Genomic DNA, 115,343 nt, shown 5'->3' with positions numbered 1-115,343 from the left:
TTGGAGCAGGAAACTTATTGTTGCCACCAATGTTGGGATACAATTCTGGCGAAAACTGGCTTTGGGTTGCTGTAGGCTTTATGATTACAGCCGTTGTTATTCCTATCATTGGAATATTAGCACATGCCAGACTTCAAGGTACGTTGTTTGATTTTGGTAAAAAAGTATCACCAACGTTCAGCTTAATTTACTGTATTCTTATTTATGTTATTGCGGTTGCCATTCCATCACCTCGAACAGCTGCTGCAACGCATGAGATTGCCATTCATCCTGCCTTTGGTACGTCGCCATTATTAACCAGTAGTATTTATTTTGCTTTAGTGTTAGTTTTTGTGTTGAATCGTTCCAAAATATTGAATCTCATCGGAAAGTTTTTAACACCATTTATAGTAATCATGTTGCTGGCAGTGATAGCGATTGGTTTATTTTATTCGGAATTTACCACAGGAACACCTCAATTTGACACACCTATCGTTTCCGGAATTTTAGAAGGCTATCAAACCTTTGACGCTATCGGAGCAGTGGTTGTAGGTGCGGTAATTATTGTATCGCTTAACTTCGATAACATGGAGGTAAGTCGCTTCGAGTCGAAACGAAAACTCATTAGAAATTCAGGCTTTATTGCAGGTTTAGGTCTATTTGTAATTTACGCTGGATTAATTGCTGTTGGTGCGTATTATGGTTCTGAGATTAGCGTTGATACAGCCTTGAGTAACGATATGCAACGCGCTAACCTACTAAGAGATATTAGTATAAAATCCTTGGGCGAATTTGGTAATACGGTTTTAAGTGTTCTTATTTCTTTAGCTTGTTTTACCACAGCTGTTGGTATTATTGCTGGTACAGCAGATTATTTTAAAGGACTGTTAAATGATTCGCAAACTGGTTTTGTAGTCACTGCCATCATTGGTTGTGTGTTGGGTGTTATTGTTGGGCAGCTCGATTTTAACTCTATTGTTGTAGTGGCTATTCCTGTATTGTTATTAGTATATCCTATTACGATTATGCTTATTTTACTGAATGTTTTGCCTGAGAAACTAGCAACTCCAGTTGTGTTTAGAGCTGTAATTATCGTCACTTTAGTATTCAGCATACCAGATGTTATTGGGTTTTTAAGCCCTTCGGAAGGCTTACAAAAGTTAACAGAATATATTCCTTTAGCAAAGCATAGTTTGGGTTGGGTGTTACCTTCAGTTGTAACCTTTGGAATAGTTTCTATGGTGAAATCAAAGGCGAAAACCATTTAGTATGAAACATCAATTTTTAAATCATGCTTTCCGTTTTAATAAAACTATCGATACGTCAGTTCGAGTGATTTTGAAGGATGAAAAATTGTATCGAAAACAAATTCTTAGGCTAAAATTCTTATTCTCGATACACGATTTTCTCATTGCAATCGTAAACCGCACTCGAATTGACGAATTTTCATCAAAATTTAGAATGCCATATGATTTTTATATTCCAAGTAATTGTGTTAACCCAATAGAACCCGTTGCATGAAATACATGGGAAGCAAGGCACGTTTTGCCAAACATATATTACCAATTATTCTAAAAGACAGACAGCCAAGGCAATCTTATATTGAACCTTTTGCAGGTGGTATGAATATGATAGACAAGGTCGACGGTATCCGAATTGCCAACGATCAGCATGAAGAATTAATGGCGATGTGGCAAGCCTTGATTTACGAGAATTGGGATCCTCCAAAATCGGTAAGTGAGGACGAATACAAAGCCATAAAATACAATCAAGACGACTATCCAAAACATCTAGTGGCTTATGTTGGTTTTAATTCGTTTGGAGGCAAGTGGTTTGCAGGTTACCGACGCGATAAGCAAGGCAAACGCGATTATTGGGCAGAACATTATCGAAATATTACCAAACAAGTGCCTAATCTCGAAGGCGTGATTTTATCTTGTAAATCCTATACCGAATTAGAGATTCCTGAAAATAGTATCGTCTATTGCGATCCACCTTACGCATCTACCACCAAATACAGAGATAGTTTCGACCATGACAAATTTTGGGAATGGTGCAGGCAACAAAGCAAATTAGGCCATCAAGTGTTTATAAGCGAATACAACGCACCAGAAGACTTTAAATGTATTTGGGAAAAACCAGCAAAAACAAGTTTCTCGTGGCATGTCGATAACTTACCTGCTAAAAAGAGTCTGGAACGTTTGTTTGTCTATGCTGATTAATTCTTGATTAGGCTTTCTAGAGCAATCTTTCCTTTTTCGTAATTAGGATTGATTTCTAATGTTTTTTCATAGCATGCTTTTGCGTTCAAGGTGTCTTTTAAATTAAGGTATGAATTTCCTAAAAGTCGCCATGAATAGGTTGAAGTTTCATTAATAGTATTATAATGACCAAGAATGGTTTTCGCATCCTTCCAATGTTTACCATTTTCTAAAACAGCTCCCATAGTTAAGATGTCATTATCATCAACAAAATAGATGTCAGTAGTATCAGCCTTCATGTTATTCCAAAGGTTTTCAGCAGCATCAATACCTTCACTTTTGTAGGCTTTTGCGAATGGATAACGTGCCGAAACATTATAGGATTTTGGCTCTTTTTCAAACACAACTTCAGATGCTGCATTAACAATTCGACCTGTTCGTGCAAAATCCCTATTTGCCATTACGACTATAGAAATATTTTCCTCTGGATAAACATAGAACAAAGTCTCAAAGCCTGTATCATTTCCGGTATGCATTATAATAGGTTTATCTAAATACGATTTCACAAACCAACTTAGCGCTATTTTATCTCCCCAAGGTGTATCTCTATAGGGTTTTATAAGCATGTCAAAATGCTTTTCATCAAAAACAAGTGTTCCGTTGTAGGTGCCTTTTCCGGTATATAGCATTCCCCACTTACACATATCTAAAAGTGTCGATTGCAAACCCGAACTCGGAAAGTACTTTTCTGTATAAGGATATGGAGACCACTCTTGCGTAGCAATACCATAAGAATAAGGTTTTGCCCAACTTTTTGGTAAGGTATCTAAGGGTTTAAAATAATGACTTTCATTCATGTCTAATGGCATTAAAATATGCTCCTTAACATAATCTGGAAAATACATACCACTTGCTCTGCTCACTACAATTCCTAAAATATCAAAGGCCGAATTGCTATAGCTAAACTGAGAACCAGGTTCAAAATCGAGTTCAAAATCTTTTACATTTTCTAAATTTTCTTCCATGGCTTCAGGTCCAGTTTTTGGATTTAGCCAATCGTTTGAACTCACATGTCTTGGGATTCCTGACGTGTGATTTAAAATATGTTGAATAGTGATGTCTTTATAGCCTTCACCTTTCATTGCAAATTCAGGAATGTATTTGATGATAGGATCAGAGAGGCTTAGTTTTCCTTGCTGAATTAGTTTTACAACAGTAGCTGCTGTAAAAGGTTTTGAAACCGACGCAATATGAAAAACTGTATTAAAGTCGGCTTTTTCTTCTGTTTCAATATTAGCATAACCAAATGTTTTGGCGTAGATAATTTCGTTGCCTTTAGTAATGCCAATAGCCAAACCAGCAGTATTATCTGTAAGTTTCCTAAGGTTGTTAACGTAAGGTGTAAGCACACTATCTATATGCTGACCCAATTCGGTTTGTACCAGCGATGTTTTAGACTTTGGTTCTGGTGTTGTTTCGGTTTTGCAACTGCCAAAAAGCATGACTAGGCACACGAGACCAATGAGTTGTTTACTGTTCATGATGATTTTGATTGATGTGATTGATGCTGATATTCCAATTGTCCTGTAGAATGCTGATGGCCTTATCAACCTCTTTTTGTTCTAAAGCATCAATGATGTCATTGTGCATTTTTACTGAGGTTTCATTTGGCATATTGGTCATATACACATGCTCATAGATGAATATGCGAAGCCGAATATCTTCTATGAGTTTATGTGCATACTGATTGGTGTACGATTTTATAAGACATTTATGAAACGCCATATCGAGTTTAAGGCGTTCTGTTGCATGGGTTGCCTTAGTAAAATTAAGGTTGATGAGCCTTAATTCTGCTAATTGTGCATTAGTGAATGTGGATTGTTTTACAGCTGCAGTTTCTAGGGTTATCATAAGCTCATAAAGTTCCAAGGCTTCAGAAGTGTTGAGCTCGGTAACAAAAAAACCACGATTAGGAATGTACGTCACAATACCAGTTTCTACCAGCTGACTCAAAGCCTCACGAACAGGTGTTGCACTAACCTCTAAAGTCTCGGCAATACTAGGTAATGAAATACGATGACCGGGAGCAATTAAGCCTTCAGCCATCTGATTTAAAAGTATGGTTTTAACGTCTTTTCGGAGGTTTTGTATTGTAATCATGTTTCAAATATAATATATAATATATGATTTAACAAATTTATTTGATATCATAGTTAGATTGAAGTATCCAGATAATAGTTATTTGTTAACTATATAACAAATTGTAATTAATTGTACTATTTTTTTAAAATTTAGGTCAATAGCTCAAAGGTCATCTACATTTGCGCCCTAAAATAAACGCATTATGTTAGTATATAAGTTTGGTGGTACCTCAGTAGGCTCAGTAGTGAATATGAATCATGTAAAAGATATCATTAACACCAAAGACCGTAAAATTGTTGTGTTGTCTGCCATGTCTGGTACCACAAATGCCTTGGTTGAAATTTCAAGATTGATTGAAGTTGGTGATCTTACAACAGCCAAAACCATCATCACAGAGCTGAACGAAACATATAATGCTGTGGTTTACGATTTGTTACAAGACCAAGCATTACGTTTGGAAGTGAGCAAGTACGTTAATGCCAGATTCAAGCTGATATTAGATGCGATTAACGAGCCATTTTCACAAACGTTACATAACAGTATTGTTGCCAATGGAGAATTACTATCTACCTATATGTTTAGTCGCTTGTTGCAACAAGAAGGATTCAATGTAAGGTTATTACCAGCTTTAGATTTTATGCGTATTGATAGCCATAACGAACCGGATAATTTTTACATCAAGCAAAACCTTAACCGACTTATCAATACTGTTGAACCAGCTGATATTTACATTACACAAGGCTTTATTTGTTTAGATGCCGAAGGACAAATTACCAACCTGCAACGTGGTGGAAGCGATTATACAGCAACTATAATTGGTGCAGCCATTGAAGCTGATGAGGTGCAAATCTGGACCGATATTGATGGGTTCCATAATAACGACCCACGTTACGTTAACGATACACAGGCCTTATCGCATTTGTCGTACGATGAAGCTGCTGAGCTGGCTTATTTTGGAGCTAAGATTTTGCATCCGCAAACCGTAATGCCAGTGCGTCAACTCGATATTCCATTACGACTAAAAAACACCATGGCACTACAAGCACATGGCACGTTAATTACTAACAAAGTTCATGGTGAAGGTATTAAAGCCATTGCAGCAAAAGATGGTATTACAGCCATAAAAATTAAGTCGGTACGTATGTTGTTGGCACATGGCTTTTTAAAGAAAGTATTTGAGGTTTTTGAGCGTTACGAAACGTCCATAGACATGGTAACAACCTCAGAAATTGCAGTGTCCTTAACCATAGACAACACAACACATTTAGAAGCTATTACCGAAGAACTCGAAAAATTTGCAACTGTAGCCATTGACGACTACATGAGTATTGTCTGCCTGGTTGGTAACCAGATTATTTACCATCCTGATACGCCAGAACTCTTCCAGGTGCTACAAGATGTTAATGTGCGTATGATTGCTTATGGTGGTAGCAACAATAATATTTCATTATTGGTAAATACCAGCGATAAGTTAGAAACCTTGCAGAAGTTACAGCGTTATGTTTTTGAGGGTGGTTTAGTGGGAGTATAAAATGATACATATTGTCGGTTGACCAAGGTTTCTTATTAAGGTAATTTTGAAAAAAACTTAATTATGAAACCAAATAAAAGAGGGCAAATAGTAAAATTCCATACACCTTATGAAGATGAAGACCCTAACGATAGATATGTTACTATGGAGGTGATTGAAGATGGTGAGAAATCTAGAGCGAGAATATACGCTTTAAATACAGGAATGGCTTATCCGCCTATTAGTATGGTACCGTTAAAAGATTTAGAAGTTGATGAGCTAATGACCGATCAGCTGGATTATTATCTTAAGTATGGTAATCACAATTTGTTTTAGAGGCTTATTTTTGAGTTCCTCTTACAAAATTCAAGAAATGTTCTAGTATTAATATATCGCTGCGATATTCTTGTGGAAAACTTGATAGGTAAGCTTTAGGAACAACCAACTGTACATTATATTTTTTCATTTCTTCCAGTTGATTTTTTGAGATCCCTTGCTGTAATGTAAACAAATGTTTTGTTCTTATTCTGTCTGCTTCATTTAAAATTTGTCTCCAACGATCTTTACAAGTAGTTTTTGAAGCTAACAAAACAAGTTTCTTTTCATCAAAAGTAGAATCATGATACGCTTCAATATTAGGAAATAAAAAATCTGGTTTTTTATTATTTTCTGTAACCACTTGTGTCTGGAAAATAAGTTCGGATATTCTGAATATTTCCTCTAAGTGATGCTCAAGTGATTTTCCAGCACGGCTTTTTCGTCTATTGAGAATAGTGTTTGCTGAAACTACCAAATCTTCGACAGATGGAAAGGGGTTTTTTATAAGTTCTGCATATCGATCATTTTCAAGTGTTTTGAATAGGTCATATTCAGCTTCTAACCATTTAAGAATTTCTCTATCAGGGTTTGATTTAATTTGGTTTATTGTTACATCATAGGCGTTTATATAGCATTTTCGTGAGCTTGAAGCTATTTCTAAAGTTGGAGGAAAATCAACAGTTAAAGTTTTGATGTATTTTAAAAAACAAGTAATTAAATTATCTTCAGCAGTTTGTTCTGACTGTTTTGGAATGATGCCATTTGTTTCTGTCGAAGAAATATTTAAAGCTGCAAAAAAGTCTTCAATGTCATCGTCACTACTTAAGACAAAAGCTTCATAATAATCAATCGACTTTTTAGAAATGATTAATAAATCACCAACATTGTCATCAGTTAAATAAGGGAAGTTTTTACCAAAACGTGTTAATCGGTACTCATTCCTTGTGCCTCTGCCATAGTATATAAATCTACTTGTTGTCTCAAAATCATCTTGCCATTTGATTGTGGCAAAATGGTCTTTGTTGGTTCCTTTTTCTCCTTCTGCATCAAAGAATAAAGGCCAAGAGGATTTGTGTAAATGAAAACCAGCTTGATGTCCTCCTGTAGCTCCTGTGTCATTAGGCTTAATGAATTTGCTAAATGCTATTTCAGACTCTTGTGCTGATTGAATTGCTTTCTCTACTATGCTCATTTGCTTTCAAAAGTTCTTTAACAATGTTCTTTCCGACTGCTTGTATTAATGGCACAGCTACAGAATTACCAAATTGTTTGTATGCTTGATTGTTAGAAACAGGAATAATAAATTTATCTGGGAAACCTTGAATTCTGGCACACTCTCTTGGTGTTAGCCTTCTTGGGTTTTTCCCTCTTTGAGGTATTAGTATTTCAGCACCATCTTTATAATATCTTGCACTTAAAGTACGAGAAACTCCATTTAAGTCGGTTAGTCCAAAACCAAAGCCGTTTCCTTTAGCTTGGTGTTTTTTCTTATATTCTTGAAGATAATTCCAAAGTTTATCAGACAGTGTATATTTTGATTCAACCCGCTTTTGTAAAATTTCTCTAATTGCTAATAAAGTATTTGGTGGTTCAGGGAATTCAAAAGTTTCTTTTTCTTTGAAAATTGATTTTTTAAACCCAACAATTATGATTCTTTCCCTGTGTTGAGGAACATAATATTTTGCATCTAAAACCTTATAATGAATTGAATAACCTAATTCAGTTAACGTTTCGGTTATTACTTTAAAAGTTTTCTTTTTATCGTGGGAAACAAGGTTTTTTACATTTTCTAACATAAAAACCTTTGGTTTTTTATGCTCAACTATTCTAGCAATGTCAAAAAACAATGTGCCTTGGGTTTTGTCTAAAAATCCGTGTTGTCTACCTAAAGAATTTTTCTTTGAAACACCAGCAATAGAAAAAGGCTGACATGGAAAACCTCCTAATAATATATCGTGGTCTGGAATTTCTTTTTCAGAAACTTGGGTTATGTCTCCAAAAGGAACTTCTCCAAAATTAGCTTCATATGTTTTTTTTGCAAAAGAATCCCATTCACTTGTAAAAACACATTTTCCTCCATTATTTTGAAATGCAAGGCGAATTCCTCCAATTCCTGCAAACAAATCAATGAATTTAAAGTTTGGGTTTTCAGGTGGAGGAAACGGAATATCCCATTTTATAGGTAAATAATATTGAAAATCTGGCTCGTGAACAATTTCTAAGTTTTCGTGTAATTCCGCTAAATATTCTTTTGCTGTTGGCTTATAGTATTGAGAAACCCCATTTTTATGATTTTGAAAATAGTGTGTTAAATGAGCCATTTCGTTAGTAGTTTTTTTATCTACAACGATTTTTAATTTTTCTCTTATGTCCGAATATTTTTTGCTCATTTATACAAAAATGCTTAGAAATTAGATTTTATACTATTAAGAGGCGAATAAATTATTAACAGTTTTAATTTATCAATTCCTCAATTGTCTCACCTTCAATATTAAAATTTATGATCTACCTCTTATAAATCGCTCCAGTAGCAAAATCAACAATAAGACCAGGTGCAAAAAGTAGAATATCTGCAATAAGCCATCCCACTCTAACATCGCGTTGTTGTTGTCCTGGTGCAGGTTTTGTTTTTTGACTCGATGAAATTGGTCCACCTAAAATAGTGGCACATCCTGTGGTGCTAAAAAGCAAGCTTAAACAAAGTAAGCCTATGCAAATACGTTTCATATATAATCAGTTTTGGTTATTATGCGTTCATTAATTCCTCAATCTCTTCAGCTTCAATAGGAATATTTGCCATTAAGTTAAAAGGTTCTCCTTGGTCTTGTATCACTACATCATCCTCTAAACGGATACCAAAACCTTCATTTGGAATATAAATACCAGGCTCTACAGTAAATACCATGTTGGCTTGCATTGGTTCGTGTAGTAAACCATAATCGTGCGTGTCTAAACCAATATGGTGACTTGTGCCATGCATAAAGTACTTTTTGTACGCTGGCCAATCTGGATTTTCGTTTTGCACATCAGCTTTATCCAATAAACCAAGACCTAACAATTCTGAGGTCATTAATTTACCAACTTCTACATGATATTGTTCCCAAAGTGTACCAGGAACCAACATTTTAGTTGCTTCATTTTTTACACGCAACACAGCATTGTAAACCGCTTTTTGGCGTTCAGTGTACTTGCCATTTACTGGAATAGTTCGGCTTAAATCACTAGAGTAGTTGGCGTATTCAGCAGCAGTATCAAAAAGAATTAAATCTCCATCTTTACACTGTTGGTTGTTTTCAATATAGTGTAATACATTGGCATTATTTCCAGAAGCAATAATTGGAGTGTAAGCAAAACCTTTAGAACGATTTCTTAAGAATTCGTGCATCATTTCGGCTTCAATTTCAAACTCCCAAACACCAGGTTTTACAAAACCTAAAACTCTTCGGAAGGCTTTCTCAGTAATATTGCAAGCCTTTTGCATTAAGTCGATTTCTATTGGATCCTTTACAGAGCGTAAACGTTGTAAAATAGGATTGCTTTTCGCCACAGAATGCGCAGGATACAGATTTTTTAACCATTTGGTGAAACGATCTTCACGAGTTTCGGTCTCAACATTGGCTCTGTAATGCTCGTTAGTGTTAATGTAAACCGTGTCGCATTGCGTCATCAGTTCAAACATAATTTTTTCTAGGTCTTGTAACCAATACACGGTTTTTACACCAGAGGTTTCAAAGGCTTTTTCTTTAGTGAGTTTTTCGCCTTCCCAAACGGCAATATGATCGTTAGTTTCTTTTAAGAATAAGATTTCACGATGTTTTTCTTTTGGGCAATCTGGAAAAATAACCAAAATACTTTCTTCCTGATCTACACCACTGAGGTAAAAAATATCGCGATGCTGTGCAAAAGGTAAGGTGCTATCTGCACTTACAGGATAAATATCGTTGGAGTTAAAAACAGCTAAACTGTTTGGCTTCATCTGAGAAGCAAAGTTTTTACGGTTTTTTATGAATAGGTTACGGTCTATAGGATGGTATTTCATTTGATAGTTATTTATTGTTTTAATCTACAAAAAGTAAATCCTTGTCATTCTGAATTTATTTCAGAATCTGAAACAAGTTCAGATTGACAAAAACTGATTTAAAATTTGATAAGTCTTTTAACGTCAGTTCGAGTGGTTTTCTTGGATTGCGATTTCAGAGAAATCCAAGAAAATTGTATCGAGAACAAGTGCGACATAAAAATTTCTATTCTCGATACAAATTTTTGTAAAAGGCAAAAACTCACTCGAATTGACGAAATTTTTAAGAGCATACTTTAATGCTTTCGAACACCTCAACTTGACGATAAAGTTTCGTTTTTTCAAAAATAAACAAAGTAAAACGCAAGCCCAAGCCTATTAAGATAATCTGTTAAACTTTGTTTATAAATTTTGAAGATATATGGATTAATGGCTAAATTCAGCCAACTTAAAAACCAACCACATGTTTAAAACTAAATTCCTGTCGTTTGCATTTGCTGCAAGTGCTTTAGTAGCCTTCGCACAACAACCAGCAACCTCTGCTGAAACCGTAAAAAATGCTTTAGTGCAAAAGCGCGAAATGGCAAAAACGTCCTTGGTAAAACAAGTGCCTTTTAAAAATATTGGACCAACCGTAATGAGTGGTCGTGTGGTAGATGTGGATGTCAATCCAGAAATGCCATCGGAATTTTATGTTGGTTATGCGTCTGGTGGTGTTTGGCATACAACCAATAACGGAACTACTTTCAATCCAATTTTAGACAGTTCAGACACTCAGAATGTTGGTGATATTGCTGTGCACTGGCCAACGAGAACGATATATGTTGGTACAGGCGAAAATAATGCGTCGCGTTCGTCGTATGCTGGTATTGGGTTGTTAAAATCTACAGACAATGGCAAGACTTGGGAAAACTTAGGTTTGATGGATGCACATCATTTTGCGCAGATTTTAATCCATCCAGATAATCCAGATGTGGTAACCGTTGGTGCTACAGGACATTTGTATTCACAAAACAAAGAACGCGGAATTTATAAAACGACTGATGGTGGTAAAACTTGGAAGCAGACACTTTTTGTAGATGAGGAAAGTGGTATTATCGATTTGCAACATAGTCCAAAAAACTACAATGTGATGTTTGCAACATCATGGACTAAAGATCGTAAAGCATGGAATTTTACAGGAAACGGTAGCAATTCAGCCATTTATAAAAGTACAGATGCAGGTGAAACTTGGACCAAGATATCTACAGAAAAAAGTGGTTTTCCAACAGGTGAAGGAGTTGGTCGTATCGGTATAGCAGTCTTTAATGATGATGTGGTATATGCCGTTCATGATAGTCAGTTTAGACGACCAGATGATAAAAAGAAGGATGATAAAGGAGACTTAACAAAAGAAGATTTCAAGACCATGTCTAAGGCTGATTTCTTGGCTTTAGACAATAAAAAACTGAATGCATTTTTGAGAACGAATGGTTTTCAGGAAAAATACAGACCAGAAAATGTGAAGCAAATGGTACGTTCTGGTAACGTAAAACCTATTGATTTAGCAAAATATCTTGAAGATTCCAACTCTATGTTGTTTGATACTCCTGTAATTGGTGCTGAGGTATACAAAAGTACAGATGGAGGCAAAACCTGGAAGACAACCCACGACGATTATCTAGATGGTATCTACTACAGTTACGGCTATTATTTTGGTCACATTCATGTGTCGCCAGTAAACGAAAATGACATTTACATTTATGGTGTGCCGATTGTAAAATCTAAAGATGGTGGAAAAACATGGACATCCATCAGTGCAGAAAATGTGCATGCCGATCATCATGCACTTTGGATTAATCCTAAAAATCCTAATCATTTAATTGATGGTAATGATGGAGGTATTAATATTTCTTACGATGATGGTGAAAACTGGATAAAGAACAATTCGCCTTCAGTTGGACAATTCTATGCCATTAATGTGGACAATGAAAAACCATACAACGTTTATGGAGGTTTGCAAGATAATGGTGTTTGGGTTGGTGCACATAATGCACGCGAAGACAAGGCTTGGCATCAAGAAGGCCAGTATCCATGGAAATCCATAATGGGAGGTGATGGTATGCAAATTCAAATTGACAGTAGAAATTCTAATGTTGTATACACAGGCTATCAATTCGGAAATTATTACAGATTAAATCTTGAAACTGAAGATCAGAAATACATTCAGCCAAAGCATACTTTAGGTGAAAATCCGTACCGTTTCAACTGGCAAACTCCAATTTTATTGTCGCCTCACAACCAAGATATTTTGTATTTGGGTGGTAACAAGTTAATGCGTTCTATGAATCAAGGTAACGATTGGGAAGCCATTAGTGACGATTTAACCAATGGAGGCAAAAAAGGAAATGTAGCTTATGGTACTTTGACAACCATTTCAGAAAGTCCATTTCAATTTGGTTTAATTTACACAGGAAGTGATGATGGTTTGGTACATATTACTAAAAATGCAGGTGGTAGTTGGACTAATATTTCAAATTCCTTTCCAAAGGATTTATGGGTGAGTCGTGTAATAGCTTCGCAACACAAAAAGGAACGTGTTTATGTCACTTTGAATGGTTACCGTTGGGATGATTTTAAAGTCTATGCCTACATGAGTGATGATTATGGACAAACTTGGAAAGACATCAGCGGAAACATACCAGCATCTCCAGTAAATGTGATAAAAGAAGATCCTAAAAACGAAAATATCTTGTATTTAGGAACCGATAACGGAGCTTATGTGTCTTTTGATAAAGGTACATCTTGGAATGTGTTTTCAGAAGGCTTGCCAAACGTAGCGATTCATGATATTGTGGTGCAACCAGAAGCTGGTGATTTATTATTAGGAACGCATGGACGTAGCATTTATAAAACCAACATTTCGGCTTTACAAAAGGTAAATTCAGAAATGGACGCCAAAGCCATAACGTTTTTCGATATGGAGTCTGTACGTCATTCGGGTCGTTGGGGAAGTTCCTGGGGAAGATGGTACGACGCTTTTGAGCCTAAAACAACCATTCAGTTTTATAGCAATGCTCCAGGTACAAAAACCTTGAAAATTCTATCAGAAAATGGATCAGAATTAAATAGAATGTCTGTTAATGTTGTTAAAGGATTAAACTATGTAGATTATGATTTAACGTTAACGGAAAAAGGAAAGAAAGCTTTAGAAAAAGAGAATAAAGAATTAAAGATTGGTAAATCTGGCAACGGAAAATATTACTTACCCAAAGGAACTTACACAGTAAAAATTGATGATAGCTCTACCAAGTTAGAGATAAAATAACGCCTCTAATTAAATTCATTCTAAATAATTAATTATAATACAGCGCAGTTGGCTAAAAACCATTTGCGCTGTATCTTTGTAGGACTAACAAAAAGATTAGATCTACAATGAGCGGAATTTTTAATTCTTCGATAGGAAGAAAGTTTGCCATGGCACTTTCGGCATTCTTCCTTATGATTTTCCTAGTAATGCACGTTTCCATCAATTTTACCTCTGTTTTTAGCGAGGAACTATTTAATGAGTTATCTCATTTTATGGGAACAAATCCATTAATACAAGGACTTATGCAGCCAATTTTAATCATTGGTGTTATTTTCCATTTTGTGATGGGATTCATACTTGAAGCACAAAACAGAGCATCAAGAGGAAGTGTAAAATATGCAAAGAATGCAGCGTCAGCGAACTCAAGTTGGATGTCTAGAAACATGCTTTTAAGTGGGCTGGTAATTTTAGCCTTTTTAGGTATTCATTTTTATGATTTCTGGGTACACGAAATGACAGTGAAATATATTGATGGTGATATGAGTGGTCTTATAGATCCGAATGTTGCTGACTCTGGTTTCCGTTATTATGAAGAGTTAAGAGAAAAATTTGTAAGTCCAGTTAGAGTTGGGATTTACGTAGTAGCTTTTGTACTATTAGCACTTCACTTATTGCATGGATTTAATTCTGCATTTCAATCAGTTGGAGCCAATAATAAATATACAAAAGGTCTTAAAGGATTTAGTAAAGTGTATTCTATAGGGATTCCTGCTTTATTCATTTTTATCGCAGTTTATCATCACTTTACACACTAAAAAATTAATGCTATGTCAATATTAGATTCTAAAATACCAAAAGGTCCTTTAGCGGACAAATGGACAAAACATAAGAATGATATTAACCTTGTAAACCCAGCAAACAAACGTCTTATTGATGTTATCGTTGTTGGTACAGGTTTAGCTGGAGGTTCAGCAGCTGCAACTTTAGCAGAACTAGGCTATAATGTGAAAGCATTTTGTTTTCAAGATTCACCAAGACGTGCACACTCTATTGCGGCTCAAGGTGGAATTAATGCAGCAAAAAATTATCAAGGAGATGGTGATTCTACATACAGATTATTCTATGATACTGTAAAAGGTGGAGATTACCGTTCTCGTGAAGCAAACGTATATCGTTTGGCTGAGGTTTCAGCAAATATTATAGACCAGTGTGTGGCGCAAGGTGTGCCTTTTGCTCGTGAGTATGGTGGATTATTAGACAACCGTTCTTTTGGTGGTGTATTGGTTTCCAGAACATTCTATGCAGCAGGTCAAACAGGTCAGCAGTTACTTTTAGGAGCATATTCTGCTTTAAACCGTCAGATTGGTCGTGGTAAGGTTAAGATGTACAACCGTCACGAAATGCTAGACGTGGTTATTGTAGATGGTAAGGCAAGAGGAATTATTGCACGTAACTTAGTTACAGGAGAAATAGAGCGTCACTCAGCACATGCTGTTGTGTTGGGTACAGGAGGTTACGGAAATGTATTCTTCTTATCCACTAACGCAATGGGAAGTAATGTTACTGCAGCCTGGAAAGCACACAAACGCGGAGCATTTTTCGCTAACCCATGTTATACGCAAATTCACCCAACATGTATTCCGGTTTCAGGAGATCATCAGTCTAAACTAACGTTAATGTCTGAGTCTTTAAGAAATGATGGACGTATTTGGGTACCAAAACATAAAAAAGATGTTGAAGCTATTCGTGCTGGTAAATTAAAACCAACAGATTTAGCTGAAGAAGATAGAGATTATTACTTAGAGCGTCGTTATCCAGCCTTTGGTAACTTAGTACCTCGTGATGTGGCATCACGTGCCGCTAAGGAACGTTGCGATGCTGGTTATGGTGTAAATGCCACTGGTGAAGCTGTTTACTTAGACTTTGCTTCAGCATTTATGCGCTACGGTAAAGAGCAGGCGCACGTTAAAGGTTTAGACGAAAATGATGATGCTCTGGTTAAAAAACTTGGTCAAGAGGTTGTAAGAACTAAGTATGGAAACTTATTCCAGATGTACGAAAAAATCGTAGATCAGAATCCATACGAAACACCAATGATGATTTATCCTGCAGTACACTATACGATGGGAGGTGTTTGGGTTGATTATAACTTAATGACTACTGTTCCTGGACTGTATTGTATAGGTGAAGCTAACTTCTCAGATCATGGTGCTAACCGTCTTGGTGCTTCGGCATTAATGCAAGGTTTGGCTGATGGTTACTTTGTATTACCATACACCATTGGTGATTATTTAGCTGATGATATTAGAACAGGACCTATTTCTACAGACTCTAAAGAGTTTGAAGAAGCAGAGAAAAGTGTAAAAGATAACATTGCGCATTTAATTAATAATAATGGTAAGTACTCTGTAGATCATTTCCACAAAAAGCTTGGTAAAATTATGTGGAACAAGTGTGGTATGGCAAGAAATGAACAAGGTCTTAAAGAGGCCATTACTGAAATTGCAGAGCTACGAAAAGAGTTCTGGGCAAATGTAAAAGTGCCAGGTTCTAACGATGAGTTTAACGAAGAATTAGCAAAAGCATTAAGAGTTGCTGATTTCTTAGAGTTAGGAGAGTTGTTTGCTAAGGATGCCTTATTAAGAGAAGAGTCTGCAGGTGGTCACTTTAGAGAAGAGTATCAAACTGCTGAAGGTGAAGCAATGCGTAGAAAAGAATTCCAATATGTTTCTGCTTGGGAATATAAAGGAGAGCCAAAAGATGCAGTATTGCATAAAGAAGATTTGGTTTATGAAAATATAGAAGTAAAAGAAAGAAGTTATAAATAAAAAAGGAAAGCTATGAATTTAACGTTGAAAATTTGGCGTCAGAAGAACGCTAACGATAAAGGGAAAATGGTAGACTATCCGATAAGTGATGTCTCTCCTGATATGTCTTTCCTTGAAATGTTAGATGTTTTAAATGAGCAACTGATAAACAAGGGAGAAGAGCCTGTGGCTTTTGATCATGATTGTAGAGAAGGTATATGCGGAATGTGTTCTTTGTACATTAATGGTGAAGCTCATGGTCCTGATAGAGGTATTACAACCTGCCAATTACATATGCGTATGTTTAAAGATGGTGACACTATTACTATAGAACCATTTAGAGCTAAAGCGTTTCCGGTAATAAAAGATTTAGTGGTAGATAGATCATCGTTTGACAGAATACAGCATGCAGGCGGTTTTATCTCTGTAAATACATCTGGTAATACGATTGACGCTAATGCGATTCCTGTTAATAAGCACGATGCAGACGATGCCTTTGCCGCTGCAACATGTATTGGTTGTGGTGCTTGTGTGGCGAGTTGTAAAAACTCTTCAGCAATGTTATTTGTGGGTGCTAAGGTATCTCAATTTGCATTGTTACCACAAGGACAAGTTGAAGCTACGGATCGTGTACTAAACATGGTAAAGCAAATGGATGAAGAAGGCTTTGGTAACTGTACTAATACAGGTGCTTGTGAAGTTGAATGTCCAAAAGGCATATCTTTAGAAAATATTGCACGTATGAACCGTGAGTATCTTGCAGCAAGCCTAAAAGGTTAGATATAGTTTGTTAAACTGATATAATACTAAACCTCAAGTTGTTAACTTGAGGTTTTTTTGTAACATAAAGTCAAATTTTTCGTCTTTTATTATAACATCTAATCAATCAAAAAATGAAAAAATTTATCCTTGCTCTTTGTGTGCTGTATCTTTGTTTTTCATGCAGTAAGACATTAGATCACACCATTAACTACACTGTTACTCCTTCAGAAGACCATACTAGTCTAAATGTAAAAATGGTTTTTCAAACCAATGAGAACGGACAAACAATTCTATTATTTCAAGATAAAGCTTGGGGACAAGATAGTTTACACAATGTAATTCATGATGTAAAAGTCCTTTCAGAACAAGCTGAAATAACGACCAATAGAGATAGTGGTTGGTATGTGATTTCGCATCCTAAAAACTTAGACCAAATTGAAGTTGAATATGCAATAAAGCAAGACAGTAAAGGTGATTTAAAAACCAGACAATCGTACAGACCAATTATTCAACCTCAATATTTTCATCTGTTTTCGCATAACTTTTTTATGCTTCCAAAGCATGTTTTAAAACAGTCAGAAGATAATTTTAATGTCAATATTTCTTGGAATGGTTTTCCTGAGGATTACAAGCTTGTCAATAGTTTTGGAAGCGGAGAATACTATCAAGCTATAGAAGGTATTTCGGAGGAAAAATTTCATACTGCTGTTTTTGTTGGAGGTGATTTCAGAGCACATGAGATGGACATAAATGGCAATAAAGTGGTATTTGCCATTAGAGGTGATTGGGAAGTATTTGAAGACTCTGAGATGTTAAGTATTCTAGAAAAAACAGTAACTGCTCAACGTGAATTTTGGCAAGACAATTCTCAAAAATACTATGTAGTCACTATGATCCCAACTGTGCAAGAACGAGGAAGTTCTTTCCAAGGGTCTGGATTAACCAATTCATTTGCAACCAATGCTTCAAACAATGAGTATTTAGAAGTTTCAGGATTGGTATATCTCTTCAATCATGAGCTGCAACACAACTGGATTGGATCCTTAATCAGAAACGATGATGAAGAAAAGCAATACTGGTTTAGTGAAGGGTTTACAGACTATTACACGTTGAAAAACATTGCCAAGAATAAAATTTACAATTATGATGAAAGCTATTTCATCAATGAATTTAATGCGTTTGTAAAGGCACTTTATACCAATCCAGCAAGAGAAATGCCTAATAGTGAAATGACGTATGATAATTTTTGGAGTGGGAAAGAAGGCATTCAAAAACTACCTTACAGACGCGGAGCTTTCCTTGCGTTTTACTTAGATCAAAAAATAAAACAAGAGACTGAAGGAGCTAAAAGTTTAGATGATGTGATGTTAGATTTTAAAAATGATGCTGAAAAAACGGGACAAAAAATCACACATACGTATTTTATTAAAACAGTAAACAAGTACTTAAAAGAAGATTTTCAACCATTCTTCAACCTTCATATTGAAGAAGGAAAACTCTATGATTTTAAATCAATTTATGACGAATTTGGTTTTGAATACGAACCAACGTCTAAAGTGTTTGATTTAGGTTTTACCTTTTCAGAAGATAGAAAGCAGATTGCGTCTATCGATGAGAATTCAGAAGCTTACAAAGCAGGTTTAAGACAAGGAGATTCGGTGAAAGGAATGAGCTATTACTACGATTCTATAGATCACGAAGCAGAATTCACTATTGAGAGAGAAGGTAAAGACGTTCTGATAAAATATTTACCCATAAAGGAAGTGGACTTGCCTAAATTGTTGGATAATGACTTTAATAAATCGCATTTAGACTTTTAATATAAAGCTAAAGTTAGGCTATAAAGTATGGGTTTTTCATATATTTCGACTTCGAAAAGTTTATGATGAAAAACCCAAATACATTTTACAAAGCTCAACTACAAATACACCAACAAACCGCAAAGGATTTGTATAAAAAGATGGGATTATACAGTGTGCTTAGGCTTACTGTATTTTTGTTGGCTGGCTTTGGTATCTATCTAACCTATCAAAACTGGCAAGTTGCAGCAATTATAGCTGTGGTTGGCATTGCTGTGTTTCTGTTTTTACTATCTAGACATACAGATCTTAAAAGCAAACGCGAACTGCACAAACGATTAGCCACTATTAATGAAGATGAAATTAAAATAGCTTCAGGTGATTTTTATGATAGAGCAGATGGAAAAGTATTTCAAAATCCTGCTCATGCCTATAGTTTAGATATCGATTTGTTTGGAAGAGGTTCTTTCTTTCAATACATCAACAGAACAACTATAAATGAAGGCACACAATCGCTTGTTAATTGTTTGTTGGCAAACGATATTACTAATATTGAAGCACGACAAAATGCGATTAAAGAATTAGCTGATGAGCCTCAATGGAGGCAATATTATTCTGGTGTAGCGCAAGGTGTAAAAGTGGAGCATTCTGCAAAATCTATTATTGAATGGCTAAAGGATTATAAACCATTTTTAAACGCAACATTATATTGGTTAACAATAGGTTTTAGTGTAGCTTCAGTAGCACTTTTGGTCTTAGGATTTACTGAAATTATTCCAATAAAATATGCTGGATATTGGTTGCTTTTAGGTTTAGCGATTACTGGAAGATTTTTAAAATCAATTAATAATGTTGCCCAAAACACCGAAAAAGCTAAAGACACCTTTAGACAATATGCTTTATTACTGAAAGAAATCGAACAGAAAGAATTTAAGTCTGAGTTATTGCAACAACAGCAACAAAAAATACAGTCTGAAGGTGAAAAAGCCTCACAGATATTTACAAAATTCTCAAAAGCTTTAGACGCTTTAGATAACCGAAATAACTTTATCTCAGCCATTTTTGGAAATGGGTATTTGCTTTGGGATATAAGGCAAACGTATCGCGTAGAGCAATGGATTAGCAAGTATGCGCACAAGGTTGAAGATTGGTTTGAAGTGGTAACATTTTATGATGCGTACAACACTTTGGGTAACTATGCCTACAATCATCAAGACTTTACTTACCCTGAAATTACTTCAGAGAACATAACGATTAAAGCCGAAAGTTTAGGACATCCTTTATTAAATGCTGAAAAACGAATTGATAGCGATTTAGAATTGTTACAAGAGCAGTTTTTCATCGTTACAGGAGCCAATATGGCAGGTAAGAGTACCTTTTTAAGAACGGTTGCGTTGCACATTGTTATGGCAAATGTTGGTTTGCCTATTTGTGCGAAAACAAGTAAATACAAGCCGATTAAACTCATTACAAGTATGCGTACTACAGATTCGTTGACAGATGATAGCTCGTACTTTTTTAGTGAGCTTACACGATTGAAATTCATTGTAGACACTATTGCTGAAGACAAAAACTATTTTGTGATTTTGGATGAAATCTTAAAAGGTACAAACTCTACTGATAAAGCCATTGGCTCAAGAAAGTTTGTAGAAAAACTAGTAGGTCAAAAAGCAACAGGAATTATAGCAACGCACGATTTAAGTCTTACTGAAATTGAAACCGAATTAGAAGCTGTAAAAAACTACTACTTTGATGCCGAAATTAAAAACGACGAACTCTTTTTTGATTACAAACTTAAGAAAGGCGTTTGCCAAAATATGAATGCGAGCTTCCTATTGAAGAAGATGGAAATTGTTTAATTGTCTTCAACAATTCTTATTAGAATAGGACTTATTTTACATATTCTGATAGAATTGGAAATAGGGTTTTTAATTTTTGGTTTTATATCGAAGACAAAAACTTGATCATCATTTTTTAGATCATCAATGATGTCATTTACTTCTTTAGGTATCACGTTTCCAATTATTGTAATAACGTCTTGATTAGGAACTTTTAACTTGAAGCCAGTCACATCTAAGTCCAATATCAAACTTTCGCTGTCTAAAGTTATTGCACTATTTTTTAAATCTTCTTTTCTTAGCATTAATTCACACTTAGAAGAATTGCAACCTATTCCATTTAATAAGCTTAAAGGCATACCAATATCCTTAATCCTTAATGTTTTTGTTTCGGTTAAGGAATCTCCATTTTTAAGTTTAGATTTAATTGTAATATCTACTGTTTTACCAGTTCCAGGACTCAGATTATAATTTCCCAAACTATCTAATTTTCTCAATCCAAAAGCGGTTGCTTCAAAGGAAACAGCATTAGGTTTTGATATATAAATAGGGTTAGAAATACCTCTGTAAACTACATTTATCTTTTTCAGTTCAATAGCGGCTTCTTTATTTACAGTATCAGCAGTTTCAAGTTTTTTGATGCGTTCTTTAAGGGCTTTATTTTCTTTAAGTAATTCAGTTTTACTGTATGAGGATTTACAACTTTGTAAAAGAAATAGAAGACTTAAAAATAGGACTATGCGCTTCATAAAGACTGGTTAGTTTTCAATACAATAACGGAAATAAAAATCTATTAGTGTTTTAGAATGACAATAAAAAACCCTTTCCAAAAACGGAAAGGGTTCTTAACCAATTATAAAAATTAACTTGAAAAAAATTACTTCAACTTTAATGAATCAAGAGCATGAAAGAAAAAGTCTTGCTCGTCATTCATTGAGACAAACAGTCCATTTGGATATTTTTTGCCCAAAGGTACTGTTACTACATCGCAACCATCTGTTTCAATTGTACCTAAGTTTATTTCCTTTACAAAGCTATTATCACTTCGTCTAAAGATGTTAAAACTGTGGTTTTGTTGGTTGGATACAATGATGAAACCTTCACCATTAGCGTATGTTGCAATCGCAATACCTTCAATATCATCCTTAAAATTATCTGTTCCGAATAGTGCAATTTCCTTGTTTCCCTTTTTAGGGTCTGCGTGGTATTTTCTAATACCAACACCTTCATCAGAGTAATACACAAAACCTAATTCGTCATCTACAGCAATAGCCTCGATTTCTTTTTGGCCGCTAAAAGTTCCCATTTTACGCAATAAGTTAGAATGTACTCCTAAAGAATCGCTAACCAAGGCATATTGGTATAAATAACCTTCCGTTGGTCCTGCTTTTCTACTTACAAATACAGAAACGGCTTCAGTTGCTGGATTCTTATAAATAGAAACTCCCATTGGTCGTTTTTGTAAAACATCAGTTTCATCTTCAAACACTTTAAAACCACCATTATCCAATGGATTCATATCTGGTACTGAATAAACTCTAATTTGGTTTTTCTCACGTTCAGAAAATACTATAATGTCGGTTTTTGTAGAGTCGTTCAGTTTAAAACCATATTCCACATCCACATTATTAGGATAACTTACTCCAGTTAAACTTTTCTCTTTTATGATTTTTCCGTCTAAATCTAGTGCATACACACCACCATCAATTTCATCTTTATCAGTACCAAAAACAATACTTTGTTCTGGGTTTTTGTGATTAATCCATATTGCTGGGTCGTCACTGTCGTGTGGTAATTTTTCGGATTTTAGTGTTGGTGCAATTTCTGGTAATCCATTTCCACAAGAGAAAACTATAGCAGAAATAACACCTAGTATTAAGGTTTTCTTCATCATCTTACTTCTTAAATAAATCATATTTTAATCCGAATGTTAAACGCATATCGTAGTATTCCATTTGCATAGTTCTGCTACTCACACCTTGATAGTAACGTAATGGTTGGTTAGTAATGTTATTTAGATTTACGTATAAACTTAAGTTTTTGTTAAGTGCAACGTTGGCATTAAAATCTAAGAAGAACTGCTCGTCGTAATAGCGGTCTTCAAAAGCATTTCCTCCTATTTCATCAATATAATCATCAGAGAAGTTAGCCGATAAACGCAAGCTAAACTTTTTGCCAGCATAACCTAAGGAACCATTAAACATATTTGGCGATGTTTGAGGTAAATCTAAATCTGTACGCTCTTCACCATCCTCGTTGCGGATACCATCTGCACTAGACGTTAAGTACGTATAGTTTAAATAGATGCTGAAGTTTTTAGCAAAACCTGGTAAGAAGTCTAATCGACGTTGAAAAGATACCTCTGCACCAAATACTGAAGCGTCATCACCATTTAAAGGTTGATACACTTCGTAACCGTTTTCATCTTCAGATTGAAACACATAAGTAAAGTCTAAAATGCTTTTGTAGAATAATCCACCAGAAACAATACCAACAGATTTAAAGTAGTGCTCTGCCATAAAATCAAAGTTCATAGACGTTGTTGGGTCTAATTCAGAGTTTCCTAAGAAGATTTCTTCATCTTCGTTATTGATTTCTCTGTATGGAACTAAATCTACATAGTTTGGTCTTGCTAAAGTGTTGGTCCAAGCAAAACGTAAAACGGTATTATCCGTTACATCATATTTAAAATGAACACCAGGTAATATGTTGGTGTATGAGTTTTCGTCTTTAACTTCAGCAATACCATCAACGTCTCCATCTTCGTTAAAAACAAGCTCGTTACCTGTACTTTCAATAGAAGTATGCTCTAATCTTACACCGGCTAAAACACTTAGCTTGTCTGTAATATTTTGGTTAAGCATAGCGTAACCTGCATATACGTTTTCGTTAACGTCAAAGTTAGCAGTAGCATATTCTTCTGGTAAATCTTCACCTTCAAAAAGGTCAGTGTCGTTAAGATTTAAGCCACCCAAAAATTCTGGACTAGCAAATGTGCCGATTTGGTATTGGCTACCAGCTAAGAAGTCTGTATCAGAATAGCTTCTTGTAGGAACCATACCTAAGAATTCTAATGCACCAGTTTCATCACTGTATTCTATAAAACCGTTTGTTCTGTTTTTATTTTTTAATCTTGTTTTAGCACCAAACTTTAAAAAGCCATCATTACCATCAATAACAGATAAAGGTAATTGTGCATTCACAAAAATATTAATGTCTTCTTCTTCTGTATATTGGTTTTCTTCTGTAAGCTCACCAAATTCAAAATCAGCAAAATTAACATTAGCAGGATTTGTAGGAGTGTACAAAGGTTTATCTTGATTGTTATTAAAGTCGATTATGTATTCACTCTCATACTCTAAATAACGCTCGTTTAAACGCTCTTCTGAAGCTTTAGCAAAAGATGCCATCCAATCAAACTGTACATTGCCAAAAAGGTGCTCACCACCAAGGCTGTAGTTTTGCATACGTTGGTCTTCTAAACGTCTGTTTTTATTTCTGTCATTTCCAATACCACCTTTAGATTGACGCTTTGCTTCTACAGGAAACATTGTAAGGTTACCATTACCATCTACTGAGAAATCTCCAGCTTCAATGTCTTCACCATCAAGGATTTCGTGCTCTAATCTAAAACGGTTTTCTCTATCATCTCTCCAGTTATAGATAGATTTAAAATATACAGAGTTGTTATCATCGAATTTGTAATCTAAATTAGCTGAAAAGCTACGACGTACACGTTGTACTAGGTATTCTCTGATTTCAAAAACGTTAGCATAAGGATTAACATCCACTTCTTCAAGATTATCTTCGTCTCCGTTGTTAAATTCAAACTCGTCTGTCCATTCAGCTTCAACGTTATCACTACCAAAGTCATTATCGTTAATAGATGCAGAAACCATCCAACCAAATTTATCGTTTTTACTTCGGTCGCTTACTAAGAAAGATCCGTTTAAGATTCTTTTGTCTGTGATAAAGTTAAGACCAGAACCAACTGTTGCAGACAAACGGAAACCTTGAGGCGAAGTACGCGTAATTAAGTTTACAGAACCACCAAGGGCATCCGCATCCATGTCTGGAGTTACTGCTTTGTTTACTTCAATCGTTTGAATCATATCCGATGGAATTAAATCCATCTGAACGTTACGGTTATCACCTTCAGCAGAAGGAATTCTACTGCCATTTAAGGTAACAGAGTTTAATTGAGGAGAAAGACCGCGAACAATAATGTTACGTGCTTCACCTTGATCTACTTGCATCGTAATACCAGGAATACGCTTTACTGCATCACCAATATTGGCATCTGGGAATTTCCCTATTTGATCAGTAGAGACAACGTTAGTAATGTTTTGTTTGTTCTTTTGGGTGTTTAAAGCTCTTGCTTGTCCACTAAGACCAAAACCATTGATAGTAACTTCTTCTAGAGCAGTATCTTCGGAGTTTAGTGTAAAGTTTAGAGTTACAGTTTGGCTTGCAACAATATCTATATCTTCAGTCACATCTGAATAACCAAGATATTTTACAGTAATAGTATGTTTTCCTTCAGGAATATCTACTAACACGTATTTTCCGTTAAAATCAGTTACAGTGCCTTTGTTAAGTGATGTGATAGAAACTGTAGCACCAGGAATGGTAAGACCATCCTTATCGGAAATGACACCTTGTAAATTTCCAGATTGTGCGAATCCGAAAAAAGAGAGGGTTAAAAATAAAAGGGTAAAATAATGTTTCATTTAAGGTTGATTTTTGTTTCCCTCAAAACTAGTTTGAAGACTTCATTTGTAGATAAAATGAGCGTTAACAAAACGTAACAGAACCTTGTAAAATGGGTATAAATGAAAGCAACATTTACGTTAACTTAACATTGAGAAAAGAATTTGGTTAATCTAGTTGAAGATTTAGTAAATAGTCTTGAAGATCGTCTTTTGACTCTAAAGGCAATTTTTTTCTTAGTCTGTATCTAGCTATTCGAACACTATCTGGAGTAATATGAAGAATGTCTGCAATCTCCTTTGAAGAGAGATTTAATCTCAATAACATGCACAAGCGCATTTCTGATGAGGATAACTTATCGTTTACAATTTGTTTTAAGGTAGAAAAAAAGTTTGGGTGAATTTGTCCAAAGTAGCTCATAAGCTCTGTCCATTCGTTATTGTTTTCTAGATCAGCTTCGATGTCTTTGACAATATCTTTTAGTTTTTTTGAGACAAGCTCACTATTGCGATTCTTTAACTTAGAAAGGGTTTTAGAAATGTCTGAAAGCATTTTGTTTTTATGGGCAATATGAAGGCTGTAATTTGTAAGGGAAGAAACCTTAATATCTATTTCTCTATTTAAAGCAATTTCTTTAGCTGCTTTTTTATCTAAATCTGCCTGAAGCAATTGTTGTTTATATTCTAGTATCCGGTTTTCGTGTTTTTTTCTCTTTTTCCAGTACATAAAACCTACTATCAATGCCAGAATAATTGCGCCAGTAATTATTAAAATAACATATTGCCGTACTTTATTTATTTGATTTTCTTTATTTAGCAGTTCAACTTCAGCTTCTTTTTCCTTAACGTCATACAGCACTTGCATTGCACTTACCATTTCGGTAGTGTTTTTTTTGAGCTCTTCTTCATTTATAACAGACTGGTTGTTGAGGTAGTTATAGGCTTTTTCAAAATCTCCAGTATCAGCATAAGTTCTTGCAAGATCTTTTAAGGCACTTTCAAATTGAGATGCATTATTAGTTTGTTGTGCTAGTTTTAATGCTTCTTCTGTATAGAGGATTGCCTTTTCATAATTTTTGGTCTTACGATTGGCATCACCAAGATTATTGATAATGTTTATCTGTAAATCTGAGTTACTATGTTTTGCAAATTCCTGCGCTTTTTTGAAATAACTGTGCGCAAGATCATATTGTTCAAGGTCTTCATAAATACTTCCTATGTTTTCATTTACCGTTGCAAGACCAGTACTGTCATTTAGCTTTTTAAATATAGCAAGACTTATATTTTGGTATTTCAAAGCACTGTTATAATCACTTTGCTTTTCGGCAATACTACCTAATAGAGCATTAGCTTCGGCTTTGCCTTTTTCATAGCTAATAGTTTCAGAGAGATCAAGGCTGATGAGTGAGTATTTTTTAGCTTCAATATATTTTTTAAGGTCGAGATCTATTGAAGCTAATGAATTATAAACGTATACAGAACAGGAATCTTTAGTTTTTTGAATATCTAAATATGCCTGATAGTTTTTTAGGGCTTCAGCATAAAGCTCAATAGCCTTGAAGAAGTTTCCAAGCTCAATATAGGTTTTTGCTATTTTCTGAGTGTTAGATTCTGCTTTTGCAGATTCTAGTCTTTCCTTTAATTTATATAATTGTTGGTCTAGTTGTTCGTTGTTTTTTGAGGACTGTGAATTAGCAATTCCGGAAATTAAAAGGTATATGAATAAAAGGCTTTTATGAAAACTCAAGGTTATTTTATTTAAACTCATAAATAAAAGCAACCAATGTTATATAAACCTGTAATTTTTATGATGAAAATGTTACCAATAAAAAAGCGGTTAGATTTTCTAACCGCTTTTTAAATATTTTATTAAGAAAGATTTCTTAAGCCTCAAATGGTGCTATAGAAACATAAGACTTGTTGTCTTTTTTCTTAGTAAACTGTACAATACCATCAACTTTAGCATGTAAAGTGTGGTCTTTTCCTTGGTATACATTTTCACCTGGGTGGTGAGTGTTACCTCTTTGTCTTACGATGATGTTCCCAGCGATAGCAGCTTGACCACCAAAAATCTTAACACCTAAGCGTTTCGATTCTGATTCTCTACCGTTTTTAGAACTACCAACTCCTTTTTTATGAGCCATTGTCTTAAGGTTTTATTTTGTTAATATTAATGGATTAGAAAAATTATTTTTCAATTCCACCGTCTAATCTGTCTTGTAATTCTTTTAATTCGTCCCACTTACCATCAGCAGCTAATTTAGCTTGCTTTGGCCAAGTATCTGTAACGATGTGTGCTAATCTAGAGCTTGCTTCAGAAAGAACATTGCTTAATTCTTCTGGAGTTGCTTTAGCAACTTTAGCAAAAGTTTCAAATCCAGCGTTTACTAATGCTTCCGCAGCTTTAGGTCCAGCACCTTCAATTTTCTTTAAATCATCAGCTTTACCAGTTGCCTTTTTAGCTGCTGCTTTAGGAGCGGCTTTTTCTGCTTTAGGTTCAGCTTTTTTAGTTTCCTTCTTAGGAGCAGCTTTCTTAGCTCCAGAAGCAGTAATACCTTCAATTACGATTTCAGTTAAGGCTTGTCTGTGACCATTTTTTACACGGTAACCTTTACGTCTTTTCTTTTTGAAAACTATTACCTTATCACCTTTAAGGTGCTTTAAGACTTTTGCACTTACTTGTGCTCCGTCTATAGCTGGGGCGCCTAAAGTAACATTGTTACCATCACCTATAAGAAGTACGTTGTCAAAATCAACTTTTTTACCTTCTTCAGTAGATAAACGGTTAACAAAAACTTTTTGGTCTTTTTCAACTTTAAATTGATGCCCTGCTATCTCTACAATTGCGTACATAGCGTAACGTTTTTATTAATTTGTTTATTAAAAAAATATGCTTTTCTCAGAAAGCGGATGCAAATATACTCCTAAATTCCTAATCTACAAACGTTTTAAGGCATTTCACACACTTTTCAACTTAAATTCGTATGTGTTTTTAAATTAGGACACTACATGAAAAACAGTTTTTACATTTTATTAGGCTAATTAAGCCTAATGATTCCTTATTTTTGTGTGGTTTTGTGTAACAATGCACATTATATTAAGACAAACACTTAAACAATTTAAAATTTAAACACTTATTAATAATGAGAAAAAGCTTATTTACTCTAGCACTCTTGTTGTTTGTTGGTTCTTTTGCCAATGCGCAGCAGGTGGAATTTGAGGAGTACGATTTAGACAATGGAATGCATGTTATATTGCATCAGGATAATTCCGCTCCTGTGGTTACTGTTTCCGTAATGTATCATGTTGGTGCAAAAGATGAAAATCCTGAGCGCACTGGTTTTGCTCACTTTTTTGAGCATTTATTATTTGAAGGAACCGAAAATATCCCTCGTGGTGAATGGTTTAATATTGTAACATCAAATGGAGGAAGCAATAACGCTAATACTACTGATGACAGAACATACTACTATGAAGTGTTTCCTTCTAACAGTGTTGAGTTAGGTTTATGGATGGAATCTGAGAGATTATTACATCCTGTAATCAATCAAATAGGTGTTGATACACAAAATGAAGTTGTAAAGGAGGAAAAACGTTTACGTGTAGACAATCAACCTTACGGTAACATTTTAGCTGAAATTAAAAAACGTATGTTTAAAGTGCACCCTTATAAAGGAACAACCATTGGTGAAATGGAGCACTTAGATGCAGCTACATTAGAAGAGTTTCAGGCATTTAATAAAAAATTCTATGTGCCTAATAACGCTGTTTTAGTGGTTGCAGGAGACATTGACAAACCTCAGGTTAAAAAAATGATTCAAGATTATTTTGGTCCAATTCCAAAAGGTGAGGATATTGTTAGAGATCTGCCTAGAGAAGAGCCAATTACTGAGTCTATGAGAGACAAGGCTTACGATCCAAACATTCAAATACCAGCAGTTATTGCGGCTTATAGAACACCTTCTTTTAAAAATAGAGATGCTTATGTTTTAGATATGATTTCTCAATATTTAAGCGGAGGAAAAAGTTCTGTGCTTTATAAAAAAATGGTAGATGAACAAAAGCAGGCTTTACAAGTTGCAGCAGTAAATATTAGCCAAGAAGATTATGGTATTTATGCTTTATTTGGTTTGCCTTTAGGAGATGTGTCTTTAGATACACTAATCACCGAAATGGATGAAGAGATTGCTAAAATTCAAGAAGAATTAATATCTGAACGCGATTACCAAAAGCTTCAAAACCAATTTGAGAATCAATTTGTAAATTCTAACTCTAGTATTGAAGGTATTGCAAACTCATTGGCAAGATATTATATGCTTTATGACGATGTGAACTTAATTAATAACGAAATAGAAATCTATCGCTCTATTACAAGAGAAGAAATGAGAGATGTTGCTAAGAAGTATTTAAACCCTAATCAACGTTTAATATTAGAATACTTACCAAAGACTGATGATCAATAAAATAAAAATGAAAAAACACATGAAAATCAAAATATCAGCATTTGTTGCGTTGTTTTTAATGACGGTAGGTGTAATAAATGCACAAATCGACAGATCTGTACAACCAAAACCAGGACCTGCTCCAAAGATAACTTTAGAGAAACCAGGTGAGTTTAAGTTAAAGAATGGTATCGAAGTTTTAGTTGTAGAAAACCATAAATTACCAAGAGTTTCTATTACTTTAAGAATAGACAATAAGCCAATAGCAGAAGGTAAAAAAGCAGGCGTTTCTAGTATTTTAGGTGCTATGCTTGGTAACGGAACCACTAATATTCCTAAAGATGAGTTTAATGACGAGATAGATTTTTTAGGTGCTAATTTAGGATTTGGGTCTCAAAGTGCTTTCGCAAGTTCACTATCAAAATATTCTGATAGAATTATTGAGTTAATGGCAGATGCGGCAATAAACCCATTATTAACTAAAGAAGAGTTTGAGAAGGAAAAAGAAAAGCTTATAGAAAGTCTTAAATCAGACAAAAAGAGTGTAGATGCAGTTGCTCGTAGAGTAGGTTCTGCACTATCATATGGTGTTAAGCATCCTTATGGAGAGTTTGTTACAGAAGAAACAGTTAACAATATTGAATTTGGTGACGTTTTAGCATTTTATGAAAAGTACTTTAATCCTAACAATGCATATCTTGTAATAGTGGGTGATGTAGAAATGAGCGACGTTAAGCGTAAAATAAAAGAACATTTTGGAAAATGGGAAAAGTCAGCAGGTGTAGAGACTACTTTACCAAAGCCAATGGCTAATGCTCAGTACACCCAAGTTAACTTTATAGATATGCCTAATGCAGTTCAGTCTAATATCTCATTGACTAACAATGTAGATTTTAAAATGAATGATGAGGATTACCATGCCGTACTAATCGCAAATAAAATTTTAGGTGGTGGTTTTGGTAGCTACCTAAATATGAATCTTCGTGAAGAGCATGGTTATACTTACGGAGCACGTACAAGTATTAGTCCAAGTAGATATGGAGCATCTCGTTTTACAGCAGGAGCAGCAGTAAGAAATATGGTAACAGATAGTGCTGTTGTTGAGACACTAAAGGAAATTAACAGAATAAAAACAGAACCAGTAGATACTAAAGACCTAGAAAATGCTAAGGCAAAATATGTAGGTGACTTTATATTAGATTTAGAAAGTCCAAGAACTATTGCAAACTATGCTTTAAGTATAAAGCTAAATAATTTACCAGAAGATTTTTATTCGACGTATTTAGCAAAGATCAATGCAGTTACAAAAGAAGATGTAATGCGTGTAGCTAACAAACACTTTAAACCAGAAAATGCGCGCATAGTAGTAGTAGGTAAAGGAAGTGAAGTGTTAGAAAACCTTGAAAAAACAGGAATTCCTATTAAGTATTACGACACCTATGCCAATCCTACAGAGAAACCTGTTTTCTCTAAGCCATTACCAGAAGGCTTAACGGCAGAAACAGTGATTAAAAACTATGTGAAAGCTATTGGTGGTGAAGCAAAACTTAGAGAAGTAAATACTACATTAGTTGTTGCAGAAATGACCATAACAGGTGCGCCATTTAAGCCTATTGCTACTACAAAACAAATGGCACCAAATAAGTACAAAATGGAAGTTGTTGCCGAAGGAATGGGTACCTTAATGAAGCAAAATTTTGATGGTAGTAATGGTTATATGGAACAACAAGGAAGAAAGATTCCTATGGAAGATAAAGAATTATCTTCTAGAAAATCTACTAAAGGTCTTTTCGAGGAATTATATATGGAGTCTTCAAACATTGAATTAGAAAGCCTTACAACAATTGAAGGAGCAGATGCTTATAAAATAAAAGTAACTAAAGATGACAAAGCATCGTATAGATACTATGACGCTGAGACAGGTTATTTAATAAGAACTGAATCTACAACAGAAGCACAAGGACAATCTATAACATCGGTTGTAGATTATTCTAACTACAAAGAAGTTGATGGTGTAATGATGCCGTATACTATGAAAGTTACAGCAGGCCCTCAGTCATTTACTTTTGAAACTACAGAAGTTAAAATTAACGAAGGAGTTACTGATGAAGATTTTAATTAAGAGTATTAAACCTTGATAAAAAAAACCGAAGCGTTAGCTTCGGTTTTTTTTATGTTTTACGTTTATGAGATAAATAGACACCAACCAAGATTGAGAGTGCTGCCAAACCTTGAATTACACTAAAAGATTCACCATCTAAGATACCCCAAAGCAATGCGATTATAGGCATAATATAAGTTACTGAAGAAGCAAAAACAGGTGTAGAAATTTGCACAAGTTTATTAAAAACTACTTTAGCTATTGCAGTTCCAAATACAGAAAGGATAGCGACAAAACCTAATGACTGAAGTAAATAAGGATGATTTAATCGTTCTGACGTAAAAAAATCAGAAAAGAATAATACAATTATAGCAGGTATAACAATAAAAGCATAATTACCTGCAGCAATAGCCAACGGTTTTACGTCTTGTAGATATCGTTTTATAATGTTAACGTTTGCAGCATACATTAATGTAGATGCAATAACAAAGCCAGCATATAGATAATTTTGATTTGGATTGAGTTCAGATCCTTTTAAAATTAAAATTGCAGTACCTACAAATCCAATAACTACACCTAGAATCTGTCGTTTTGTAGATACAATTTTAAAAACGGCAAACCCAAGGATTATTGTATTTAGAGGTACTAAGGAATTTAATATTGAAGCAACAGCACTGTCAATTTCAGTTTCTGCTATGGCAAAGAAAAACGCAGGAAAGAAAGATCCTAACAAACCAGATAAAAGTAGCCACTTCCATTTAGATTTTGGGACATGCTTTAAATGGTAAAATCCAGCTGATAATAAAATTATTCCCGTAAAAATAGTTCTTAGAGCGCCAAGTTGAAATGGAGTAAGTCCAAGTAACGATTTTTTAATGAGAATGAACGAACTTCCCCAAATAACCGAAAGGATGAGAAGATAAATCCATTTTATGTTAGGGCTTTTCATACAAATGTTTCCTTAAGATTCACAAAAATCGTTAATTCTTTCGCAAGAAACATCAATATTTATTAGATTTATCCAAAATTTAAGAGTCTATACTTATGAGAAATTTTAAGAATATAATTGTTGCTTCTGCTTTACTCTTGGCTTTAACATCTTGCAAAGACAAAGCTGAGCCAGAAGTAAAAACTGTTGATGTAGAAGTAGATGCTAAAGAAGTTGCTAAAACTTTAGATCCAAATGCAAATTATGCTAAAGTAGAGTTTGGAATTGAAGGTATGACTTGTGCGGTAGGTTGTGCAAAAACTATTGAAAAGAAAATGGCTAAAATGGATGGTGTAAAATCTGCAAAAGTAGATTTTGATACACGTTTGGCTATGGTTGAGTACGATGAAGCTAAAGTATCTCCAAAATCTTTAGAAGAAGCAGTTGCTAAAGTTAGTGATGTATACAAAGTAAAAGACATGAAGGTTGTAGATGGTTTTGGTAATGAGACTAAAAAATGCAAGGAAGATTGTAATAAAGCATGCTGTGCTAACAAAACTGAAGCAGAGAAGAAAGCATGCAAAGAAGACTGCAAAAAACCATGTTGTAATAAAGAAGAAAACAAAACTGAATAGTAGTTTTTTACTACAAATCTAAAACGCTATCCTTTTAAGGATGGCGTTTTTGTTTTAAGCTAATACTTGTAAAAAAACAAAAGCAAGCATTATACAGCCTATTGGCAATAACCATAACAAATAAATTGAAGGCGTCTTTGACCTTGATTTAGCATTCAGTATATTCCTTTTTTTTCCGTTATAGCGCATCCAGTTTTTAAACATAACAAAAAGAGAAGTTAAGCTAAATAATATCCAAAATTTGTTTAATGAGATAGAGTTTATCTTCATCTGAGTAGCAAAGGCCATAAAGAAAGCACCTACAGCCATTAATATAGAAAGCTCTAGTATATTTATGTAAAATAGCGCTATCGTTAAGCTACGTTTTCCAAAACGCTTTTTGTAGTGATTTAAAATAGATATGTAATAGTTGTCTAACATACGGTGTTTAAAAAAACAAAACCTGCCATTAAGCAGGTTTTGTAAAAATTGTTGTTATAGATGTATTATAAACCTAATACAGTAACATTATCTAATTCAAAAGTTGCAGCTGCAGATGAAGTAGAAGTGTATTTAAAAGCAATGTATAACATCTGTCCATCAGCACTAGAAACATCAATACTTCCTGAGTTTGTCCAAGTATTCCAGCTATTAGCATTAGGATCCATAGTTGCATCTAGCATGGTCCATGTACCGTTAGAGTTTGGATCTCCACCAGAATAGTCTGTAGACATATATACCTCTAAATCGTTTCCGTCGTAACGCTTATCAGTTTCAAAGAAAAAGAAAGTGTTAGTTACTCCAGATAAATCAATAGCTTCAGAAATTAACCAATCTTCATTTTCTTGAGCACCACCAGAGTAACCATTCATGTAAGCACTTGGTGCTGGGTTACCAAAATTAGTTGTTCCCCAAACTTGTGCTCCAGTAACATTAAAAGTTGTCCATTGGCTTAAACCACCATCAAACCCATCTTCAAAAACTACTGTAAAATCATTAATGTCTAAAGGCATACAACGAGCACTGTTAAACTCAACATCACCAAGTTCATTAAGTAAAAGTACTAAATCATCACCACCAAAAGATTTTAAAACAACAGCAGAAATTGTTCCACCTTGTGTTGGTAAAGGTGTGTTATAGAAATTAGCAAAAGAACTTGTTTCTAATAAGAAGTTAGAATATCCAAATCCTTCACAAGATTGAAGTGTTCTTCTTGTATCAAAATCTTCCGTTGGGTCTCCATAAGAGCTACCTTCTAAATCTTCTGGGAATTGAACATCATTTACTGTTACAAAAAATCCAACATGACTTTCGTTAATCTCAGAAAGATTAACTTGTAATGGAACGATAGTTTCCGTTACTTCAGATCTAAAAATTTTAGTAGGGATTTGATTTGCTGTAAATTGTCCAACTTCATCTTCATCAGACTTACCACCTACAGAGATAATTTCGTTAGCATTGTAACCAACATACATGTCTTTTAATTTAATATAAACCTCACGACCAACATTAAATTGGTTGTAAGAGTCTACTTGGTTTAAAAGAACACCTATTGCCGCTGTTGGATTTTCAGGGGCATCTTGCATATAGAATTCTTTGTAAAAATTACCTGTAGCATCAGATGAAGTTACATAACCTTTTACAACCAAATTGTCAGGAATCTGAATAAAGTGGTCGTAATCAAAACCACTTTGTCCATCTTCATATGCTTGGTAAAGTGCTTTTAAGTCTGCAATTGAAATTTCAGTTAAAGTACCTGCATCTAAATCAGCCATAATTTGTTCTAAACCAGCGTTCTCTTCATTTCCTAAGCTGTTAGGAATACTATAATCGTCATCTTCAACACAAGATGTAATTGCAATACTTGCAAAAATGGCAAGTAATAGTGTTAATAATTTTGTTGTTTTCATAGTTTGAAATTTATTTTTCATAGTTTTTTTAGAATCTAAAATATACATTTAAAAAGTAATTTGCGCCACGTCCATACCAGTATTTAGGTCCAAAACGACGCTTAGGGTTTGAAGTGTCTTCAAGTAACTCTCTGTAATTTGCGTTACGACCTTGTTCAAATCCACCAGTTCTGTATTGTTTATCTAATATGTTTCCTACACTAGCAAAGAACCCTACAAAATAATCATCTATTTTCCATGATTTACCACCTATAAGGTTTACTACCATGTAGTTTCCGAATTCTTCTTGCTTTAAAAGCTCTCTTGCAATTTCAGGATTGTAATCATTCATCGGTAATCCGTCTGTTGGCTCAGTGTAAAAGCTAGATGTTCTTAACAATGGACTTACATCTACGTAAGTTTCATCAAAAAAGTTTGCTGTAGCACCAAACCACCAATAGTCAGGGTCTCTATATTCAAAACCTACTGAGTAAGCTTTTTGAGGACCACCAGCTACTTTGTAGTCTTTTAATTTAGATTCTCCGTAAAATGCAGCTTGGTCATTTGCCGAAATGTATAAGTTAGGATTGTTGTCGTAAGTATATTGTCCGTAAGATGCAGCACCTTTTAATTTTATTGTAGGTGTTACTTGTGCCTCAATACCAAATTCTGCTCCTATGTGTCTTTTATCAACCCCTTGTAAAACCTCAGAAACTAGGTTGTTTGTTTGTACATTACCTTGCTCATCAAAGAAACCACCAATACCATCTGCATAATAGAAAGAAATTTCATTGGCGTCTTCTGTTTTAGTATAGAAACCAGTTAATCGTGCGTTTACGATAGGTGATCTAAAGATGTAACTAGCATCAAATGATGTTATTTTTTCTTCTGTAATCTCTTGACCAGTAATATTAACTCCATTAACTACACCAACAACATCATGATTTGCTCTTGCGTTAGCGTATGTGTTACGTAAAGAAGGAGCTCTTGTAATATATCCTCCGTTTACATCAATTAAGTGCTTACCAGAAATTTTATAAGTAAAACCTGCTTTAGCACCAAAGCCTGTGAAATCTACTTCACCACCTTTTCCAAAAGAATTATTTGCATTTGCTTCATTTCTGTAAATACCCTCTCTGTAGTAGTCTGTTTTTGTAATACTACCAGCTAAATAAAAATCTACTTTGTTGTATTTGAATACACCTTGAGCATATCCAGAAATAATATCTGCATGAAGGTTGTAGTTGTATCTAAATTTATCACCTTCAAAAGCAACTTGGTCAGGATTGTTAAGATCAAATTGAAAACCATCAAAAGAATCTACATTTAAAACACCTGTGTTGCTACCCAATAAATCGATAATCTCTGCAAAGTTTTCAGATTTTAAACTCTTGTAGTTTACAGAAGCATTTAAAATAATATTATCGGTAAGTTCAGTATTTAAAATAGTGTTTACTGTTACTTGAGAATCGTCAGAACGATCTTCATATAAAGCATAAGCAGCATAGCTACCATCTACATTATTTGTAAGGTTGGCATCAATAATTCTGTTCCAATCTATCTGGCCATCATTTATAAATTCTTGCTCAGCGATATAAGCGTTTTCGTAATCTGGGCCATCATCATCAGCTAAGAAATAGCTAGGTAACTTTTGGTAATAAGCTGGGCTTGGGTTAGCACCACCAGGAAAGTCTAAACGACTATTACCTAGTTTTCCCCATTGATATGCTACGTTTGTATTAAGAGATGTTTTGCTGTTAATATCCCAATAATGGTTAAGCATTAATATTGGTTCTTCAGTTTCCTTAATACGAGAGTTTTTCTTTTCACCATCTAAGTAGCCCCAATATTCGTTATACTTAATGCCTTTTAAGTCATATACTTCTTGAGTGTTAGGAGAAGATTTACCTCTTCTGTTAGGAGCATATATACTTGTAAAGTTAAGACTGTGCTTATCATTAATCTTTTTCTCTACAGTTGCAAAGAAAGAATTTGCATCATATAAAGTAGCATCTTGGTAACCTTCATTTCCCCATCTTCTACTTGCCATAAACGCATAAGACCAACCACCATCTAATAATCCAGATGCGTAACTAGCCATTACTCTATTAGTGTAACTTCTATTAGACGAAGAATATGTTACTCTACCACCTTTTCTATAGCTAGAAGCTCTAGCGATAATATTTGTTGTACCTAATACACCACCAAAATTATATTCTGAAGGTGTTAAACCAGCAGTTAAAACCTGATTTCTTACAACGTCATTTAAACCTCCCCAGTTACTCCATTGAGGTCTACCGTTGTATACTTTATTCATTTCAATTCCGTTAATTAAAACAGAACCATTGTCTGAGTCTAAACCTCTCATTCTAAAGAAAGAAGAACTAAATTCGAAAGCGGCAGTTCTTTGAAAAATATCCATAGAAGAAGATAATAATCCAGAAATGTTGTCAGCACCACTAGTATCGTCATTTAATTCATCGTCAGATAAAGTAATGGTAAATAGGTCATTACCACTTGCTAATTCTGCTTCCAAAGTCATGTCTGTAATGTTAACCGTTTGCCCTTCATTCACTATAATAGGGTAACGTTTTGTAACATATCCAGGTTTAGAAATTCTTAATACTTGTTCACCCAATGGAACGTTGCTAGAAAAAGTAAATTCACCCAAACCGTTTGTCATTGTAGACTGCTGGGTTTCTTCAATTGTTATTGTTACATCTGGAATTGGTTCTAAAGAAGTTGCATCCTTTACACTACCTTTAATCATTGTGCTTTGTGCCACCAATGTAAAAGAAGAAAACAATCCAAACAATAAAATAATTAGACTTTTTTTCATAATTGATTTTAGAGTTAATAATATTTCTTACATTAAATAAAAGTTATTTAAGGCGTGCAAATGTACATCTTTTATAATAAATATATACTTTTGGCCCAAGAATTGCAAAGTAATTAATGATAACATAACATACATTAAATGAAAACATTAAAACTCAGTATTTTATTTTTATTAACAATAGTGTTTGCCAATGTAAATGCACAAGAAAAGAAGAAATATAAGATTCATACAGTGGCATTTTACAACCTCGAAAACTTATTCGATACTATTAATGATCCTTTAAAATACGATGAGGCTAGTCCAATTATGGAGATGCACGAAGCTAATAGAGCTGAAGTGTATATAGCGAAGGTTAAAAATATGGCCAAGGTAGTAGCTGATATAGGTAAGGAGGATACAAATAATAGTCCTGCTATTATTGGAGTTTCAGAAATTGAAAACAGACAAGTTCTTGTAGATTTGGTAAATGACCCTCAATTATTAGATAAAGATTACGGAATTATACATTACGATTCACCTGATGCCAGAGGGATTGATGTAGCGCTATTATATCAAAAATCACTTTTTAAACCAATTGATACAAGCAGCTTTGAGTTGAAGATTTATGATGACGATACAAGAAAGCGTGTTTACACTAGAGATCAGCTGTTAGTAAGTGGAAAATTAGATGGAGAGCTTATTCATATCATCGTTAATCACTGGCCTTCAAGAAGAGGTGGCGAAGCTAGAAGTAGACCAAAACGTGTGGCTGCAGCAAAATTAAACAAACGTATTATAGATTCACTTCAATCTATAGATCCTTATGCAAAAATCATTACTATGGGAGATTTAAATGATAACCCAAATAATGCAAGTTTAAAAGAAGGATTAAAAGCTGAAGCAAAAAAGAAGAAGGTAGGTTTAAAAGGGATTTATAACCCTTTTGAAAATCAATTTAAAAAGCAAGGTTTAGGAACAACAGGATACAGAGATGCTTGGAGTTTGTTCGATCAAATATTATTAACTCAACCTTTCCTTGAGCAAGATTACGATTCGTTTAGGTTGTATAAAGCAGGTATTTTTAACAAGAACTATTTAACTAATAAACGCGGAAGGTATAAAGGATATCCATTTAGAAGTTTCTCTGATGGTAGTTTTACAGACGGTTTTAGTGATCACTTTCCAGTGTACGTTTACTTGGTTAAAGAAGTAAAAGACGAAGATGAAAAATCGGAAGATTAATTCTGAAACTTAATAGTTATAAAAAAGGCGCAAATCTTAATTTGCGCCTTTTTATTTTTTAGAACCACTGATTCCAAGGAATCATATATAAAACTAAAGCTAACGCTATGGTATAGAAAATAGCAATTAATTTGAATTTAGGTTTAGAAACTAATTTCTTTTTATGCTTTGAGTAACCAATAGTTACCAATGCTACAGCAATTAACATGGTAACAGGATGCTCTACAGCTAATTTTCTAACAGCATCATTTTTCATCACTTCTCCAACGCTCATTTCGTCAAAATAACCTTTTGTAAACCACAGAATAATTCCAATCAATAGCTGAATATGCATTGTAATTAAAGCAAATAACGAAAATCTAAAGTCTACAGGACTATACTCTTTACCGCTAAAAAACTTTATTAAAGCATTAAACGTTGCTATGATTAAAACTAGTAAAACAATATATGCCCAACCAGAATGTATAAATTGTACTGTCTTCTCCATTATGTGATTTTTAGAGTACAAAAATAAGAAACCACTTTAATTTGCGACAGTTATACGATGTTTTATTTCATTTCCAAGTTCATCAACCACAGTTATGGTATGGTCGCCTTGCAGAGGTAAAACGGCTATATCGTGTATATCTTTGGTTTGGCCAATAAAAGCGTCATCTATGTACCAATATAGCGTTAACTCGGGTTTAGAATGTGCCACTTTCAAGATTAAATCGTTAGTATTACCATCAAAATCTTTGGGTAAGAAAATAGTGTTTTGCTGATTAGGATAAATAAATTCCATATGAATTGCTGAAGTCTCTACACAATCATTTCTAAAAGGTGGTAAGGGTTTGTAAAACGGATTTTTAGTTTTGAAATAATATTCCTGAAGTGGTGGCAAAACAAACCAAGATGTTGTTTTTAAGTTTGAAACATCCTTACAAGAAGAATTTACTTGAAACTGCTCAGAAGCATCCAAATGCACCAATTTATGAAACGGACAAGGTGCTGTTTTTTGTCCAGCATTTTGAATAAATCTAGATTCCACACCATCACAAACTGTTGAAGCTCTGTAACCACTTTTTTTGCAAATGCTCACTTCAATCATTTCGTCATAAGGCTTTGCAAACCATTCGCTTTTTGGTAGAATATCAAAAACATCAAACAAAATTGGCGCAGCCGTTTGTACACCAACCAAACCAGGACGGCCTTCGCCATCAGCATTACCAACCCAAACACCAACTACATAATCTTTGGTGGTGCCAATAGCCCAAGCATCTCTAAACCCAAAACTGGTGCCTGTTTTCCAGGCAATGTCTTGAGAAGAATCGTAAAATTCCCAACTCTCATCACTTTCAGGTCTGTTCACTTGTTTCATACTTTCAAACGTGAGATAGATAGAGGCAGCATCAAAAACCGACTTTTCAGAGACCAGTTTTCCGAAGTCGACTTCAGATTTAAAATTATAAACAGGTTCAACAAATTCGTTAGTAAAATATTTGCTGGAATTGTCATTAAAATGATTCAAAGTCGAAGCCATTGCAGCATAACTTTTGCACAAATCCCAGAGGTTACTTTCGGCACCACCGAGTGCTAAAGACAAGCCATAATGATTAGCATTGTACCTTAAATCTTTCAACTTTAATTGCTTCAAATAATGATAAAAACGATCTAACCCAAAATCTTGAAGCATTCTTACGGCAGGTACATTCAATGAGCGTGATAAAGCTTCGTTGGCGTGTACTGCACCATCATAAGACTTGTCGTAATTTTCGGGTTGATAACTGCCAAATTGTGTTGGCACATCAGCGACCAAAGTATGAGGTAACAAATCGCCAGCATCGAGCATAGCAGCATACAAAAATGGTTTTAAAATACTGCCTGTGCTTCTGGGTTTGTCAATAATATCCACACTTTTTTGATGTGCATTATCTGTTGGCGAATTGCCAATATAAGTCAAGACTTTTCTGGTTTTAACGTCTAAAACCAATACCGAAATGTTATAAATCTCATTTTGTTTTAAGCTATTGTAATGTTGCTTTACAATATGGTTAGCTTGTGTTTGCAATGCAATATCAACCGTTGTTTTTAAACGTTTCCCTTTGTTATGTTTGGCTACTTTTTGTAATAAATGCGGTGCAATTTGAGGTAAAGGATACGGTTTTTGTGGTAAAGTTTCAGCTATGGAAAGCTTGTAAGTGAGTTCATCGATAGTGCCATTATCTAACAACTTTTTTAATAAGCGATTGCGTTTATCAAGTAATCGTTGTTGGTTTTTTCCTGGATAAATAAGACTTGGTGCATTGGGTAAAACCGCAAGCGTAGCACTTTCTGCCCAAGATAAATTAGAAGCTTCTCTATTAAAGTAGCGCCAAGCTGCTGCGTCAATTCCAACCACGTTACCACCAAATGGTGCGTGACTTGCATACAGTTTTAAAATGTCGTCCTTAGAATGTCTGAATTCTAATCGTGTTGCAAGAATAAGTTCTTTCAGCTTTTCGATATAGGTTCTAGATTGTCCTTTTCGAGATAAGCGAATCACTTGTTGCGTCAGTGTGCTTCCACCTCGTTTTACAGAGCCAGAGCTTATATTTTGTTTTAAAGCTTTAAATATTGAGATTGGATTAAAACCAGGATGTTTGTAGAAATATTCGTCTTCAAAAAGTAAAAGACAGGTTTTAAATTTTTCTGGAACACTATCGGTTTCAGGAAATCGCCATTGGCCGTCATCTGCAATTTTAGCACCTAACAATTCATTATTATTGCTGGTAATTACAGTAGCTGTTGGGTCTTTAAAGAGGTTTTTTGGTAATGAGAAATAATAAACTACAAGAAGTACAGCTAGGATAGCTGACTTTATTTTGTGGCGTTTTATGTAGTTTATGATTTTCAATTTATTTTAATAATTCGTCATTGCGAGCGTAGCGAAGCAATCTGTTTCTTGTGTGTGAGATTACCATACTTCGACTGCACTTCGACAAGCTCAGCGTGACACGCTCAGTACAGGCTCTTATTCGTGTCTCATTCCTCGTAATGACAATTTGTTATTTTATTCTTGAGATTCCTGCTTTCGCAGGAATTGGTACTCACGTTCGACTTTACAAATTTTTACATTGTACCAATTATACCATTGCTCGCGACCTTTTTGTTGTGCGAATAAATGCTCTGTGTTGGCTTTCCAGTTTTTTATGGCGTCTAAACTTTCCCAGTAACTTACAGTTATTCCAGTGCCTGCACTGAGCGCAGTCGAAGTGTTGCGAGCACTTTCAATTCCAATAAAACCTTCTTGTTGTTTGGCTAGAGTTTCCATTTTCTCAGCCATTTCTGAATAACCTTCAATGTCATCGGTTTGAGTTGATGTGAATATGACTGCGTAGTAGGGAATTTTGTCCTTCATTAGTATTTAATTTTTTGTCAGGTTGAGCGCAGTCGAAACCTCATATAATTTCAAGATTTTCAGACTGCACTCAAATTGACAAACTTACATTTCAAGAGCCTTTTGGCATTTCAAACTCAATGATTTTTTCTGTTACGTTATCTTCAAAATCGGTTAAAATCATTTTGATAAACACACGATTTGTCGACACACTCACAGGAAAATCTTTAACGTTATCAATGGTTTTTACATAATTCAACCAATCTTCACCACATTTATCTACTACATCATCTTTTAAATCTTTCGTTGCTGTTTCAATAAAAGTAATCCAATCTTTTTCAGTGTATGTCAAAGTCTCATAAGTATTAGAATTCAATTGCTTTAATGGCTTCCATTCGGTGTCAAATTGTGTCCACTCGTTAGTGTTGCATTTTGAATCTGCACTCATAAATGAGAAACTGTTTTCATAGCGTTGAAACAAGCTTACGTGCTTATAGTCGCTATCTACTAGTACAATGTTTTTTCCTTCAGGTGTTGCGTCTGCGTCAACATTGATCGTTGCCGTTTCGCTATTGTTTAAATCGTGCGAACGCTTGTAATCACTCGTCGCTAGATTTTTAATTTCAACATTTAAATCTTTTAATTTCAAACGAATGGTTTTGGCAATTTTTTCTGATGATAAATAGCCATCAAATACATAGCCAATATGGTTTCTGGTTTCCACCTTAACCCATTCGCCACTTACCTTTTCGCCAGCATCGAGAACGACCAACTGTTTATTCGTTTTTTCTAACACACCAATGGCTTCGCCATAGGCTAATTTCGTTAGCATTTTGCCGCTAACGTCAGGCTGATCTCTCAGAGACAATCCGCTTTCTGCCGATACATAAGCGCTTTGTTGCGCTGTTACTACTAGGATGTTGAATACAAATCCAATCGCTAAAATCATTTTTAAATTTTTCATAATTACTTGTTTTCAAGTTTAACGTTTTAGCGGTTTACGTTCTAGGATGCTTGTCTTCCGGACGACAAGTAGTTTAGCTTTGTTTTTGTCATTCTGAACTGTCACACTGAGCTTGTCGAAGTGTTGATTCAGAATCTATTTTAAATTAATTCAGTCTTTTTAAGTTTCGTCATTTCGAGTGAATTTCAAGCTATTTATAGGTTGAAATTAGTATCGAGAAAAAGAAACCTTTTTTTACTTCTATTTGTTCTCGATACAATTCTGACTTTTGGTCAGAATCACTCGAACTGACGTTACTTTTATGAGATTCCTGCTTTTGCAGGAATTTTACTTCTCAACAGTAACCCATTGCCCTTTGTTACGTACTAAATAATCATCATTATCGTACATCGCTTCGGCTTGTGCACCTGGTAAATAATAGGTGCCTAAATACGAAGCGTTGAGCATTACTGTAAAGGTCTTTGTACCACGTGTGCCGCTTCTGTCCATATCAAAGAAGAAGTTTACACGGTCGTCTCTAATGTCAGTATATCTGGCTTGGCTTACCGTTGTGTCGCCAAAATCTGTAAAGCGTGTGTTGACGATATCCCAACCTGATGGGAAAATCTGAGTCAGCGCCACATCATTTACATAATCACTCGTGAGGTTAGAAATACTTACCGTTGCTACAAAATCCTGACCTTGCTGTAATTTGGTCACATCAATTTTATTGCCTTGTAAATCTTTATAAACTGTTGAAATTGAAAAACCACGCTGAACAGGAAGTTCTTCGCCTAATTTCAGTTTTCCTGAATTTAAAATTCTAACATAAACTACATTGTCTCTGCTGTTATTGATTGTAATTTGATTATCACCATCATTCACAGGAATGTTATGTTGTGCAATACCATTTTTAGTATCAATGGTTTCCGATTTTCCGTTGATGGAATAACTTAGTTTTAAATCTTTCCCACCATTTTCAACAATAAGTTTGCCCATTGCCAATAAGCTGTAGGCTGTGGTTTGTGTGCTCATCCATCTGTCACTAGATAACGATTTTGCAATGCTTTTAGCCAATTCTACTTTTTTAGAATCGTTGGTAAGCAGCATAGCTTCCAAAGCCATTGCTCTGTTTCTGTGTAATGAACCATAAGTGTAATTATCAGAATTGATAGGTTGAAAATCGATATTTGCAGTTTTTGCTATTGCTTGGCTTGCTTCCTTTTGTCCTGCCAAGGCATAAGCTGCAGCCAATCGCCATTTGGCATCATTAGAAATTTCATCAAACTCACGTAATCGGTTCATACTTGCTAAATCTGGACTTCCTGCCAATGCTAAGGTGTACAATCTGTAGGCTTGCGTTAAGTCACTATGGTAATGTCTGTAACTTGGTCGCCAGTTGCGAGCCGCTTGGCGTTGATAGGCAATCCAGTTGCTCTTAAAACTCAATGGTAAAACAAAGCCTTTCTTTTCGGCTTCAATCATAAAATGTCCTGCGTAACTCGTTCCCCAATCACTTGCTGTGCGTTCGCCTCGCCAATAGCCTAATCCACCATCAGGATTTTGGAATGTGCCTAAACGACGAATGCCATTTTCAATATTTTGCTGTACTTCCTTTTTCTTTTTGTCCGTTAGGTCGAAAATATCTGCTAAGTACAACTGCGGAAATACACTAGATGTAGTTTGTTCAACACAACCATAAGGATAACGAATGAGATATGCCATACGCTTAGAGAAATCCATTGGTGGCAAGGTTGAAAATTCTACCGTTGCATAGTTAGTGCCTGGTTCGCCAAAGGTTGAAAAATCAATGGTTTGGTTTCCATTGGCAGCCAATTCCTTATCAATAACACGAGAGGTCATTGGATTAGGATTTTCAACATCAATCTCTACTTTGTAGTTCGATTTTTCACCATTTCCTGAAGCGATAACTTCAATCGTATTGATACCTTTTGCTTTGGAAACATCCAATTCAAAATACACCATTTTTTCATCTGGTCTATCAAATTGAAGTGACTGTGTTTGCTGACCTTTTACCGTAATACCTTCACTTAATTTTAAGGATAGGTTGACGTTCTTTACTTTGTTTTCCATTGCAAAAACAGTAACAGGAAGCGTTACTTTTTCGCCAGGACTCAATTTGCGTGGTAAGGTTGCTAAGACCATCAAAGGCTTTTTAACTTGAACTGATTTTTCAGCACTTCCGTAGGCTTCTTTGTTATTATTTCCTGCCACAACCATTGTGCGCACAGCTCCAATATAATTTGGCATTTTTAGTTGGTGCGTTTGTGTTTTTCCTTCATCTAAAAGGAAAGGACCTAAATACGTCACTACTGGTTTAAATCGATTGGCTTTTTTGTTTTTGCCTTTGACTGCAGAACCATCACCACCAATGGCAAACACTTGGTCTATACTGCCAGAATACGCGCCAATAACATCGTCAAAAACATCCCAAGTTTTTACACCTAAGGCTTCACGAGCGTAAAAACTATCCCAAGCATTTGGTGTTTTAAATCGGGTTAAATCGAGTAAACCTTCTTCAACAACAGCAATAGTGTAAGTCATTGGTTTGTTGTTCTTTTCAGACACTTTTATCTCGTAAGATTGCTCAGGTCTAATAACATCTGGCATCTTAATTTGTGGTTCTAATTTGGTGGCAGGATTTTCTACCATCATAGGAATTACACCATACAAACGAATCGGTAAATCGTTAGATGTTATAGCGTGAGGCTGTAACAACGAAATATTGATAAACACGTTTGGTGCCATTTCTGGCGTTACAGGAATATCAACTGTAGTCTCGCCAGGTTGCGTTTTTACCCATTGGTGTTTTAAAACTTCCGTACCATTTTCTATACTGATTAAGGCTCTACCTTCACTACCAGATGGAAAGGTTAATTTTGCCGTTTCGCCAACATTATAGTTGTCCTTATCTGTTGAAAAGACCAACATTTTAGCAGCATCCTTGTCACCAGATGGCGAGTTAGACCACCAATTTTTATAGAAATAGGCAGTACGACCAGTAGCGTGACCACTTTCAGGATCCACAATTCTAATGAGGTAACGTCCACGGTCTTTTTCAGGAATATTGATTTTGAAGCTCGCTTTACCTGAAACATCTGTGTCAATTTCATACTGCTGCATTGGTCTGTGGTAATTGCTGGACACGTAGCTCGATAGGTTATCATAAGAAGAATTCCACCACCAACGCCATTGAACTTTATAGATTTTCACTTCTAGTTTTTTGCGCTGAATAGGTTTTCCGTTGGCATCAACAGTAGCGATATCAAACGTGTGGTTTTCATCTGTAAAGAAAGAACCATAACGATTACCTTCAGGCGAACGCAGACCAACAAAACTTTCGTAAGGTGCATAAGGAACTGTAAATGCATCAAGTGAAAAATCGCCACCATTTTCAAAAGCACGGACCAGGAATTGTGCGTTTAACATTCCAGGTGCATTTTTCCCAATGTTTAATGTTGAGTTGACTTTTGCATTACCTTCAGCATCAAGATAGCCTTCAAACACATTAGTTTCTTCCGTACTGAAATTGCGTGTTGGGTCGTTGAATTCATAATTCTTATAACCATCAAAACTGGTGTATTTTGTTGTGAATTTCGCCTTAATTTCAGCTTTTAAATTTTTTGCAGGTGCACCGTGAAGCCAAGCCACATTCAAATCGCCTTGAAGCGGTTTGTTGTTGGTTAACACCTTGTCTTTAAAATCTATTTTTATTTTTAAACGGTTCGGTTTTACCGTTTCAATCTTCAAACTTTTGGTAAAATTGGCACCACCAACCGAAACTTTAGCATTGTAATTTCCGGTTTTGTAATCTGCCGAAGTCGGTACTTTAAAATCATAAAAATTATTGATATTATCCACCGAAACTTTGCGATATACCAACTTACCAACTGGGTCTGTGATTTCTAATTTTACAGGATGGCGTTTCGGTAATTTGTTCGCTTTGTTATTTAGCATAAAGGTTAAAAACAGACTATCGCCAGGTCGCCAAACACCACGTTCGCCATAAATGTAGCCTTTAAGACCACGTTGCAATCTGCTTCCAGATACATCGAATTTACTTAGCGAAAGCGAGTTGCCATCAAACAGTTTTACGTAACTCACATTATTGCCTTTTTCAGCAACCGCAAAAGCTGCACGTTTCTTAGCATCTATTTCTACAATACCATCTTGATTGGTTATACCGTCCGCTAAAGGCTGTTGTTGATAATTGTATAATGTGATTTTTGTGCCACGTTCTGGGTTGGTGTCCAAAATATTGGTCACTGCAAAAAAGTAATTGTTATCGTTACCTTGCTTAGCAATAACACCAAGGTTAGAGCCAATTAGATTGGCAGCAATGCCTTTATTGCCATAGTTGAAATACGATTCTGTACACGGATTATTTCTTTCGCGATAGTTGTAGTTTCTGTTCTTATAGCTATAAGTAAGATTGTCCCAATAACGCTCTTCTCTTAAGTCTTGCTCTTCTTCAGAAATGTCTTCAGAAGCATAAACATCATCCTCATAATAGTCGTCGTAATAGTCATCGTAATAATCGTCTTCATCAACGTCTGAAGTTTCAGAGTTTGACGAACAATCATATAGTGAATAGTCTTTTTTGAAATCGATTTCTACACGATAAATAGCACCAGCATCTGCTTGTAAATATTTGGATAAATCGATGCTGTAGGCTTTCCATTTTCCTGTATTTTGAGATGGATTTTGAATAAGTGTTATAGTCTCTTTAGCAATGCGACGACCAACATTTCTAATCGCGTAACTGTTATCGCTGTTGAGGTTATTGTCTTGTAAAAATTGAAGGACATTATCTTCAAAAAGTTTGATGATTCTCACATCCACTTTGCTCAAATTAACCGCTTCAAAATTGAATTTTAAGTCTTTTGAATTTGGAAGAATAGAACCACTGCTTACTAAGCGCACCTGAGGTTTTAATTCTTCAAATGTTAAGGTTTGGGTATACTGATTTTTGAGTTTGAAACCGTCTGTATTTTTAATTCCTGTGAACACATCAACTTTAATGTTACCAACCAATTTAGTGTCTGGATACACTTTTAGCACATTGCCGTCGACGATGTATTTTGGGTTTTTTACATTTTGAAGCGTTACCGTGCCAGCAAAATTCTGTTGCTTTTGTAATGGGTCTGAAAAGTTAATCGTTAGATGTTGCTCAGGATTTTGAATCACATTAGTTTCTATAATGGTAAAGTTGTTTTTACCTGGAATGTTGAGGTAATTTTCCCCTTTATTATCTGCGTTAATGGCTTTCCCATCCCAAGAGACAAGGACTTTGCTGTCTTCAATCTCGCGCTTAATGCTATCGATTTTAAATTCGAAATAACGAGATGTGTCGTTGCTTTCTAACCATACAATGTTGAGGTCTTTTTTATTTTGAGAAGCTTCTACCAATTTTTTAGCATCCTCTAGAGTAATAACATCAGCCGATTGTAGCGTTCCTAAAACATATTGCCATTCCTTGCTATATGATTGCAGATTGTTGGTCATAAGATTAAAACTTGGTCTTATAGTTTTAAACTGAAAAGTGTAATATTCAAAGTCTTTAGGAATGTTTTTGTAGATGTCAGCTAAGTTTACCGTTACCGTATATTCGGTGTCTGGCTCTAGGTTTTCGTCTGGTGTAAATACAAGCGTATGCTTGTTTAATGCTTTTAAAGAACCTTGAACATAAGGATGTGTTTTTACGATTTTGGCATCAATACTTTGCTCTGCTTCCCAGCCATTAACTTCTTCGGCTAAATTAATTTTTATTGGGTCAGCTATAGATACACGATCAGAAGTTGTGTAGCTTATATAATCACGAAATTTGAAAATGTTATCGGTTTCGATAGGCTTCTTTTTACAAGAAATAACGATTAGGATTAGAGCTAGGAAGGCAAGGTGCTTTTTGATGCGCATAGTTGATGATGGTATTAAATAAAACTTCAGTAAAAAGAAGGGTAGGTGCATTCTTGTTAAATAAGTACGCCAGTTTTTTAATATTTAGACTTTGGGTGTTTGTTAAAATGTTCTTAAATGTTAAAAAAATGTCACTTTGAATGATTTTAACTCGTTGAAATCGTATCGAGAACTGCCATAAACTATTGCTCATATATCCTAATCGTCAATTCTCCTTTGTCATTCATTGTGGCTCTGTACATACCAGCTGTATTAAAATCGGCTACCATTGTTCCATTTTTGTCAACAGCTACAATTCCTCCATCGCCACCAAGTGTTTTTACTTTATCGAGAACAATTTTAGCAGCATCTTTAAGGCTTAAGCCTTTGTATTCTATCAACGCTGAAATATCGTGAGCAACTTGTGCTCTTATGAAGTATTCTCCCCAACCAGTACTGGATACAGCACAGGTTGCGTTATTGGCATAAGTACCAGAGCCAATAATTGGTGCATCGCCAATTCTACCATAACGTTTGTTGGTCATGCCACCAGTTGAAGTGCCAGCAGCTAGGTTTCCGTTTTTGTCGAGTGCTGCACAACCAACAGTTCCAAATTTTGAATCTTTAATGTCAGCATCATAGAAATCGAGATAAGCAGATTCTGTATCTATTTTATTAGTTTTTTGCGCTTCACGCTCTTTAACTCGTTTTAGGGATTCTAATCGGCTTTCGGTATAAAAATAAGAAGGATTAACTAGCGTCAGACCTTGTTCTTCGGCAAAGATTTCGGCACCTTTTCCTGATAGCATCACGTGTTTGGACTTTTCCATAATAGCTCTTGCTAAATTAATTGGGTTCCTAACTGTTGTAGTGCCTGCAGAAGCACCAGCATTTAAGGTTTTTCCATCCATTATTGAGGCATCGAGTTCGTTAGTTTCGGCATTGGTAAAGACAGCACCTTTTCCTGCATTAAACAATGGTGAATCTTCTAACACGTTAATGGTTTTTTCAACGGCATCAAGACTACTTCCACCATTTTTCAGAATATTATAGCCAACTCTTATGGCTTCTTCGAGTTTTGCTTTGTAAGCCGCTTCTTTTTCAGGAGTCATATTCTTTTTCAGAATTGTGCCTGCACCACCATGAATAATAATGGCAAACTCTGCAGTTTCAATTTTAGAAGTGGCTATCGTTTCAGATTCATTTTTAATGTTTGAGCTACGCTCATTTTTACAAGAAAGACAAAGTGAAAATACAAGTATGCAAACGAGAAGATTCTTCATAATAATAGCTGATTTTGTAAGTGCTTTAAAGTTACGTTATAAAGTCTCAGACTTCAAGCTAAACTGATAATTTATTAGTAACTTCGTAGCAAAATTCAATAATTCATAAAAAACAGAGATATATGGAAGCAATTGCTACCGATTTCGGAATAAAAGAAGCCCTAAATCAATTAGGTGTTAAAGATGTTAACGACGGAACTTCTACAGGCTCAAACAGCTTTGGAAGTGGAGAGTTAATTTCATCTTATTCTCCAACAGATGGACAGTTAATTGGTAAAGTTTCTACAACAACCAGAGAAGACTACGATAAAGTTATAAAAACAGCTCAAGACGCCTTTTTACAGTTTAGAGCAATGCCAGCACCACAAAGAGGTGAAATAGTAAGACAATTTGGTAACCGTTTAAGAGAGCTTAAAGAGCCATTAGGTAAGTTAGTGTCTTACGAAATGGGTAAATCTTTACAAGAAGGTTACGGAGAAGTGCAAGAAATGATAGACATCTGCGATTTTGCAGTAGGCTTATCAAGACAGTTAAACGGACAAACTATTCCATCGGAAAGACCAGGTCACGTTATGAGAGAGCAATGGCACTCTTTGGGTATTGTTGGTATTATTTCAGCATTTAACTTCCCAGTTGCGGTTTGGTCTTGGAACACTGCTTTAGCATGGGTTTGTGGAGATGTTTGTGTGTGGAAAGCTTCAGAAAAAGCACCACTTTGTGCGGTAGCTTGTCAAAATATTATTGCTGAGGTATTAAAAGAAAATAATTTACCAGAAGGTATTTCTTGTATCATAAATGGAGATTACAAAGTAGGAGAGTTTATGACTACAGATCATAGAATTCCGTTAATCTCTGCAACAGGATCTACACGTATGGGACGCATTGTTGGTAAAACTGTTGCCGAGCGTTTTGGTAAATCTTTATTAGAATTAGGAGGAAACAACGCCATCATCATTACACCTACTGCAGATTTAAAAGTAGTTGTGCCTGGTGCAGTATTTGGTGCTGTTGGTACTTGCGGACAACGTTGTACAAGTACACGTCGTTTAATTATTCACGAATCTGTTTACGATAAAGTAAGAGACGCTATTGTTGGTGCATACAAGCAATTAACTATAGGTAATCCGTTAGACGAGAAAAACCACATTGGACCATTAATCGATAAAGACTCAGTAAACACGTATTTATCTGCAATAGAAAAAGCAAAAGCTGAAGGCGGAAATGTACTAGTTGAAGGTGGAGTTTTAGAAGGTGAAGGTTACGAATCTGGTTGCTACGTAAAACCAGCAATTATTGAAGCTAAAAACGATTTTGATATTGTACAAACCGAAACTTTTGCACCAATTTTATATTTAATGAAATACTCTGGCGATGTAGAAAATGCAATCGAAATGCAAAACGGAGTTGCACAAGGATTATCGTCTGCAATCATGACTAATGAAATGAAAGAAGCAGAAAAATTCTTATCCTTTGCGGGAAGCGACTGTGGTATTGCCAACGTAAATATTGGAACTTCTGGTGCTGAAATTGGAGGCGCATTTGGAGGTGAGAAAGAAACTGGTGGCGGACGCGAATCAGGATCTGACGCATGGAAAGTGTACATGCGTAGACAAACCAATACAGTAAACTACTCAGACCAATTACCTTTAGCACAAGGAATTAAGTTTGATTTGTAGTAATAAATAACTAAATACTTTAAAAGCCATATCATATGATATGGCTTTTTTCTTTTGTGACTTTTTGACTGGTAATGGTTCAGATAAGTAAAGAAGACATTATTTTTTATGAATATTTTGTAACTTCAAACACAACAGACATTTAAGTTCATTCGTTATTTTTAAAAAGACTGCATCTTAGGTCTGTATTAAACATTTTCAATATTTTCTAGTCTAACGGATATGACTTACAAAGAAGTTCAACATTTATATTGGAGAGCGGGATTTGGCTTAAAGCCTAAAGAATTGCAATACTTGGCATCATTTAGTAAAGAAGCATTGGTAAACGATTTATTTCAAAAATCTAAGGATATTGTTCCTTTACAAAAGGATTTATCTTATTTAAAGGTATTTCCTCAAGAACGCCTAAAAAATGAAGCGCAGTTTCGTCAAGAACTTGCACGACGTAATAGGCAAGAAACAAAAATTCTAAATACTATTTGGTTTAAACGATTAGAAAAAACACCTAGGGTATTGCGTGAACGTATGACCTTATTTTGGGCAAACCATTTTGTTTGTAGAGATATGGCCACAAACTATATTTTAAAATATAATACAACACTTAGAACACATGCATTAGGAAATTTTAGAGACTTTGTAAAGGCTATTTCTAAAGAGGCTTCTATGATTAAGTACTTAAACTTAAGTCAAAATAGAAAAAATAGTCCAAACGAGAATTTTGCGAGAGAACTTTTAGAGTTATTTACCTTAGGAGAAGGCAACTATTTAGAAAAGGATATAAAAGAATGCGCAAGAGCCTTTACGGGTTACCATTTTAAATTTAATGGTGATTTTAGGCTTATTAAAAATAGACATGATAATGGGATTAAGCAATTTTTTGGTAAAGAAGGTAATTTTGATGGTGATGATATCATAGATATAATATTAGAGCAAAAACAATGTGCGCAATATATCTGTGAAAAAATTTATTCATACTTCGTTAATTCTAATATAAATAAAGAACATGTTGCTGAGATGGTTCATGTTTTTTATGGAGAATATAATATTGAAAAGCTAATGCGTTATGTGTTCAATTCAGATTGGTTTTATAACAAAGAGAATATAGGAACTAAGATAAAATCTCCAATTGATCTAATAGTAGGTATTCAGAGAATGATTCCTGTATATTTCACCAAAAACGAAGAGTTATTTAGACTTCAAACTCTATTGGACCAATTTTTACTTAACCCACCAAATGTTGCTGGATGGAAAGGGGGAAAATCATGGATAACAACTAATAGCTTAATGTTGAGAATAAAGTTGCCTTCTATGATTCTAGAGAAGGAAAGCTATAGTTATCAATACAAAGGCAATATTAAAAATCTAAGAATTGTTTCAGTTAAAAACAAATACCAAGAAAAACTTACGGTATATGTAGATTGGAAAGCCTATAAGAAAAGCGTTAAAAAGATTTCGCTAGAAATGTTGAAAGACACTTTAATTCTATGTGAAGTAAACAGAGGAACAGCAAACTATATCAAAAGATTTGGGAGACGACCTAGTCGGAAAAATTTGGTAAACTTAATGTCGTTGCCAGAATATCAAATGTGTTAGATAATAAAAGTTGTTAAAAATGAAAAGAAGAAGTTTTATAAAAAACACAAGCCTTGCAACTGGTATGGCATTAGTGCCAAACTTTTTAAAAGCATTTGATGATCTTGTCCCAAACTTAAACACGCATCGTAATCTGGTGGTTATTCATCTAAAAGGAGGAAACGATGGATTGAATACAATTATCCCTGTAAATAATGACATCTATTACAATGCCAGACCAAAAATTGCAATAAAGCAAAGAGACACAATTAGGTTAAATGATGAATTAGGCTTTAATAAAAATCTATTGCCTTTAAAGAAGTTATATGATCAAGGTTATCTCAGTATTATAAATAATGTAGGTTATCCTAATCCAAGTCGTTCTCATTTTGTATCCTCAGATATTTGGCAAACAGCTAGTGACCATAGTAATATTTTAGATTCTGGTTGGATAGGACGTTATTTGGATAAATACGGAAAAAAACCATACAATGCTATTCAAATTGATGATGATTTAGATTTAGCATTACGAGGCGAAAGAAGAAATGGGATAGCAACAAGAAACGCTAAGCAACTCTACAGGTCTCTTCAAGAATCTGATTTTAATACTATTTTATCTTACCATGACCCTAGTCATCACGATGAGCACAACTTAGGATATTTATATCAAACAATGATTGATGCAAAGTCTTCTGCAAAGTATTTGTATGAGACTGCTTTAGATTCTAATTTATCGGATAGTTATCCAAAAGCATCAACGTTATCTAATCAATTAAAAGTGGTTGGTCAGTTCATTAAATCTGGTTTAGACACTAATATTTATTATGCCTCACTAGGTGGTTTTGACACACACGCTAATCAAGTAGGAAGACAAGATAAACTTTTAAAGAACTATGCCGAAGCTGTTGAAGCTTTTGTGAAGGACTTACGAAAGAATAATAAATTTAGAAATACTTTAATACTTACTTTTTCAGAATTTGGAAGACGTGTAAAACAAAATTATAGTAACGGAACAGACCATGGAGCAGCAAACAATATTTTTGTTATTGGCGAAAATTTAAAAAAATCTGGTTTGTATAATAGTTTGGCAAGTTTAAAAGATCTAGATAATAATGGAGATTTAAAATATGAAATTGATTTTAGAACCGTTTACGCTACAGTTCTAAGTAAATGGCTAAACGCTGATGACAGAATAGTATTAAATCAGGATTTTGAAAAACTCAATTTCATTTAGAATCTAAAATTCAGATTATTTTCTTAGACGCAGTAAATCGAGAAGGACCTTATTTCATTAAAGTAGCGTCAAATAAATGTCAACCCTTTATCTCCAATTCATTTAGTTAGTAAAATTAAAGACAATTGCTTTGTCATTGCCTAGGTTTTAGAATTTTAGTTAAGGTCTAACTAAAACAAAAAACCTTGTCTCAGATTAAACTTAAAAAAGCGTGCTGAAACAAGGTTATATAATTGATTAATAGCATATCAAAGATGCGTATTAAATACTATCATTTTTTAATTTTTTGATGAATGGTAGAAAAAAATGTATAATCTGCATTTACTTTTATATAGATTCGACCAGATGCAAAAAATAAGGGTAAAATATTCTAAAAATCCGACTAAGATTAATTGTACTTTACCTTTCTTAAAATTCTAATAGTTTCTTTATAAGACTGATATAGGTCTAAACTGTAATTTTTTATATATGGTTTTGCATATTCTAGTTTTGGTAATGCGTCTTCAAAACCGTTGAGGTAACAAATTAAATAACTTGCGGCTAAATTATTTAAATCTGGAATTTGATGACTTGGAATAGTAATCCCTTTTTCGAGTTTTTCCAGTATTGTGTTATTAGTATTATAGATGTGGTATAACACTTTTTTATCAAATTGAGGAGGCTCAAAAATTAGATTAGCTTCAATAGAATAATTAGCGTTATTGTCGAAATGAATAATCTTCTCTTCAAGCTTATAATACTTATAATATTTTTGAAGTCCAAGCCTTACATATTCTACAATCTTAAACGAATCTTCGTTATAAAATATAGCAACTTCATCTAAAGCCGAATAGAACAAACGTACCTGTTCGTTAATCATTTCTATGTCTACTCTAGAATAAAAAACTTCGTCTTTAACATGTTTTTTTTGCCCAGACCAACAAAGAACAAAATACTCTTTGAAGACTTTGTATTGTGGATTAAAATCTTGGCGCTTGTTCATAAAATCAAAAACACCATTTAATGTCAGCTCAATATTGTTTTGTGCGTGGTTTTCTATAGCAGCAACAATCTTAGAGTTAACATCTTTAATTTCAATATCAAATACTTTAGGCATACTCATGCTACCATCTCTAAAGAATACTGAGCCTCCGTAATATTTCCAGATGTTTTTGCGTAGCGAAGTGATTTTATCAATTGGTCTAATAGTCACTAAGCCAACAACTTTGTCATCTGGTAAGTGTGGAAAGGGAATGTTTTCGTATTGTACTATTGGCGGATTGGTGAGGTAGGCGTTGATGAGATTTTGTATTTTACTATCATCAAAAAAATCGGTACCCAAAATTTTGTTATCCTCATCTTCAACACCAATAACAATGTAAGAGTTGTTTTTAGGGTTGCTGTTAGAAAGTGCGCAAATATGCTTTAAAAATTTGGCTTTTCCTTCTTTGTGGCTAATATCAACTTTTCGCTTTTTGTCATAAAAACTGTTCTCATCATTGTGAGCCAGTAGATTTTTTATGAGGAGGCGTTTGTTAATCATAATATTTCCTGCGAAAGCAGGAATCTCAATATTTATAGCAGTTCTAATTCTTTTTTTAGATTTTCTCTTGCACGATTTTCATGAGTAACCTGATAAGCTTTTGTAAAATATAACGTTTCTCGTTCTAAAAAATGCTGAAGCACTTTTTTTCTTCCTGGTTTGTACATAAAATCAGGATAGATCTTATACTCTTTTCTAATTTGAATAGTATAATTTCTATACGTATCCCAATCAGATCCAAGAATAGATAAATCAAAATCTAAAAGATAAGCATTATCCATATTTTTATCTAAAATAAGAAAATCCTTTTTTGTAGAAAGTATTAAATCTTGAATGTTTTTAAGTTGATTTTCATTAAAATTCAGTGATTTTAGACTTTTTTTGGCAAAAAGTGCACTTTTTTCTTCGTTGTCTTTTTTTGTTGATTTATAAACAATGTCATGATACCAAATGGCAAAAAGTAAAGCGTCAAAATCTACAATTTTATCTTCAAAGCTTTTGGCTTGGAGAAGCATATTTTGAATATGTGAAAGCGTGTGATAATATCTATTCTTTTCAGAGTAATGTTTCGAAATCTCTAACCAAAGAGAATTTATTAAAAAATCATCTTTAGTGTATTTAGAGGCTAAACTAAACCATTGAGATTTGATATCTACTTTCATTAGTTCTTCTTCACAATAGTAGAACTCGCTTGTGCAGTACAAAACATTAGTACATCTGCAATATTAACATGAGCAGGTCTGGATACAGCGAAGTAGATGACTTCTGCTACATCTTCGGGTTGTAAAGCTTTATAACCTTTGTAAACATTATCAGCTTGACTTCCGCCCTTAAATCTAACCTGAGAAAATTCTGTTTCTACCAAGCCTGGGTTTACAGCAGAAACTTTTATTCCGAAAGGATTAAGATCTATACGCATACCTTCTGTTATGGCCAAAACCGCATGTTTGCTACCGCAATACACATTGCCTTTAGGGTAAACTTCCTTTCCTGCCGATGAGCCAATATTGATGATATGTCCGGATTGTCGCTTTGTCATTCCAGGGATTATAGCTTTGCTAACATATAGCAAGCCTTTTACGTTAATGTCCATCATGGCATCCCAATCGTCAAGACTTCCATCCTGTATTGGGTCTAATCCGTGAGCGTTACCTGCGTTGTTAATTAAGATATCGATATTTTGAAATTCTGGAGGTAACGAAGCAATAGCTTCAAGCGTTTTTTCCTTATCACGTACGTCAAAATTTAAGGTATGGACATCTGTTTGCTTAGATAAGGCTTTTTCTATACTATCTAATCTTTGTTGTCTGCGCCCACATAGCACTAAGTTAATACCATGTTTGGCAAACTCATGAGCAGTAGCTCTACCAATGCCACTTGTGGCGCCTGTTATTAATGCTGTTTTTTTCATAATTAAGGGACTTTATGACCTTGACTTGCTACTAATATTAAAAACCAATCTTCGACTTCTAGGTCAATTTTGGAAGCTTCAACGGCTTGCTCTAGTCTTGTTTTATTGGTTGTGCCAACTACAGGATGAATACCAGCAGGATGTTTCATAATCCACGCTAATAATAACTGGTCTTCTGTCGCGTTGTATTTGTCCTTCAACTCACCGAGTTGTTTATGAATACGTCTTGTTTGTTCATTGTCTTCTTTAAAAACGGAACCTAATGGAGACCAAGCCATAGGCTTAATACCACATGTTTTTAAATAATCTAATGTGCCATCGTGCATTGCTGAATGTTGCGTGAGCGAAAATTCAATTTGGTTAACGTCAATATCCATTCGCAATCCAACCATTTCCATTTGGGAAGGCGTAAAGTTTGATACACCAAAATCTCTAATTTTCCCGTCTTTTTTTAAGATGGTAATCGCTTCTGCTATTTCTTCAGCAACCATTAAAGGACTAGGTCTATGTAGCAAGAGTAAGTCTAAATAGTCTGTTTCAAGATTTTTTAAAGATTCTTCAACAGACCAAATGATATAGTCTTTAGAGTAATCGTAATGCTTTACTTTGTTATTTCTGTTGTCTGATAAATATTGAATACCACACTTTGAGATTAACTGAATATCTTCCCGCTTTATACCAGAATCGGTAAACGCTTTTCCAAAATCAGCTTCGGTTGTGTAAGCGCCATAAATATCAGCGTGGTCAAAAGTTGTAATGTTATTAGAAAGGCAATGGTGCATTAAGTCTGCCATTTCTTTTTTTGAGAGTTGTTTGCCCCAACTTCCCCAGGTCATTGTACCTGCAATTAATCGAGAATATTTCACTTTTTTTTCAGGTTATATAGATTTTTTTGCAATTGGTGTATAAAAATACTGAAATCCTAAAAATTAAAGTATTCTTGGTATGTAATTATTCCATTTCCCCAAATCATGAAAGAGTTTCAATTCATTAAGACATTATTTCTACTTACGGTAGTGCTAACAATATCGAGTTGTACTAAAGATGATATTGAAGATAATAGCCAGTTAACACAGATTACGGTAAAACTTAAAAGTTCTAATCAATCTTCAAGTCAACTTTACTTAGATATTGAAGGTGTTCAAATTAGAATAGGTGAAAATCCTCACAGTACGAATTCATGGGTGAGTTTAAATACAATCAATCAAGGAGTTTTTAATGTGTCGGACCTTGAAGAGGGTAATAAACTTTTGTTGGTTGATGATTTTGAAGTTGAAGCTACCTATGTTTATGAAATTAGATTGTTGCTAGGAGACAATAATTTTATGGATATTAACCATGTGCTGCACAGTTTAGATATTGAAACCTTAGGTAATGCAAAACCTTCAAATTTAATTGAAACACAACTAAATTCTAAAAGACGATATGATATGGTCATTGATATAGATTTAGATAAGTCGGTTTCCTATAATGAAGAGGAAAATATGATGATTTTAAACCCTAAACTTTATACTGCAATAAGACAAATTGAATATTAATTGTCACTTAAAAAGTATTGTACTCTATTTTCAGTGTTATATAACTTTTTGAAGTTTTAACATCTAAAAGTGTGTTTTGGCCGTAAATACTCTAGTAACCAAAACATAAATTATGAAATTATTAAAGCAGCTAATTGCTACATTTCTTATTCTATTTGCATTTTCTTGTAACAACTCAGATGATTCTATCAATAATTCCTCACCTACCCTTTCTATTAAATTGGTAGATGATCCAGGTGATTATGAACATGTATATGTTGAGGTAATCGATGTTAAGGTAAAGTACGATAGTGAAGATTTTGATGAAGATGATGATGTAAATGGTTGGCAATCGGTAGGTGTTATTTCACCAGGTGTTTATGATTTGCTTGAGCTAACTGGAGGTGTAAGTTTACAGTTGGTGGATAATGAAGAAATTGAAGAAGGTACAATTAAGCAAATTCGCTTAATTCTTGGTGACGATAACACGGTGGTTTTAGAGGGTGAAACAGAGCCCAGGCCTTTAAATACTCCTAGTGCACAGCAATCTGGTCTTAAGATTATGGTAAATCAAGAAATAATTAATGGATTTAACTATGATTTTATTCTAGATTTTGATGTTGATGAATCTATTGTAATGGCAGGAAACTCGGGTAATATTAACCTAAAACCCGTTTTAAGAGCAAGCTTAGAAATAAACTCTGGTAGCATATTTGGAAGCGTCTCACCAAATGATATACCAGTAGAAGTAGAGGCAACAAACGGTATTATTACCGCTTCAACTTTTACAGATGCATCGGGTAATTTTGAAATTCATGGTTTGCCAAGTGGTATTTATACAGTTACAATTACACCAGATGATGACGCTATGCTTAATCCTGTTGTAATAGATAATGTGGAGGTAACCGTTGGTCAAACAACTAATTTAGATACGATAGTTTTAGAGTAGATAGCAGCTCATTAAAATATAAAGGCGCGATATTGTTAGGATATCGCGCTTTTTTTTAACCAATTGTTAACAGCAACTACGAAATAATTTTAACACTTTGCATCACATAATAAATCACTAAAATAGTTTGCCCTTAAACTAATAAAATATGGAAGAAACGAGTACAGTTGACATTAAGTCAATTAATGAAAAGATTGAAAAAGAAAGTGCATTTGTTGATTTGCTAACCCTAGAAATGAATAAGGTTATAGTGGGTCAAAAACATATGGTAGAACGTTTGTTAATTGGTCTTTTAGGTCAAGGACATATTCTTTTGGAAGGTGTGCCAGGATTAGCAAAAACATTAGCCATAAATACCTTATCTAAAGCTATTGATGCAAGTTTTAGCAGAATACAATTTACACCAGATTTGTTGCCAGCGGATGTTATTGGTACGTTGATTTACAACATTAAAGAGAATGATTTCTCAATAAAAAAGGGACCAATATTTGCAAATTTTGTCTTAGCAGATGAGATTAATAGGGCACCTGCAAAAGTACAATCTGCCTTGTTAGAAGCGATGCAAGAAAAGCAGGTTACTATTGGTGATGAGACGTTTACGTTAGATAAACCGTTCTTAGTTATGGCAACGCAAAACCCAGTTGAGCAAGAAGGAACATATCCTTTACCAGAAGCTCAGGTTGACCGTTTTATGCTAAAAACTGTAATTGATTATCCTAAGCTAGATGAAGAACAACTTATCGTTAGAGCGAATCTTAAAGGTTCTTTTGATAAAGTAAATCCAGTAGTTTCCATTAAACAAATTTTAAGTGCTCAAGAAGCAGTTAGAGAAGTTTATATGGACGAGAAGATTGAAAAGTACATTCTAGATATCATCTTCGCAACACGTTATCCTGAAAAGTACAGACTTGGTGATTTAAAAGCGTTAATCTCGTTTGGCGCTTCTCCTCGTGGTAGTATCAATTTGGCAACTGCAGCTAAATGTTATGCGTTTATTAAGCGAAGAGGTTATGTAATCCCAGAAGATGTAAGGGCTGTTGTACACGATGTATTACGTCACAGAATAGGAATTACTTACGAAGCCGAAGCGGAAAATGTAACTTCAGAAGACATCATTAACAAAATTGTTAATGAGATTGAAGTGCCTTAGACGTCTCATTTCTATAAGGACTCTCATCAAAAAGCATGAGTTGAGACCAAAAGAGAATTAATCTAAATCATTTTTAAATTTTTTGATTAGTAAATCGTATTGATCTACAGATAAAAAGTTAAGAACACACTTTGAATTTAAATCAGAACATAAAAGTAAAAGACGCTTTAAGGCGAGGACAAAACCGGATTAATTATGTCTGTGTTTCTGTAGCAATTGTGTTTTTAGCAGTTGTGCCTCTTTTTTTGGTTTTTGTTTTTAGAAATGATCAAAACAATATTGTTCTAATCACTGGAGGAATCTCAAGTGTGTTAATAGGGATTTTTTTCCCTTTTTATTGGTGGCTTAAAGAAACTGTGCGTTACAAGATTTGGGCAGGGAAAAACGTGAAAGATATACACAGGTTTTACGAAGAAGCGCTTTCTAAAAAATACATTACAGAACATAAATTCTTAAAAAAATTTGAACTAAAATCAAATAAACAAAAGGAGGAATTAAAAAGATTCTTTAATGACAGGTTAGGTAAGAAGAGAGAGATTATAAGAGATATTAATGCAGATATTGCAAGAGAGACCGTTTTTAAATCTAACAATATGGTATCAATTATTATTTGGATAGTTCTTATGATTGGAGCTGTTTATTTAAAATATACAGAATCAGTAAATGATAGAATGGTATATTTTACAATTGTAGCCGGAGCTGTTCTTATAGCGTATGAGTTATATAAAATGTTTAAGTACAAGTACATTTTAAAAATTAACAAAGAATACATTTCTTATAAAGATAACAAGGAAAAGATATTTTGGAAGGATATACAGTCTTTCAATATTGTAAGAGCAGGACAATATAAGCCAGGAGAACTAAATATTATTACATCTAATGAAAGCTATTCTCTCTCGCTAGAAGGCATTGTAAATAATAGACTCAATAAAGTTTTGGACGTGTTAAATGAAAATAAACATCGTTTTGAGATTAATAATTTTGAAGCGTAAGAAATTATGGATACCAAAGAACTTCTAAAAAAAGTACGAAAAATAGAGATTAAGACACGTCGCTTGTCTGATCATATTTTTGGAGGTGAGTACCACTCTACTTTCAAAGGTCGTGGTATGACCTTTTCTGAAGTTCGTCAGTATCAATTTGGTGATGATGTAAGAAATATAGATTGGAATGTTACAGCACGTTATAACGAACCGTATGTAAAGGTTTTTGAAGAAGAACGCGAACTAACCATGATGCTCATGGCAGACGTGTCTGGTAGTAAATTCTTTGGAACAAAAAATCAATTTAAAGATGAAATTGTTACCGAAATAGCGGCAACATTAGCTTTTTCAGCAACACAAAACAATGATAAAATAGGGTTGATTTTATTTTCAGACGAAATCGAACTTTACATTCCACCAAAAAAAGGACGCTCTCATGTATTAAGAATTATCAGAGAGCTGTTAGAATTTCAGCCAAAAAGTAAAAAAACCAATGTAGCCGAAGCATTCAAGTTTTTGTCTAACGTAATGAAGAAAAAAGCCATTGTTTTTGTGCTTTCAGATTTTATAGCAGACGATTACAAGCAAAATCTTAAAATTGCAGCAGGCAGACACGACATTACAGGCATTAGAGTTTACGATAAGCACGAAGAAACCATACCAAACATTGGAATGGTACAAATGGAAGATGAGGAAACAGGCGAATTGCTTTTGGTAAACACAGCATCTAAAATTGTAAGATCGAATTACGGCAAGTTTTACAAAGAAAAAGTTGATTATTTTAAAGATAGTTTTACCAAATCTGGTGCTGGTAGTATAGATTGTCGAGTAGATGAAAGCTATGTGAAAAAACTATTAGGATATTTTAAACGAAGAGGATAGTAAGCGCGAAGCGCTAAGTTTATTAGTAAAAAGTAAGAAGTGACAAAGAATAGTATAAATATAAGTAGTTGTGGTAAGAAACTATCAGAAAGAAGAACATCGTGCAATGCGTTTGTAATTCTGATACTGTCTACTGTCTACTGTTTATTGTTTACTAGTAACGCTTTCAGTCAAGTTATAACAGAGGTTGACACAACTAAAATTAGAATAGGAGAGCAAATCAACTATAAAATAAAAGTTGAAGCAGACTCTACAGCATTAGTTGTTTTTCCTGAAGGACAAACATTTTCACCGCTTGAAGCGGTAGAGGCTTTAGAAATTGATACCACTAAGAAAGATTCAAAATTCAAACTATCAAGGATTTATAAGCTTACGCATTTCGATTCTGGATCGTATACCATACCAAGACAAAAAATAATTATTGGAGACAAACCATTTTATACAGATTCCCTTCGAGTAGATGTTGGTACGGTTGAGGTTGATACAACGAAACAGAAGTTATATGATATTAAGCCTATTATAGAAGTTGAAAAAAGCAGTAGTAATTGGTGGATATGGTTATTGGCAATTCTTGCTACCTTAGCTCTAATTGGCTTTTTGTTGTGGTGGTTTGTTTGGAGAGAAAAACCGCTAACAGAGGAAGAGGAAATCGCGTTGTTGCCACCTTATGACAGAGCAAAGTTAGCTTTAAAAAAGTTAGATAACAGTCAATATTTAATACGATCAGAAGTCAAAGAATATTATTCTGAACTGACCATGATTATCAGAAAATATTTAGACGAAAAAGTATACGAACGCTCTCTTGAGAGTACAACAGATGAGCTGATGAATAGACTTCAGCTTTTAAAAGAAGGTAACCAATTTCCGTTTTCTAAAGAAACACTTAATAATCTCGAAACTATTCTAAAACGTGCCGATTTAGTAAAATTTGCAAAGTCAGCGCCAGATACTGCACTAATTGAAATGGATAGAGCAACGATTGAAAAAGAAATAGAAAGTGTTAAAGCCATTTTACCGGAGCCTTCAGAAGAAGAAAAGTTGTTAGATCAACAATACAAAGAAGCACAAGAACGTAAGAAGAAACGAACTAAAATTCTTATTACAGTTGCGAGCTTAGTTTTATTGCTTGCTGCTACTTACGTAGGTTTTGGTTTAAAATATGGTTTTAAATATGTAAATGACACCATTTTAGGAGATGAAAGTAAAGAGCTTTTAGAAGGCGAATGGGTTAAAAGTGTCTATGGATATCCACCAGTTTATATAGAGACTCCAGAGGTTTTAAAACGTGTTCAGGATACACTTTCAGACAAATCAAAAGATAAGATTACAAAAAGAGTTTTTGTATTTGATGACGCTGAGCATCTTGAAATTAAGATTATTACAGATGAGGTGAATAATCAACAAGGACAAGAGGATATTCAAAGAAAAGTAGTGCAGTCCATTGACAATATCATAAAATCATGGGAGTCTGAAAATGTTCAAAATATAATTACTAAAGACGATACATTTAAAACACCAAATGATGTCGAAGGGAGTAAAACGCATGGTACGGCTGATTTTCCAATTCAAGATTCTGATGAAACTTTTGAAGGTGAATATGCTATATTCAGTTTTGCAACCAAAGAAGGAATGATAGCACACATAACTCTATTTTGGGCTAAAGAGGATAGCTATGCTGTTGAGATTGCAGAAAAAATTATAGCATCCATAGAGATGAAATCTGACGAACAAGCAAATACAGAACAAGAATCACAGAATTAATGTTTGAGGATATACAATTTTTAAATAAAGAGTTATTTTGGTTTCTATTGCTTTTGCCAATAGCAATAGCTTGGTATGTATTTAAGCACAATAAGCAATCTGCTGAGTTAAAAATATCGAGTATAGGAGGTTTCAAAACAACATCGTCCTTTTGGTCAAGATTCAGACATATGTTATTTGCTTTAAGAATGTTAGCCTTAGCCTTATTAATTACAGCACTTGCAAGACCAAGAACGGTTGATGTGTCTACAAAAACCAAGACTACAAGTGGTATAGATATTGTAATGGCCATAGACGTTTCGGCTAGTATGCTGGCAAAAGATTTACGACCAAACCGTTTGGAAGCCTTAAAAGAAGTTGCAGCAGATTTTATAGATGGTCGACCAAATGACAGAATTGGTCTAGTAGAGTATGCAGGTGAGGCCTATACCAAAACACCAATTACTACCGATAAGTCTATTGTGCAACGTTCACTTAGAGATATAAAGTACAATACCATTATAGAAGGCGGTACAGCTATTGGTATGGGTTTAGCTACTTCAGTAAATAGACTTAAAGACAGCAGAGCTAAAAGTAAGGTAATTATTCTGCTTACAGATGGTGTTAATAATTCAGGTTTTATAGACCCTAAAATTGCCAGTGAGTTAGCTGTAGAGTATGGTATAAAGGTTTATACAATAGGCTTAGGGACTAATGGTATGGCATTATCTCCAAGTGCAATAAATTCTAACGGAACCTTTAGGTACAGCCGTCAACAGGTAGAGATAGATGAAAAGTTATTAGAGGAGATAGCCAATGTAACGGGTGGACAATATTTTAGGGCAACCAATAATCAAAAACTAGCTGAGATTTATAAAGAAATTAATAAGCTAGAAAAAACGGAAATAGAAGAAAAGAAGTACTATAACTATGATGAAAAGTACAGACCATTAGTGCTCTTAGCAGGTATACTTTTATTAATAGAGATAATTTTAAAACACACAATATTTAGAAGCTTTGTTTAGAATAGACGAAAAAATATGGTTTTGGACCTTACTGGTTATTCCGGTAATAATTTTGCTATTTGTTTTGCTGCAAGTGTGGAGACGCTCTGCTCAGAAGAAGTTCGCAGATAGTCATTTGCTTAATCGTTTGAGTCCCAACCAGTCACTTTTTAAAAGAGTTTTAAAAGTTACAGTTCTATGTTTAGCTTTTGCGTGTTTGTCTTTAGCGTTGGTAAACCCAAAAATTGGCACCAAATTAGAAACAGTTCGTAGTCAAGGAGTAGACATTGTATTTGCGGTAGATGTTTCAAAAAGTATGTTGGCTGAAGATATAGCGCCAAACCGATTAGAAAAATCAAAACAACTTGTAACTCAAATTATAAATAGTTTAGCGAGTGATAGAGTTGGTATCATTGCTTATGCAGGTAAAGCATTTCCTCAGTTGCCTATAACTACAGATTATGCATCGGCAAAAATGTTTTTGCAAAATATGAATACGGATATGTTGTCTTCTCAAGGAACAGCCATTCATGAAGCTATTCAATTAGCCAAAACATATTATGACGATGATGAGCAAACCAACCGAGTACTAATAATTATTTCAGATGGTGAAGATCATGGAGGTGAAGCCATTGATATTGCTGAAGAAGCCAACGAAGAAGGCATAAGAATTTTAACGGTCGGAGTTGGTGATACTAAAGGAGGTCCTATTCCAATAAAACGCAATGGAGTTGTTCTCAATTATAAAAAAGATAACAATGGAGAAACAGTTATCACCAGATTAGATGAGAGCACCTTAAGAGAAATAGCAGAAGAAACAGATGGAGTTTATATAAATGGAAGTAATACTGCTGAAGTTGTAGAAACCATTAAAGACGTTTTAGATAAGATGGATAAAACGGAATTTGAATCTAAACAAATAGCAGACTTTAAAGACCAGTTTCAGTGGTTTTTGGGCATAGGTATCTTTTTATTATTTATAGAAATTTTCTTTTTAGAAAGAAAAACAGCTTGGTTAAAGAAATTGAATCTGTTCAACGAGAATTTTTAAATTTTCTTTAACGCCATTTAATTAGTGGGTTTGTTACTTTTAAAGTAGAATTATGAAGATGAAGACTTACATATTAGCGATAATAGTACTGACTGGTTTTTTGGGCTTTAGTCAAGACCAGGATAAAGAACAGTTAAAAAAAGAAAAAAGAGCCACAAATTTGGTTTATAAAGCCAATGAGTTGGCGCAAGAAGATGATTATATCCAAGCAGAAATGGAATATAGAAGAGCCATTTCTAATGCGCCAAACCAAGCAGTAGGAGCCTACAATCTTGCGACAACCTATTACAAAAAAGGGAACTTCAACGAAGCTTTATTCAGAACGCAAGAAGCTGCAAAAAAGGCTGAAACAAAAGACGAAAAACATAGAGCGTATCACAACATAGGAAATCTCTTAATGAAAGAGAAAAAGTGTAAAGAAGCAGCGGAGGCTTTTAAAAATGCTTTAAGAAACAATCCAACTGATGAGGAAACCAGATACAATTTTGCCTTAGCAAAGGAATGTGCAGAGCAGCAAAAAGACGGTGGAGGAGAAGACGACAAAAAGGACGAGAATAAAGAACAAGAAAAAGACAAGGAAAAAGAAGAAAAGAAGGAAGACGAAAACAAAGATAATAAGGACAAGAAAGACGAAGGCGATAAGGATAAAAAAGAAGGTGATAAAGAAGAGGATGACAAAGGGAAACCTCAGGATGATAAAAAGGATGAAGGCAAAGATGATAAAGACAAAAAAAATCCAAACCAGAAACCTAAACCAAAGCCAGGTCAGATGTCTCCTCAGCAAATGAAGAATATTCTAGAGGCCATGCAAAATCAAGAACAAAAGGTTCAACAAAAAATGAATGCCGAAAAGCAAAAAGGAGCTAAAGTTAGAACCGAAAAAGACTGGTAGTTTAACTAAGAGTTACTTATCATTGTTGTTCAAAAAAATGAAAATCATCAAAAACATATCGATAGTTTTATTTTTGCTAGTGTCTAGCATAACTTATGCTCAAGTAAAGTTTGAAGCTAAAGTCAGCAAACAAAAACTTGGAGTAAATGAGCGTTTGCGTATAGATTTTGAGATGAATCAGGACGGAGACAATTTTGTTCCACCAAATTTTGATGATTTTACAGTTGTAGGTGGCCCTAATACGTCTTTGATGAATTCTTATGCTAACGGCAAAAAGACATACCAAAAAACGTATAGCTACTTTTTAGCACCAAAGAAAAAAGGAAAGTTTACCATTAAACAGGCAACTATAGAGATCGATGGAGAAGTCTATAAAACATTTCCGGTCACCGTAACAGTAGTAGATGCTGTAGATAAGCCTAATGGTAAGCCAGATGCTTCAGACATAGCTTCAGATAAGATTCATTTAGTTGCAGAAGTATCTAATAGCAACCCTTATTTAAACGAACCAACTACAGTGGTTTATAAGCTCTACGTAGCAAGAGATGTAGGTATTAGTAACAATTGGAGAGAAAAGCAAACACCAAGATATAACGACTTTTGGAGTCAGAATATAGAAATAAAAGGACTTAATATTCAAAGAGGTGAATATAAAGGTGAAGATTACCGCTATGTGGTTTTAAGAAAGACGGTTTTGTATCCTCAAAAAACAGGAAAATTAAAACTAGAACCTTTAGTTTTAGATGTTACTGTAGAAGTGCCAACAGGAAGATCTAATGTCTTCCTTCAGCAAATAATGACTAAGGTACCAAAAACAATTACTGCAGGGAGTAAAACTATTAATGTAAAACCGTTGCCAGAGCAAGGTAAACCATCAGACTTTAAAGGAGCTGTAGGAGATTTTAATTTTAATGTTACCACTTCAAAAAATCAATTAAATGCTACAGAATCGCTACAGGCAAAGATTGAGGTTACAGGTAGAGGAAATCTTAAATTATTTGAGCTTCCTAAATTAACCACACCGAGTTCTTTAGAGGTATACGAACCAGAACATAAAGAAAATGTGCGTACTGGCTTAAGTGGTATGCAAGGAAGTATTTCAGATACTTATACCATAGTACCACAATATCGTGGTAAATATCCTATACCATCAATATCATTTTCATATTTCGACTTAAAAACAGAGAGTTACAAGCGTATTACATCAGATGAAATTATAATAGATGTTGTAGAAGGTCCAACAGCATCAGTTAATAGTTCTGAAAGTGCTGAAGAAAACAAACTAAAACAAATCGTAAAGCCTAGTTCTAATGCATTTGCGTTTATAAAAACCACAACGAACTGGGAGTCTATGTCTAGCAAAGACTTTTTTAAATCAACAAGTTTTTGGTGCTTATTGTTGTTGCCATTTTTAGCAATACCATTGGCAATTGTCATAAGAAGAGCAAAAGACAAACGCGATGCAGATGTTGTAGGAACTCGTATAAGAAAGGCAGACCGTTTAGCTAAAAAATACTTAAGTGAAGCTAAGAAAAATTTAGGGCAAAAAGAGGTGTTCTATGAGTCATTAGAAAGGGCCTTGCATAATTATTTAAAAGCGAAATTAAATATTGAAACCAGTGATTTTAACAAGGAGAAGATAAATACACTACTTACAAAACGACAAGTTGAGAGTAATGTGGTTTCAGAGTTCATTTCAATTTTAGAAAGTTGCGAATTGGCAAGATATACGCCAATAACCAATGTTACAATGCAGAATGATTATGATAAGGCAGCAAAAACAATTTCATTAATAGATAAACAAATTAGATAGATGAAAGGACTTATCACATTATTTCTTTGTTTTTTTAACGTTGTTGTTTTTTCTCAAAACGATAAGCTTTTTAATGAAGCCAATGCGCTTTATAATGATGGTAAATACGCAGAAGCTATTGATAAATATGAGGCGATTTTAGACTCTGGTCAGCATTCTGCAGAGCTATATTTTAATTTAGGAAATGCCAACTACAAACTTAATAATATAGCACCAAGCGTATATTATTATGAAAAAGCATTGTTGCTAAATCCTAGCGATAAAGACATTAAAAACAACTTGGTAGGTTATGCTCAAAACATGACTATTGATGCTATTGATACAGTACCTCAGGTTGGTTTTACCAGAATTATTAATAATCTAGTTAATACATTTAGTAAAGATACTTGGGCAAAAATTGCTGTTGCAGGCGTTATTGTTTTTGTTGTCTTATTTTTATTATATCACTTTTCTTATGCAACTTCTAAAAAGAGAGTGGCTTTTGTAGTAAGCTTGATAGGCCTGTTTGGAGCTTGTTTTTCTGTAGCAATGGCATTTAAAAAGGAAAATTTAAATAAAAAAGATAATCCGGCTATTGTGTTTGCACAAGAGTCTAAAGTAAAATCTGAAGCAAACAAAACTTCAGAAGAAGTGTTTAGACTTCATGAAGGTACAAAAGTGCAAGTTATAGATACTTATGAGGATTGGAATAAAATTCAGCTTTCAGACAATTCTACGGGCTGGATTCCTTCAAAAGACATAAAAATCCTTAAGACCTTTTAAAAATTGTTAACAAAATCATATATTGTGAGAGTAATATTTGCTCACAGCAAAACCTATGATTTTAAAAAGAACAATTGCACTATTATTTGTAATGCTATTTACGCTAATGATATGTGCGCCAACTATAATTATATCCTGCGATGATTCGGCAGATATTTCCGCATTTTTTGGAATGAATGAAGAAGAAGAGGATACTAAGGTACTTTTTGATAAATCACCAGAAGAATTAGAAGACATATCAATAGATATTAATAAAAAGGAGTATATCGTTTATACTGCTAAAGAATACTATATACCTCATTTAAATTTAATTTCTCCACCTCCCGAGAGATACCTTATTTAAATACTGTCATATAACGAACTTTTAAAAAAGGTTATCAAAATTAAATTAAAAAAGTCTTAGAGGTCTCTCTAAGTGTAAATTGTATATAATATGTTTAAATCATTAAAAAGTGACATACCAGCGAGTATTGTTGTTTTCTTTGTAGCACTCCCATTATGTTTAGGAATTGCTTTAGCAAGTGGAGCGCCATTATTTTCAGGTTTAATAGCAGGAATAATAGGAGGAATAGTTGTAGGATTCTTAAGTGGATCTCAAATTGGTGTAAGTGGTCCTGCGGCAGGTCTTGCGGCAATAGTATTAACAGCAATAACAGCACTAGGTGGATGGGAAAATTTCTTGGTAGCTGTTGTACTTGGAGGAGTGATTCAAATTATTTTTGGAATTCTAAGACTTGGAATTATAGGGTATTATTTTCCTTCTTCAGTAATCAAAGGAATGTTGACAGGAATTGGGATAATCATTATTCTAAAACAGATTCCTCATTTTTTTGGATACGATATAGAGCCAGAAGGAGCGGATAGTTTCTTGGAACCATCTGGTGAAAATACATTTTCAGCTATTCTTTCTGCAGTAGACAACATAACAATTGGTTCAACCGTGATAGGAATAATTAGTTTAATTATACTATTGTTATGGAGTAATGTTCTTGTTAAAAAAGGAAAGTTTTTTGAAATAGTACAAGGACCTCTTGTTGCAGTTGTAGTAGGTATTATATTTTACTTACTAACCAATACAAATGAAACGTTAGCTATTGAAGCGGCTCACTTGGTTAGTGTACCAGTGCCTGATGGATTTGACTCTTTTATTGGTCAGTTTAGTTTTCCGAATTTTAGTGTTATTACACAAGCCGATGTACTAATTACAGGATTTACTATTGCTTTAGTAGCATCATTAGAAACGTTATTATGTGTTGAGGCAACCGATAAGTTAGATCCTCACAAACGTGTAACACCAACTAATAGAGAGCTTTTGGCACAAGGAACAGGTAATATTGTATCAGGATTAATTGGAGGTTTGCCTATTACGCAAGTAATTGTTCGTAGCTCGGCAAATATTCAATCTGGTGGTAAAACTAAGGCAAGTGCTATTATTCATGGATTTTTACTGTTAATTTCAGTGATTATTATACCTCGTATATTAAACTACATTCCGTTATCTGTATTAGCAGCTATTTTATTTATTGTTGGTTACAAATTGGCAAAACCATCAACATTTAGAGCTATGTATAATGGAGGATGGATGCAGTTTGTGCCATTCATTGTTACAGTTTTAGGAATTGTATTTCTAGATTTATTAAAAGGAATTGGTTTAGGTTTGGCCATAGGTATATTTATAGTACTATACAGAAGCTATAAAAACTCCCACTTCTTACATAAAGAAGGAGAAGATATTGATGATGGTAAGATTAAGATGACTTTAGCAGAAGAAGTTACCTTCTTTAACAAGGGTGCAATTTTAAAGGAATTAGATCGTGTACCTCACGATTCTACTTTAGAGTTAGATGTAAGGAATACAAAATTTTTAGATAACGATATTGTTGAAATTCTTGAAGACTTTGCTTTTAAAGCAAAAGAACGAAATATTAATATTAAATTGTTTTCAGAAAGAGGTATCGTTGAAAATCCGGATAGTTTTGTGACATTTTTTAAAACAGAAAAAAAGAAGTAAAAAAATAATGCTTCAAACTTAGGAAGCACAAAAAAATATCAAATGAAAGCACATACAAAAGAAACGCAGGCAACAATGACACCTGAAAAAGCTTTACAGTTTCTAAAAGAAGGAAATATCAGATTTCAAAAAAATCTAAAAGCAAACAGAAATTTACTAGAACAAGTAAATGATACTGCAGAAGGACAGTTTCCCTTCGCTACAATTTTGAGTTGTATAGATTCTAGAGTTTCTGCAGAATTAGTCTTTGACCAAGGTTTAGGTGATATTTTTAGTATAAGAATTGCTGGTAATTTTGTGAACCAAGATATCTTAGGAAGCATGGAATTTGCTTGTAAGCTGGCAGGTACAAAACTAATAGTTGTACTAGGTCATACAAGTTGTGGTGCTGTTAAAGGTGCTTGCGATCACGCGAGGATGGGTAACTTAACCGCTTTAATAAATAAAATAGAGCCAGCAGTATACGCTGTAGATGAACCTACGGATAAATCTGCTCGAAATTCTTCTAATTTAGAGTTTGTAGATGCTGTTGCTAAAAAGAATGTAGAAATGACTTTAGATAATGTTAGGAGCCAAAGTGTTATTTTAAATGAAATGGAAAAAAACGGAGAGATTAAAATCGTAGGTGCTATGTACGATATAAGTACAGGTGGTGTAGAGTTTTATTCTTAATTCTTTAAATAGATTACAATAAAAAGCCGCTTTCTAGTGGCTTTTTTTATGCTTCTTCTTCAGGTGTAGTTTCCTGTTCAGCTTCGCTTTTTATGAGATTAGGAAAAATCATTGGTGCTAAAGACTTTACAGGTTTATAAAGAACACTTTCTTCCAAGTCTTCTTTTTCCATAAAAGGTAGTGTGTTGTTTAGTTTATTAAAAACAATAAGTAAAACACTGAGTATTAAACCAATTTTTAGAGCACCAAAAACACCACCCAAAAGTTTGTTTAAAAGACCCAAAGCAGCAAAATCTGCGAGTTTTGTTAGAGCTTTACCAGCCAAGCTTATAGCTAAAACAATAATTACAAAGGTGATAGCAAAGGCAACAATATTTATGGTTTTTTCGTTCCAATCTACTTTAGATTCTAGCAAATCAGCAGCAAAATAGCTAAAGTGAATAGCGCCATAAACACCCAATACAAGGGCAACTAACGAGGCAACTTCAACAAAAAGGCCTTTAAAGAGACCTCTTACAAATCCAAAAAGCAGAAGAGCTGCCAAAACAATATCAATGATACTCATAATACTAGCGGTTTTAGCAAATATAAATTAACTTTGCTAATTCTATAACGCGTAAGTTGTAAGATAAATTATGGCAAGAGACGAACAGTTAAAAGAACGATGGGATTTGGTGGTGCAAAAGCTCTCTAACCAATTTGCAGATGGAGATACGTTAGATCTAGATTCTATTATATATCTTATTGGAGTTCAGGAGTTAGGGCAAATTCACAGAACATATAAAAAAGACCACAAATTAGACCTTATGCATATTGCAATTTGTAAACTTTTGGAACCATATGGGTTTTATGAATTTGATTTTGTAGACGAAGATGGTTGGCCACATTATAAAGTAAAAGAACAATTACCATTTCTAAAAGCAGGAGAACAAAGTGTGTTGATGAAAGAAGCTATCGTTAACTATTTTGTTGAAATGGAGTATATCGATTGATATTTTTTAAATTTGCAGTCCTAAAATTGAATTACTGAGATAAATTCAGCAAAAATGATAGACAAGTTAAAAGAGTTGATAGCGGAAGCGGAGGCGTTCTCGGCACAATCAAAAGAAGAAGTAGAAGCATTCCGAATTAAATATTTGGGATCTAAAGGGTTGCTTAAGCAATATTTTGCTGAATTCAAAAACGTGGCAAACGAGCAAAAGAAAGAGTTTGGTCAGACTATAAATCAGCTGAAAAAAACAGCTGAGGATAAAGTCAATGCTCTTAAAGACTCTCTTGAAAGTCAAGAAGAAGAAAAGGGTATCTATGGCGATTTGTCGCGTCCTGGTGAGCCTATTGCTTTAGGTGCACGTCATCCTATTTCAATTGTCAAGAATCAAATTATTGATATTTTCTCTCGTATAGGTTTTAACGTTAGTGAAGGTCCTGAAATTGAAGACGATTGGCACAACTTTACAGCACTAAACTTACCAGAGTATCACCCAGCACGTGATATGCAGGATACGTTTTTCATTCAAACCAATCCAGATATCTTATTAAGAACACATACAAGTTCTGTACAAGTGCGTTATATGGAAAATAACAAACCACCTATCAGAACCATTTCACCTGGTCGCGTATATCGTAATGAAGCTATTTCGGCACGTTCACATTGTTTTTTCCATCAGGTCGAAGGTTTGTATATTGATAAGGATGTAAGCTTTGCAGATTTAAAACAGACGTTGCAATACTTTACAACTGAGATGTTCGGGAAATCTAAAATTCGTTTACGTCCATCTTACTTCCCATTTACAGAACCAAGTGCTGAAGTGGATGTATATTGGGGATTAGAAACCGAAACAGATTATAAAATCACTAAAGGAACGGGTTGGCTAGAAATCATGGGTTGTGGTATGGTTGATCCTAATGTATTGGAAAATTGTGGCATAGATTCTAAAGAATATTCAGGATTTGCCTTTGGTATGGGAATCGATAGAATTGCGATGCTATTGAACCAAATCAGTGACATTAGATTATTAAGCGAAAACGATGTACGATTCTTAGAGCAATTCAAATCGGCTTTATAATAAATTAACAACGAATTATAGTTAAAGGCTAATATGTTAAGAAATTTACATATTAGCCTTTTTTATTTAACAACAAATTAACTTCGTTTAGTTCGGTTTGTTCCGAACTTAATGTATTTTTGCGGCATAATTTTTTAGAATAATTTATGACTAAAGATATATGTAGCAAAAAAATGGCACTAGTTGAAAAACTTGGTGTGCATTTAGAAGGTAGAGAAAACCTAGCACCTGTTGCTGCGCGCATTATGGCGTACGTAATTTTAACAGGTAAACGTGGTACTACGTTTGATGAAATGGTTACTGTACTTCAAGCAAGTAAAAGCACTATTTCTACGCATTTAAACCACTTGCAAGATTTAAAGAAATTAGAATACTTTACCAAAACGGGCGACCGTAAAAAGTATTTCATCATTAATAAAGATTCTGTTTTACATCATATTAATGAAATGATTAAAGAATGGGAAGAAGTTGCTACGCTTCACAAAGAAATGAAAGCGTACAAAGAAGCCATTAACGAACATATTACAGATGAAGAGGAAAAGTTCGATTTAACGTTTCATAACGATTATTTACGATTTGTAAAAGATGCTTCAGCTTCAATAGAAAACTTAAAAGAAAACCTAATTAAAAATAAATTCAACCTTTAAAATGATGACAACAAATAAATTAATTTCAATATTAACCATAGCTAGTTTTTTTCTAGTCGTGGTTAGTTGTGGTAATAAAGACAATGCGCAAGCAGCTGCAGCACAACAACAGCAAGCCTTACCATTTCCGGTAACTCAAATTCAAACGCAAACTGTAGAAGGCTATAACGAATATCCTGTAAATATAGAAGGTATTGTAAACAGTGATGTGCGTGCAAAAACTTCAGGATACATTCAAAAAGTATTGGTAGACGAAGGTGCTAGAGTACGCAAAGGTCAACCGCTTTTTAGGTTAGAAACGCAATCGCTAAGTCAAGATGCCGAAGCCGCAAAAGCACAAGTTAACGTGGCTCAAGTTGAGGTTGATAAGTTAAAACCTTTAGTAGAAAAAAATATTATTAGTCCTGTACAATTAGAAACTGCAAAAGCCAATTTAGCACAAGCCCAAGCGGCTTACAGCAGTATTGCTGCCAATATTGGTTATGCAACGGTAAAAAGTCCGGTTGATGGTTACGTAGGTTCAATCAATTTTAGAGAAGGTGCTTTAGTTAGTGCTGCCGATGCAACACCATTAACTACAGTAAGTGATATTAGTCAAGTGTATGCGTTTTTCACTTTAAACGAAGCGCAATACATAGACCATTTAAAACGAATGAAGGGTAAAACCAAAGCAGAACGTATTAAAAATTCGCCAGACGTTAGTTTAGTATTGGCAAATGGCGATATATATGCTGAAAAAGGTCGTATTCAAACCAGTACTGGTCAAATTAGCGAAACAACTGGTACTATAAAAGTGAGAGCTGCTTTTGATAATCCAAATGAGCTATTAACAAACGGAAACAGTGGAAAAATACGTATTCCTTCAACTTACGAAAATGCAGTAGTTGTACCACAATCGTCAACCTTTGAGCAACAAGGTAAAGTAATGATTTACACCTTGGGCGAAAACAATAAAGTAAGCAGTAAAATTATTGAAGTTGAAGCTAAAGTAGACAATCTTTACGTGGTAAAATCGGGTATAGATGCTAGCACAAAAATTGTAGCATCTGGTGTTTCAAAATTACGCGATGGTATGCCAATTGCGCCACAAGAAATTCCGTTTAACGAAGCCACTAAAAAAGTAGCTACTTTATTTAAAAACTAAATTATTCCTTAAACATATTTATTAGTTATGTTAAAAACATTTATTGAAAGACCAGTGCTTTCAACAGTAATCTCTATTATCATAGTTATACTAGGTGTTATCAGTATAACATCCTTACCTATAGAGGAATATCCAGATATTGCGCCGCCAACTATTAAGGTTACGGCTAACTATACAGGTGCTAACGCAGAGACTGTTTTAGAGAGTGTAATTGTACCTATTGAAGAGCAAATTAATGGTGTAGAAGGTATGACGTACATTACATCTACAGCATCAAATAACGGGACTGCAGAAATTACCGTGTATTTCGACCAAACTATGGATGCCGATATTGCTGCGGTAAACGTACAAAACCGTGTAGCACGTGCAAATCCGTTGTTACCTTCAGAAGTTATTCAAACGGGTATTGTAACACAAAAGCAAGAAACCAGTGCATTAATGTTTATTGCTATGTATTCTGATAGCGAAGATTATGATGCTACTTTTATTCAGAATTACTTAAAAATAAACGTAATTCCTGCAATGCAGCGTATTAAAGGTGTTGGTGATGTATCTGTATTTTCTCAACAAGATTACGCTATGCGTGTTTGGTTAAAACCTGAAAAACTAGCAGCTTATAATTTAATTCCATCAGATATTACAGCTGCTTTAAACGAGCAGAATTTAGAAGCTGCAGCTGGTTCTTTAGGTGAAAATAATGGTGAATCTTTCTCTTATATTTTAAAGTATAGCGGAAGATTTAAAGAAGAAGGGCAGTATGCAGACATCGTAATTAAGGCTTTAGGAAATGGCGAATATTTACGATTGAAAGATGTCGCAGATATCGAGTTAGATGCGCAATCCTATTCGTCTAACGCTACAAGTTTAGGACATCCAGCGGTATTTATGGGAATTTTCCAAACCAAAGGATCTAACGCTGCCGAAATTATTGAAAACATAAAAACCACTTTAGCAGATGTAGAACAAGGTTTGCCTGAAGGTTTAAACTTCTTTGTGCCTTACGATACAAGTTTATTCTTAAACGCATCTATAGACAAAGTAATTAGCACACTTTTAGAAGCCTTTTTACTAGTGTTTTTAGTGGTATTTATCTTCTTACAAGATTTTCGTTCTACATTAATTCCTGCAATTGCAGTACCAGTCTCGATTATTGGTACCTTCTTTTTCTTGAATGTCTTTGGCTATTCCATAAACCTATTAACGCTTTTCGCATTAGTGCTGGCTATTGGTATTGTGGTAGATGATGCTATTGTTGTTGTAGAAGCTGTACACGCCAAAATGGATGAAGGTGAGAAAAAACCGAAAAGTGCCACATTAAAGGCTATGAGTGAAATTTCTGGGGCTATTATTTCAATTACATTGGTAATGTCTGCTGTATTTATTCCAGTAACCTTTGTAACAGGTCCAACAGGTGTATTTTATGAGCAGTTTGGTGTTACTTTAATTATAGCCATTTTAATTTCGGCAGTAAACGCCTTAACGTTAAGTCCGGCATTATGTGCATTGTTACTAAAAGAACATAAAGACGATGAAGAATTAAAAGGAAAAAATGCACTTCAAAAATTCTACACGTTATTTAACAGAGGATTTGACGCAACTGTAAATAAATACGTTAAGTCACTACAGTTTTTATATAAAAACAAGTTTGTATCAGTAATGCTATTAATCATTGCTGGTGTAGGTATTTATTGGGCGGCAACAACAACGCCAACTGGATTTGTACCAAATGAAGATAGAGGAATTATTTTTGCTAACATAGAATTACCTGCCGGTGCATCATTAGACCGTACCGAAGCAGTAACTAAAGAATTATACGCAAAAATTAAAGACCTTGATGGTGTTATAGGTGCTAGTTTTGTTAAAGGGCGAAGCTTAATTAGTGGTGCTGGTAGTAACTTTAGTATTGGTTTCGTCAAGTTAGACGATTGGTCTGAAAGAGAATCTGAAGCCTTATCTGCACAAGCCATAACTGGTAAATTATTTGGTATTGCAGCTACCATTCCAGAAGCAAAAATTATTTTCTTCTCGCCACCAAGTATTCGTGGTTTTGGTAATTCAGCTGGTTTTGAGGTAAATTTACTAGATAAATTCGGTGGTGAATTTACCGATTTAGATAAAGCTAATAAAGAGTTTGCAGCAGCCTTAATGAGTCATCCAGAAATTCAATATGCGCAATCGGCATTCAACACTAATTATCCGCAATACGAAATGGAAGTTAATGTGCCTTTAGCAAAAGAAAAAGGTGTGGCTATTAACAGTATTTTCGGGACGCTTCAAGGTTATATTGGTGGAATTTACGCTTCAGATTTTAGCCGATTTGGTAAACAGTATCGTGTATACATACAATCGTTACCGGAAGATAGAGCAGATGAAAACGACCTAAACAGTATGTATGTTAGAACAAGTTCTGGTGAAATGACGCCAATTACACAGTTTGTAACTTTAAAACGTGTGTATGGTCCACAATCGGTAACGCGTTTCAACCTATTTAATTCAACAAATATAACAGGTGCAACCAATCCAGGATTTAGTACAGGTGATGCCATTAGAGTGATTGAAGAAGAAGTGGCAAAACTGCCAAGTAATTATACCGTTGCATATTCTGGTTTAACACGAGAAGAGGTAAATGCAGGTAACCAAACTACGTTTATTTTCATCTTAAGTATTCTGTTTGTGTATTTCTTATTAAGTGCGCAGTACGAGAGTTATATTTTACCATTTTCGGTATTATTATCGCTGCCATTTGGTGTATTTGGTGCGTATATAAGCACCAAATTCTTAGGGTTGGAAAACAACATTTACTTCCAAATAGCACTTATCATGCTGGTTGGTCTGTTGGCTAAAAACGCCATACTTATTGTTGAATTTGCATTGCAACGACGTAAACAAGGTGAAAGTATAGTAGATGCAGCTTTCCATGGTGCCAAAGCACGTTTACGACCAATTTTAATGACATCATTCGCCTTTATACTTGGGTTAATGCCACTTGTATTAGCCAAAGGTGTTGGTGCCGAAGGAAACAATTCTATTGGTACAGGTGCAGCTGGTGGTATGTTAATAGGAACCATTTTAGGTGTATTTGTTATCCCAATTTTATTCATCTTTTTCCAATGGTTACAAGAAAAAGTATCGCGTAAACCAGAAGTAGAAACAATTGAAGCTTAAAAAAATGAAATCAACTATAAATAAAAATTTTAGTAAAGGCGCATTAGTTTTAATGCTGGCACTAACACTGCAAAGTTGTTTTGTGGCGAAGGATTACACACGTCCTGAATTAGAAGAAACAGAACATTTGTACAGAACCGATAACTTACCACAAGACAGTATATCGTTAGCCGATGTATCTTGGAAAGATATGTTTAAAGACCAATATTTAGCACAATATATTGAAGAAGGTCTTCAAAACAACCTAGATATTCGTGTGGCTATTCAGCAAATTGCTATCGCTAATGCATACATGAAACAAGGTAAGGCAGGTTATTTACCGACGTTAACTGGTACAGCCCAAGCAACGTATCAAGAGCTGTCTGAAAACAGTCAGTTTGGTGGTTTTTTCTCGTCTGTAGATCAATATGAATTATCAGGAAGTTTATCTTGGGAAGCCGATATTTGGGGTAAAATAAGAAGTAATAAACGTGCAGGTGAAGCTAGTTATTTACAAACAGTAGCAGCGCATAAAGCTGTAAAAACCGAATTAATCTCAGCAATTGCTTCAACTTATTATCAGTTATTAGCGTTAGATGAGCAATTAGAGATTACCGAAAAAACAATTGCTACTAGAGACAGTAGTGTTTACACTATTAAGGCGTTAAAAGATGCTGGAAACGTCACACAAGTTGCGGTAGACCAATACATAGCGCAGTTTAACAATGCCAAAGCCTTAAAAGTAGATTTACAAGCAGCCATTTTTAGAACCGAAAACACGTTGAATTTCTTATTAGGAAGACCAGCAGAACCAATAGAACGTAGTAAGTTAACCGAGCAACAGTTAGATGAAAAGATTACACTTGGCGTACCAGCAACCTTGCTGAGAAACAGACCAGATGTAATTGCATCAGAGTACAATTTGATCAATGCGTTTGAGCTAACCAATGTGGCAAAAAGCAACTTTTATCCATCGTTAACCTTAACGGCAAGTGGCGGATTTCAAAGTTTAGAATTAGATAAATTATTTAATGCTAATTCATTATTTGCAACAGTTATTGGTGGTTTAACACAGCCAATATTTAATCAGCGTAAAATAAAAACACAGCACGAAGTAGCCAAAGCACAGCAAGAACAAGCACTTTTAAACTTTAAGAAAACCTTGTTAACTGCAGGTAACGAAGTGTCTAACGCACTTTACGTTTACAATGCTGAAACCGAAAAATTTGAATACCGTAAAAATGAAGTTGAAGCCTTAAGACAAGCAGAAGCAAACTCAGAAGAATTATTGCAAAACGGTTTAGCTAATTACCTTGATTTATTAACCGCAAGAGAAAGTGCGCTTAATGCCGAGTTAAACGTTATTGATAACAAATTACAACAATTGCTAAGCGTTATCAACCTTTATGAAGCTTTAGGTGGAGGCTGGAAATAAAATTTAAAAGAATAATGGGAAAGAAAAATAATAAGTACAGCATCAACCTTAAAGAATTAGTCTTAAAGGATGAATCTGTAGCCGAAAAAAACTTAGAGTTTGAATTCGAGAATCACGATAATATCTTCAATATCATAGACATCTTAAAGGCTAAAAACCTATTTGATAATAACAATGAATCTGTTGAATTTGCTGTTGGTTTAAAGTTGTTTAGTGAAGTGATGTTAAAAAACAGAAAGCACGAACTTTTCGAAGATTTCTTTCCCCATTTTTCGGATTTCATGAAAAAGCTTAAAGCTATGTAGAATAATCGTTTTGTTAGTTATTCACTTTCAAAACAAAGAAAATCGACACAAAATTATGAGACCTATCTTAGTTGCCACTAATTTTTCAGAACGATCTAATAATGCTGTACTATATGCAGCTTCACTTGCTCAGGTATTCAATTCAAAATTGATATTATTTAATGCCTTTAGGCTACCTGTGCATGCTGCAAACTCTAGGTTAACTGTAAAATCTATGGATGGCTTAATTAAGAAGAATAGTGACAAATTAAAGGACCAAGCACTAAACCTATCTAAAGCATTTGATATTGATGTTGAGTACGAATGTAAGTATGTTGATTTAGAGCAAGAGATAGAACACCTAATGGAGGTGAATAATTCGCGTTTATTGGTTATGGGAATGTCTCCAAAATCTATGGAACAAAACTTATTAGGAAACCCTACTACAACCTTGATTAGTATGAGAAAGTTTCCTGTACTTGCAGTGCCATTAAATGCTAAATTTTCTGGTATTAAAAATGTGCTTTTTGCATGCGATTTAATGGAAGCTATACCACTAAAATCTTTAGCAAGATTAAGACAGATAGCAATGCAATTACAATCTAATGTTACTGTATTTCATGTAGAAAACAAGATAAACGAACTTTTATCAAAGGGTGAAGTGCTACAAAATATTGATAACGAATTAGAGCCAATTACACACATTTACAAAAATGTAAAGTCTAATGCCGTAATCGAAGAAATAGAGAAAGAAATTAAAGCCTCAAAAGCTGATTTACTAGTAATGATTCCTAAAAAATATGGATTTTGGGAATCCATAGTTCATAAAAGTAAAACCAGAGTTATGGCTTCTGGGATAAATATTCCATTATTATCCATAGCAGTAGAATAGTATATACTTACACAAGTAATGATAGACAAATGCGAATTGATAAAAGCTGCCGTTGACAGTTTTACAAAGTTTGGGAGTAAACGTTACACCTTAGACGAACTAGCAACATCAGTTGGCATTTCTAAAAAAACAATTTATAAGTACTTTAGGAGTAAAGAGCATTTGGTTGTAGAGAGTGTTGCTTTTTTAATTGATGATTTTAAAAAAGAGGTAAATGCTATTTTAGAAACGGAAGATGATGCTATAACTAAAATCATAAAAATTTATGAGAAAGCCTTTGGTAGACTTAAGCACTTTAAACCTTCTTTTATTTTTGGGCTGAAAAAGTACTATCCCAAGGCCAATGATATTTTTGAGAACTTTAGAAACGAAATTGTAAACGAAACAATATATAATCTACTATTGAAAGCTAAGCAGGAAGGGATTGTAAAAACCGAAGTTAATTTACAATTGTTTTGTGGGCTTTACTTTAAACGCTTTGAAGAAGTTGCTTATAGAAACAATAATCTTGTGGAAGAATACACTAACGAAGAATTACTTAATCACTTTGTGGTGTATAGCTTAAGAGGTATTTCGGTTTCTGGATACAAGAATACATATTTTGAATAGTTTGCTATTTTTGCAACATGAAAAAAGACATCACTATACCTGAAGTAAAAGACGTATACGTAGCTGTAGTACAAGAACAACATTTAGAGTATAAAACTCTAGATTGGAATGCCTATATCATAAACAATTCAGATAAAGATTTAGATACTGTCCTTATTGTTTCACAAGGCTATAACGACACAAAAATGACACCTCCTATGCGTCATACACTTGCAAAATTACCAGCGCGTAGTTATGCCAAGATTGAGTATCTACAAGAAAAGGTTTTAGAGCTTAACAACTCGTTTAAAATTACTTTTTTTGATGATAATCAGATGTTTGATAAAACGTATTTATTCAGAAAAAACACCATTAACGAAAAGTCACTTCAAACTATTCCTTTAATGCAGTTGAAGGGTGTTTTGGTGAAATAAAATTCCTGCGAAAGCAGGAATCTCTTAAATTAGTATAATTTTTGTCATTCCGCACTTGAGCGGAATCTATTTTTATGTAAGATCCTGAATCAAATTCAGGATGACAACGCAATTTGTTAATCCAACTTCTCAGTCAATTTTTGAAATACCTTTTTAGGGTTTTTATTCTCGTAAAGTACTTCGTAAACAGCGTTTATAATAGGTAAACGTGTTTTCTTTTTATTCTTTTTGTTGAGTTCAAAAGCACTTTTAGTTGCATAATAACCTTCGGCTACCATATTCATTTCCATCTGTGCAGATTTTACGGTGTAGCCTTTGCCAATCATATTACCAAACATTCTATTTCTTGAGAAAACAGAGTAGCCAGTTACCAATAAATCACCTAAATACGCAGAGTTATTAATGTTGCGTTTCATTTTGTGCATTTTCTTAATAAAACGTTTCATTTCACGAATAGAATTACTCATCAAAACACTTTGGAAGTTGTCACCATAACCCAATCCATGAGCGATTCCAGCAGCAATGGCATAAATATTTTTTAGCATTACAGCATATTCTACACCAATAATATCATCGCTAATTTTGGTTTTTATATAATCGCTCGATAGATTTTTGGCAATAGCTTTTGCTTTATCAGCATCTGCACAAGAAATGGTGAGATAAGATAAACGCTCTAAAGCAACTTCCTCAGCATGGCAAGGACCAGCAATTACAGCAATATTTTCAAAAGGAATATTATAAATATCATGAAAATGCTCGCCAACCAACAATCCAGATTCTGGAATAATGCCTTTTACTGCAGAAACGATAATTTTTTTACTGATATCAGAAGTGAGTTTTTCTAACTCAGAGTGCATAAAAGCGGATGGAATTGCGAAAATGAGTACATCTGCCCATTCAGCAATTTCATTCATATTATTACTTAGTTTTAACTGCTCTGTATGAAATTCGACAGAGCTTAAATAACTAGGATTATGTTGTTCTTTTAATATATGTTCTTTGGTGTAAACGCTACGCATGTACCAACCTACTTCATCTAAGTTTTCGCAAAGCATTTTTACAATGGCTGTTGCCCAACTTCCTGCACCAAATACAGCATATTTTTTAGATTCCCTCATAGAATATATGTCGATTTTGTATTTCAAAAATACATAAAATATAACTGTTTTAAGACTTCAATCTAAGGCATCATTTTGAATTTGGCACAGGTTTTGAAATTATGACAACAGTAACCCTTAAAACCGTTGAATTATGAAGACATTAAAATTACTTTTCGGATTTGTACTTAGTGCTACACTCCTTACATCTTGTTATACGGAAGAGTTACATATTAACGATAATGGGCCTGCGATTTCTTTAAATCAATTATTGCAGTCTTACGATTTATGGTATGTAGATATTAATGCGACTCAAGGCTATGGAGAAACACCTTTTATGCAAATTGCATTTACCTTAACTTTTGATAATGGTCGTCTTTTTGCTAATAACAATTTGGTAGGTATTGGCAGTCAAGGTAACGGTTTTGGTGTACAAATAGGAAACTATGATGCGTATGATATGATATTAGACGTTAACCATATTATTGATGGATATGATAGTTTTGATGTGTATCAAATAGACCATAACACAATTGAATTGTATAACCCATATAATGATACATCTTACTTTTTAGATGGCTATCAGAGATCTACATTTGATTACGATTTTGTGTTCTACGATAACATTCATTATTTCTTACAAGAATATGAGGCTTGGGAAAAAGTTTACACCAGTAACTATGGAGCAATAAATGAGTTTGATAACGAGAATTATTTGCAGTTTTTATCTGGTGGAAATGACTCTACTTTTAGAAGTTCTCAAGATGTAAACATCTATAATCCAGATAATATTTACTGGGATTACACAGGTGTGTATGGAGTAGGTAATGTGTCAGGAAATATGTACCTAAAAACATTAACATTAGATTATGACTTCTTTGACAATGAATTCTTTGAACTCAGCGTTATTAATGATGGAACGATAGAGCTATATCATCCAAATTCTGGAACAGTATATGAGTTTGAAGGCAGAGGATATATAGCATACTATAGAAGTTCTGATGCGCAAGGTAACATTGCAAAGAAAGAAGAAATGCCTAAAAAGCGTAAACAAAAAACACCTAAGGTTGATAACCCTAGAGAAAACACAAGAAGCTAAATTTTGGTTGGTTATTTAGTTTCAAAACGCTCAGATAAAGCGCTAGCTTTACTGAGCGTTTTTATTTTTTAAATTAATTAGTCTTGTTATTGTAGAGCTATTTGCTCCATGCCTTCTGAAGGTTCCATTATATTTATCAATAAATTTTTCTAATATTCTCGCACTTATTTTATCGATATATAAAAAATTAAAAATATCTGTTAGAATGTAATAAGGTGTCTTTAAAAAACCACTCCCAGACCACCAACCAGCAAAAAATGTAATTACAATGGCATTTAACTTTTCTTTCTTGCCACAATCCATACAAAGAATAAACTCTTTTCTTTTAATGCTTGCTGCAATTAGAAAAGATTTGACTGTATTGGTTTCAAAGCCATAAAGTTTAGTTTCATAATTACACCTTGGACAATTTTGACTTTGAATATCCTTTAATAAAGTCTTTCGTTCTAAACCTTCATATGATTTAGCTTCAGTATTAATCCAATTAATTAAGTTAGGATTAAGATTACGTCTTGTAATTTCATCTTTAAGAATATGAAGTACTTCTTTCCTTAACCCTTTAGACTCATTTCTGGCAATATTCTCAATCTTCGAGTCTGAAAAACTTCTGTAGTTTTCTTTTATCTCTTTGAGGCTGTACATTACAAACTTTTCAAAACCACCTCTAAATCCTCAAAAGAGTACGGTTTAGACATAATAATTTTATCACTACTCAATAAGAAATACATTGGTGTAGCTGCAATTCCGTAAGTTTTTACAATTGGGTTTTCCCATTTACCCAGACCTATAGTGTGTACAAAATCAGGGTACTTTTTTATTTCATACGTCCATTTAGATGGCTCTTCTTCAAGACCAAAGGCAATTACCTTAATATTGCTTTTATCAGCTACTAATTCTTTTACTTTTGGAAGTTCATTAAGGCAATGTCCACAAGTACTACTCCAAAAGACTAGCAAGTAGTATTCCGAACCTTTAACGTCATGAAGGCTTGTAGTATTACTCGAAGATGTAATTTCAAAATTTGGCGCTTTGGTGCCAATAGATGTGTTTTTATAAGAAGTTATAGTCTCAGCCAATACTTTGTTACCAGATGTGTTGGCTAAGTTTAGTAAGTATTTATCAGTAATGTAGTTGGCTAGATCGTTATTTTCTGCAGTAACAAAACGTTGCCATACTATTTCTAGAAGATAAGTTTTTATCTCTAAATCTTTATCATCTATAGCATTATAGACATCATCTACCAAGGTTTTGTAGGTGTCGTCGGTAGGATTTTCTACCATATTAAAAACATAAGAGATCACTCTATTCGTTAAAAATGTAGAGCTCTGTAAAATGTAGTTGCTAAAATCTATTTGAGAGAAATAGTGTTTTTTTACATTTTTGGAGTAGGTGTTATAATCTTCATATTCCGTTGGGATATAAGGTCTGTTAGCTGTTATAAATGCAGAAGCTAATCGTCCCGAAGCCAGTGCTTCATATGATGTTTGAGTATCTTTTAAGACTTTAAAAACCGCATTAAAACCTTTTTTGTCTTTTCCGTCTTTTTGGTAGTAATTACTTATGGTTTGATTAACCATGTCCATGCTTTTAATATAAGATGCCCAAAGTTTATTTTCTTCAGACTCGGTAAATTCTACACCGTTTTCTTGACTAAATTTAAAAGCCACAGTTTCCCTGCCATCATAGATAAAATCGAAGTTGTTTTCTTCAGGAGGTGTTGCATACACTATCTTATAAATGCCTGGTGCTGCGCTGGAATCTATTTTAATTTCAAATTGCCCTTCAGTATTTAACTCACCATGACTTACGTAATTAGCACCTTCTGGTGTAGCTTCATATAAAAAAGCATATGTAAAATCTTCAGCTGGTAAAAATGTACCTTTAACGCTTTGTCCAAAAGCTAAAAGCGGAAAAATAAATAGAAACGTAACTAGTTTTTTCATGTTTAAATTTTAAAATTTCGATGCACAAACAACCTCAATAATTAAGCCATAATGGGTTGCAATGCTCTTAATGCAGCAGATACATTATTGATCTTATCAAAAGTAATTAATAATCTTAAACCATTTCGGGTTTGCTTTTCTTTCATTTTACATTTTGAAGCATTTATTTGTACAAATTGTAAAACTCTACTAAAGTCTTTACTCTGATAAAATTTACTTTTCTGATCTTGAATAAAGTAACCGATAAGTTTTCCTTTTTTCATAATCACTTTTTCAAGTCCCATTTTAGCAGCAATCCATTTTAAACGAACACTATCAAACAAATCCTGAACTTGTGTTGGTAATTCACCAAAACGGTCTATAATTTCAGATTCAAATTTCTGAAGTTCCTCTTCTGTTTTTATCTCGTTGAGTTTGGTGTACAGATTTAAACGTTCTGTAATATTGTTAACGTAATCATCTGGGAATAGCAATTCAAAATCAGTATCTATGGTAATATCTTTAACGTATTGTTTAGGCTTGCCGTCATCTTTGTATAAATCAGCAAATTCAGATTCTTTAAGCTCTTCAATGGCTTCATTTAAGATTTTTTGATAGGTGTCAAACCCAATATCATTTATAAAACCACTTTGCTCACCACCAAGTAAATCTCCTGCACCACGAATTTCTAAATCTTTCATAGCAATATTAAAACCGCTACCTAGCTCTGTGAATTGTTCTAATGCTTGTATACGTTTACGTGCATCTGTAGTCATGGCAGAATACTCTGGCGTTATAAAATAACAGAATGCCTTTTTGTTGCTACGACCTACACGACCACGCATTTGGTGTAAGTCACTCAACCCAAAATTATTGGCGTTATTAATAAAAATAGTATTGGCATTAGGGACATCTAAACCACTTTCTACAATGGTTGTACTTACTAAAACATCAAATTCGCCATTCATAAAGGCTAGCATTAATTGCTCTAGTTTTTTACCATCTAACTGACCATGACCTATGGCAATTTTAGCATCAGGTACTAAGCGTTGAATCATACCAGCAACTTCCTTAATATTCTCTATTCTATTATGAATAAAAAACACTTGTCCACCACGTTGAATCTCATAGCTCACAGCATCTCTAATCGTCTCTTCGTTAAAACGAATAACGTGACTTTCTATAGGATAACGATTTGGTGGTGGAGTTGTAATGACCGATAAATCTCTGGCAGCCATTAAACTAAATTGCAATGTACGCGGAATAGGTGTTGCTGTTAGTGTAAGTACATCAACATTTTCTTTAATGGTCTTTAGTTTTTCCTTTACAGCGACACCAAACTTTTGCTCTTCGTCCACGATGAGCAGTCCTAAATCTTTAAATTTTATGGTTTTATTAGCCAATTGGTGTGTGCCTATAATAATATCTACACCACCTTTTTCCAGACTTTCTAAAGTTTCTCGTTTTTCCTTGGCAGTTCTAAAACGGTTAACATAATCTACTGTAACCGGAAAATCCTTTAAACGTTCTTTAAACGTTCGGTAATGCTGATAAGCCAAAATGGTTGTTGGTACTAAAACAGCAACTTGCTTTCCGTTATCTACCGCTTTAAAAGCTGCTCTTATGGCAACTTCTGTTTTACCAAAACCAACGTCACCACAAACTAAACGATCCATTGGTCGTTCGCTCTCCATATCGGCTTTTATATCTGCAGTAGAAGTGATTTGGTCTGGTGTGTCTTCGTATATAAAAGATGCTTCAAGTTCGTGTTGCATGTGGCTGTCTGGAGCATACTGAAACCCTTTCTTTAATTTACGTTTGGCGTAAAGTTTAATAAGGTTAAAGGCTATTTCCTTAACACGAGATTTGGTTTTTTGTTTAAGTGTTTTCCATGCTTTACTTCCTAGTTTGTAAACTTTAGGAGGTTTACCATCTTTACCATTAAACTTGGTGATTTTATGAAGAGAATGTATACTTAAATACAGCACATCGCGTTCGCCATACACTAATTTTATGGCTTCTTGCTTTTTGCCTTCAACATCTATTTTTTGAAGTCCTCCAAACCTTCCAATACCATGGTCTATGTGCGTAACATAATCTCCGACTTCTAAGTTGGTGAGCTCCTTAAGCGTAATGGCTTGCTTTTTGGCGTAACCATTTTTTAGATGAAACTTATGATAACGATCAAAAATCTGATGGTCTGTATAAACCGCAATTTTATTGTCGCTATCTATAAAACCTTGATAAAGTGATAATACGACTGTATTATAATGAATTTCCTCCTGTTCAGCATCATCAAAAATATCATGAAAACGTTTGGCTTGCTGTTCGCTTACACAGGCAATGTAATTGGTAATACCGTTGCTGTGGTTTTCATTTAAGTCTTCAATTAATATGTTGAATTGTTTGTTAAATGATGGTTGAGGTTTGGTGTTGAAAGCAATTACATTATTACTAAGTATTGGTGCTGTCCCAAACTCAACTAAATTATAATCTAAAAATTGTCGTTTGAGTAATTCTGAATTACAAAACAATTCTTCAGGAACTGCGTGCTTAATTTCAGTAGATAAATTTTTGAAAGCCTCTTCAGCCTTTCTGAAAAACTCATCAATTCTTGAGAAAATAAATGAAGGATTTTTTGCAAATAGAACTGTCTTGCTAGAAATATATTTTAAGAAGCTTTCACGTTGTTCGGCAATTTGCTTGTTAGCCACATTTGGAATAATGCTAACTTTTTTAATTTTTTCTGTAGAAAGCTGTGTTTCTACATCAAAAGTTCTAATACTATCCACTTCATCGCCAAAAAATTCAATACGATAAGGTTCATCGTGTGAAAAAGAAAAGACATCGATGATTCCACCTCTTACAGAAAACTCTCCTGGTTCTGTAACAAAATCTACACGTTTAAATTTGTATTCAAAAAGAACTTCGTTAACAAAATCGATACTCAATTCATTACCTACAGCAATTTTTAAAGTATTTTTTTCTAGTTCTTTTTTGGTAACAACTTTTTCAAAAAGCGCATCAGGATAGGTAACAATAATGCATGGCTTTTTGCGAGAATTAATACGGTTAAGTACTTCTGCTCTTAAAAGCACATTGGCATTGTTGGTTTCCTCAATTTGATATGGTCTGCGATAACTACCAGGATAGAATAAAACATCCTTATCATTGATGAGTTGTTCTAAATCGTTGAGGTAATAGGCAGCTTCTTCTTTGTCATCAAAAATGAGTAAAAATGGCTTTTCTACAGATTTAAAGACTTCAGAAGCAACAATAGAGAAAGATGATCCTACAAGGCCTTTTAGGTGTGTTTTATTTTGAGTTTTGGCAATAGCATTCTGCAGATTTTGCAGTTGCAAAGTCTGTGAAAAGGTTTGCGAGATTAGAGTTTTGCTCACTAGATTTTCCCTTATTAAGTAAAAAGGCAAATATAAGTATGTTTTGATTAAATGTTTCAAAATAGAATATTCTTTACTCCTAAAGACGTTTTCTTCGAGGCTCTATAATTGTCTTTAACAATAGATATAAAAATCTTTAGATTTTCATTTTAAAACCTTTTGGTTTAGAGTATATTTGTGCCCATTAAAAAAACATATACTATGTCATTTTCAGATTTATTCGATAGTGGTTTTAAAAAACGTAATGAGGATCATTTTGCTGCAATAGTTAGAGTAGCGATGAGTGATGGTGTAATTAGCGATGCTGAAAAAGCGTTTTTAGACCGATTAGCGACAAGACTAGATATTACGGAGATTGAGTATAAAGAAATACTTAAAGATTACAAATCTCATCCAATTAATCCACCAACATCATACGACAAGCGCTTAGAGCGTTTATATGATTTGGCACGCATGGTTTGGGTAGATGATATCGAAGGACCTAATCAACATTGGTTATTAGAAAAAATATGTGTAGGCTTAGGTTTTCATGCTCAAAATGTAAAGTATATTGCAGATAAAGCTTTAGCTCTAGCTTACGAAAAAGTAGACTTGGAAACATTTGTTGATGAAATGAAAAACATGAACAAATAAGTTTATTTATCGTATTAAAATAAAAAAGCAACTTCAGTATTGAAGTTGCTTTTTTTATGCCTTTATCTTAAAGAAGAATCCTAATTTATTCTTATTCAGCGGCTCTCATAAATTCTTCAGCTTTCTCAACCATATTTTTACTACCACATATAAATGGAACACGTTGGTGTAATTCTGTAGGTTGTATATCTAAAATTCTATTGAAACCATCACTTGCTTTTCCATTGGCTTGTTCTGCTAAAAAAGCCATAGGATTACACTCGTACAACAATCTTAACTTTCCGTTGCTGGCTTTAGAGCTTTTAGGATACATGTATATACCACCTTTTATCATGTTTCTATGAAAGTCAGAAACCAAAGACCCAATATATCTACTTGTATACGGTCTGTCTCCTTCCTCCATTTGGCAATACTTTATATAATCTTTTATGCCTTTTGGGAAATGAATGTAGTTACCTTCGTTAACAGAATAAATTCTTCCATCTTCTGGGAATTGCATGTCAGGATGCGATAAATAAAATGATCCAATAGCAGGATTTAAAGTAAATCCGTTAACACCATGTCCTGTGGTATATACTAACATAGTAGATGTACCATAAATAATATATCCAGCTGCAACTTGGTGATTTCCTTTTTGAAGAAAATCCTCTATAGTTACAGGTGTTCCTACAGGAGTAACACGTCTGTAAATAGAAAAAATAGTACCTACAGAAACGTTAACATCTATATTACTAGATCCATCTAAAGGATCTATTAAAACCACATATTTGTTTTGGTGGTTTTCATCTTGACTATTGATAGTTATAAAATCATCTTCTTCTTCACTGGCAATACCACAAACAATGTTTCTTTTTGTCATTGTTTGTATAAACTTGGTATTAGCATACACATCTAATTTTTGCTGATCTTCACCTTGCACATTCGTGTCACCAGCAGCTCCAAGAATATCAACTAGACCAGCTTTATTAACTTCATGGTTTACAACCTTAGCGGCAAGCCTAATAGAATTAATAAGACGAGAAAGTTCTCCTGATGTATATTTAAAGGAAGCTTGGTTTTCAATTATAAATTCACCAAGCGTTTGTTTGCGTTGAGACATGAAGCATTATATTGGTTAATAGCAACAAATATCGCATTTTTTAACAAACTATAACGTTTTCGTAGATTAAACTCATTAAGAATTTGATAAAGTGTCTTTTTAAAGAAATCTGTATGAAATTAAACAATGAATTTTAAACTATATTTGAGTTCTCTAAACAAGAAAAATGAACCAACCAAGACTTGCAAAAAAAACCGATATGCCAAGAGTGCTAGAACTCATTAACGAGCTAGCAATTTTTGAAAAAGAACCAGAAGCTGTAGAGGTAACCCAAGAACTATTAGAGTCTGATGGGTTTAGTGACAATCCAAAATTTACTTGTTTTGTTATAGAAGTTGATAATAAGGTTGAAGGTATGGCTTTAGTTTACAAGAGGTATTCTACTTGGAAAGGAGAGGTTTTGCATTTAGAGGACTTAATTGTAAGTGAATCTCAAAGAGGAAAAAATCTAGGAACTTTACTGTTAGATAAAGTTGTTGCTTACGGAAAATTTCTTGGTGTAAAACGTATTAGTTGGGAGGTATTGGATTGGAACGAGCCTGCAATAAATTTTTATGAAAATAAAGGAGCAAATGTAATGAGAGATTGGGATGTTGTTCATTTAGATGAAAAAGCTATAGAAAACTATTTAAAGAATTGTGATGCGCGTTTATAAATTTGGTGGTGCTTCTGTAAAAGACGCAGATGGTGTAAAAAATTTAGCTTCTGTTTTAAAAGAAACGGGTTATGAAAATACATTGGTGGTTGTTTCTGCTATGGGAAAAACAACTAATGCTATGGAAGTGGTCATCAAAAATTATTTTGAAAATAAAGGTGAATTACAAAGCTCTATTCATGATGTTATAAAATATCACAATGAGATTCTGTTAGATTTATTCGATAATGAAAGACATCAGGTGTTCACTGCTGTAAAAGCCCTTTTTGATGAATTAAATCTGTTTTTTAAAAGCAATAAATCGCCAGATTACAATTACGTTTATGATCAAACTATTGGTTTTGGTGAGTTAATATCTACTACAATAATTAGTCATTATCTTAATGAAATAGGTATAAAAAATACGTGGTTAGATGTAAGAGAATACATAAAGACAGATAACTACTACAGACGCGCTAATGTTAATTGGGATGAGACCCAAGAGTATATTTCTTCAAAATTTAATAAATCGGTACTGAATATTACACAAGGATTTTTGGGTAGCGATTCTAATAATTTTACAACAACTCTAGGGCGCGAAGGCAGTGATTATACTGCAGCAATTTTTGCCTATTGCCTCAATGCCAATAGTGTTACCATTTGGAAAGACGTTCCAGGTGTATTAAACGCAGATCCACGTTATTTTGAAAATGCTCAGTTACTCAACCAAATTTCCTACAGAGAAGCTATTGAGTTAGCATTTTATGGTGCATCTGTAATTCATCCAAAAACCTTGCAACCACTACAGCAAAAGGAAATTCCGCTGTATGTAAAATCGTTTTTAAATCCAAGGGCAGAAGGCACTTGTGTAAGTAAAGGAAAAGCTATAGAGCCAGAAGTGCCTTGTTTTATAGTTAAGAAGAATCAGATTTTAATTTCATTATCATCTTTAGACTTTTCGTATATAGTTGAAGAAAATATTAGTGAGATATTTAGTTTATTACACCTATACAAGATGAAAGTAGATGTAATTCAAAACTCAGCAATAAGTTTTTCGGTTTGTATAGATAATATTTACAATAATCGTGATAAATTGTTGCAACATTTAAAGGCTAAGTTTAATGTAACCTGTTATGATAATGTTAGTCTTTATACTATTAGGCACTATAATGAAGAAGCTATAAATGGGCTTGAAAAAGATAAAACTGTGTTGCTTAAGCAACTAACAAGAGAAACAGTTCAAATTGTAACTAAATAACATTTACTACATTTGTTTTATGAGGAAATCATCTGATATGGGATTAGTAACAGCAAAGGAAGTCGCAAAGGCTATTAATGCAGACAAATATGGTTTTCTGGGTACTTTCTTTGGATGGCTTCTAATGAAAGTACTAAAAATTTCTACGATTAATAAGATATACAAGCGTAATAAACATAAGTCTGAGTTAGAATTCTTAAATGCATTGTTAGATGATTTTCAGATTAAATTTGAAATTCCAGAAGAAGATCTAAAACGTCTACCTAAAGATGGTGCTTATATTACGATATCTAACCATCCATTAGGAGGAATAGATGGTATTTTACTTTTAAAACTAATGCTTGAGCAGCGTGACGATTTTAAGATTATTGCCAATTTTCTCTTACATCGCATAGAACCATTAAAACCCTATATAATGCCTGTAAATCCTTTTGAAGATAGAAAGGATGCAAAAAGTAGCATAACAGGTTTTAAAAATGCAATCTTACATTTAAAAGAAGGACACCCTTTAGGTGTTTTTCCAGCAGGTGAAGTGTCTACATACAGAGATGGTAAGTTAGTGGTTGATAAACCATGGGAAGAAGCCGCTATGAAGCTTATTAAAAAGGCAGAAGTACCTGTTGTTCCAATTTATTTTCATGCTAAAAACAGTAGGTTGTTTTATAGACTTTCAAAAATTAGTGATACGTTAAGAACGGCCAAATTACCTTCAGAGTTACTGACGCAAAAACGAAGAACTATTAAAGTAAGAATAGGTAGGCCAATCTCTGTAAATGACCAAAAAGAGCATGAAACATTAGAGGATTTCACAGATTTCTTACGTAGAAAAACATATATGCTTTCTAAGACTTTTGAAGATAAGCCTAAGATCTTAGATAACATTAAGTCTACCGTAAAAGTGCCAAAACCTCCAAAACGTATTGTTACTCCAATAGATACCAAACTTATGGTAGCTGAGGTAGAAAGTTTAAGAGAAAAAGATTGCAGATTGTTGGCTAGCAAAAATTATGAAGTGTTTTTAGCTTCTGCCAATGATATGCCTAATATTTTGAGTGAACTTGGTAGGTTAAGAGAGATTACTTTTAGAGAAGTTGGTGAAGGCACAAATGAAGCGACGGATTTAGATCAGTTTGATACCTACTACCATCATATGTTTTTATGGGATAGTGATAAAAATATAGTGGCAGGCGCTTACAGAATGGGTCTAGGCTCTGATATTTTTGAGCGTTATGGCATAGATGGGTTCTATCTTCAAGATTTATTCCGCTTTGAGCCAGAACTATACAAAATGATGAGCCAATCTATAGAAATGGGTCGTGCTTTTATCATCAAAGAATACCAACAAAAACCAATGCCATTATTCTTACTTTGGAAAGGAATTGTACATACTACATTACGTTTTCCAGAGCACAAGTATTTAATAGGCGGTGTAAGTATTAGTAATCAATTTTCAAACTTTTCAAAGAGTTTGATGATTGAGTTTATGAAATCGCATTACTACGATCCTTATGTAGCGCAATATGTGCATCCTAAAAAAGAGTTTAAGGTGAAATTAAAGGATGCTGATAAAGAGTTTGTTTTTGATGAAGCTGAAGCAGATTTAAATAAACTAGACAAGCTGATTGATGAGGTAGAACCAGGCGCATTACGTCTGCCTGTATTGTTAAAAAAGTACATTAAACAGAATGCAAAAATTGTAGCATTTAATGTAGATCCATTGTTTAATAATGCCGTAGATGGATTAATGTATATTAAGATTGCTGATTTACCAGAAAGTACGGTAAGACCTGTTATGGAAGAGTTTCAGGCGGAGCTAGAACGTAAATTTATGGATAGTAATGATAAGTAGATTATTATTTTTTCTACTACTTCCAACACTTTGTTTTTCTCAAACAATAACAGGTATTATTTTAGATGCCTCAACCAATAACCCTCTAGAAACTGTAGCTGTTTATTTTGATAACACAACTATTGGAACTACTACGGATGCTAAAGGGAAATTTTCCATAAGTTATTCTGACGCAATACAATCTCCTTTAGTCATTTCTTATTTGGGTTACGAAAAAGTAATTATTGAAGATTATAGAACCAAGAGCGATATAACAATAAAACTAAAGTCTACAGATGTAAGTCTGGATGAGGTGTTTATAGACTTTGACGACGGATTAACCAGAAGACAAAAGCTTCGTCTATTTAGAAAAGAGTTTTTAGGAAGTTCAAAGTATGGGAAATCCTGTAAGATTTTAAACGAGAAAGACATCTTTTTACGCTACGATAAACAAAAGAAAACATTATACGCAAGTGCAGATGTACCTATAATTATAAAGAACAAAGCCCTTCAGTACGAGATATCTTTTGATATGATAGACTTTGAGGCTATTTTCCGATTCGCTAATTTAAAAGAGCAAGATTTTGCCTTAGATAGGGTAGCTTATGCTGGCACATCATACTACAAAAACCTAGAAAAGTCAGATAAAAAAAGGACAAAAAGAGCACGAGAGAAAGTATATAAAGGATCTGTACAGCATTTTATGAGAGCTTTGTTTCATAAAAATCTTAAAGAAGAGGGTTATGAGATTTATAGTCAGGGCTTTAAGGTAGGTGAGTATAAGTATTTTAGAATTGAAGAAAAAGATAGTTCTGGTCTTAAAGAGGTTTCACTAAAACAAAAAGTATCTATTTTATACGACCGAAAAGAGCAGAGTGATATAAATGTATACGTAGATAGCTTTTTGTTAGATGCATACGGAAATTATTCGGCTATAAGAGGTGTTTATTTTAATGGAGCCATGGGAAGCCAGCGTATGGGAGATACTTTGCCTTTGGATTACGGGTTGAGTACAAAAAAAGAAACTCAGAACTAAATAATTCTGAGTTTTAAGAATTCCAAGGATTCAATAATTACTTCTTGCCGAATAACTTACTAAAAAAGCCTTTGGTTTTTTCTTTAGCTTCGTTATAGGTTTCTTTTGCATCTTCTGCTAAGTCTTCTAGTTTTTCCTCTGCTTCATCAGCAAATTCACTTATTTTTTCACTAGCCTCATTTGCAAACTCTTTGGCTTTAACCTTAGCTTCCTCATAAGTTTCTTTGGCATCTTCAGCAAATTCCGCCGCCTTTTCTTTAGCAGAATCAGTAAACTTATCTAACTTTTCTTCTGCTTCTTCGGTAAATTCAGAAGCTTTTTCTTTAGCATTGCTGTAAATTTCTTTAGCATCTTCATTAAGAAACTCAGTTGCTTTGTCTTTAGCTTTTCCGAATAATTCTTTGGCATCATCAGCAAGTTCTCCCGCTTTTTCCTTTGCAGCATCTAAAGCTTCAGAAGCACTCTCATGTAAGTCTTTTGCTTTTTCAGAAGTAGTTTCTGAAGTTTCATTAATAGTTTCTTTAGCTTTTTCTACAGCATCATTTGCTTTGTCTTCTAAATTTTTGTTTTCTTCAGTCATTGTCAATGGTTTTAGTGTAATTATTTGTAGAAGAATGTATTAAATCGTTACAGAATTATTTAAATGCCTGATCTACAGGTTCCCAAAGTTCTATTTTGTTACCATCATTGTCTAATATCCAACCAAATTTTCCGTAATCGTATTCTTCCATTTCGCCTACTATTGTGACACCTTCTTCCTTTAAAGTCACTAGTAATTCTTTTAAATTTTCTACTCTATAGTTAAACATAAAGTCTTTTTTAGAAGGCTCATAGTATTTTGTATCCTCTGCAAACGGACTCCATTGTGTAGAACAATCGTTACCATCTTGGTCTTTCCACCAAAATGTACAACCATAGGCATCAGTGTTAAAACCTAGGTGTTTTTTATACCAATCTTTTGAGGCTTGCGGATCTTTTGTTTTAAAAAATAATCCACCAATTCCTGTTACTCGTTTTTTCATTTTATTTTTTCTTTAAGGTTGATTCATAAATATTTATCCATTCTTCACCACTCATCTTTTTAGTAAGTTCACCAATAAGTTCAAATGGTATTTCATCCATTTTTTTAAAACGAATACAACTTTTACCCATATCTAATTTGCGTTTACAATGCTTAGGATACTCACCAACAAACCAATCCAGTAATTCTTTCTTAGCATAAATGCCCATATGGTATAAGTTTACAGAGTTTTTTTGAGACGCAAAACTCATAAATGGCAAAGGTGTTTTTGGATCACAATGATAACCATCAGGATAAACTGAGTGAGGCACGTAGTAGCCAATCATTTTGTATTGCATGCCTTCTTCAAACCCTGTGGGTAAGTTATCCTTTATAACCTTACGAAGTTTTTTGAGCGTGTCTTGTCGTTCTTCTGGCACCTGGCTTATATAATCTTCTGGTGATGTTGCGTCGTATTGCATTTTATAGATTGATTTAGTAGTTATTTTCTTTGAAGGATTAATCCTGAAATTAAAGATATAATAAATCCTATTATAAATACAGTAAAAAACATAATGGTAGCCATAAAGCCTGAACCTCCATAGTTTTCCATTTGGGTAGTTAATTCAGTTTTTTTGTTTTCAAGTTCTTTACCAGAGTATAACGTTTCGTAGCTTTCCAAAGTTTTTGCTAAATAGTCTTCTGCAAAATCTGGATTGATAACGGTTGTGTACAAATAATCAACTAGTCCAACACCAAGACCAACAAAAGCAGATATTAAAACACCAATTAAAAGTGCTTTACCAAAAGTTACTTTTCCGTCATTAACTTTATCTCTAAAATGTTTGATTCCAAAATAAACAAAGGATAAAGAAGCTACCATTGAGCCATAGCCAATAATTTCTTGAGTAGTGTAACTTAAGCCACCACCAAAAGTTAGTGCTAATCCAAAAATAACGGCTCCAAGTATTAATCCATAGCCGCCAAATTTAAGTACTGTATTTTTCATGATTTTTGTTTTTAGTTAGTGTCAAAAGTAGTTTTTGCAGTTAATTTTTGGCTCATACTAAAGTACCAAAGAAGTAGTACTAAAGTCTAAAAGTATATGTATTATATGATATTGAGAGATTTTGCTATTTGAACTGCTTGCGTTCTGCGTTTTGCATTTAGCTTTACTAATAAATTTGAAACGTGAGTTTTAATGGTGCTTTCTGAAAGAAAAAGTTTTTCACCAATTTCTTTATTAGATAGACCGTCAGAAATATATTGAAGAACCTCATACTCTCTGGTTGTAATATCTAACTCTTTTATTTTGTTTTCATCAACTTCGGTTGAATTTGATGCGCTCTTATGAAGTGATTTTTTATTGATATAAATACCAATAAAGAAAAACGTTAGTGCAATAATTGATACCACAACTTCAGTACTAATATTTCCTATTGTTAAGGTATATTTACTAAACTGAAATAGCAATAATATTGCTAAAATCAACAATCCAAAAACAAGAATGGTTTTCTTCATGTTTTAAAATTAGCAAAATTTTGTTTTAATTTTATCTACGATGGTTTGCGCAAGTTTAATATTGCTCTCAAGCGTCCAGCCTGCTACATGAGGTGTTAGAAGTACATTTTCTGCATTAATAAGATATTCAAAAGCTGTGGGCATTTTGCTTGATGTGAAAAGGTTTTCAAAAGACGACTTTTCGTATTCTAAAACATCTAATCCAGCACCTAGGATTTTACCAGTTTCTAAAGCGTTAACCAAATCAGCTGTTACAACACTTTTACCACGAGCTGTATTGATAAGCCAAAACGGCTTTTTAAATTTATTGATGAATTCTGAATTTACCATGTTTATCGTTAATTCAGTTTGTGGTGTATGTAGGCTTAAGACATCTGCTTTTTCCTGAAGATCGCTAAGCGATATTTGGGCAGCATTCTCATCACCAACATTGGCTTTAATATCATAACAAAGCACTTCCACATCAAAACCTCTTAGCTTTTTCGCAAAGGCTTTGCCCATATTACCATAACCGATTAAGCCAACTGTTTTGCCATCCAGCTCTATACCTCTGTTGTCTTCTCTTAGCCATTTGCCTTGCCTTACTTCACGATCTGCTTTGTTCAATTTATTAAAAAGCGATAATAACATACCTAAGGCATGCTCACCAACAGCATCTCTATTACCTTCTGGTGCGGAAATTAAATGCACATCTTTTTTTTCAGCGTAATCACAGTCAATATTTTCTAAACCAGCACCAACACGACCTATGAATTTAAGATTTGTAGCCGCATTTAAAAATTGTTGATCAATGGTAAACCGACTTCTTATAATAATGCCATCATAGGTTTCAATTTTAGCTTCAATTTCTGATTTTGATGACGTGTAGTCTTCATGATTGGTAAACCCTAAATCATTTAGCTGATTTAAAAGTAGCGGATGGTTTTTGTCTAAATGGAGAATCTTCATAGGTGTTTTGTCATTCTGAATTTATTTCAGAGTCTTTTCTAGTATAGAGATACTAAAACTTAAATCTTAGGATAATGTGTTTGCGTCTTTTCGTGTTTTATGGTTCCGGTATGTGCTGTACTTAGTTTTTCAAAAAGCAATACATGTACCTCTTCATCGTTTTTCGTGTAAGGGTTATGCTCTACACCTTTTGGAACAACAATTAATTCGCCTTCTTTAACAACTTCTGTACGGTCTCTAAATTGCATATAGAGTGTGCCTTTGATGACTTGAAATAATTCGTCTTCATCATCATGACTATGCCATACAAACTCGCCTTTTAATTTGGCTAGAATTACTTGCATATCATCCACTACAGCTATCTGATGCGGATGCCAGTTTTTATCGAATTTTGAAAATTTTTCTTTGATGTTTATTGCTTTCATGAAGTAAAGTTACGAAAGCAGTTACAATTAGATACCCAAAATCAATTTGGCAATCCAGAAATAAATCAGGATTCCAAAAATATCGTTGCTAGTGGTAATAAATGGTCCTGTTGCAATAGCAGGATCTATGCCTCTTTTGTCTAAAAAAAGCGGGACGAAAGTTCCAATCAATCCAGCAACAATAATTACAGCAATTAAAGATACTGAGATGGCTAAAGCTGTATTAAATTCACCTTTGGTAATCCAAACAAAAATGAAAAGAAACAAGGCTAAAATAGTTCCATTAAGTGCTGCAAGGAGCATTTCTTTTATTAAACGTTTGTTGACGCTTCCTTTTACATCGTCATTGGCAAGACCTTGTACAATAATTGCACTAGATTGTACACCTACATTACCAGCCATTGCTGCAATAAGTGGTGTAAAAAAGAACAAAACAGCATACTTGCTGAAGGCTTCTTGAAAGCCTTCCATTATTAAAAAAGCTCCAACTCCACCAACTAAACCTAAGAATAACCATGGTAAACGAGCTCTGGTAAGATCAAAAATACTGTCATCAGAATCTACATCCTGTGTAATACCTGCTGCTAACTGATAATCTTTATCTGCTTCTTCTTTTAAGACATCAACGATATCGTCAATGGTAATTCTACCTAAAAGTGTTTGGTTATCATCAACCACAGGAATGGCTTCTAAATCGTATTTTGCCATAACTCTAGCCACATCTTCAGCATCATCTTTTACGTTTACATAGTCTACATTATCCTTGGCTATGTCTGCAATTTTCTGATCACTTTTGGCAACAATTAAATCTTTAAGTGATAGGCGACCAATTAATTTTTCTTCTTTATTAACCACATAAATAGAATGCACGCGAGTAACATCTTTAGCTTGTCCTCTTATACGACGTAAGCAACCAGCAACTGTCCAGGTTTCGTAGACTTTAACGAGCTCTTTTGCCATTAAACCACCAGCAGTATCATCATCATAGGTTAGAAGCTCTCTAATCTCTGCTTTATGCTCTTCGTCTTCTATTTGGGAGATTACAGCTTGTTGTCTTTCCTCTGGCAGTTCTGCAATAATATCTGCGGCATCATCGGTATCTAGCTCTTCAATTTCTTCGGCGATTTCTTTTGCCGATAGATTTTTTAAAACTTTCTCACGATTGTCCTCATCAAGTTCCATTAAAACATCAGAGGTCGTTTCAGAATCCAGAAGTTTTATGACATAAAGCGCATCATCAAGATCGAGTTCATCAAGAATTTCGGCAATATCAGCGTAGTGATACTCGTTTAAAAGTAATTTTAGTTCTTTGTCGTTTTTGTCTTCGACAAGGACTTCTACTTTTTCAATAAGCTCATCTGTAAGTTGAAATTGTATGTTGTCTTGAGTTTCTTCCACTTGTTTTTTTATGTTTCTCGATACAATTTCAAAATTTATATTTTGAAATCACTCGAAATGACGTAAAACTTAATTTTGGTCGTTTTCAATAAGCGAAGTGAGCTCAATAAATTGTGAGACACTTAATTGCTCTGGTCGCTGCCCAAAGATAGTATTTGCTTTTAAATTATCGGAAAGGTTGAAGGTTTTTAAACTATTACGTAATGTTTTTCTGCGTTGCTGAAAACCTGTTTTCACAACTTTAAAGAATAAAACTTCATCACAAGGCAATGTGAAATTTTCTTTTCGTTTTAGTAATAGTACACCAGAATCTACTTTTGGTGGCGGATTAAATACTGAAGGCGGCACTGTAAATAAATATTCAGCATCATAAAATGCTTGGGTTAAAACAGAAAGAATGCCATAAATTTTAGAACCTTCTTTAGAACAAATGCGCTGAGCAACTTCCTTTTGAAACATCCCTGAAAATTCTGGTATTTGATAACGCATCTCTAAAGTTTTAAAAACAATTTGAGACGATATGTTGTAAGGAAAATTACCAATAATAGCGAAGGGCTGATCTTTAAAAACTTCAGTTAAATCGTACTTTAAAAAATCCTTTTCGTAAATTCTATCTGAAAGGTTGAGGTAGTTGTTTTTTAGGTACTCAACTGATTCTGTGTCAATCTCTATAACGTGAGTTTTAATATCTTTTTTGAGAAGATATTTAGTCAATACACCCATTCCAGGACCAATTTCTAACACGTCTTTATAGCCTTGCAGTGTTAAGGTATCTGCAATTTTTTTGGCAATATTTTCATCTTTTAGAAAATGTTGTCCTAAGTGTTTTTTGGCTCTAACTTGATTTTGATTTGACACTGATTAAGATTGGTTTTTGGGTTCTTTAAGGGAAACAAAAATTATAAATAAAGCGAATCCTGCACCACATAAAAAGCCACCAATAGTTTCCCAAGGTTCAGAATTATAACAAAAATAAGCAATAATTACACCTAGAAACATCATCAAGATACTTATAATTCTTAAGGTTTTTCTGTTATTGTATATTTTCTGATTGAGTGCCATTTTATACTTAATTGAAATTTACGGAGTATTCATCTATGACTTCTAATTCGGTTCTAAACGCCAACATTTTGTCAGCAAACCGTTTTAGACCATCACCTCTCAGGCGCTCAGCATCTTCTGCATAATATGCTTCTAAAGCTTCTCTGGAGTGTGCCTTATATTGTACAGAATAGGTTATGCCTCCCATGTCTTCTTTTACCAATACTTTGGTGAGTTTGGCATCTACAAATTTTCCTGTAGCTAAAACTTGTGGAATATGTTCTTTTATCCAAGCTAACCATTCATCGTGAACGGATTCGTCTATGTTTACTGTGACGTTGTATATAATCATGATAAGAAAAAGAGATAAGGAATTAGTTGCAAAGTTAGGGAATTGAAACTAATAACTACTAATCTTAGATTGTCATCTAATTAATACTATCACCTCTCAGCATCCTAAACTTTTTACGAGATTCTATAAAATAGATGCTATCTTCAAAATCAAAAATGATTTTTTCGTAAAGCTGTTTAGCTTCTTCAGGTTTGGCTAAATGTGTATTGTATAATTCGGCCAAATAATAGTGCGCATCGTCCGCTAAGATGTCTTCTCTATAGTCTGCAATAATTTTTAGATAGTTGGCTTCAGCTTTATTGTATTGTTTTTTCTTTTCAAACAATTTGGCTTGCTGAAATAAAGCTTGGTCGATGATACTTTCTCCTTTATGTTCTTCTAAAATTTTATCTAAAAGTGAAATAGCTTCATCGGTTTTATTCTGAAAAGCGAACAAATCTGCTTTCGCATAGTACTTTAGTGCGGTTTGTGTACTGTCTTCCCACTTGTTATCTGATATTAAAAGTTTTAAATCCAGAGCATCATTGGCAATAAGTTGCGAGGTTGATGATTTTAAAATTTTCAGTTGCGATTCTGCCCAATCAAAATCACCTTTGTAATAGCTTGTTTTTGCAACTTTAAATCGTGCTTCTTGAGATATAGTACTGTTTTTAAGACTCAACTGAATCTGAGAGTAAAAGATTAAAGCCTCATTAAAACGTTCTTGTAATACCAAAATATCAGCTAACAGCAGTTTTACTTCAGCTTCTTGAAATTCTGAAATATTTAGTTTCATGCTTTTTCTTAAAAAGGATGTTGCGCTTTCGGTATCCTTTTGGTGGAAGGCTAAAAACTCTCCATACGCTAATTGTAGTGGTAATGTTAATTCGGACTTTCCGAATTGGTCAAATAACTTATTATAGGCTTCATCAATAACATCTAGCTCTTTTTTAGATGTTGCATTTTGAGTATCAATTTCTAGAATATATTGATGCGCTGTTAATGCTGTAGTGGCATCTTGAGTGGTTTCTAAAACGTAATTAAAAATATCCTTTGAGGTTTCACTGTCATTATCATTTAAGGCTGTTACAGCGAGTTCTATAATACGATCTAAACTTTCGGGATTACGTTTGTACAGTGCCTTTTCTTGAATGAAAGATTTATTATAGGCTTTTTCTTGCACATACAGCCAGCTCAAAAATTCATACCAATACGGATTTGGCTCTTGTTGAATTTTTTTTAAAAGCAAACGCCTTAGATAAAGGTTGTTTTCGTTGTCTTTGTTTTCCGATATAAAATCGCTTACTGCACGCTTTATGTTATTAATGTAATTTGGTCTGTAGGCTATATATTCTATATAGTTTTCAAACATTTTTTCAATATTCCCTTGATCGCCATAAATACGAGCTAATTGAATGCTGTAGTTTTGATTTGGCATTAAAACCTTGCCTTTGTCATATACTTTTATTGCTTCTTCAAGTAACGAATGGTCTTCAAATTTCTTAGCAACACTATAGACGTAGTTTGGTTTTTCATCTATATAGTCTATTGCTTCTTTGTATAAGGTTTTAGCTTTTTCTAAGCTGTCTTTAAGTTGGTAGTTGTATCCTAATTCTACGATAAGCGTTGGATTTCTACGTTTTTCGAGGCGCTGAATTAATATGTTTTGAGCAGCATCGAATTGTTCTAATTGTTGATGTACATCAATAAGTTTGAAAAGGTAATTATAATTGTATGGTTTCTCTTTGTTTAGATTTTCGTAGATAACAAGAGCTTTTTTAAACTCACCTTTTTTGTAGTAGCTGTCAGCAAGTACTTCACTATTTTGTGAATTGACAAAACCGAAGGTAAGTACAAGTGATATTATGAATAAATAGTTTTTCACAAAAAGGTGTTTTTGTAAATATAACAAATGCAATATCTAGATATTGTAAATGTTATTATAAAAAAATGCCTAAACGAGAAGTTTAGGCATTTTGACCAGCAAAATAAATGTGCTATTAACCATTATTTATTGTAAATATGATTCAATTACTTTGTCGTGGTGTTTTCAATACTTTATAGTTAGAAAAAAACCTTGCTTACCATAACAACTAGTGCAATGAGTAGTACAATGCGTTTTACGTTTTTCATAATTAGGCTAATCCTTGATTTGGATCGCTAACTTGATAAAAATAAACAAAAAAAGCGAAGAAATACATAAAAAATCGATAAAAAACATATTTTTTTAACAAATAAGCCCGAATTTATCGACAGAAATAGGCTACGAAATCATGTTAAACCCAGTGTATGGTACTAATACGTCTGGTATTTTAATGCCGTCTTCGGTTTGATAGTTTTCTAAAATTCCTGCTAAAACTCTTGGCAATGCTAAAGAGCTTCCGTTAAGTGTGTGGCATAATTCGTTTTTACCATCACTATTTTTAAAACGTAGTTTTAAACGATTGGCTTGGAAAGTTTCAAAATTTGAAACCGAAGAAATCTCTAGCCAACGGTCTTGTGCTGTAGAGAAGACTTCAAAATCATAAGTTAATGCAGAAGTAAATCCTAAATCGCCACCACATAGACGTAATATTCTGTATGGCAATTTTAATTCTTTCAGAATACCTTTTACGTGCTCTACCATACCATCTAAAGCTTCATAAGATTTGTCAGGATGCTCAACTCTTAGTATTTCTACCTTATCAAATTGATGCAGGCGATTTAATCCTCTTACATGCGCACCATAGCTGCCTGCTTCTCGTCTAAAACAAGGTGTGTAACCAGTAATGGCTTTAGGTAAATCATCTTCGTTTTGAATGGTGTCTCTAAAGATATTTGTTGCAGGTACTTCTGCTGTTGGAATTAAATACAAATTGTCTGCGGTAACATGGTACATCTGACCTTCTTTGTCTGGTAATTGACCTGTACCAAAACCAGAAGCTTCATTTACTAAATGTGGTACTTGCATTTCAGTATAACCTGCTTCAGTATTTTTATCTAAAAAATATGTGATAAGTGCACGTTGTAATTTTGCACCTTTTCCTTTGTAAACAGGAAAACCAGCTCCGGTAATTTTGTTACCAAGTTCAAAATCTATGATGTCGTATTTTTTAGCAAGTTCCCAATGTGGTAAAGCGCCTTCGAACAAAGTAGGAATATCGCCTTCACGATATACTTCTTCATTATCTTCATCTGTGTTACCAGCAGGAACAACCTTGTTAGGCACATTAGGGATTTTGTATAATAACTCATTAAGCGCATCTGCTTTTTCATTGAGTTCTTGCTCTAAAGTTTTAACAGTGTCTTTAAGTTGTGTTGTTTTTTCCTTTAAAACATTTGCTTTTTGAACTTCGCCAGATTTAAATAAGTTACCAATCTCTTTTGATAGAGCGTTAGATTCTGCTTTGGTGTTATCCAACTTTGTTTGAAGATTTCTTCGGTCTTCGTCTAATGTAATAACATCGTTAATCATTTCGGTAGCATCGATATTTCGTTTTGCTAAACCGTTAATAACAGCGTCTTTATTTTCTCTAATAAAAGCAACTTGTAACATATCTAAAATTTTGGATTTATACCAAGCGGTATAAGAAAATCAAGGCACAAAAGTAATAAGAATTTAAGCAGATAAAAACTATTTTGAGGGCAATATCCAATCGTGGTGTTTAAAATGATACCATTCTTCGTTAGCAAGGTCTACATTTGGATCTATAAGTGGTCTAGATGGCCTACCATTAACTTTAACATAAGCTCTAACATAAACTTTAACAGACTTTCCTTTTTTTGAGAAATCTTGTTTGAGATGTTGCGCAAATTGCCAAATAATATCTGGTTTAGTGCTTGCTCCTCGCTTTTGCTTTTTGGTGAGGTAATCATTGATGTTTATAGGAATCTGTTTATTTGTAGATTCGTCAATTACTCGATAATTTACATTGCCGCTCTTGGCACGAAGCATCATGCGCCAAGAAAGACGATGACCTTCTTCAGTCCATAATACATCATCTTTAAAATAATGATGACGAAGCGGTAACCCAATATGAATAAGAAAATATATAATGAAGACTGTAATGAACACACTACCATATTTTGGAACTATTACTTCGTTAGCTTCATAAAGCTCTTTCTTTTTTAGGAAAAGATTTCTGATACGTTTAGGTTCAAAAAAGAAAAGGCTAAAAGCTAAAGCCAAATAAGGGAAAATACCAATTTGTAAAACAATAGAATTAAATAAGTGAAAGAATATTGAAATAAAAAAGGCAAATTTTCTTGTTGGCTTAAATAATAAGGCAGGAATAATTAAACCATCAAATAGGATACCTCCATAAGCCAAAAAATAATGAAACCAATCTTGTTGTAATGTACTGCCAATTAGAGGGAAATCTGCTTTTCCCTTCATTAAAATTTTAATGAATGTGGAGTCTAGCCAATCTGGATATAACTTAGCAACTGTTGCGTATGTATAAAGTATAAGTAACTGTAAAACAAAAACCCATTTGCACCAAGCAGGCATTGAAATACGCTTCAATTTGGGTTTTAATTTTACATCGATAGAAGCGTATCGGTTTGCTGGCATCAAAACCATTAAAAAACTTAAAATAGAGAGTAAATAGTAATGGTTGTTATAAGATGATTTTTGCATTAAGTAGGTTGCAGTCCACATCAACGCAAACATTAGCATGCTAAATCTGTATTTGTACCCAACCATAATAAGGAGGCCAAAAATTCCCATTAAGATGTAATAGGCATACATCCAGTTACCAGGTAATGGTTGTAACCACTCAAAACCTATAAAGGTAAAAGTGAATTCTGGATCGATTAAGGTACGTTTTACCCAACCAAAAACAATAGCACCTACAGATTCTAAAAAGCAGAGTAAACCAAAGATAATCCTAAAGACAATAAGACCAGAATTATCTATATGTTTAAACAAAAATTTATGCATTTATTGTTTTTATATGGTCTAGGGCATCAGTCATATCAATATTTAACTGCTTTTTTAAAGCTTCGAGACTTTCAAATTTCTGTTCGCTTCGTAACCAATGTAAAAACTCAATTTTTAAGTTTTTACCATAAATATCTTTATCAAAGTTAAAAAAATGAACCTCTATAGATCTGCTTTTTCCACTAACTGTTGGATTGGTACCAATGTTCATCATACCAAAAATTGTTGTATTATCTATAACAGATTTAACAACGTAAACACCATCTCTTGGTATTAACTTATAAGATTCTTTAATGTGAATGTTTGCAGTAGGATAATCTAAAGTTCGTCCGATACCTTTGCCTTTAACAACTTCTCCAGAAATGAAATAATTATAGCCTAAATAGGCATTAACAATTTCAATATGTCCATTGTTTAATGCTTCTCTGATTTTTGTAGAGCTTACGGTAACGTCCTCAATTTCTTGTGCAGAAATCTCCTCAACTTTAAAATTGAATTCTTTTGCAAATATTTTTAAATCATCAATATTTGCACTTCGATTCTTACCAAAATGATGGTCGTAACCAATAACAATTTGTTTGGTGTTGAGTTCTTCTACAAGAATTTGTTCTACATAGTCTTTAGCAGAAAGGTTAGCAAATTCCTTTGTAAACTCTTTTACAATAACTTTTTCTATGCCTATAGTTTTAAGAAGCTCAATGCGCTCATCAATAGTATTGAGAAGTTTTATAGTATCATCTTTTTGAAGTACCATACGAGGATGTGGAAATAAGGTGAGTACTGTGGGTACTAGTTCTTCTTTCTGAGCCAGAGCAACAACACGCTTTAGTATTTTTTGGTGTCCGATATGGACTCCATCGTAAGTACCTATAGTTAAGATTTTTTCAGACTTCAAAGCAATTCCTAAAATTTTATCAAAGTTAGGTCTTTAAACAGAAAATTAATAATGAAGTATGCTATTTTCCGTTAAATTGATTCATGGTGTTGTTAACTCCGGCAAGAGCGAAGGATTTAACTAGTTCTGCTGAAGTTTCGAGCCGCTCATCGAGTTTTGAGTTTTCTTCTTCATTCCATTCGCCAAGAACATAATCAACTTGTCTTCCCTTGCTAAAGGCATCGCTAATACCAAACCTAAAACGGTTGTATTTTGTGGTTTGCAGCTTGTCTTGAATGTCTTTTAGGCCATTATGTCCGCCATCGCTTCCTTTGGTTTTTAACCTTAGTGTTCCGAAAGGTAAATTAAGATCATCTGTTATAACCAACAAGTTGCTCAAAGGAATTTTCTCCTTTTCTAACCAATATTTTACAGCTTTACCGCTAAGATTCATGTAGGTACTTGGCTTTAGAAGAATTAATGTTCTTCCTTTAACTTTTATAGTTGTTACATCTCCAAGTTTTACGGTTTCAAATGTGGCTTCTTCTTTTTTAGCTAAGTAGTCTAAAATTTTAAAGCCAATATTATGTCTGGTGTTATGATATTTATCTCCAATATTACCTAGACCAACGACTAAGAATTTTTTCATAAGATCTTCTTCATTTTCTTTAATGACAGTGCCAAAACCAAGCCACTTTTTTAAATGTTTCCACATTCCATTTAATTTGTGTAAAAATAAAAAAGCATTCTTTTACAGAATGCTTTTTTCAATATCTGAAAAGTTTTTAAACTATTCTTGAGCTTCTGCTGCGTTTTCTGCAGTTTCACCTTCTTCTGTTTCATCTTCGTCTTCGTCAGCACCAACAACAGATAATCTACTACGTCTAACTTGACAAACAACGATGTTGTCTGGGTGCATAAATTTATAGTCCTCATTAGTCAGTTGGCTAATGTAAAGCTTAGAGCCGATTTTTAAAGGAGTAATATCTACCTCTATAAAATCTGGTAATTTAGAAGGTATAGCTTTAACTCTTAGCTTACGGTAAGGTACTCTCAAGTTACCACCATTAAGAACACCTTTAGAAGTTCCAACAGTTTTAACAGGAATTTCCATAGTGATTTCTCTATCCTCATAAATTTCATAAAAATCTATGTGAAGAATTTTATCGGTTACTGGGTGAAATTGAATGTCTTGCATAACAGCATTAAATTCTTCACCGTTATCTAAGGCAATCACAACTGTATGCGCATTTGCTGTGTATACAAGTTTAGAGAAAGCCAACTCTGGTGCAGAGAAATGCACTGGTTTAGCTTCCGCGCCGTATAATACGCAAGGAACCTGACCAGCATTACGTAAGGCTTTTGTTGACGTTTTGCCTACGCTTTCTCTTTGAGATCCATTAATTGTAATTGATTTCATTTTAAAAGTTTAATGATTTAATATTTAAATTCCTCATTTTGAGGGCTGCAAATTTAAACATATATTAGAGAAATACTAGTCTTTTTGTTCTATTTTTTAATGTTGTAGAACTTTGAAAAACTAAAATTCTTAATAATCTATGTTTGGTTGCGGAGAAATGGTTGTAGAATTATCAGTTCTACATTATGAATTTGTTACTGATTGATTGGTTATGGTGTACGTTATACATTACACCAGCAAACAAATTAGCACAGCTTAAAACTCTAAGTTTTTTACTTTCTTGTTTTAGAGGTATAGAATTGGTAACGATTAATTCTTCGAGTTTTGAGTTTTCTAGTCGTTCATAAGCACTACCAGATAAAATAGGATGGGTACAAATAGCTCTAACACTTTTGGCACCTCGCTCCATCATTAAGTCTGCAGCTTTAGTAAGTGTACCAGCTGTGTCTACCATATCATCTACCAATACTACGTTTTTGCCTGTAACATCACCAATAAGCTCCATATGAGATATTACATTGGCCTTAGCACGTTGTTTGTAACAAATTACAACATCGCTCTTTAAAGCTTTAGAGTATGCATATGCACGCTTAGAGCCTCCCATATCTGGTGAAGCAATTGTTAGGTTGTCGAGATTTAAACTCTTTAAATAAGGTAAAAATATTGTTGAAGCAAATAAATGATCCACAGGTTTCTCAAAAAATCCTTGAATTTGGTCTGCGTGCAAATCCATAGTAATGATACGCGTTGCACCAGCAGCTTCTAACATTTTAGCTACCAGTTTTGCAGCTATAGGAACTCTTGGTTTATCTTTTCTATCTTGTCTGGCCCAACCAAAATAAGGCATTACAGCAGTAATATGTCTGGCAGACGCACGCTTAGCGGCATCTATCATTAGCAGCATCTCCATTAAGTTTTCTGGTCCGGGATGAGTAGAACCAATAATAAAAATACGAGTACCTCTAATAGATTCTTCGTAAGAAGGTTGAAACTCACCATCGCTATAAGTTGAGGTAATTACGTTACCTAAATCAACTCCATATGCGGCTGCAATTTCTTGAGCTAAATCTTGACTTTGTGAACAGGTGAAAATCTTAGCTTCTGTAATGTTGTTAGGCATCTGAAAGAGTAATTAAAAAGGGTTGTTTGTTGTGTTGTTTTAAGGGCTCAAAGTTAGAAAAATAATTTACTCACAAAAAGCATAAAACCTACTATTTTTAGTTGCTTGCAGAAAAATATTTTATACTTTTGCTGTTCCGTTTTGCTCAAGTGGCGGAATTGGTAGACGCGCTGGATTCAAAATCCAGTTTCTTCGGAAGTGTGGGTTCGATTCCCACCTTGAGTACAGTTAAATTATAAGGCAAGCATAATAATTATGCTTGCCTTTTTGTTTCCGTTGGATTTGGTACATTTTTTGTGGCTTTTTTGTTGAATAACTAACTATAAACCAACAATATTATGAGGCTAAAATCCATTATTTTCTCAGTGGTTTTGCTATTGAGTTTTGGCATTAACGCTCAAACTGAATTAGAATGCAAAACAAACTTATCTAACGCTCATGTAGCCGCACAGGCAAAAAATTATGACTCCGCTTACGAGCCTTGGCTATATGTAAAAAAGAATTGTCCAGGTTTAAATCTTGCCACATATGCTGATGGTGAAAAGATTATGAAACATAAAATTGAAACTTCAAAAGGAGAAGTTCAATTGAGTTTTGTAAATACACTTTTAGATTTATGGAAACTGCGTGGAGAGCATTTTAATAATGATACTCCACAAGGCGAATACGAAGCAAAGGCCTGCCAACTACAATACGATTATAAAGACGAGCTTGGGAAAACCACCTTAGAACTTTTTGCGTGTTTTGATGCTGCTTTTAATGCAGATAAAGAAACCTTTACACATCCCAAAAGCTTATATACCTATTTTTCTTTGATGGTAGAATTATTTGATGCAGGTAAAAAATCGCCTACTGAATTATTCGAAACTTACGATGATATTAATGAAAAAATAGAAGTTGAAATTCAGAATTATTCTGAAAAATTAAATGCCTTGGTAGAGAAAGTTGATAGTGGTAAAACACTTTCTAGCGGAGAAAAAAATAAGAAAAGAGCCTTCGAAAGTTATCTTAAAAACTACACCCTTATTCAGAAAAACATTAATGTAATAGTAGATAAAAGAGCTACTTGTGAGAATTTGATTCCGTTATATACCAAAGATTTTGAAACGCATCAAAATGATTCTATTTGGCTAAAACGTTCTGTTAGCAGAATGTATCATAAAGACTGTACAGATGATGATCTTTATGAAACGTTGGTTAAGCAATACGATAAGGTAGCGCCATCTGCAGACACAAAAATTTATGTCGCTACAGTTTTAATGAAAAAAGGAAAATATGATGAGGCATATGAATATTTGTCTCAAGGTTATGGGTTAGAGGAAAGACCATACAAGAAAGCTAAATTGGCAATTACTATTGGTCTTATTTACAAGAAAAAATTTAATTACAGCAAAGCTAGGAATTTGTTTTTGGATGCGCTTAGGCTAAATCCAGCAAATGGAAAGCCTCATTTATATATTGCGAGTATGTATGCAGATAGTGCCAAGGATAAAAATTGTGGCAAGGATAATTTTGAGCAAAGAGCAATTTTTTGGTTAGCAGCTGAAGAAGCTCAAAAAGCGTCTAGAGTAGATCCAACCTTAAATGATTTAACACAAAAGTATGTAGATAGTTATTTAGCTAAAGCACCAAACATGGAAGAAATATTTATTAGTGGTTTAGCAGGTAAAACTTTAAAAATAGGATGCTGGATTAACAGAACAATAAAAGTGCCTGATGTAGACAAGCATTAGTGAAATTTGTATAATTACCTTTCAAAAAAACCTAAAGATATCTTTAGGTTTTTTTTTCAATATTAATCGTAACTTTGAACTAACCCAAATTAAATAAATTTAAACTATGTTCGAAAATTTTTGGTTCAATGTGCAGTATGGCATTAACCACGTCTTAGATATTAATGGCTACGACCATGTTCTTTTTTTAATGGTGTTGGCTGTACCTTACGTTTTTAAAGATTGG

The 115,343-nt window shown here is 34.0% G+C and carries 98 protein-coding genes and 1 tRNA gene (2 of these 99 cut by a window edge); 50 read left to right on the top strand and 49 right to left on the bottom strand.

The window, feature by feature from the left end; all coding sequences use genetic code 11:
- Together brnQ and V1468_RS03660 are read left to right on the top strand one after the other, a co-directional pair.
- Window positions 1-1,247, top strand: partial view of a branched-chain amino acid transport system II carrier protein gene (brnQ, locus tag V1468_RS03665; protein ID WP_331808894.1) — the 3' portion only. The gene continues 58 nt to the left of window position 1, outside the view; 1,247 of the gene's 1,305 nt are visible here — the last part of the coding sequence; the start codon falls outside the window, past its left edge; its stop codon occupies window positions 1,245-1,247.
- 249 nt (window positions 1,248-1,496) lie between these two features.
- A complete protein-coding gene (locus V1468_RS03660; protein WP_331808893.1) occupies window positions 1,497-2,201 on the top strand; it encodes a DNA adenine methylase in 705 nt (234 codons plus the stop codon).
- On the opposite strand, the gene V1468_RS03655 is transcribed toward V1468_RS03660, so the two are convergent.
- Together V1468_RS03655 and V1468_RS03650 are read right to left on the bottom strand one after the other, a co-directional pair.
- A complete protein-coding gene (locus V1468_RS03655; RefSeq protein ID WP_331808892.1) occupies window positions 2,198-3,721 on the bottom strand; it encodes a serine hydrolase in 1,524 nt (507 codons plus the stop codon). The two genes, V1468_RS03660 and V1468_RS03655, sit on opposite strands and share 4 nt — an antisense overlap.
- Complete coding sequence (locus V1468_RS03650; RefSeq protein WP_331808891.1) at window positions 3,711-4,340, bottom strand: GntR family transcriptional regulator; 630 nt, start codon at window positions 4,338-4,340, stop codon at window positions 3,711-3,713. Before V1468_RS03650 ends, V1468_RS03655 begins: the two co-directional genes overlap by 11 nt.
- Before the next feature lie 184 nt (window positions 4,341-4,524).
- Between V1468_RS03650 and V1468_RS03645 the strand changes: the two genes are divergently transcribed.
- Both V1468_RS03645 and V1468_RS03640 read left to right on the top strand, forming a co-directional pair.
- On the top strand, window positions 4,525-5,853 hold the full coding sequence (locus V1468_RS03645) for an aspartate kinase (RefSeq protein ID WP_331808890.1): 1,329 nt from the start codon (window positions 4,525-4,527) through the stop codon (window positions 5,851-5,853).
- Between the two features lie 63 nt (window positions 5,854-5,916).
- Window positions 5,917-6,168, top strand: a complete 252-nt coding sequence (locus V1468_RS03640; protein ID WP_331808889.1) for a hypothetical protein — start codon at window positions 5,917-5,919, stop codon at window positions 6,166-6,168.
- 4 nt (window positions 6,169-6,172) lie between these two features.
- On the opposite strand, the gene V1468_RS03635 is transcribed toward V1468_RS03640, so the two are convergent.
- The 4 genes from V1468_RS03635 to V1468_RS03620 form a co-directional block, all read right to left on the bottom strand.
- The gene (locus tag V1468_RS03635; protein ID WP_331808888.1) at window positions 6,173-7,342 is read right to left on the bottom strand and encodes a type II restriction endonuclease; all 1,170 of its coding nucleotides are present in this window, start codon (window positions 7,340-7,342) and stop codon (window positions 6,173-6,175) included.
- Window positions 7,299-8,540, bottom strand: a complete 1,242-nt coding sequence (gene dcm, locus V1468_RS03630; RefSeq protein WP_331808887.1) for a DNA (cytosine-5-)-methyltransferase — start codon at window positions 8,538-8,540, stop codon at window positions 7,299-7,301. The genes V1468_RS03635 and dcm overlap by 44 nt, the downstream gene beginning before the upstream one ends.
- A 115-nt stretch (window positions 8,541-8,655) precedes the next feature.
- On the bottom strand, window positions 8,656-8,877 hold the full coding sequence (locus V1468_RS03625) for a hypothetical protein (protein ID WP_134198251.1): 222 nt from the start codon (window positions 8,875-8,877) through the stop codon (window positions 8,656-8,658).
- Window positions 8,878-8,896: 19 nt separating this feature from the next.
- On the bottom strand, window positions 8,897-10,189 hold the full coding sequence (locus V1468_RS03620; RefSeq protein ID WP_331808886.1) for an aminopeptidase P family protein: 1,293 nt from the start codon (window positions 10,187-10,189) through the stop codon (window positions 8,897-8,899).
- A 442-nt stretch (window positions 10,190-10,631) separates the two neighbouring features.
- Between V1468_RS03620 and V1468_RS03615 the strand changes: the two genes are divergently transcribed.
- From V1468_RS03615 to V1468_RS03590, 6 genes are all read left to right on the top strand, one after another.
- On the top strand, window positions 10,632-13,475 hold the full coding sequence (locus V1468_RS03615; RefSeq protein WP_331808885.1) for a WD40/YVTN/BNR-like repeat-containing protein: 2,844 nt from the start codon (window positions 10,632-10,634) through the stop codon (window positions 13,473-13,475).
- Window positions 13,476-13,582: 107 nt separating this feature from the next.
- Window positions 13,583-14,272: a succinate dehydrogenase cytochrome b subunit gene (locus tag V1468_RS03610; protein ID WP_331808884.1), complete on the top strand. Its 690-nt coding sequence runs from the start codon at window positions 13,583-13,585 to the stop codon at window positions 14,270-14,272.
- Between the two features lie 12 nt (window positions 14,273-14,284).
- Window positions 14,285-16,285, top strand: coding sequence for a fumarate reductase/succinate dehydrogenase flavoprotein subunit (locus tag V1468_RS03605; RefSeq protein ID WP_331808883.1), 2,001 nt, complete (start codon window positions 14,285-14,287; stop codon window positions 16,283-16,285).
- Between the two features lie 12 nt (window positions 16,286-16,297).
- Window positions 16,298-17,044 (top strand): succinate dehydrogenase/fumarate reductase iron-sulfur subunit, encoded by a 747-nt coding sequence (locus V1468_RS03600; protein ID WP_331808882.1) that lies wholly within the window; start codon window positions 16,298-16,300, stop codon window positions 17,042-17,044.
- Between the two features lie 113 nt (window positions 17,045-17,157).
- Window positions 17,158-18,846 (top strand): M61 family metallopeptidase, encoded by a 1,689-nt coding sequence (locus tag V1468_RS03595; protein ID WP_331808881.1) that lies wholly within the window; start codon window positions 17,158-17,160, stop codon window positions 18,844-18,846.
- Window positions 18,847-18,911: 65 nt separating this feature from the next.
- Window positions 18,912-20,684: a MutS-related protein gene (locus V1468_RS03590; protein WP_408647354.1), complete on the top strand. Its 1,773-nt coding sequence runs from the start codon at window positions 18,912-18,914 to the stop codon at window positions 20,682-20,684.
- Here V1468_RS03590 and V1468_RS03585 read toward each other — a convergent pair.
- The 6 genes from V1468_RS03585 to rplU all read right to left on the bottom strand — a co-directional run bounded on the left by V1468_RS03585 (window position 20,681) and on the right by rplU (window position 28,225).
- Window positions 20,681-21,412, bottom strand: coding sequence for a hypothetical protein (locus V1468_RS03585; protein WP_331808879.1), 732 nt, complete (start codon window positions 21,410-21,412; stop codon window positions 20,681-20,683). The genes V1468_RS03590 and V1468_RS03585 overlap by 4 nt on opposite strands.
- 128 nt (window positions 21,413-21,540) lie before the next feature.
- The gene (locus V1468_RS03580; RefSeq protein WP_331808878.1) at window positions 21,541-22,578 is read right to left on the bottom strand and encodes a phytase; all 1,038 of its coding nucleotides are present in this window, start codon (window positions 22,576-22,578) and stop codon (window positions 21,541-21,543) included.
- Window positions 22,559-25,393: a TonB-dependent receptor gene (locus V1468_RS03575; RefSeq protein WP_331808877.1), complete on the bottom strand. Its 2,835-nt coding sequence runs from the start codon at window positions 25,391-25,393 to the stop codon at window positions 22,559-22,561. Before V1468_RS03575 ends, V1468_RS03580 begins: the two co-directional genes overlap by 20 nt.
- 148 nt (window positions 25,394-25,541) lie before the next feature.
- Window positions 25,542-27,119 carry a tetratricopeptide repeat protein gene (locus V1468_RS03570; protein ID WP_331808876.1) on the bottom strand — a complete coding sequence of 526 codons (1,578 nt, stop codon included), beginning with the start codon at window positions 27,117-27,119 and terminating at the stop codon, window positions 25,542-25,544.
- 136 nt (window positions 27,120-27,255) lie between these two features.
- Entirely contained in the window at window positions 27,256-27,516 is a 261-nt protein-coding gene (rpmA, locus tag V1468_RS03565; protein ID WP_296349734.1) for a 50S ribosomal protein L27, read from the bottom strand.
- Between the two features lie 43 nt (window positions 27,517-27,559).
- Window positions 27,560-28,225 (bottom strand): 50S ribosomal protein L21, encoded by a 666-nt coding sequence (gene rplU / locus V1468_RS03560; RefSeq protein WP_331808875.1) that lies wholly within the window; start codon window positions 28,223-28,225, stop codon window positions 27,560-27,562.
- Between the two features lie 290 nt (window positions 28,226-28,515).
- Here rplU and V1468_RS03555 point away from each other — a divergent pair, with 290 nt between their 5' ends.
- Entirely contained in the window at window positions 28,516-29,835 is a 1,320-nt protein-coding gene (locus tag V1468_RS03555) for a M16 family metallopeptidase (RefSeq protein ID WP_331808874.1), read from the top strand.
- Between the two features lie 19 nt (window positions 29,836-29,854).
- Window positions 29,855-31,936 carry an insulinase family protein gene (locus V1468_RS03550; RefSeq protein ID WP_331808873.1) on the top strand — a complete coding sequence of 694 codons (2,082 nt, stop codon included), beginning with the start codon at window positions 29,855-29,857 and terminating at the stop codon, window positions 31,934-31,936.
- A 49-nt stretch (window positions 31,937-31,985) separates the two neighbouring features.
- Here V1468_RS03550 and V1468_RS03545 read toward each other — a convergent pair whose 3' ends face one another.
- Window positions 31,986-32,864, bottom strand: a complete 879-nt coding sequence (locus V1468_RS03545) for a DMT family transporter (RefSeq protein ID WP_331808872.1) — start codon at window positions 32,862-32,864, stop codon at window positions 31,986-31,988.
- Between the two features lie 95 nt (window positions 32,865-32,959).
- Here V1468_RS03545 and V1468_RS03540 point away from each other — a divergent pair, with 95 nt between their 5' ends.
- Complete coding sequence (locus V1468_RS03540; protein ID WP_331808871.1) at window positions 32,960-33,478, top strand: heavy metal-associated domain-containing protein; 519 nt, start codon at window positions 32,960-32,962, stop codon at window positions 33,476-33,478.
- Window positions 33,479-33,963: 485 nt separating this feature from the next.
- On the opposite strand, the gene V1468_RS03535 is transcribed toward V1468_RS03540, so the two are convergent.
- Entirely contained in the window at window positions 33,964-35,367 is a 1,404-nt protein-coding gene (locus tag V1468_RS03535; protein ID WP_331808870.1) for a DUF5689 domain-containing protein, read from the bottom strand.
- A gap of 28 nt (window positions 35,368-35,395) precedes the next feature.
- A complete protein-coding gene (locus V1468_RS03530; RefSeq protein WP_331808869.1) occupies window positions 35,396-38,185 on the bottom strand; it encodes a TonB-dependent receptor in 2,790 nt (929 codons plus the stop codon).
- Between the two features lie 138 nt (window positions 38,186-38,323).
- Here V1468_RS03530 and V1468_RS03525 point away from each other — a divergent pair, with 138 nt between their 5' ends.
- Window positions 38,324-39,406: an endonuclease/exonuclease/phosphatase family protein gene (locus tag V1468_RS03525; protein WP_331808868.1), complete on the top strand. Its 1,083-nt coding sequence runs from the start codon at window positions 38,324-38,326 to the stop codon at window positions 39,404-39,406.
- A 58-nt stretch (window positions 39,407-39,464) separates the two neighbouring features.
- Here the strand turns inward: V1468_RS03525 and V1468_RS03520 are convergent, their stop codons facing one another.
- The 6 genes from V1468_RS03520 to V1468_RS03495 form a co-directional block, all read right to left on the bottom strand.
- On the bottom strand, window positions 39,465-39,893 hold the full coding sequence (locus tag V1468_RS03520) for a hypothetical protein (protein ID WP_331808867.1): 429 nt from the start codon (window positions 39,891-39,893) through the stop codon (window positions 39,465-39,467).
- 36 nt (window positions 39,894-39,929) lie between these two features.
- Window positions 39,930-42,278 carry a penicillin-binding protein 1C gene (gene pbpC / locus V1468_RS03515; RefSeq protein WP_331808866.1) on the bottom strand — a complete coding sequence of 783 codons (2,349 nt, stop codon included), beginning with the start codon at window positions 42,276-42,278 and terminating at the stop codon, window positions 39,930-39,932.
- 156 nt (window positions 42,279-42,434) lie between these two features.
- Window positions 42,435-42,782 (bottom strand): antibiotic biosynthesis monooxygenase family protein, encoded by a 348-nt coding sequence (locus V1468_RS03510; protein WP_331808865.1) that lies wholly within the window; start codon window positions 42,780-42,782, stop codon window positions 42,435-42,437.
- 91 nt (window positions 42,783-42,873) lie between these two features.
- Window positions 42,874-43,725 carry an SH3 domain-containing protein gene (locus tag V1468_RS03505; RefSeq protein WP_331808864.1) on the bottom strand — a complete coding sequence of 284 codons (852 nt, stop codon included), beginning with the start codon at window positions 43,723-43,725 and terminating at the stop codon, window positions 42,874-42,876.
- Window positions 43,726-44,052: 327 nt separating this feature from the next.
- On the bottom strand, window positions 44,053-49,641 hold the full coding sequence (locus V1468_RS03500) for an alpha-2-macroglobulin family protein (protein WP_331808863.1): 5,589 nt from the start codon (window positions 49,639-49,641) through the stop codon (window positions 44,053-44,055).
- 182 nt (window positions 49,642-49,823) lie between these two features.
- A complete protein-coding gene (locus V1468_RS03495; protein ID WP_331808862.1) occupies window positions 49,824-50,903 on the bottom strand; it encodes an isoaspartyl peptidase/L-asparaginase family protein in 1,080 nt (359 codons plus the stop codon).
- 122 nt (window positions 50,904-51,025) lie between these two features.
- Between V1468_RS03495 and amaB the strand changes: the two genes are divergently transcribed.
- From amaB to V1468_RS03480, 3 genes are all read left to right on the top strand, one after another.
- Window positions 51,026-52,579 carry an L-piperidine-6-carboxylate dehydrogenase gene (amaB, locus tag V1468_RS03490; protein ID WP_331808861.1) on the top strand — a complete coding sequence of 518 codons (1,554 nt, stop codon included), beginning with the start codon at window positions 51,026-51,028 and terminating at the stop codon, window positions 52,577-52,579.
- Between the two features lie 222 nt (window positions 52,580-52,801).
- Window positions 52,802-54,172, top strand: coding sequence for a DUF1800 domain-containing protein (locus V1468_RS03485; protein ID WP_331808860.1), 1,371 nt, complete (start codon window positions 52,802-52,804; stop codon window positions 54,170-54,172).
- Between the two features lie 19 nt (window positions 54,173-54,191).
- The gene (locus V1468_RS03480; RefSeq protein ID WP_331808859.1) at window positions 54,192-55,385 is read left to right on the top strand and encodes a DUF1501 domain-containing protein; all 1,194 of its coding nucleotides are present in this window, start codon (window positions 54,192-54,194) and stop codon (window positions 55,383-55,385) included.
- 388 nt (window positions 55,386-55,773) lie between these two features.
- On the opposite strand, the gene V1468_RS03475 is transcribed toward V1468_RS03480, so the two are convergent.
- From V1468_RS03475 to V1468_RS03460, 4 genes are read right to left on the bottom strand one after another with little or no spacing between them, the layout of a single operon-like run.
- Window positions 55,774-56,907 carry an ATP-binding protein gene (locus V1468_RS03475; RefSeq protein ID WP_331808858.1) on the bottom strand — a complete coding sequence of 378 codons (1,134 nt, stop codon included), beginning with the start codon at window positions 56,905-56,907 and terminating at the stop codon, window positions 55,774-55,776.
- Between the two features lie 32 nt (window positions 56,908-56,939).
- Complete coding sequence (locus tag V1468_RS03470; protein ID WP_331808857.1) at window positions 56,940-57,569, bottom strand: HD domain-containing protein; 630 nt, start codon at window positions 57,567-57,569, stop codon at window positions 56,940-56,942.
- Window positions 57,569-58,318 (bottom strand): SDR family NAD(P)-dependent oxidoreductase, encoded by a 750-nt coding sequence (locus tag V1468_RS03465; protein ID WP_331808856.1) that lies wholly within the window; start codon window positions 58,316-58,318, stop codon window positions 57,569-57,571. Before V1468_RS03465 ends, V1468_RS03470 begins: the two co-directional genes overlap by 1 nt.
- Before the next feature lie 2 nt (window positions 58,319-58,320).
- Window positions 58,321-59,184, bottom strand: coding sequence for an aldo/keto reductase (locus tag V1468_RS03460; RefSeq protein ID WP_331808855.1), 864 nt, complete (start codon window positions 59,182-59,184; stop codon window positions 58,321-58,323).
- 105 nt (window positions 59,185-59,289) lie between these two features.
- On the opposite strand from V1468_RS03460, the gene V1468_RS03455 reads away from it, so the two are divergent.
- The 14 genes from V1468_RS03455 to V1468_RS03390 all read left to right on the top strand — a co-directional run bounded on the left by V1468_RS03455 (window position 59,290) and on the right by V1468_RS03390 (window position 73,744).
- Window positions 59,290-59,856 carry a DUF4382 domain-containing protein gene (locus tag V1468_RS03455; protein WP_331808854.1) on the top strand — a complete coding sequence of 189 codons (567 nt, stop codon included), beginning with the start codon at window positions 59,290-59,292 and terminating at the stop codon, window positions 59,854-59,856.
- A 112-nt stretch (window positions 59,857-59,968) separates the two neighbouring features.
- Window positions 59,969-60,784 (top strand): DUF4382 domain-containing protein, encoded by an 816-nt coding sequence (locus V1468_RS03450; protein WP_331808853.1) that lies wholly within the window; start codon window positions 59,969-59,971, stop codon window positions 60,782-60,784.
- 148 nt (window positions 60,785-60,932) lie between these two features.
- Complete coding sequence (locus V1468_RS03445) at window positions 60,933-61,934, top strand: AAA family ATPase (protein WP_304140675.1); 1,002 nt, start codon at window positions 60,933-60,935, stop codon at window positions 61,932-61,934.
- A 131-nt stretch (window positions 61,935-62,065) separates the two neighbouring features.
- Window positions 62,066-62,926 (top strand): hypothetical protein, encoded by an 861-nt coding sequence (locus V1468_RS03440; RefSeq protein ID WP_331808852.1) that lies wholly within the window; start codon window positions 62,066-62,068, stop codon window positions 62,924-62,926.
- Window positions 62,927-62,932: 6 nt separating this feature from the next.
- Entirely contained in the window at window positions 62,933-63,799 is an 867-nt protein-coding gene (locus V1468_RS03435; protein WP_331808851.1) for a DUF58 domain-containing protein, read from the top strand.
- A gap of 117 nt (window positions 63,800-63,916) precedes the next feature.
- Entirely contained in the window at window positions 63,917-65,560 is a 1,644-nt protein-coding gene (locus V1468_RS03430) for a hypothetical protein (protein ID WP_408647353.1), read from the top strand.
- Window positions 65,560-66,564 (top strand): vWA domain-containing protein, encoded by a 1,005-nt coding sequence (locus V1468_RS03425; protein WP_331808849.1) that lies wholly within the window; start codon window positions 65,560-65,562, stop codon window positions 66,562-66,564. The genes V1468_RS03430 and V1468_RS03425 overlap by 1 nt, the downstream gene beginning before the upstream one ends.
- On the top strand, window positions 66,557-67,594 hold the full coding sequence (locus tag V1468_RS03420; RefSeq protein WP_331808848.1) for a vWA domain-containing protein: 1,038 nt from the start codon (window positions 66,557-66,559) through the stop codon (window positions 67,592-67,594). Before V1468_RS03425 ends, V1468_RS03420 begins: the two co-directional genes overlap by 8 nt.
- Window positions 67,595-67,652: 58 nt before the next feature.
- Window positions 67,653-68,486, top strand: coding sequence for a tetratricopeptide repeat protein (locus V1468_RS03415; protein WP_331808847.1), 834 nt, complete (start codon window positions 67,653-67,655; stop codon window positions 68,484-68,486).
- A 37-nt stretch (window positions 68,487-68,523) separates the two neighbouring features.
- Complete coding sequence (locus V1468_RS03410; RefSeq protein WP_331808846.1) at window positions 68,524-70,299, top strand: BatD family protein; 1,776 nt, start codon at window positions 68,524-68,526, stop codon at window positions 70,297-70,299.
- The gene (locus tag V1468_RS03405; RefSeq protein ID WP_304142156.1) at window positions 70,300-71,061 is read left to right on the top strand and encodes a tetratricopeptide repeat protein; all 762 of its coding nucleotides are present in this window, start codon (window positions 70,300-70,302) and stop codon (window positions 71,059-71,061) included.
- Window positions 71,062-71,098: 37 nt separating this feature from the next.
- Window positions 71,099-71,404, top strand: a complete 306-nt coding sequence (locus V1468_RS03400) for a hypothetical protein (protein ID WP_331808845.1) — start codon at window positions 71,099-71,101, stop codon at window positions 71,402-71,404.
- 90 nt (window positions 71,405-71,494) lie between these two features.
- Window positions 71,495-73,072: a SulP family inorganic anion transporter gene (locus V1468_RS03395; RefSeq protein ID WP_331808844.1), complete on the top strand. Its 1,578-nt coding sequence runs from the start codon at window positions 71,495-71,497 to the stop codon at window positions 73,070-73,072.
- Between the two features lie 42 nt (window positions 73,073-73,114).
- On the top strand, window positions 73,115-73,744 hold the full coding sequence (locus tag V1468_RS03390) for a carbonic anhydrase family protein (protein ID WP_331808843.1): 630 nt from the start codon (window positions 73,115-73,117) through the stop codon (window positions 73,742-73,744).
- Window positions 73,745-73,790: 46 nt separating this feature from the next.
- Here the strand turns inward: V1468_RS03390 and V1468_RS03385 are convergent, their stop codons facing one another.
- Complete coding sequence (locus tag V1468_RS03385) at window positions 73,791-74,309, bottom strand: CvpA family protein (RefSeq protein WP_331808842.1); 519 nt, start codon at window positions 74,307-74,309, stop codon at window positions 73,791-73,793.
- A gap of 70 nt (window positions 74,310-74,379) precedes the next feature.
- Between V1468_RS03385 and V1468_RS03380 the strand changes: the two genes are divergently transcribed.
- The 10 genes from V1468_RS03380 (at window position 74,380) to V1468_RS03335 (ending at window position 84,378) form a co-directional block, all read left to right on the top strand.
- On the top strand, window positions 74,380-74,736 hold the full coding sequence (locus V1468_RS03380) for a hypothetical protein (RefSeq protein WP_331808841.1): 357 nt from the start codon (window positions 74,380-74,382) through the stop codon (window positions 74,734-74,736).
- A gap of 54 nt (window positions 74,737-74,790) precedes the next feature.
- Window positions 74,791-75,810 carry a phenylalanine--tRNA ligase subunit alpha gene (pheS, locus tag V1468_RS03375; protein WP_331808840.1) on the top strand — a complete coding sequence of 340 codons (1,020 nt, stop codon included), beginning with the start codon at window positions 74,791-74,793 and terminating at the stop codon, window positions 75,808-75,810.
- A 146-nt stretch (window positions 75,811-75,956) separates the two neighbouring features.
- Window positions 75,957-76,457, top strand: coding sequence for a GbsR/MarR family transcriptional regulator (locus tag V1468_RS03370; RefSeq protein ID WP_223077897.1), 501 nt, complete (start codon window positions 75,957-75,959; stop codon window positions 76,455-76,457).
- 4 nt (window positions 76,458-76,461) lie between these two features.
- Window positions 76,462-77,601 (top strand): efflux RND transporter periplasmic adaptor subunit, encoded by a 1,140-nt coding sequence (locus tag V1468_RS03365; RefSeq protein WP_223077898.1) that lies wholly within the window; start codon window positions 76,462-76,464, stop codon window positions 77,599-77,601.
- 27 nt (window positions 77,602-77,628) lie between these two features.
- Complete coding sequence (locus V1468_RS03360) at window positions 77,629-80,766, top strand: efflux RND transporter permease subunit (protein ID WP_331808839.1); 3,138 nt, start codon at window positions 77,629-77,631, stop codon at window positions 80,764-80,766.
- Window positions 80,767-80,770: 4 nt separating this feature from the next.
- Window positions 80,771-82,180 carry an efflux transporter outer membrane subunit gene (locus V1468_RS03355; protein WP_331808838.1) on the top strand — a complete coding sequence of 470 codons (1,410 nt, stop codon included), beginning with the start codon at window positions 80,771-80,773 and terminating at the stop codon, window positions 82,178-82,180.
- A 14-nt stretch (window positions 82,181-82,194) separates the two neighbouring features.
- Complete coding sequence (locus tag V1468_RS03350; protein ID WP_331808837.1) at window positions 82,195-82,485, top strand: DUF3861 domain-containing protein; 291 nt, start codon at window positions 82,195-82,197, stop codon at window positions 82,483-82,485.
- Between the two features lie 55 nt (window positions 82,486-82,540).
- Complete coding sequence (locus V1468_RS03345) at window positions 82,541-83,356, top strand: universal stress protein (protein WP_331808836.1); 816 nt, start codon at window positions 82,541-82,543, stop codon at window positions 83,354-83,356.
- Window positions 83,357-83,374: 18 nt separating this feature from the next.
- Window positions 83,375-83,965, top strand: coding sequence for a TetR/AcrR family transcriptional regulator (locus V1468_RS03340; protein WP_331808835.1), 591 nt, complete (start codon window positions 83,375-83,377; stop codon window positions 83,963-83,965).
- 17 nt (window positions 83,966-83,982) lie between these two features.
- On the top strand, window positions 83,983-84,378 hold the full coding sequence (locus V1468_RS03335) for a hypothetical protein (RefSeq protein ID WP_331808834.1): 396 nt from the start codon (window positions 83,983-83,985) through the stop codon (window positions 84,376-84,378).
- A 116-nt stretch (window positions 84,379-84,494) separates the two neighbouring features.
- Here V1468_RS03335 and V1468_RS03330 read toward each other — a convergent pair whose 3' ends face one another.
- Window positions 84,495-85,496, bottom strand: a complete 1,002-nt coding sequence (locus V1468_RS03330; RefSeq protein ID WP_331808833.1) for an NAD(P)H-dependent glycerol-3-phosphate dehydrogenase — start codon at window positions 85,494-85,496, stop codon at window positions 84,495-84,497.
- Between the two features lie 133 nt (window positions 85,497-85,629).
- Between V1468_RS03330 and V1468_RS03325 the strand changes: the two genes are divergently transcribed.
- Window positions 85,630-86,574: a nicotinic acid mononucleotide adenyltransferase gene (locus V1468_RS03325; protein ID WP_331808832.1), complete on the top strand. Its 945-nt coding sequence runs from the start codon at window positions 85,630-85,632 to the stop codon at window positions 86,572-86,574.
- A gap of 48 nt (window positions 86,575-86,622) precedes the next feature.
- On the opposite strand, the gene V1468_RS03320 is transcribed toward V1468_RS03325, so the two are convergent.
- Genes V1468_RS03320 through mfd form a run of 3 tightly spaced genes read right to left on the bottom strand, consistent with a single transcriptional unit; the run spans window position 86,623 to window position 91,897 of the window.
- On the bottom strand, window positions 86,623-87,216 hold the full coding sequence (locus V1468_RS03320; RefSeq protein WP_331808831.1) for a hypothetical protein: 594 nt from the start codon (window positions 87,214-87,216) through the stop codon (window positions 86,623-86,625).
- Window positions 87,216-88,517: a TlpA family protein disulfide reductase gene (locus tag V1468_RS03315; protein ID WP_331808830.1), complete on the bottom strand. Its 1,302-nt coding sequence runs from the start codon at window positions 88,515-88,517 to the stop codon at window positions 87,216-87,218. Before V1468_RS03315 ends, V1468_RS03320 begins: the two co-directional genes overlap by 1 nt.
- A 41-nt stretch (window positions 88,518-88,558) precedes the next feature.
- Window positions 88,559-91,897, bottom strand: a complete 3,339-nt coding sequence (gene mfd / locus V1468_RS03310; RefSeq protein WP_331808829.1) for a transcription-repair coupling factor — start codon at window positions 91,895-91,897, stop codon at window positions 88,559-88,561.
- Between the two features lie 201 nt (window positions 91,898-92,098).
- Between mfd and V1468_RS03305 the strand changes: the two genes are divergently transcribed.
- A complete protein-coding gene (locus V1468_RS03305; RefSeq protein ID WP_331808828.1) occupies window positions 92,099-92,530 on the top strand; it encodes a TerB family tellurite resistance protein in 432 nt (143 codons plus the stop codon).
- 91 nt (window positions 92,531-92,621) lie between these two features.
- Here the strand turns inward: V1468_RS03305 and fbp are convergent, their stop codons facing one another.
- Window positions 92,622-93,629, bottom strand: coding sequence for a class 1 fructose-bisphosphatase (gene fbp / locus V1468_RS03300; protein WP_331808827.1), 1,008 nt, complete (start codon window positions 93,627-93,629; stop codon window positions 92,622-92,624).
- A 166-nt stretch (window positions 93,630-93,795) separates the two neighbouring features.
- Here fbp and V1468_RS03295 point away from each other — a divergent pair, with 166 nt between their 5' ends.
- From V1468_RS03295 to V1468_RS03280, 4 genes are read left to right on the top strand one after another with little or no spacing between them, the layout of a single operon-like run.
- The gene (locus tag V1468_RS03295) at window positions 93,796-94,284 is read left to right on the top strand and encodes a GNAT family N-acetyltransferase (RefSeq protein ID WP_331808826.1); all 489 of its coding nucleotides are present in this window, start codon (window positions 93,796-93,798) and stop codon (window positions 94,282-94,284) included.
- Complete coding sequence (locus V1468_RS03290; RefSeq protein ID WP_331808825.1) at window positions 94,271-95,521, top strand: aspartate kinase; 1,251 nt, start codon at window positions 94,271-94,273, stop codon at window positions 95,519-95,521. Before V1468_RS03295 ends, V1468_RS03290 begins: the two co-directional genes overlap by 14 nt.
- A 19-nt stretch (window positions 95,522-95,540) precedes the next feature.
- The gene (locus V1468_RS03285) at window positions 95,541-97,370 is read left to right on the top strand and encodes a lysophospholipid acyltransferase family protein (protein ID WP_331808824.1); all 1,830 of its coding nucleotides are present in this window, start codon (window positions 95,541-95,543) and stop codon (window positions 97,368-97,370) included.
- A complete protein-coding gene (locus V1468_RS03280) occupies window positions 97,360-98,385 on the top strand; it encodes a carboxypeptidase-like regulatory domain-containing protein (RefSeq protein WP_331808823.1) in 1,026 nt (341 codons plus the stop codon). Before V1468_RS03285 ends, V1468_RS03280 begins: the two co-directional genes overlap by 11 nt.
- A 37-nt stretch (window positions 98,386-98,422) precedes the next feature.
- On the opposite strand, the gene V1468_RS03275 is transcribed toward V1468_RS03280, so the two are convergent.
- The 18 genes from V1468_RS03275 to V1468_RS03190 form a co-directional block, all read right to left on the bottom strand.
- Window positions 98,423-98,965: a hypothetical protein gene (locus tag V1468_RS03275; protein WP_331808822.1), complete on the bottom strand. Its 543-nt coding sequence runs from the start codon at window positions 98,963-98,965 to the stop codon at window positions 98,423-98,425.
- A 55-nt stretch (window positions 98,966-99,020) separates the two neighbouring features.
- Window positions 99,021-99,407 carry a VOC family protein gene (locus V1468_RS03270; RefSeq protein WP_331808821.1) on the bottom strand — a complete coding sequence of 129 codons (387 nt, stop codon included), beginning with the start codon at window positions 99,405-99,407 and terminating at the stop codon, window positions 99,021-99,023.
- 1 nt (window position 99,408) lies between these two features.
- Window positions 99,409-99,867 carry a DUF1801 domain-containing protein gene (locus V1468_RS03265; RefSeq protein ID WP_331808820.1) on the bottom strand — a complete coding sequence of 153 codons (459 nt, stop codon included), beginning with the start codon at window positions 99,865-99,867 and terminating at the stop codon, window positions 99,409-99,411.
- Window positions 99,868-99,887: 20 nt separating this feature from the next.
- The gene (locus tag V1468_RS03260; protein ID WP_331808819.1) at window positions 99,888-100,394 is read right to left on the bottom strand and encodes a DUF4199 domain-containing protein; all 507 of its coding nucleotides are present in this window, start codon (window positions 100,392-100,394) and stop codon (window positions 99,888-99,890) included.
- Window positions 100,395-100,495: 101 nt separating this feature from the next.
- Window positions 100,496-100,906, bottom strand: coding sequence for a response regulator transcription factor (locus V1468_RS03255; protein WP_331808818.1), 411 nt, complete (start codon window positions 100,904-100,906; stop codon window positions 100,496-100,498).
- A gap of 9 nt (window positions 100,907-100,915) precedes the next feature.
- Complete coding sequence (locus V1468_RS03250; protein WP_331808817.1) at window positions 100,916-101,854, bottom strand: 2-hydroxyacid dehydrogenase; 939 nt, start codon at window positions 101,852-101,854, stop codon at window positions 100,916-100,918.
- Window positions 101,855-101,913: 59 nt separating this feature from the next.
- Window positions 101,914-102,279 (bottom strand): cupin domain-containing protein, encoded by a 366-nt coding sequence (locus tag V1468_RS03245; RefSeq protein ID WP_331808816.1) that lies wholly within the window; start codon window positions 102,277-102,279, stop codon window positions 101,914-101,916.
- 27 nt (window positions 102,280-102,306) lie between these two features.
- A complete protein-coding gene (gene mgtE / locus V1468_RS03240; RefSeq protein WP_331808815.1) occupies window positions 102,307-103,677 on the bottom strand; it encodes a magnesium transporter in 1,371 nt (456 codons plus the stop codon).
- Window positions 103,678-103,746: 69 nt separating this feature from the next.
- Window positions 103,747-104,535, bottom strand: a complete 789-nt coding sequence (rsmA, locus tag V1468_RS03235) for a 16S rRNA (adenine(1518)-N(6)/adenine(1519)-N(6))-dimethyltransferase RsmA (protein ID WP_331808814.1) — start codon at window positions 104,533-104,535, stop codon at window positions 103,747-103,749.
- A gap of 3 nt (window positions 104,536-104,538) precedes the next feature.
- Window positions 104,539-104,739 (bottom strand): hypothetical protein, encoded by a 201-nt coding sequence (locus V1468_RS03230; protein ID WP_331808813.1) that lies wholly within the window; start codon window positions 104,737-104,739, stop codon window positions 104,539-104,541.
- A 7-nt stretch (window positions 104,740-104,746) separates the two neighbouring features.
- A complete protein-coding gene (locus V1468_RS03225; protein ID WP_331808812.1) occupies window positions 104,747-105,070 on the bottom strand; it encodes a DUF4286 family protein in 324 nt (107 codons plus the stop codon).
- A gap of 76 nt (window positions 105,071-105,146) precedes the next feature.
- Window positions 105,147-106,934 carry a tetratricopeptide repeat protein gene (locus tag V1468_RS03220; protein WP_331808811.1) on the bottom strand — a complete coding sequence of 596 codons (1,788 nt, stop codon included), beginning with the start codon at window positions 106,932-106,934 and terminating at the stop codon, window positions 105,147-105,149.
- Between the two features lie 378 nt (window positions 106,935-107,312).
- The gene (serS, locus tag V1468_RS03215) at window positions 107,313-108,584 is read right to left on the bottom strand and encodes a serine--tRNA ligase (RefSeq protein WP_331808810.1); all 1,272 of its coding nucleotides are present in this window, start codon (window positions 108,582-108,584) and stop codon (window positions 107,313-107,315) included.
- A gap of 78 nt (window positions 108,585-108,662) precedes the next feature.
- Window positions 108,663-109,970, bottom strand: a complete 1,308-nt coding sequence (locus V1468_RS03210) for an HTTM domain-containing protein (protein WP_331808809.1) — start codon at window positions 109,968-109,970, stop codon at window positions 108,663-108,665.
- Window positions 109,963-110,865 carry a bifunctional riboflavin kinase/FAD synthetase gene (locus V1468_RS03205; RefSeq protein WP_331808808.1) on the bottom strand — a complete coding sequence of 301 codons (903 nt, stop codon included), beginning with the start codon at window positions 110,863-110,865 and terminating at the stop codon, window positions 109,963-109,965. The genes V1468_RS03210 and V1468_RS03205 overlap by 8 nt, the downstream gene beginning before the upstream one ends.
- A gap of 61 nt (window positions 110,866-110,926) precedes the next feature.
- Window positions 110,927-111,559 (bottom strand): aminoacyl-tRNA hydrolase, encoded by a 633-nt coding sequence (gene pth / locus V1468_RS03200; protein ID WP_304144945.1) that lies wholly within the window; start codon window positions 111,557-111,559, stop codon window positions 110,927-110,929.
- A 75-nt stretch (window positions 111,560-111,634) separates the two neighbouring features.
- Window positions 111,635-112,264 (bottom strand): 50S ribosomal protein L25/general stress protein Ctc, encoded by a 630-nt coding sequence (locus V1468_RS03195; protein ID WP_331808807.1) that lies wholly within the window; start codon window positions 112,262-112,264, stop codon window positions 111,635-111,637.
- A gap of 178 nt (window positions 112,265-112,442) precedes the next feature.
- Window positions 112,443-113,384, bottom strand: coding sequence for a ribose-phosphate pyrophosphokinase (locus V1468_RS03190; RefSeq protein WP_331808806.1), 942 nt, complete (start codon window positions 113,382-113,384; stop codon window positions 112,443-112,445).
- Window positions 113,385-113,527: 143 nt separating this feature from the next.
- On the opposite strand from V1468_RS03190, the gene V1468_RS03185 reads away from it, so the two are divergent.
- From V1468_RS03185 to V1468_RS03175, 3 genes are all read left to right on the top strand, one after another.
- Window positions 113,528-113,609, top strand: a tRNA-Leu gene (locus tag V1468_RS03185).
- A gap of 113 nt (window positions 113,610-113,722) precedes the next feature.
- Window positions 113,723-115,117 carry a tetratricopeptide repeat protein gene (locus V1468_RS03180; RefSeq protein WP_331808805.1) on the top strand — a complete coding sequence of 465 codons (1,395 nt, stop codon included), beginning with the start codon at window positions 113,723-113,725 and terminating at the stop codon, window positions 115,115-115,117.
- A gap of 106 nt (window positions 115,118-115,223) precedes the next feature.
- Window positions 115,224-115,343: the 5' portion of a HupE/UreJ family protein gene (locus tag V1468_RS03175; RefSeq protein WP_331808804.1), read on the top strand. The gene runs 471 nt beyond the window's last position; 120 of the gene's 591 nt are visible here — the first part of the coding sequence; it begins with the start codon at window positions 115,224-115,226; its stop codon lies off the right edge, out of view.

The sequence above is a fragment of the Winogradskyella poriferorum genome (assembly GCF_036553625.1).
GTDB classification, from domain to species: Bacteria; Bacteroidota; Bacteroidia; order Flavobacteriales; family Flavobacteriaceae; genus Winogradskyella; species Winogradskyella poriferorum.
Note: the sequence above shows the minus strand (reverse complement) of the source record. Positions and strands in the feature narration are given on the sequence as shown.

Coding starts and splice junctions, on each gene's coding strand:
- V1468_RS03660 (WP_331808893.1), top strand. CDS start 1,497: ATGAAATACATGGGAAGCAAGGCACGTTTTGCCAAACATATATTACCA.
- V1468_RS03655 (WP_331808892.1), bottom strand. CDS start 3,721: ATGAACAGTAAACAACTCATTGGTCTCGTGTGCCTAGTCATGCTTTTT.
- V1468_RS03650 (WP_331808891.1), bottom strand. CDS start 4,340: ATGATTACAATACAAAACCTCCGAAAAGACGTTAAAACCATACTTTTA.
- V1468_RS03645 (WP_331808890.1), top strand. CDS start 4,525: ATGTTAGTATATAAGTTTGGTGGTACCTCAGTAGGCTCAGTAGTGAAT.
- V1468_RS03640 (WP_331808889.1), top strand. CDS start 5,917: ATGAAACCAAATAAAAGAGGGCAAATAGTAAAATTCCATACACCTTAT.
- V1468_RS03635 (WP_331808888.1), bottom strand. CDS start 7,342: ATGAGCATAGTAGAGAAAGCAATTCAATCAGCACAAGAGTCTGAAATA.
- dcm (WP_331808887.1), bottom strand. CDS start 8,540: ATGAGCAAAAAATATTCGGACATAAGAGAAAAATTAAAAATCGTTGTA.
- V1468_RS03625 (WP_134198251.1), bottom strand. CDS start 8,877: ATGAAACGTATTTGCATAGGCTTACTTTGTTTAAGCTTGCTTTTTAGC.
- V1468_RS03620 (WP_331808886.1), bottom strand. CDS start 10,189: ATGAAATACCATCCTATAGACCGTAACCTATTCATAAAAAACCGTAAA.
- V1468_RS03615 (WP_331808885.1), top strand. CDS start 10,632: ATGTTTAAAACTAAATTCCTGTCGTTTGCATTTGCTGCAAGTGCTTTA.
- V1468_RS03610 (WP_331808884.1), top strand. CDS start 13,583: ATGAGCGGAATTTTTAATTCTTCGATAGGAAGAAAGTTTGCCATGGCA.
- V1468_RS03605 (WP_331808883.1), top strand. CDS start 14,285: ATGTCAATATTAGATTCTAAAATACCAAAAGGTCCTTTAGCGGACAAA.
- V1468_RS03600 (WP_331808882.1), top strand. CDS start 16,298: ATGAATTTAACGTTGAAAATTTGGCGTCAGAAGAACGCTAACGATAAA.
- V1468_RS03595 (WP_331808881.1), top strand. CDS start 17,158: ATGAAAAAATTTATCCTTGCTCTTTGTGTGCTGTATCTTTGTTTTTCA.
- V1468_RS03590 (WP_408647354.1), top strand. CDS start 18,912: ATGAAAAACCCAAATACATTTTACAAAGCTCAACTACAAATACACCAA.
- V1468_RS03585 (WP_331808879.1), bottom strand. CDS start 21,412: ATGAAGCGCATAGTCCTATTTTTAAGTCTTCTATTTCTTTTACAAAGT.
- V1468_RS03580 (WP_331808878.1), bottom strand. CDS start 22,578: ATGATTTATTTAAGAAGTAAGATGATGAAGAAAACCTTAATACTAGGT.
- V1468_RS03575 (WP_331808877.1), bottom strand. CDS start 25,393: ATGAAACATTATTTTACCCTTTTATTTTTAACCCTCTCTTTTTTCGGA.
- rpmA (WP_296349734.1), bottom strand. CDS start 27,516: ATGGCTCATAAAAAAGGAGTTGGTAGTTCTAAAAACGGTAGAGAATCA.
- rplU (WP_331808875.1), bottom strand. CDS start 28,225: ATGTACGCAATTGTAGAGATAGCAGGGCATCAATTTAAAGTTGAAAAA.
- V1468_RS03555 (WP_331808874.1), top strand. CDS start 28,516: ATGAGAAAAAGCTTATTTACTCTAGCACTCTTGTTGTTTGTTGGTTCT.
- V1468_RS03550 (WP_331808873.1), top strand. CDS start 29,855: ATGAAAATCAAAATATCAGCATTTGTTGCGTTGTTTTTAATGACGGTA.
- V1468_RS03545 (WP_331808872.1), bottom strand. CDS start 32,864: ATGAAAAGCCCTAACATAAAATGGATTTATCTTCTCATCCTTTCGGTT.
- V1468_RS03540 (WP_331808871.1), top strand. CDS start 32,960: ATGAGAAATTTTAAGAATATAATTGTTGCTTCTGCTTTACTCTTGGCT.
- V1468_RS03535 (WP_331808870.1), bottom strand. CDS start 35,367: ATGAAAACAACAAAATTATTAACACTATTACTTGCCATTTTTGCAAGT.
- V1468_RS03530 (WP_331808869.1), bottom strand. CDS start 38,185: ATGAAAAAAAGTCTAATTATTTTATTGTTTGGATTGTTTTCTTCTTTT.
- V1468_RS03525 (WP_331808868.1), top strand. CDS start 38,324: ATGAAAACATTAAAACTCAGTATTTTATTTTTATTAACAATAGTGTTT.
- V1468_RS03520 (WP_331808867.1), bottom strand. CDS start 39,893: ATGGAGAAGACAGTACAATTTATACATTCTGGTTGGGCATATATTGTT.
- V1468_RS03510 (WP_331808865.1), bottom strand. CDS start 42,782: ATGAAGGACAAAATTCCCTACTACGCAGTCATATTCACATCAACTCAA.
- V1468_RS03505 (WP_331808864.1), bottom strand. CDS start 43,725: ATGAAAAATTTAAAAATGATTTTAGCGATTGGATTTGTATTCAACATC.
- V1468_RS03500 (WP_331808863.1), bottom strand. CDS start 49,641: ATGCGCATCAAAAAGCACCTTGCCTTCCTAGCTCTAATCCTAATCGTT.
- V1468_RS03495 (WP_331808862.1), bottom strand. CDS start 50,903: ATGAAGAATCTTCTCGTTTGCATACTTGTATTTTCACTTTGTCTTTCT.
- amaB (WP_331808861.1), top strand. CDS start 51,026: ATGGAAGCAATTGCTACCGATTTCGGAATAAAAGAAGCCCTAAATCAA.
- V1468_RS03485 (WP_331808860.1), top strand. CDS start 52,802: ATGACTTACAAAGAAGTTCAACATTTATATTGGAGAGCGGGATTTGGC.
- V1468_RS03480 (WP_331808859.1), top strand. CDS start 54,192: ATGAAAAGAAGAAGTTTTATAAAAAACACAAGCCTTGCAACTGGTATG.
- V1468_RS03475 (WP_331808858.1), bottom strand. CDS start 56,907: ATGATTAACAAACGCCTCCTCATAAAAAATCTACTGGCTCACAATGAT.
- V1468_RS03470 (WP_331808857.1), bottom strand. CDS start 57,569: ATGAAAGTAGATATCAAATCTCAATGGTTTAGTTTAGCCTCTAAATAC.
- V1468_RS03465 (WP_331808856.1), bottom strand. CDS start 58,318: ATGAAAAAAACAGCATTAATAACAGGCGCCACAAGTGGCATTGGTAGA.
- V1468_RS03455 (WP_331808854.1), top strand. CDS start 59,290: ATGAAAGAGTTTCAATTCATTAAGACATTATTTCTACTTACGGTAGTG.
- V1468_RS03450 (WP_331808853.1), top strand. CDS start 59,969: ATGAAATTATTAAAGCAGCTAATTGCTACATTTCTTATTCTATTTGCA.
- V1468_RS03445 (WP_304140675.1), top strand. CDS start 60,933: ATGGAAGAAACGAGTACAGTTGACATTAAGTCAATTAATGAAAAGATT.
- V1468_RS03435 (WP_331808851.1), top strand. CDS start 62,933: ATGGATACCAAAGAACTTCTAAAAAAAGTACGAAAAATAGAGATTAAG.
- V1468_RS03425 (WP_331808849.1), top strand. CDS start 65,560: ATGTTTGAGGATATACAATTTTTAAATAAAGAGTTATTTTGGTTTCTA.
- V1468_RS03415 (WP_331808847.1), top strand. CDS start 67,653: ATGAAGACTTACATATTAGCGATAATAGTACTGACTGGTTTTTTGGGC.
- V1468_RS03410 (WP_331808846.1), top strand. CDS start 68,524: ATGAAAATCATCAAAAACATATCGATAGTTTTATTTTTGCTAGTGTCT.
- V1468_RS03405 (WP_304142156.1), top strand. CDS start 70,300: ATGAAAGGACTTATCACATTATTTCTTTGTTTTTTTAACGTTGTTGTT.
- V1468_RS03395 (WP_331808844.1), top strand. CDS start 71,495: ATGTTTAAATCATTAAAAAGTGACATACCAGCGAGTATTGTTGTTTTC.
- V1468_RS03390 (WP_331808843.1), top strand. CDS start 73,115: ATGAAAGCACATACAAAAGAAACGCAGGCAACAATGACACCTGAAAAA.
- V1468_RS03385 (WP_331808842.1), bottom strand. CDS start 74,309: ATGAGTATCATTGATATTGTTTTGGCAGCTCTTCTGCTTTTTGGATTT.
- V1468_RS03380 (WP_331808841.1), top strand. CDS start 74,380: ATGGCAAGAGACGAACAGTTAAAAGAACGATGGGATTTGGTGGTGCAA.
- pheS (WP_331808840.1), top strand. CDS start 74,791: ATGATAGACAAGTTAAAAGAGTTGATAGCGGAAGCGGAGGCGTTCTCG.
- V1468_RS03370 (WP_223077897.1), top strand. CDS start 75,957: ATGACTAAAGATATATGTAGCAAAAAAATGGCACTAGTTGAAAAACTT.
- V1468_RS03365 (WP_223077898.1), top strand. CDS start 76,462: ATGACAACAAATAAATTAATTTCAATATTAACCATAGCTAGTTTTTTT.
- V1468_RS03360 (WP_331808839.1), top strand. CDS start 77,629: ATGTTAAAAACATTTATTGAAAGACCAGTGCTTTCAACAGTAATCTCT.
- V1468_RS03355 (WP_331808838.1), top strand. CDS start 80,771: ATGAAATCAACTATAAATAAAAATTTTAGTAAAGGCGCATTAGTTTTA.
- V1468_RS03350 (WP_331808837.1), top strand. CDS start 82,195: ATGGGAAAGAAAAATAATAAGTACAGCATCAACCTTAAAGAATTAGTC.
- V1468_RS03345 (WP_331808836.1), top strand. CDS start 82,541: ATGAGACCTATCTTAGTTGCCACTAATTTTTCAGAACGATCTAATAAT.
- V1468_RS03340 (WP_331808835.1), top strand. CDS start 83,375: ATGATAGACAAATGCGAATTGATAAAAGCTGCCGTTGACAGTTTTACA.
- V1468_RS03335 (WP_331808834.1), top strand. CDS start 83,983: ATGAAAAAAGACATCACTATACCTGAAGTAAAAGACGTATACGTAGCT.
- V1468_RS03330 (WP_331808833.1), bottom strand. CDS start 85,496: ATGAGGGAATCTAAAAAATATGCTGTATTTGGTGCAGGAAGTTGGGCA.
- V1468_RS03325 (WP_331808832.1), top strand. CDS start 85,630: ATGAAGACATTAAAATTACTTTTCGGATTTGTACTTAGTGCTACACTC.
- V1468_RS03320 (WP_331808831.1), bottom strand. CDS start 87,216: ATGTACAGCCTCAAAGAGATAAAAGAAAACTACAGAAGTTTTTCAGAC.
- V1468_RS03315 (WP_331808830.1), bottom strand. CDS start 88,517: ATGAAAAAACTAGTTACGTTTCTATTTATTTTTCCGCTTTTAGCTTTT.
- V1468_RS03305 (WP_331808828.1), top strand. CDS start 92,099: ATGTCATTTTCAGATTTATTCGATAGTGGTTTTAAAAAACGTAATGAG.
- fbp (WP_331808827.1), bottom strand. CDS start 93,629: ATGTCTCAACGCAAACAAACGCTTGGTGAATTTATAATTGAAAACCAA.
- V1468_RS03295 (WP_331808826.1), top strand. CDS start 93,796: ATGAACCAACCAAGACTTGCAAAAAAAACCGATATGCCAAGAGTGCTA.
- V1468_RS03290 (WP_331808825.1), top strand. CDS start 94,271: ATGCGCGTTTATAAATTTGGTGGTGCTTCTGTAAAAGACGCAGATGGT.
- V1468_RS03285 (WP_331808824.1), top strand. CDS start 95,541: ATGAGGAAATCATCTGATATGGGATTAGTAACAGCAAAGGAAGTCGCA.
- V1468_RS03280 (WP_331808823.1), top strand. CDS start 97,360: ATGATAAGTAGATTATTATTTTTTCTACTACTTCCAACACTTTGTTTT.
- V1468_RS03275 (WP_331808822.1), bottom strand. CDS start 98,965: ATGACTGAAGAAAACAAAAATTTAGAAGACAAAGCAAATGATGCTGTA.
- V1468_RS03270 (WP_331808821.1), bottom strand. CDS start 99,407: ATGAAAAAACGAGTAACAGGAATTGGTGGATTATTTTTTAAAACAAAA.
- V1468_RS03265 (WP_331808820.1), bottom strand. CDS start 99,867: ATGCAATACGACGCAACATCACCAGAAGATTATATAAGCCAGGTGCCA.
- V1468_RS03260 (WP_331808819.1), bottom strand. CDS start 100,394: ATGAAAAATACAGTACTTAAATTTGGCGGCTATGGATTAATACTTGGA.
- V1468_RS03255 (WP_331808818.1), bottom strand. CDS start 100,906: ATGAAGAAAACCATTCTTGTTTTTGGATTGTTGATTTTAGCAATATTA.
- V1468_RS03250 (WP_331808817.1), bottom strand. CDS start 101,854: ATGAAGATTCTCCATTTAGACAAAAACCATCCGCTACTTTTAAATCAG.
- V1468_RS03245 (WP_331808816.1), bottom strand. CDS start 102,279: ATGAAAGCAATAAACATCAAAGAAAAATTTTCAAAATTCGATAAAAAC.
- V1468_RS03230 (WP_331808813.1), bottom strand. CDS start 104,739: ATGGCACTCAATCAGAAAATATACAATAACAGAAAAACCTTAAGAATT.
- V1468_RS03225 (WP_331808812.1), bottom strand. CDS start 105,070: ATGATTATATACAACGTCACAGTAAACATAGACGAATCCGTTCACGAT.
- serS (WP_331808810.1), bottom strand. CDS start 108,584: ATGTTACAAGTTGCTTTTATTAGAGAAAATAAAGACGCTGTTATTAAC.
- V1468_RS03210 (WP_331808809.1), bottom strand. CDS start 109,970: ATGCATAAATTTTTGTTTAAACATATAGATAATTCTGGTCTTATTGTC.
- pth (WP_304144945.1), bottom strand. CDS start 111,559: ATGTGGAAACATTTAAAAAAGTGGCTTGGTTTTGGCACTGTCATTAAA.
- V1468_RS03195 (WP_331808807.1), bottom strand. CDS start 112,264: ATGAAATCAATTACAATTAATGGATCTCAAAGAGAAAGCGTAGGCAAA.
- V1468_RS03190 (WP_331808806.1), bottom strand. CDS start 113,384: ATGCCTAACAACATTACAGAAGCTAAGATTTTCACCTGTTCACAAAGT.
- V1468_RS03180 (WP_331808805.1), top strand. CDS start 113,723: ATGAGGCTAAAATCCATTATTTTCTCAGTGGTTTTGCTATTGAGTTTT.